Annotated in this window: 119 protein-coding genes, 1 tRNA gene and 3 pseudogenes (2 of these 123 running past the window's edge); 40 read left to right on the forward strand and 83 right to left on the reverse strand. The window is 58.5% G+C overall.

Features of this window, described 5'->3' with window-relative positions; genetic code table 11:
- The 7 genes from HU718_RS16140 to HU718_RS16170 form a co-directional block, all read left to right on the forward strand.
- Window positions 1-434 carry the 3' end of an acyl-CoA dehydrogenase family protein gene (locus tag HU718_RS16140; RefSeq protein WP_095118738.1) on the forward strand. Its footprint begins 565 nt before the window's first position, so only the last 434 of its 999 coding nucleotides appear in the window; its start codon lies beyond the left edge, outside the window; it ends in the stop codon at window positions 432-434.
- Complete coding sequence (locus HU718_RS16145; protein ID WP_110718609.1) at window positions 431-1,189, forward strand: PIG-L deacetylase family protein; 759 nt, start codon at window positions 431-433, stop codon at window positions 1,187-1,189. The genes HU718_RS16140 and HU718_RS16145 overlap by 4 nt, the downstream gene beginning before the upstream one ends.
- The gene (locus HU718_RS16150) at window positions 1,186-1,785 is read left to right on the forward strand and encodes an SAM-dependent methyltransferase (RefSeq protein ID WP_186615496.1); all 600 of its coding nucleotides are present in this window, start codon (window positions 1,186-1,188) and stop codon (window positions 1,783-1,785) included. The genes HU718_RS16145 and HU718_RS16150 overlap by 4 nt, the downstream gene beginning before the upstream one ends.
- Complete coding sequence (locus HU718_RS16155; protein ID WP_186615498.1) at window positions 1,782-2,468, forward strand: glycosyltransferase family 2 protein; 687 nt, start codon at window positions 1,782-1,784, stop codon at window positions 2,466-2,468. Before HU718_RS16150 ends, HU718_RS16155 begins: the two co-directional genes overlap by 4 nt.
- 156 nt (window positions 2,469-2,624) lie before the next feature.
- Complete coding sequence (locus HU718_RS16160) at window positions 2,625-3,383, forward strand: PIG-L deacetylase family protein (protein WP_095118734.1); 759 nt, start codon at window positions 2,625-2,627, stop codon at window positions 3,381-3,383.
- A gap of 194 nt (window positions 3,384-3,577) precedes the next feature.
- Complete coding sequence (locus HU718_RS16165) at window positions 3,578-4,360, forward strand: endonuclease/exonuclease/phosphatase family protein (RefSeq protein WP_038368981.1); 783 nt, start codon at window positions 3,578-3,580, stop codon at window positions 4,358-4,360.
- Between the two features lie 389 nt (window positions 4,361-4,749).
- The gene (locus HU718_RS16170) at window positions 4,750-5,817 is read left to right on the forward strand and encodes an autotransporter domain-containing protein (RefSeq protein WP_186615500.1); all 1,068 of its coding nucleotides are present in this window, start codon (window positions 4,750-4,752) and stop codon (window positions 5,815-5,817) included.
- A 124-nt stretch (window positions 5,818-5,941) separates the two neighbouring features.
- Here the strand turns inward: HU718_RS16170 and glgB are convergent, their stop codons facing one another.
- The 3 genes from glgB to HU718_RS16185 form a co-directional block, all read right to left on the reverse strand.
- Window positions 5,942-8,173 carry a 1,4-alpha-glucan branching protein GlgB gene (glgB, locus tag HU718_RS16175; RefSeq protein ID WP_186615502.1) on the reverse strand — a complete coding sequence of 744 codons (2,232 nt, stop codon included), beginning with the start codon at window positions 8,171-8,173 and terminating at the stop codon, window positions 5,942-5,944.
- A gap of 2 nt (window positions 8,174-8,175) precedes the next feature.
- Window positions 8,176-11,517, reverse strand: a complete 3,342-nt coding sequence (treS, locus tag HU718_RS16180) for a maltose alpha-D-glucosyltransferase (RefSeq protein WP_186615504.1) — start codon at window positions 11,515-11,517, stop codon at window positions 8,176-8,178.
- Between the two features lie 170 nt (window positions 11,518-11,687).
- On the reverse strand, window positions 11,688-13,682 hold the full coding sequence (locus tag HU718_RS16185; protein WP_186615506.1) for an alpha-1,4-glucan--maltose-1-phosphate maltosyltransferase: 1,995 nt from the start codon (window positions 13,680-13,682) through the stop codon (window positions 11,688-11,690).
- A gap of 217 nt (window positions 13,683-13,899) precedes the next feature.
- On the opposite strand from HU718_RS16185, the gene HU718_RS16190 reads away from it, so the two are divergent.
- Window positions 13,900-14,058 carry a hypothetical protein gene (locus tag HU718_RS16190; protein ID WP_016985118.1) on the forward strand — a complete coding sequence of 53 codons (159 nt, stop codon included), beginning with the start codon at window positions 13,900-13,902 and terminating at the stop codon, window positions 14,056-14,058.
- Window positions 14,059-14,187: 129 nt separating this feature from the next.
- Here HU718_RS16190 and HU718_RS16195 read toward each other — a convergent pair whose 3' ends face one another.
- Window positions 14,188-14,700, reverse strand: a complete 513-nt coding sequence (locus HU718_RS16195) for an MgtC/SapB family protein (protein ID WP_077572699.1) — start codon at window positions 14,698-14,700, stop codon at window positions 14,188-14,190.
- A 123-nt stretch (window positions 14,701-14,823) separates the two neighbouring features.
- Here HU718_RS16195 and HU718_RS16200 point away from each other — a divergent pair, with 123 nt between their 5' ends.
- The 3 genes from HU718_RS16200 (at window position 14,824) to mapR (ending at window position 18,422) form a co-directional block, all read left to right on the forward strand.
- Window positions 14,824-15,072, forward strand: coding sequence for a DUF3203 family protein (locus HU718_RS16200; protein ID WP_186615508.1), 249 nt, complete (start codon window positions 14,824-14,826; stop codon window positions 15,070-15,072).
- Window positions 15,073-15,267: 195 nt separating this feature from the next.
- Window positions 15,268-16,698: a cytochrome c oxidase accessory protein CcoG gene (gene ccoG / locus HU718_RS16205; RefSeq protein ID WP_186615510.1), complete on the forward strand. Its 1,431-nt coding sequence runs from the start codon at window positions 15,268-15,270 to the stop codon at window positions 16,696-16,698.
- Window positions 16,699-17,012: 314 nt separating this feature from the next.
- On the forward strand, window positions 17,013-18,422 hold the full coding sequence (gene mapR, locus HU718_RS16210) for a GntR family transcriptional regulator MpaR (RefSeq protein ID WP_102898926.1): 1,410 nt from the start codon (window positions 17,013-17,015) through the stop codon (window positions 18,420-18,422).
- Window positions 18,423-18,556: 134 nt separating this feature from the next.
- Here mapR and HU718_RS16215 read toward each other — a convergent pair whose 3' ends face one another.
- The 7 genes from HU718_RS16215 to tpx form a co-directional block, all read right to left on the reverse strand.
- Window positions 18,557-19,303: an SDR family oxidoreductase gene (locus HU718_RS16215; RefSeq protein WP_095118727.1), complete on the reverse strand. Its 747-nt coding sequence runs from the start codon at window positions 19,301-19,303 to the stop codon at window positions 18,557-18,559.
- A 181-nt stretch (window positions 19,304-19,484) separates the two neighbouring features.
- A complete protein-coding gene (locus HU718_RS16220) occupies window positions 19,485-21,566 on the reverse strand; it encodes a putative bifunctional diguanylate cyclase/phosphodiesterase (protein ID WP_186615512.1) in 2,082 nt (693 codons plus the stop codon).
- A 295-nt stretch (window positions 21,567-21,861) separates the two neighbouring features.
- Window positions 21,862-23,331: an efflux transporter outer membrane subunit gene (locus HU718_RS16225; RefSeq protein ID WP_186615514.1), complete on the reverse strand. Its 1,470-nt coding sequence runs from the start codon at window positions 23,329-23,331 to the stop codon at window positions 21,862-21,864.
- Window positions 23,328-26,435, reverse strand: coding sequence for an efflux RND transporter permease subunit (locus HU718_RS16230; protein ID WP_110718618.1), 3,108 nt, complete (start codon window positions 26,433-26,435; stop codon window positions 23,328-23,330). Before HU718_RS16230 ends, HU718_RS16225 begins: the two co-directional genes overlap by 4 nt.
- Before the next feature lie 100 nt (window positions 26,436-26,535).
- Window positions 26,536-29,637 carry an MdtB/MuxB family multidrug efflux RND transporter permease subunit gene (locus tag HU718_RS16235; protein WP_186615516.1) on the reverse strand — a complete coding sequence of 1,034 codons (3,102 nt, stop codon included), beginning with the start codon at window positions 29,635-29,637 and terminating at the stop codon, window positions 26,536-26,538.
- On the reverse strand, window positions 29,634-30,941 hold the full coding sequence (locus HU718_RS16240; protein WP_186615518.1) for an MdtA/MuxA family multidrug efflux RND transporter periplasmic adaptor subunit: 1,308 nt from the start codon (window positions 30,939-30,941) through the stop codon (window positions 29,634-29,636). The genes HU718_RS16235 and HU718_RS16240 overlap by 4 nt, the downstream gene beginning before the upstream one ends.
- Window positions 30,942-31,116: 175 nt before the next feature.
- Window positions 31,117-31,617 (reverse strand): thiol peroxidase, encoded by a 501-nt coding sequence (gene tpx / locus HU718_RS16245; protein ID WP_093432986.1) that lies wholly within the window; start codon window positions 31,615-31,617, stop codon window positions 31,117-31,119.
- A 336-nt stretch (window positions 31,618-31,953) separates the two neighbouring features.
- Here tpx and HU718_RS16250 point away from each other — a divergent pair, with 336 nt between their 5' ends.
- Entirely contained in the window at window positions 31,954-32,379 is a 426-nt protein-coding gene (locus HU718_RS16250; protein ID WP_122597854.1) for a YciI family protein, read from the forward strand.
- 259 nt (window positions 32,380-32,638) lie between these two features.
- Here the strand turns inward: HU718_RS16250 and HU718_RS16255 are convergent, their stop codons facing one another.
- From HU718_RS16255 to HU718_RS16275, 5 genes are all read right to left on the reverse strand, one after another.
- Window positions 32,639-33,007: a DUF6124 family protein gene (locus tag HU718_RS16255; RefSeq protein ID WP_186615520.1), complete on the reverse strand. Its 369-nt coding sequence runs from the start codon at window positions 33,005-33,007 to the stop codon at window positions 32,639-32,641.
- A 658-nt stretch (window positions 33,008-33,665) separates the two neighbouring features.
- The gene (locus tag HU718_RS16260) at window positions 33,666-34,343 is read right to left on the reverse strand and encodes a DUF3313 domain-containing protein (protein WP_016987523.1); all 678 of its coding nucleotides are present in this window, start codon (window positions 34,341-34,343) and stop codon (window positions 33,666-33,668) included.
- 611 nt (window positions 34,344-34,954) lie between these two features.
- A complete protein-coding gene (locus HU718_RS16265; protein ID WP_186615522.1) occupies window positions 34,955-35,929 on the reverse strand; it encodes a hypothetical protein in 975 nt (324 codons plus the stop codon).
- 208 nt (window positions 35,930-36,137) lie between these two features.
- Window positions 36,138-36,617, reverse strand: coding sequence for a DUF934 domain-containing protein (locus HU718_RS16270; RefSeq protein WP_150708943.1), 480 nt, complete (start codon window positions 36,615-36,617; stop codon window positions 36,138-36,140).
- Complete coding sequence (locus HU718_RS16275) at window positions 36,614-38,287, reverse strand: nitrite/sulfite reductase (protein ID WP_186615524.1); 1,674 nt, start codon at window positions 38,285-38,287, stop codon at window positions 36,614-36,616. Before HU718_RS16275 ends, HU718_RS16270 begins: the two co-directional genes overlap by 4 nt.
- Before the next feature lie 285 nt (window positions 38,288-38,572).
- Between HU718_RS16275 and ccoN the strand changes: the two genes are divergently transcribed.
- Window positions 38,573-40,000, forward strand: a complete 1,428-nt coding sequence (gene ccoN / locus HU718_RS16280; RefSeq protein WP_186615526.1) for a cytochrome-c oxidase, cbb3-type subunit I — start codon at window positions 38,573-38,575, stop codon at window positions 39,998-40,000.
- Window positions 40,001-40,018: 18 nt separating this feature from the next.
- Window positions 40,019-40,237 carry a CcoQ/FixQ family Cbb3-type cytochrome c oxidase assembly chaperone gene (locus HU718_RS16285; RefSeq protein ID WP_102898951.1) on the forward strand — a complete coding sequence of 73 codons (219 nt, stop codon included), beginning with the start codon at window positions 40,019-40,021 and terminating at the stop codon, window positions 40,235-40,237.
- A gap of 192 nt (window positions 40,238-40,429) precedes the next feature.
- Here the strand turns inward: HU718_RS16285 and HU718_RS16290 are convergent, their stop codons facing one another.
- Entirely contained in the window at window positions 40,430-40,921 is a 492-nt protein-coding gene (locus HU718_RS16290; protein WP_186615528.1) for a hypothetical protein, read from the reverse strand.
- A gap of 212 nt (window positions 40,922-41,133) precedes the next feature.
- Here HU718_RS16290 and HU718_RS16295 point away from each other — a divergent pair, with 212 nt between their 5' ends.
- Window positions 41,134-41,826 (forward strand): aspartate/glutamate racemase family protein, encoded by a 693-nt coding sequence (locus HU718_RS16295; RefSeq protein ID WP_186615530.1) that lies wholly within the window; start codon window positions 41,134-41,136, stop codon window positions 41,824-41,826.
- 1 nt (window position 41,827) lies between these two features.
- On the opposite strand, the gene HU718_RS16300 is transcribed toward HU718_RS16295, so the two are convergent.
- The 14 genes from HU718_RS16300 to HU718_RS16365 form a co-directional block, all read right to left on the reverse strand.
- The gene (locus tag HU718_RS16300; RefSeq protein WP_102898954.1) at window positions 41,828-42,346 is read right to left on the reverse strand and encodes a GNAT family N-acetyltransferase; all 519 of its coding nucleotides are present in this window, start codon (window positions 42,344-42,346) and stop codon (window positions 41,828-41,830) included.
- Window positions 42,347-42,538: 192 nt separating this feature from the next.
- Window positions 42,539-43,519 carry a LysR substrate-binding domain-containing protein gene (locus HU718_RS16305; RefSeq protein ID WP_186615532.1) on the reverse strand — a complete coding sequence of 327 codons (981 nt, stop codon included), beginning with the start codon at window positions 43,517-43,519 and terminating at the stop codon, window positions 42,539-42,541.
- 159 nt (window positions 43,520-43,678) lie between these two features.
- A complete protein-coding gene (locus tag HU718_RS16310; protein WP_186615534.1) occupies window positions 43,679-44,626 on the reverse strand; it encodes a peptidylprolyl isomerase in 948 nt (315 codons plus the stop codon).
- The gene (locus HU718_RS16315; protein ID WP_122595734.1) at window positions 44,623-45,093 is read right to left on the reverse strand and encodes a YbjN domain-containing protein; all 471 of its coding nucleotides are present in this window, start codon (window positions 45,091-45,093) and stop codon (window positions 44,623-44,625) included. Before HU718_RS16315 ends, HU718_RS16310 begins: the two co-directional genes overlap by 4 nt.
- 17 nt (window positions 45,094-45,110) lie before the next feature.
- The gene (locus tag HU718_RS16320; protein ID WP_186615536.1) at window positions 45,111-45,740 is read right to left on the reverse strand and encodes a DNA repair protein; all 630 of its coding nucleotides are present in this window, start codon (window positions 45,738-45,740) and stop codon (window positions 45,111-45,113) included.
- 17 nt (window positions 45,741-45,757) lie between these two features.
- Window positions 45,758-47,455, reverse strand: coding sequence for a putative porin (locus HU718_RS16325; RefSeq protein WP_186615538.1), 1,698 nt, complete (start codon window positions 47,453-47,455; stop codon window positions 45,758-45,760).
- A 38-nt stretch (window positions 47,456-47,493) separates the two neighbouring features.
- Window positions 47,494-48,198 carry an energy transducer TonB family protein gene (locus HU718_RS16330; RefSeq protein ID WP_034156521.1) on the reverse strand — a complete coding sequence of 235 codons (705 nt, stop codon included), beginning with the start codon at window positions 48,196-48,198 and terminating at the stop codon, window positions 47,494-47,496.
- Window positions 48,199-48,201: 3 nt separating this feature from the next.
- A complete protein-coding gene (locus tag HU718_RS16335; protein WP_007915482.1) occupies window positions 48,202-48,627 on the reverse strand; it encodes an ExbD/TolR family protein in 426 nt (141 codons plus the stop codon).
- An 11-nt stretch (window positions 48,628-48,638) separates the two neighbouring features.
- The gene (locus tag HU718_RS16340; protein WP_150708445.1) at window positions 48,639-50,435 is read right to left on the reverse strand and encodes a DUF2341 domain-containing protein; all 1,797 of its coding nucleotides are present in this window, start codon (window positions 50,433-50,435) and stop codon (window positions 48,639-48,641) included.
- A gap of 12 nt (window positions 50,436-50,447) precedes the next feature.
- On the reverse strand, window positions 50,448-52,046 hold the full coding sequence (locus HU718_RS16345) for a ShlB/FhaC/HecB family hemolysin secretion/activation protein (RefSeq protein WP_186615539.1): 1,599 nt from the start codon (window positions 52,044-52,046) through the stop codon (window positions 50,448-50,450).
- A 56-nt stretch (window positions 52,047-52,102) separates the two neighbouring features.
- The gene (locus tag HU718_RS30000; protein ID WP_007915478.1) at window positions 52,103-52,714 is read right to left on the reverse strand and encodes a transposase; all 612 of its coding nucleotides are present in this window, start codon (window positions 52,712-52,714) and stop codon (window positions 52,103-52,105) included.
- A 273-nt stretch (window positions 52,715-52,987) separates the two neighbouring features.
- Window positions 52,988-54,196 (reverse strand): DSD1 family PLP-dependent enzyme, encoded by a 1,209-nt coding sequence (locus HU718_RS16355; protein ID WP_186615717.1) that lies wholly within the window; start codon window positions 54,194-54,196, stop codon window positions 52,988-52,990.
- Window positions 54,197-54,270: 74 nt separating this feature from the next.
- Window positions 54,271-55,599 carry a D-arabinono-1,4-lactone oxidase gene (locus HU718_RS16360; protein ID WP_186615719.1) on the reverse strand — a complete coding sequence of 443 codons (1,329 nt, stop codon included), beginning with the start codon at window positions 55,597-55,599 and terminating at the stop codon, window positions 54,271-54,273.
- Between the two features lie 76 nt (window positions 55,600-55,675).
- The gene (locus tag HU718_RS16365; protein WP_186615541.1) at window positions 55,676-56,032 is read right to left on the reverse strand and encodes a c-type cytochrome; all 357 of its coding nucleotides are present in this window, start codon (window positions 56,030-56,032) and stop codon (window positions 55,676-55,678) included.
- 291 nt (window positions 56,033-56,323) lie between these two features.
- On the opposite strand from HU718_RS16365, the gene HU718_RS16370 reads away from it, so the two are divergent.
- A complete protein-coding gene (locus HU718_RS16370) occupies window positions 56,324-57,949 on the forward strand; it encodes an NADP-dependent glyceraldehyde-3-phosphate dehydrogenase (protein ID WP_186615543.1) in 1,626 nt (541 codons plus the stop codon).
- A 46-nt stretch (window positions 57,950-57,995) separates the two neighbouring features.
- Window positions 57,996-59,036: an FUSC family protein gene (locus tag HU718_RS16375; protein WP_150792593.1), complete on the forward strand. Its 1,041-nt coding sequence runs from the start codon at window positions 57,996-57,998 to the stop codon at window positions 59,034-59,036.
- Between the two features lie 3 nt (window positions 59,037-59,039).
- Here HU718_RS16375 and HU718_RS16380 read toward each other — a convergent pair whose 3' ends face one another.
- Complete coding sequence (locus tag HU718_RS16380) at window positions 59,040-59,933, reverse strand: DMT family transporter (protein ID WP_186615545.1); 894 nt, start codon at window positions 59,931-59,933, stop codon at window positions 59,040-59,042.
- A 139-nt stretch (window positions 59,934-60,072) separates the two neighbouring features.
- Between HU718_RS16380 and HU718_RS16385 the strand changes: the two genes are divergently transcribed.
- A complete protein-coding gene (locus tag HU718_RS16385; RefSeq protein WP_064381847.1) occupies window positions 60,073-60,510 on the forward strand; it encodes an Lrp/AsnC family transcriptional regulator in 438 nt (145 codons plus the stop codon).
- A 57-nt stretch (window positions 60,511-60,567) separates the two neighbouring features.
- On the forward strand, window positions 60,568-60,885 hold the full coding sequence (locus HU718_RS16390; protein WP_186615547.1) for a YceK/YidQ family lipoprotein: 318 nt from the start codon (window positions 60,568-60,570) through the stop codon (window positions 60,883-60,885).
- An 85-nt stretch (window positions 60,886-60,970) separates the two neighbouring features.
- On the opposite strand, the gene HU718_RS16395 is transcribed toward HU718_RS16390, so the two are convergent.
- Complete coding sequence (locus tag HU718_RS16395; RefSeq protein ID WP_095118699.1) at window positions 60,971-61,642, reverse strand: Bax inhibitor-1/YccA family protein; 672 nt, start codon at window positions 61,640-61,642, stop codon at window positions 60,971-60,973.
- A gap of 122 nt (window positions 61,643-61,764) precedes the next feature.
- On the opposite strand from HU718_RS16395, the gene HU718_RS16400 reads away from it, so the two are divergent.
- The 3 genes from HU718_RS16400 (at window position 61,765) to HU718_RS16410 (ending at window position 62,526) form a co-directional block, all read left to right on the forward strand.
- Window positions 61,765-61,852, forward strand: a tRNA-Ser gene (locus HU718_RS16400).
- 212 nt (window positions 61,853-62,064) lie between these two features.
- Window positions 62,065-62,274, forward strand: coding sequence for a hypothetical protein (locus HU718_RS16405; RefSeq protein WP_016774031.1), 210 nt, complete (start codon window positions 62,065-62,067; stop codon window positions 62,272-62,274).
- Between the two features lie 66 nt (window positions 62,275-62,340).
- Window positions 62,341-62,526, forward strand: a complete 186-nt coding sequence (locus HU718_RS16410) for a hypothetical protein (protein ID WP_095118629.1) — start codon at window positions 62,341-62,343, stop codon at window positions 62,524-62,526.
- A gap of 134 nt (window positions 62,527-62,660) precedes the next feature.
- Here the strand turns inward: HU718_RS16410 and HU718_RS16415 are convergent, their stop codons facing one another.
- Window positions 62,661-62,918 (reverse strand): DUF3630 family protein, encoded by a 258-nt coding sequence (locus HU718_RS16415; protein WP_225936800.1) that lies wholly within the window; start codon window positions 62,916-62,918, stop codon window positions 62,661-62,663.
- 236 nt (window positions 62,919-63,154) lie between these two features.
- On the opposite strand from HU718_RS16415, the gene HU718_RS16420 reads away from it, so the two are divergent.
- Both HU718_RS16420 and HU718_RS16425 read left to right on the forward strand, forming a co-directional pair.
- Window positions 63,155-63,880: a hypothetical protein gene (locus tag HU718_RS16420; RefSeq protein ID WP_186615549.1), complete on the forward strand. Its 726-nt coding sequence runs from the start codon at window positions 63,155-63,157 to the stop codon at window positions 63,878-63,880.
- Window positions 63,881-63,903: 23 nt separating this feature from the next.
- Window positions 63,904-64,584, forward strand: a complete 681-nt coding sequence (locus tag HU718_RS16425) for an SOS response-associated peptidase family protein (RefSeq protein WP_186615551.1) — start codon at window positions 63,904-63,906, stop codon at window positions 64,582-64,584.
- On the opposite strand, the gene HU718_RS16430 is transcribed toward HU718_RS16425, so the two are convergent.
- From HU718_RS16430 to HU718_RS16470, 9 genes are all read right to left on the reverse strand, one after another.
- On the reverse strand, window positions 64,585-64,815 hold the full coding sequence (locus tag HU718_RS16430; RefSeq protein ID WP_186615721.1) for a hypothetical protein: 231 nt from the start codon (window positions 64,813-64,815) through the stop codon (window positions 64,585-64,587).
- Between the two features lie 181 nt (window positions 64,816-64,996).
- The gene (locus HU718_RS16435) at window positions 64,997-65,503 is read right to left on the reverse strand and encodes a lysis system spanin subunit (protein ID WP_186615553.1); all 507 of its coding nucleotides are present in this window, start codon (window positions 65,501-65,503) and stop codon (window positions 64,997-64,999) included.
- Window positions 65,500-66,033 carry a glycoside hydrolase family 19 protein gene (locus tag HU718_RS16440; RefSeq protein WP_186615555.1) on the reverse strand — a complete coding sequence of 178 codons (534 nt, stop codon included), beginning with the start codon at window positions 66,031-66,033 and terminating at the stop codon, window positions 65,500-65,502. The genes HU718_RS16435 and HU718_RS16440 overlap by 4 nt, the downstream gene beginning before the upstream one ends.
- A gap of 58 nt (window positions 66,034-66,091) precedes the next feature.
- Window positions 66,092-67,411, reverse strand: coding sequence for a tail fiber domain-containing protein (locus HU718_RS16445; protein WP_186615557.1), 1,320 nt, complete (start codon window positions 67,409-67,411; stop codon window positions 66,092-66,094).
- Between the two features lie 54 nt (window positions 67,412-67,465).
- Window positions 67,466-68,191 (reverse strand): hypothetical protein, encoded by a 726-nt coding sequence (locus HU718_RS16450; protein WP_186615559.1) that lies wholly within the window; start codon window positions 68,189-68,191, stop codon window positions 67,466-67,468.
- Window positions 68,192-68,199: 8 nt separating this feature from the next.
- Window positions 68,200-68,496, reverse strand: a complete 297-nt coding sequence (locus HU718_RS16455; protein WP_186615561.1) for a hypothetical protein — start codon at window positions 68,494-68,496, stop codon at window positions 68,200-68,202.
- Entirely contained in the window at window positions 68,496-72,101 is a 3,606-nt protein-coding gene (locus tag HU718_RS16460; protein WP_186615562.1) for a TipJ family phage tail tip protein, read from the reverse strand. The genes HU718_RS16455 and HU718_RS16460 overlap by 1 nt, the downstream gene beginning before the upstream one ends.
- Before the next feature lie 489 nt (window positions 72,102-72,590).
- Complete coding sequence (locus HU718_RS16465; protein WP_186615564.1) at window positions 72,591-73,199, reverse strand: tail assembly protein; 609 nt, start codon at window positions 73,197-73,199, stop codon at window positions 72,591-72,593.
- Window positions 73,200-73,241: 42 nt separating this feature from the next.
- Entirely contained in the window at window positions 73,242-73,664 is a 423-nt protein-coding gene (locus HU718_RS16470) for a hypothetical protein (protein ID WP_186615566.1), read from the reverse strand.
- 196 nt (window positions 73,665-73,860) lie between these two features.
- Here HU718_RS16470 and HU718_RS16475 point away from each other — a divergent pair, with 196 nt between their 5' ends.
- Window positions 73,861-74,694 carry a hypothetical protein gene (locus tag HU718_RS16475; RefSeq protein WP_186615568.1) on the forward strand — a complete coding sequence of 278 codons (834 nt, stop codon included), beginning with the start codon at window positions 73,861-73,863 and terminating at the stop codon, window positions 74,692-74,694.
- Here HU718_RS16475 and HU718_RS16480 read toward each other — a convergent pair.
- Genes HU718_RS16480 through HU718_RS16545 form a run of 14 tightly spaced genes read right to left on the reverse strand, consistent with a single transcriptional unit; the run spans window position 74,652 to window position 85,375 of the window.
- Window positions 74,652-75,488, reverse strand: a complete 837-nt coding sequence (locus tag HU718_RS16480; RefSeq protein ID WP_225936801.1) for a C40 family peptidase — start codon at window positions 75,486-75,488, stop codon at window positions 74,652-74,654. The two genes, HU718_RS16475 and HU718_RS16480, sit on opposite strands and share 43 nt — an antisense overlap.
- Window position 75,489: 1 nt before the next feature.
- Window positions 75,490-76,239 carry a phage minor tail protein L gene (locus HU718_RS16485; protein ID WP_186615570.1) on the reverse strand — a complete coding sequence of 250 codons (750 nt, stop codon included), beginning with the start codon at window positions 76,237-76,239 and terminating at the stop codon, window positions 75,490-75,492.
- Between the two features lie 9 nt (window positions 76,240-76,248).
- Complete coding sequence (locus tag HU718_RS16490) at window positions 76,249-76,587, reverse strand: phage tail protein (protein WP_115989935.1); 339 nt, start codon at window positions 76,585-76,587, stop codon at window positions 76,249-76,251.
- A complete protein-coding gene (locus tag HU718_RS16495) occupies window positions 76,587-79,643 on the reverse strand; it encodes a phage tail tape measure protein (protein WP_186615572.1) in 3,057 nt (1,018 codons plus the stop codon). The genes HU718_RS16490 and HU718_RS16495 overlap by 1 nt, the downstream gene beginning before the upstream one ends.
- A 27-nt stretch (window positions 79,644-79,670) precedes the next feature.
- The gene (locus HU718_RS16500) at window positions 79,671-79,940 is read right to left on the reverse strand and encodes a DUF1799 domain-containing protein (protein ID WP_158958932.1); all 270 of its coding nucleotides are present in this window, start codon (window positions 79,938-79,940) and stop codon (window positions 79,671-79,673) included.
- A 53-nt stretch (window positions 79,941-79,993) separates the two neighbouring features.
- Complete coding sequence (locus HU718_RS16505) at window positions 79,994-80,374, reverse strand: phage tail assembly chaperone (RefSeq protein ID WP_186615574.1); 381 nt, start codon at window positions 80,372-80,374, stop codon at window positions 79,994-79,996.
- Between the two features lie 9 nt (window positions 80,375-80,383).
- The gene (locus tag HU718_RS16510; RefSeq protein ID WP_186615576.1) at window positions 80,384-81,043 is read right to left on the reverse strand and encodes a phage tail protein; all 660 of its coding nucleotides are present in this window, start codon (window positions 81,041-81,043) and stop codon (window positions 80,384-80,386) included.
- Between the two features lie 39 nt (window positions 81,044-81,082).
- Entirely contained in the window at window positions 81,083-81,511 is a 429-nt protein-coding gene (locus HU718_RS16515) for a phage tail terminator-like protein (protein ID WP_186615578.1), read from the reverse strand.
- Entirely contained in the window at window positions 81,508-82,104 is a 597-nt protein-coding gene (locus HU718_RS16520; RefSeq protein ID WP_186615580.1) for a hypothetical protein, read from the reverse strand. Before HU718_RS16520 ends, HU718_RS16515 begins: the two co-directional genes overlap by 4 nt.
- Window positions 82,101-82,472 (reverse strand): hypothetical protein, encoded by a 372-nt coding sequence (locus tag HU718_RS16525; protein WP_186615582.1) that lies wholly within the window; start codon window positions 82,470-82,472, stop codon window positions 82,101-82,103. Before HU718_RS16525 ends, HU718_RS16520 begins: the two co-directional genes overlap by 4 nt.
- Window positions 82,473-82,474: 2 nt before the next feature.
- On the reverse strand, window positions 82,475-82,978 hold the full coding sequence (locus HU718_RS16530) for a DnaT-like ssDNA-binding protein (RefSeq protein ID WP_186615584.1): 504 nt from the start codon (window positions 82,976-82,978) through the stop codon (window positions 82,475-82,477).
- Between the two features lie 57 nt (window positions 82,979-83,035).
- A complete protein-coding gene (locus HU718_RS16535; RefSeq protein WP_186615586.1) occupies window positions 83,036-83,626 on the reverse strand; it encodes a hypothetical protein in 591 nt (196 codons plus the stop codon).
- Between the two features lie 45 nt (window positions 83,627-83,671).
- Complete coding sequence (locus tag HU718_RS16540; protein ID WP_186615588.1) at window positions 83,672-84,634, reverse strand: major capsid protein; 963 nt, start codon at window positions 84,632-84,634, stop codon at window positions 83,672-83,674.
- A gap of 12 nt (window positions 84,635-84,646) precedes the next feature.
- The gene (locus tag HU718_RS16545; protein ID WP_122607085.1) at window positions 84,647-85,375 is read right to left on the reverse strand and encodes a hypothetical protein; all 729 of its coding nucleotides are present in this window, start codon (window positions 85,373-85,375) and stop codon (window positions 84,647-84,649) included.
- A 156-nt stretch (window positions 85,376-85,531) separates the two neighbouring features.
- Here HU718_RS16545 and HU718_RS16550 point away from each other — a divergent pair, with 156 nt between their 5' ends.
- Window positions 85,532-86,107, forward strand: coding sequence for a hypothetical protein (locus HU718_RS16550; protein ID WP_122607084.1), 576 nt, complete (start codon window positions 85,532-85,534; stop codon window positions 86,105-86,107).
- Between the two features lie 14 nt (window positions 86,108-86,121).
- Here the strand turns inward: HU718_RS16550 and HU718_RS16555 are convergent, their stop codons facing one another.
- The 19 genes and pseudogenes from HU718_RS16555 to HU718_RS16640 form a co-directional block, all read right to left on the reverse strand.
- Window positions 86,122-87,210 carry a minor capsid protein gene (locus HU718_RS16555; RefSeq protein ID WP_186615590.1) on the reverse strand — a complete coding sequence of 363 codons (1,089 nt, stop codon included), beginning with the start codon at window positions 87,208-87,210 and terminating at the stop codon, window positions 86,122-86,124.
- Window positions 87,185-88,603, reverse strand: coding sequence for a DUF4055 domain-containing protein (locus tag HU718_RS16560; protein WP_186615592.1), 1,419 nt, complete (start codon window positions 88,601-88,603; stop codon window positions 87,185-87,187). The genes HU718_RS16555 and HU718_RS16560 overlap by 26 nt, the downstream gene beginning before the upstream one ends.
- On the reverse strand, window positions 88,600-89,901 hold the full coding sequence (locus HU718_RS16565) for a terminase large subunit domain-containing protein (RefSeq protein ID WP_186615593.1): 1,302 nt from the start codon (window positions 89,899-89,901) through the stop codon (window positions 88,600-88,602). The genes HU718_RS16560 and HU718_RS16565 overlap by 4 nt, the downstream gene beginning before the upstream one ends.
- A complete protein-coding gene (locus tag HU718_RS16570; RefSeq protein WP_095111689.1) occupies window positions 89,888-90,349 on the reverse strand; it encodes a DUF2280 domain-containing protein in 462 nt (153 codons plus the stop codon). The genes HU718_RS16565 and HU718_RS16570 overlap by 14 nt, the downstream gene beginning before the upstream one ends.
- 32 nt (window positions 90,350-90,381) lie before the next feature.
- Window positions 90,382-91,005 (reverse strand): putative metallopeptidase, encoded by a 624-nt coding sequence (locus HU718_RS16575; RefSeq protein WP_186615595.1) that lies wholly within the window; start codon window positions 91,003-91,005, stop codon window positions 90,382-90,384.
- Window positions 91,006-91,641: 636 nt separating this feature from the next.
- Window positions 91,642-91,857, reverse strand: a complete 216-nt coding sequence (locus tag HU718_RS16580) for a hypothetical protein (RefSeq protein ID WP_186615598.1) — start codon at window positions 91,855-91,857, stop codon at window positions 91,642-91,644.
- A gap of 53 nt (window positions 91,858-91,910) precedes the next feature.
- Window positions 91,911-92,258, reverse strand: coding sequence for a hypothetical protein (locus tag HU718_RS16585; RefSeq protein ID WP_034152701.1), 348 nt, complete (start codon window positions 92,256-92,258; stop codon window positions 91,911-91,913).
- Window positions 92,255-92,593, reverse strand: coding sequence for an MFS transporter (locus HU718_RS16590; RefSeq protein ID WP_097090027.1), 339 nt, complete (start codon window positions 92,591-92,593; stop codon window positions 92,255-92,257). The genes HU718_RS16585 and HU718_RS16590 overlap by 4 nt, the downstream gene beginning before the upstream one ends.
- Before the next feature lie 407 nt (window positions 92,594-93,000).
- Entirely contained in the window at window positions 93,001-93,273 is a 273-nt protein-coding gene (locus tag HU718_RS16595) for a hypothetical protein (protein WP_186615600.1), read from the reverse strand.
- Window positions 93,274-93,444: 171 nt separating this feature from the next.
- Entirely contained in the window at window positions 93,445-94,122 is a 678-nt protein-coding gene (locus HU718_RS16600) for a bacteriophage antitermination protein Q (protein ID WP_186615601.1), read from the reverse strand.
- On the reverse strand, window positions 94,119-94,703 hold the full coding sequence (locus HU718_RS16605) for a recombination protein NinG (RefSeq protein ID WP_186615603.1): 585 nt from the start codon (window positions 94,701-94,703) through the stop codon (window positions 94,119-94,121). The genes HU718_RS16600 and HU718_RS16605 overlap by 4 nt, the downstream gene beginning before the upstream one ends.
- The gene (locus tag HU718_RS16610) at window positions 94,700-95,170 is read right to left on the reverse strand and encodes a hypothetical protein (protein WP_186615605.1); all 471 of its coding nucleotides are present in this window, start codon (window positions 95,168-95,170) and stop codon (window positions 94,700-94,702) included. Before HU718_RS16610 ends, HU718_RS16605 begins: the two co-directional genes overlap by 4 nt.
- The gene (locus tag HU718_RS16615) at window positions 95,163-95,390 is read right to left on the reverse strand and encodes a hypothetical protein (protein ID WP_186615607.1); all 228 of its coding nucleotides are present in this window, start codon (window positions 95,388-95,390) and stop codon (window positions 95,163-95,165) included. The genes HU718_RS16610 and HU718_RS16615 overlap by 8 nt, the downstream gene beginning before the upstream one ends.
- Complete coding sequence (locus HU718_RS16620) at window positions 95,387-96,184, reverse strand: hypothetical protein (protein WP_186615609.1); 798 nt, start codon at window positions 96,182-96,184, stop codon at window positions 95,387-95,389. Before HU718_RS16620 ends, HU718_RS16615 begins: the two co-directional genes overlap by 4 nt.
- A complete protein-coding gene (locus HU718_RS16625) occupies window positions 96,171-97,097 on the reverse strand; it encodes a helix-turn-helix domain-containing protein (RefSeq protein WP_186615611.1) in 927 nt (308 codons plus the stop codon). Before HU718_RS16625 ends, HU718_RS16620 begins: the two co-directional genes overlap by 14 nt.
- On the reverse strand, window positions 97,094-97,381 hold the full coding sequence (locus tag HU718_RS29650) for an HNH endonuclease (protein WP_225936868.1): 288 nt from the start codon (window positions 97,379-97,381) through the stop codon (window positions 97,094-97,096). The genes HU718_RS16625 and HU718_RS29650 overlap by 4 nt, the downstream gene beginning before the upstream one ends.
- A gap of 2 nt (window positions 97,382-97,383) precedes the next feature.
- A pseudogene (locus HU718_RS29655) lies at window positions 97,384-97,693 on the reverse strand (phage replication protein); the annotation flags it as partial.
- A 179-nt stretch (window positions 97,694-97,872) separates the two neighbouring features.
- Window positions 97,873-98,475 (reverse strand): DUF8585 domain-containing protein, encoded by a 603-nt coding sequence (locus HU718_RS16635; protein ID WP_186615615.1) that lies wholly within the window; start codon window positions 98,473-98,475, stop codon window positions 97,873-97,875.
- 50 nt (window positions 98,476-98,525) lie between these two features.
- Complete coding sequence (locus HU718_RS16640; RefSeq protein WP_007965032.1) at window positions 98,526-98,732, reverse strand: Cro/CI family transcriptional regulator; 207 nt, start codon at window positions 98,730-98,732, stop codon at window positions 98,526-98,528.
- A gap of 107 nt (window positions 98,733-98,839) precedes the next feature.
- On the opposite strand from HU718_RS16640, the gene HU718_RS16645 reads away from it, so the two are divergent.
- The 3 genes from HU718_RS16645 (at window position 98,840) to HU718_RS16655 (ending at window position 101,423) form a co-directional block, all read left to right on the forward strand.
- A complete protein-coding gene (locus HU718_RS16645) occupies window positions 98,840-99,706 on the forward strand; it encodes a S24 family peptidase (RefSeq protein ID WP_186615617.1) in 867 nt (288 codons plus the stop codon).
- Window positions 99,707-99,839: 133 nt separating this feature from the next.
- Window positions 99,840-100,733, forward strand: coding sequence for an LAPAL motif-containing putative phage structural protein (locus HU718_RS16650; protein WP_186615619.1), 894 nt, complete (start codon window positions 99,840-99,842; stop codon window positions 100,731-100,733).
- 279 nt (window positions 100,734-101,012) lie between these two features.
- Entirely contained in the window at window positions 101,013-101,423 is a 411-nt protein-coding gene (locus tag HU718_RS16655) for a DUF2189 domain-containing protein (RefSeq protein WP_186615621.1), read from the forward strand.
- Window positions 101,424-101,487: 64 nt separating this feature from the next.
- Here the strand turns inward: HU718_RS16655 and HU718_RS16660 are convergent, their stop codons facing one another.
- The 4 genes from HU718_RS16660 to HU718_RS16675 all read right to left on the reverse strand — a co-directional run bounded on the left by HU718_RS16660 (window position 101,488) and on the right by HU718_RS16675 (window position 104,369).
- A complete protein-coding gene (locus HU718_RS16660) occupies window positions 101,488-101,796 on the reverse strand; it encodes a DUF1654 domain-containing protein (protein ID WP_186615624.1) in 309 nt (102 codons plus the stop codon).
- 448 nt (window positions 101,797-102,244) lie between these two features.
- Window positions 102,245-102,850 carry a hypothetical protein gene (locus HU718_RS16665; protein ID WP_186615625.1) on the reverse strand — a complete coding sequence of 202 codons (606 nt, stop codon included), beginning with the start codon at window positions 102,848-102,850 and terminating at the stop codon, window positions 102,245-102,247.
- 352 nt (window positions 102,851-103,202) lie between these two features.
- Complete coding sequence (locus HU718_RS16670) at window positions 103,203-103,487, reverse strand: hypothetical protein (RefSeq protein ID WP_186615627.1); 285 nt, start codon at window positions 103,485-103,487, stop codon at window positions 103,203-103,205.
- A 543-nt stretch (window positions 103,488-104,030) separates the two neighbouring features.
- A complete protein-coding gene (locus tag HU718_RS16675) occupies window positions 104,031-104,369 on the reverse strand; it encodes a hypothetical protein (protein WP_186615629.1) in 339 nt (112 codons plus the stop codon).
- A gap of 183 nt (window positions 104,370-104,552) precedes the next feature.
- Between HU718_RS16675 and HU718_RS16680 the strand changes: the two genes are divergently transcribed.
- The 8 genes and pseudogenes from HU718_RS16680 to HU718_RS16715 all read left to right on the forward strand — a co-directional run bounded on the left by HU718_RS16680 (window position 104,553) and on the right by HU718_RS16715 (window position 107,894).
- Complete coding sequence (locus tag HU718_RS16680) at window positions 104,553-104,957, forward strand: hypothetical protein (protein ID WP_186615631.1); 405 nt, start codon at window positions 104,553-104,555, stop codon at window positions 104,955-104,957.
- Window positions 104,954-105,145: a hypothetical protein gene (locus HU718_RS16685; protein WP_186615633.1), complete on the forward strand. Its 192-nt coding sequence runs from the start codon at window positions 104,954-104,956 to the stop codon at window positions 105,143-105,145. The genes HU718_RS16680 and HU718_RS16685 overlap by 4 nt, the downstream gene beginning before the upstream one ends.
- The gene (locus HU718_RS16690) at window positions 105,142-105,336 is read left to right on the forward strand and encodes a hypothetical protein (RefSeq protein WP_186615635.1); all 195 of its coding nucleotides are present in this window, start codon (window positions 105,142-105,144) and stop codon (window positions 105,334-105,336) included. Before HU718_RS16685 ends, HU718_RS16690 begins: the two co-directional genes overlap by 4 nt.
- Window positions 105,337-105,492: 156 nt before the next feature.
- Window positions 105,493-106,230: a hypothetical protein gene (locus tag HU718_RS16695; protein WP_186615637.1), complete on the forward strand. Its 738-nt coding sequence runs from the start codon at window positions 105,493-105,495 to the stop codon at window positions 106,228-106,230.
- A complete protein-coding gene (locus HU718_RS16700) occupies window positions 106,227-106,790 on the forward strand; it encodes a siphovirus Gp157 family protein (protein ID WP_186615638.1) in 564 nt (187 codons plus the stop codon). The genes HU718_RS16695 and HU718_RS16700 overlap by 4 nt, the downstream gene beginning before the upstream one ends.
- A gap of 7 nt (window positions 106,791-106,797) precedes the next feature.
- Complete coding sequence (locus HU718_RS16705; RefSeq protein WP_186615640.1) at window positions 106,798-107,040, forward strand: hypothetical protein; 243 nt, start codon at window positions 106,798-106,800, stop codon at window positions 107,038-107,040.
- A pseudogene (locus tag HU718_RS16710) lies at window positions 107,037-107,501 on the forward strand (hypothetical protein). The gene HU718_RS16705 and the pseudogene HU718_RS16710 overlap by 4 nt, the downstream one beginning before the upstream one ends.
- 75 nt (window positions 107,502-107,576) lie before the next feature.
- Window positions 107,577-107,894: a hypothetical protein gene (locus tag HU718_RS16715; protein WP_186615642.1), complete on the forward strand. Its 318-nt coding sequence runs from the start codon at window positions 107,577-107,579 to the stop codon at window positions 107,892-107,894.
- A gap of 81 nt (window positions 107,895-107,975) precedes the next feature.
- Here HU718_RS16715 and HU718_RS16720 read toward each other — a convergent pair whose 3' ends face one another.
- The gene (locus HU718_RS16720; protein WP_186615644.1) at window positions 107,976-108,575 is read right to left on the reverse strand and encodes a hypothetical protein; all 600 of its coding nucleotides are present in this window, start codon (window positions 108,573-108,575) and stop codon (window positions 107,976-107,978) included.
- On the reverse strand, window positions 108,572-108,961 hold the full coding sequence (locus HU718_RS16725; RefSeq protein ID WP_186615646.1) for a hypothetical protein: 390 nt from the start codon (window positions 108,959-108,961) through the stop codon (window positions 108,572-108,574). Before HU718_RS16725 ends, HU718_RS16720 begins: the two co-directional genes overlap by 4 nt.
- Before the next feature lie 85 nt (window positions 108,962-109,046).
- Here HU718_RS16725 and HU718_RS16730 point away from each other — a divergent pair.
- A pseudogene (locus HU718_RS16730) lies at window positions 109,047-109,969 on the forward strand (DNA cytosine methyltransferase).
- A 404-nt stretch (window positions 109,970-110,373) separates the two neighbouring features.
- Here HU718_RS16730 and HU718_RS16735 read toward each other — a convergent pair.
- Complete coding sequence (locus tag HU718_RS16735) at window positions 110,374-111,081, reverse strand: hypothetical protein (protein WP_186615648.1); 708 nt, start codon at window positions 111,079-111,081, stop codon at window positions 110,374-110,376.
- Window positions 111,082-111,311: 230 nt separating this feature from the next.
- On the opposite strand from HU718_RS16735, the gene HU718_RS16740 reads away from it, so the two are divergent.
- Together HU718_RS16740 and HU718_RS16745 are read left to right on the forward strand one after the other, a co-directional pair.
- Window positions 111,312-111,635, forward strand: coding sequence for a hypothetical protein (locus HU718_RS16740; RefSeq protein WP_186615650.1), 324 nt, complete (start codon window positions 111,312-111,314; stop codon window positions 111,633-111,635).
- Window positions 111,636-111,684: 49 nt separating this feature from the next.
- On the forward strand, window positions 111,685-111,765 hold the 5' portion of the coding sequence (locus HU718_RS16745) for a DNA-methyltransferase (RefSeq protein ID WP_186615652.1). It continues 984 nt past the right edge of the window; 81 of the gene's 1,065 nt are visible here — the first part of the coding sequence; the start codon lies at window positions 111,685-111,687; its stop codon lies beyond the right edge, outside the window.

The following is a 111,765-nucleotide window of genomic DNA, read 5'->3' on the forward strand; positions in this document are numbered from 1 at the left end:
CGGGTTTCTGGCAAGGCGGGATCGGTATTGCTGCGTGCTGGTACGGCGCCGCGCGGCAAATCGCCGAAGCGTTGCGCAGCCAGTGTGGCCAACGCCCGGAACCCCACGCCCTCGCCCATCTCGGCGCGGTCGACAGTGCCTTGCAAGCGGCGGCGGATGTGTTGCGTTTCAGCGCGCTGCACATCGATGCACACCCCGAGGACCACGCCGAACTGCTCGCTCGTCGTGCCCGCGCGGTGGTCGAACAATCTGCCGAACAGGTGATGCGTGAGGTCGGTCGCGCCCTCGGCGCCGGGCCGTTTTGCAAGGATCGGCAGTTTGCCCGGCTCAGCGCCGATCTGCCGGTGTTCTTGCGCCAAAGCCATGCCGAACGGGATCTGGCCGCCCTCGGGCAATTGGTCGCCGGGCAATCCAGTGAGGTATGGACGCTATGAAAACCAATCCGATTGTCGGCCAGGGCACCAGCCTGCATCAGTGGCAGGCTTCGCGGCATCTGGCGGAGCTGGACAGCATCGACATCCTCAGTCTGGTGCCACCGGGCGCACGGGCGGTAATTGTCGCACCGCACCCGGACGACGAAGTGCTCGGTTGTGGCGGCCTGCTGCAATTGCTCGCCGCTGCCGGCCGGCCTGTGCAATTGATTTCGGTCACCGACGGCAGCGCCAGTCACCCCGGTTCCAGTCGTTGGCCGGTGGAGCGACTGAGCGTGGTGCGCCCACAGGAATCTGCTGAAGCGCTGCGCCGACTTGGTTTGCCGATGCATCGGGTGAAGTGGCTGCGCGGCGGTTTTACCGACACTCAGGTCGCGGCGCAGGAAGCCGAGCTGGTCGATTTCATCGCGCGTCATTTGCGTGCCGATGACGTGCTGTTCGCAACTTGGAGTGAGGACGGTCATTGCGACCACGAAGCGGTCGGCCGCGCCAGTGCCGAAGCTGCGCGCCGTGTCGGGGCGACCTGCCATGAGCTGCCGGTGTGGACGTGGCACTGGGCGACCCCGGAAGACGCTTTTGTGCCGTGGCAACGGGCGCGCAAGATTCTCCTGACGCCGGCGCAAGTCGCGCGCAAGCGCCATGCGGTGCACGCCTTCGCCAGTCAACTGGAGGGCGATCCGGACGCCGGACTCGGTCCGGTGCTCGCGCCCTATGTGCTCGATCGCCTGCTGCAACCTTTCGAAGTGGTGTTTCTATGAGTGTCGAGGATCGCTATTTCGATGGCCTGTTTGCTGGCAACGATGACCCTTGGGCCTTCCGCGAGCGCTGGTACGAGCAGCGCAAACGCGCGATCACCCTCGCCGCCCTGCCGCGTCCGCACTATCGGGCAATCTTTGAACCGGGCTGCGCCAACGGCGAGTTGAGCGCCGAACTCGCCGCACGTTGTGATCGCTTGCTGTGCTGTGACACGGCCAGTGCGGCGGTGACTTTGGCGCGCACACGGTTGAGCCTGTTCGATCACGCCGAGGTGCGGCAAAACCGTCTTCCCGGCGACTGGCCGGAGGAAAAATTCGACCTGATCGTATTTAGCGAGATCGGCTACTACCTCGATGGCGAAGATCTGACAGACGTGATCCGCCGAGCCAGTGAATGCCTGACTGCCGACGGCCAGTTCCTCGCCTGCCACTGGCGTCCGCCCATCGACGGCTGCCCGCTGAATGCACGGCAGGTGCACGACCTGATCCACGAAAAACTGCATCTGCCGCGAGTGGTTTTGCATCAGGAAGCGGACTTCATTCTTGAAGTGTGGAGCCGCGAACCGCGCTCGGTGGCGGCATTGGAGGGCTTGCGATGATCGGCATTCTGATCCCGGCGCACAACGAGGAAGATCTGCTCGACGACTGCCTGAACGCGGCCATGCGCGCCAGCCGCCACGGTTTGTTGGCTGGCGAAAAGGTTGAAGTGTTGGTGGTGCTCGACAGCTGCACCGACCGCTCGGCGCAGATTGTCAGCCGCTATCCGGTACTGAGCCTGCACATCGATGCACGCAATGTCGGCCAGGCCCGGGCGGCCGGCGCACAGCTGTTGCTGGAACGCGGGGCACGCTGGATCTCCTGTTCGGACGCCGACAGTCGCGTCGCCGACGACTGGCTGGTGGCACAGCTGGGGTTGGGTGCCGACGCGGTATGCGGTACCGTCACCGTCGAACGCTGGCATGAGTCGTTCGATGCAGCGGCGCAAATCCGCTACCACCGGCATTACCGTGCCTGCGATGGCCATCGGCATATCCACGGCGCCAATCTGGGCATCAGTGCCGACGCCTATCGCTGGGCTGGTGGCTTCAAACCGCTGGCGTGCGACGAAGATGTGCAATTGGTGCGGGAGCTGGAACTCGACGGCGCCAACATCGCCTGGAGTCATCGCCCGCAAGTGCTCACCAGCGCTCGCTTCGACAGCCGTGCGCGCGGTGGCTTTGGTGACTATCTGCGAAATCTGGCACAGATAGAGCAAAAAAAAGCGGATCAGATTGATCTGTGACGCGACGAATTTAGCTTCATGAGCAATACTCTGCTGCGCGGCAATCCAGGGTTTGGAGCGTCGCTGGGCAATCAACCAGCCTTCACGGGTCGGTAGCGTCGGGCAATCACTGTCACGCGCACGACTGAGGGCGAGTCAACACAAGGACGTCATATCATGAAACCGTTAACCCTCAGTGACAGCAGTTCGCCGGCGCAAATCTGGAACAGCGCCGCGCAACTGGACAACATTCCCGTCATTAATACCCGCAGTCTGGTGCCCGACGGTGCCCGCGCCGTGGTCATCGCGCCGCATCCGGGTGATGAAGTGGTCACCTGCGGCGGCCTGCTGCAATTACTCTCCAGCCTCGGTCATCCGCTGCAATTGCTCTCCATCACCGATGGCAGCGCCAGCCATCCGGGTTCGCGGCAATGGTCGGAAAAACGCCTGAGCGTGTTCCGCCCCCAGGAAAGCGTCGAAGCCTTGCGCCGCCTCGGTCTGCCGATGCACAGCCTGAAATGGGTGCGTGGCGGCTTCACCGACAACGCTCTGTGCGACCAGCAAGCGCAAGTGACCGAATTCATCAGCCGCTACCTGCGCCCCGGCGACGTGGTGTTCAGCACCTGGCGCGGCGATGGCAACGACGATCATGAAGCGGTGGGCCGGGCCAGTGCGCAAGCGGCGGAACAGGCCGGCGCGACCTTCCACGATGTACCGGTGTGGGCCTGGCACTGGCCCGAGCGCGACCAGCAACTGATCCCTTGGGAACGCGCGCGCAAACTGCGCCTCGACACCTGGACCGTGGCGCGCAAAAGCCACGCGACCCACGCCTATGCCAGCCAGCTCAACGGTGAACCGGCGATCGGCATTGCGCCGATGCTGCCGCCGGTGATCCTGGAGCGGATGCGCCTGCCCTACGAAATCGTGTTTGTCTGACGCCGTTCAGGGTGGGAGCGAGCCTGCTCGCGAAAGCGGTGGTTCTATCGACTGATGTATTGGATTTGCCGACGCCTTCGCGAGCAGGCTCGCTCCCACAGGAATTGGGTTGTCATCAACCATGATTTGCAAGGAACTGCCGCCCCTCCCCATCAGTCGCATGAATAAGCGGCCCGCAATCCAGAGGAGTGAACGTGTCCAGCGATCCCAAGCGTCATGTTGTCGACGCGCCCGTCATTCATCGTTTAAGGGTGCTGACGGTCAACACCCACAAGGGTTTCACCGCGCTCAATCGGCGCTTCATCCTGCCGGAACTGCGCGAAGCGGTGCGCAGCACCTCGGCCGACCTAGTGTTTCTGCAGGAAGTAGTGGGAGAACACGAACGCCATTCGAGCCGTTACAACGAATGGCCGCAAACCTCGCAATACGAGTTTCTCGCCGACAGCATGTGGAGCGATTTCGCTTACGGGCGCAACGCCGTTTATCCCGACGGTCACCACGGCAATGCGCTGCTGTCGAAATACCCGATCCGTGAATACCGCAACCTCGACGTCTCGATCACCGGCCCCGAACGCCGCGGCCTGCTGCACTGCGTGCTCGATGTGCCGGGGCACGCCGAGGTCCACGCGATCTGTGTGCACCTGAGCCTGCTGGAAAGCCATCGGCAATTGCAGTTGCAACTGCTCTGCCAGTTGCTCGAGTCCCTGCCCGACGACGCCCCGGTGATCATCGCCGGTGACTTCAACGACTGGCAGTTACAGGGCAACGCCGCCCTCGCCCGTCGTGACTACCTGCACGAAGCCTTCGAGCGTCATCACGGGCGCCCGGCGAAGACCTACCCAGCGCGGTTTCCATTGCTGCGGCTGGACCGGATCTATCTGCGCAATGCCAGCAGCCATGACCCACGGATCCTCGGCAACAAGCCGTGGACACATCTGTCGGATCATCTGCCACTGGCCGTCGAAGTGCACCTGTAGCCGCAATAGTGACAGTAATGCAGGACGCGATGGATCAACTCATTCGGCGGTTCAACGTCGCCGACAGACCATCTGTCGGTAACTGAACGCCTCTGAGTCGGGGCTTTCGCTGCGTTCTTCCATACAAACAACCACTTAGTTATGTGCAGAAAAACAAACGCTTGCAAAGCCCGATTTGCCACTACCGCTCATCGTTCAATTTCTTGACGGGGGCGCGCGACTCTTCTTATCTCTACCTTACTACCCCCGGAATCACTACCCGGGACGAGCCTTCGGACACTCGCGAAATCGAGCGGCCACGGTTCGCCCCGCTCCATTCGGTCGCCCCTCGTTCGGGGTAGGAGAGACGCCACACAGAGAGAATGCATGCGCCTGCAAGGTAGACCTCCATGAAAATTTCCATCAGCCCACACGAGATCAAAATCACTTTCTGCACAGTGTCGAGTTCAATCTTGCTGTGCTCATCCATGGAGGCGCAGGCCGGTCCTGCGGCGGATGAAACAACCCCGTGGTATCGCGCGGATGTCCCCGTGATGACCTTGCCCGCCATCGTCATCACCCCCGGGCCGCAACGCTTCAGCCCACGGCCCGATCTGCAAGGCACACGCCTGATTACCGAAGACCTCGCACCGTCGGCCTGGGATGAGTTGTATGGCAGAAGCGCCCGGCAGGCGCAGACCGATGTGCTGTCGTCAGGCTACGCGATGCCCGGCAGCGGCGACTTCAAAGGCCCCGCCGTGCTGACTCTGCAAAGTGCTAGCCATACCCAGAAAATCGGCCTGATTGGTGGTCTCAACCAGATTCAAGCCAATGGCAACGGCGTGCTCACCAGTCGCGCTTTGGCCGATCCGAACAGTGACACCCTCAATCTGCAAGGCCAAAGCCTTGGCGCCTATTACAGCCTGATCGGCGCCCAGGGCTGGCACGTGGATTTATCCGCCAGTGGCGGCCGGGTCAGCGGCTTCAGTCGCAACGGCCAAGGCGCGCGGCAAGCCACAGAAGGCAGTGCGATGACCTTCTCGGTCGAAGGCGGTTTTCCGATTGGCTTGAGTGATAACTGGGTAGTGGAACCGCAGGCGCAATTGATCAATCAACGCATAACCCTAGACACGCCGTACGCCGGCTCGGGCAATGCTTCTTCCTCCGATCTGACGGCGTGGAGCGGCCGCGTCGGCGCACGGTTGAAAGGCAGTTACGATTTGAATGGTCTGCCGGTCGAACCCTATGTGCGCACCAACCTCTGGCACACGGTTTACACCGGCAATACCGTGACGCTGGATCAGGTCGACAAGATCAGCAGCAGCCGCAAATCATCGACGGTGGAATTGGGACTGGGCTTGGTGGCACGTGTGACGCCGGCGGTGAGTCTTTATGTGAGCGCGGATTACAGCAGTGATGTCGATGACAATGATTTGAACGGGATCATTGGCAGCCTTGGGGTGCGGATGCGTTGGTGAGCGCTGAGCCGCATTTTGAAGGTGTCTGAACTGGCGCCTTCGCGAGCAGGCTCGCTCCCACATTTGGAATGTATTTCCCCTGTGGGAGAGAGCCTGTTCGCGAAGGCAGCGACGCGGTCTCGGATCAACCCTCCGGTTTGAGGATCAACACCGCCAACGGCGGCAGATTCAGTTCCAGCGACAACGACTGGCCATGGCTCGGCACTTCCTCGGTAAATGCCCCGCCGCCATTGCCGTAATTGGAACCGGCATAGGTGTCGGCATCGCTATTAAGCAGCTCAGTCCAGCGCCCGGCAAACGGCACACCCACACGATACGACTGCCGTGGCACCGGCGTGAAGTTGGCCACCACCAACACCGGCTCACCTTCCTTGCTCCAGCGCAGCCAGGCATAGACGCTGTTGATCGCATCATCACCAATCAACCACTGGAAGCCTTGCGGTGCGTCGTCCTGATCGTGCAGCGCCGGCAGCTCGCGATACAGCCGATTGAGATCGCCAACCAGTTTCTGCACGCCTTTGTGCTCGGAGTACTGCAGCAGATACCAGTCCAGCTGTTGATCGTGATTCCACTCGCGCCACTGGCCAAACTCGCAGCCCATGAACAACAGCTTCTTGCCCGGGTGAGTCCACATGAAACTCAGGTAAGCACGCAAGTTGGCGAACTTCTGCCAGCGATCACCCGGCATCTTGTCGATCAGCGAATGCTTGCCGTGCACCACTTCGTCGTGGGAGATCGGCAGGATGAAACGCTCGGACCATGCGTAAACCAGACCAAAACTCAACTCGTTGTGATGATGCGCGCGGTACACCGGATCCTGCTGAATGTAATGCAACGAATCGTGCATCCAGCCCATGTTCCATTTGTAGGCAAACCCCAAGCCGCCCTGCTGCGTGCTCTGGCTGACACCGGGCCACGCGGTGGATTCTTCAGCGATGACCAGCGCGCCCGGTGCTTCCAGTTCCACCACGTCGTTCAAATGCCGGAGGAAGTCGATGGCTTCCAGATTCTCGCGGCCACCGTGGCGGTTCGGCACCCATTCGCCAGCCTTGCGCGAATAGTCGCGGTACAACATCGAAGCCACCGCATCGACGCGCAGGCCATCGACATGGAAATGCTTCAACCAGTGCAGCCCCGAGGCCAGCATGTAGCCGTGCACTTCGGTGCGCCCGAGGTTGTAGATCAGCGTGTCCCAATCCTGATGAAAACCTTCCAGCGGGTTGCCGTATTCGTACAGCGCGGTACCGTCGAACTGCGCCAGACCGTGGGTATCGGTAGGGAAATGCGCCGGCACCCAGTCGAGAATCACGCCGATCTCGGCCCGGTGGCAGGCGTCGACGAATTCGGCGAACTGCGCCGGAGAGCCATAGCGCGCGCTCGGCGCAAATTGCGAGAGCAACTGATAACCCCAGGAGCCGCCGAACGGGTGCTCCATGATCGGCATCAGCTCGATATGGGTAAAACCCAGCTCCTTGACGTAGGGAATCAGCCGCTCAGCCAACTCCGGCCAGGTGTACTGGCGCGCCACTTCGCCGAGATCATCCAGCTCGCATTGCCAGGAACCGGCGTGCAGTTCGTAGATCGACAGCGGCGCCGAATGCTTGTGACGGTCACGGCGGCTGTTCATCCAGTCGTGATCCTGCCAGTCGATCTGCAGGGGTTCCGCGACTTTTGACGCGGTATCCGGCGGCAGGCTGGTGGCCAGCGCCATCGGGTCGGCCTTGAGCGGCAAAATCCCATGAGCGCCGAGAATCTCGTATTTGTACAACTCCCCCGCTTGCAGGCGCGGGATGAATAATTCCCAGACCCCGGACGGATGACGCAAGCGCATTGGATGACGGCGACCGTCCCAGACGTTGAAGTCGCCAACCACCGACACGCGCCGGGCATTCGGCGCCCATACGGCGAAACGCACGCCGTCGACGCCATCCACGGTTTTCAGCTGCGCGCCGAGACAGGCGCTGAGGTCGCGATGATTACCCTCGGCGAACAGATACAAATCCATTTCACCGAGCAACTGGCCGAAGCTATACGGATCCTCGGCAACCTGCTCGCCGCCGGCCCAGCGCGTGCGCAACTGGTACGGCCGCGCCTGATCGAAATGGCCGACAAACAGCCCCGGGGTTTCGGTCTGCTCCAGTGGACCGCGTTCTTCGCCGCTGTCCTTGTCCAGCACCACGACACTCAACGCACCGGGTAGATAGGCGCGAATGAACTGCCCGCCAGCGCCATCGCCGTGCGGGCCAAGAATGGAAAAAGGGTCGTGATGTTCAGCGCGGACCAAGGCATCGATATCTTTCGCCGAGGGCAGCAATGCTTCATTGACCACACCCTGTTCCTTGTTTGAGAAACTCATGACTACTCTCCACCAAGATCGGAAAAGGGTTTAAGCCCCGTCAATAACCCGTACAAACCGTGCAACGGCACGGGCAGCCACGTGGGGCGATTTTCGGCTTCATAGGCCACTTCATAGGCCGCCTTCTCCAGTCCGAACAACGCCAGCGCGGCGTCGGCACCTTCAGGATCTTGCCAAGCATGATCAAGACTAGCTGCCGCACGGCGATATGCCTGAACAAATGCCTCACGGGCCTCACGCAGATAACGCTCGGCGACCAGACGCCGCGCGGTTTCAGATTCAGCGCTGTGGTCAACGTTGTGCACGTTGATGGTCATCGCCGCCGCGTAATCAAAGGAGCGCAGCACACCGCTGACATCTTTGTACGGACTGTGTTTGCCACGCCGCTCGCTCAATGGCCGCGCCGGTTCACCCTCGAAGTCGATCAGATAGGCATCGCCCTTGATCACCAGCACCTGGCCCAAATGCAAGTCGCCGTGGACGCGAATGCGCAAACCGCCGACGGCTTTTTTCGCCAGATCCTGCACGTGGGCGAGGATGGTTTTCTTCTCGTCGACCAGACGTTTGACCAGTTTCTGATCCGCTGCGCTGAGTTCGCCCTGATGCTGCTTGAGCAGTTTCAAGGCATGCTCGACCTGCGCCACGACATCCTTGCCCGTCGCCTGCATGTCCTTGGCCGTCGACACCTGCGGCGCGAAATCGGCATTGTCCGTAGGCGCGGCGAGCACTTCGTGCATTTCGCCCAGACGTTGGCCGAGCATGCCGGCAAAATCCTTCAACTCGCCGAGGGCGTTGTAATGCTGTTCCTGCTCGGACATGGCATCGGCCAGTTCATCGCGCAGCGCCCGTTCGAGGTTGTTCTGCGTCCATTCCCAGGCGTCGCCCTGATTGCTTAGATAGCCTTGGGCGATCATCAGCAGATTGTCCTCGCCCTTGGCATCGCGGCGGATCACCGAGCCGAGCAGCGGAGAGATATTGGCAAATCCGGCCTCGGTCAGGTAAGCGCTCATCTCCAGTTCCGGGTGTACGCCAGAAGCGACTTTACGTATCAGCTTGAGCACCATGCTGTTGCCGATCACCACCGAACTGTTCGATTGCTCGGCGGACAGATAACGCACCTCCGACTCTGCACCCAGGCCGAGTTTTTCCAGATGCGGCGTCGGTGCGAAGCGGATTTCACCCTCATTCGACTCCAATACCGTGTTGTTCTGCATGCCTTGCAGCACCGCACGAATAAACGCTTCGAGGCTGAACGCGTCGGTGATCAGACCGACTTGTCGTACACGGCGTACACGGGACAAGGCCAATTGCTGCGGCAACGCCGGGCCAACCTGATCTTCGGCAATAAAGCCGAACGGCAGTTGATAGCGACTGGTCTGCCCGCCGCTGGTGACTTCGACTTCGCTGAGCAGCACCGGATGCTGCGCATCGCCGAAACGCACGCCATAGGCCAGATGCACCTTGTCGATGGCCGCGTCCTTGCCGGCGAACCAGCGGCGGTTCTGCAGCCAGCTCGGCAGAATGCTTTGCTCCAGCGTCGTGCGGGACGGCGCTTCGAGCAGTTCTTCCATGCGTTTCTTCAACACCAGCGTGGTGAAGTCCGGCAGGCTCTGCGCCGGTTCCACGTGCCAGCTCGGCATCTGGTTTTCCGCCGCCAGGGCGAACCAATAGAAACCGTACGGCGCCAGGGTCAGGAGGAAATTCAACTGGCCAATCGGCGGGAACGCATTACCGCCGAGCATTTCCACCGGCACCATGCCGACATAGGCCGACAGGTCCAGTTCCACCGCTTGCGCACTACGCGAAACGTTGGCTACGCACAGAATGATTTCGTGTTTGCCGTCGACATCGGTGAATTCGCGGGTGTAGGCCAGCACGCGACGGTTGTTCGGCGAGAGCATCTTTAACGTGCCACGGCCGAAAGCCTTGGACTGCTTGCGCACGGCGAGCAGACGGCGGGTCCAGTTCAACAGCGAATGCGGATCGCCGGACTGGGTTTCGACGTTGACCGATAGATAGCCGTACTGCGGATCCATGATCGGCGGCAGCACCAGACTCGCCGGGTCGGCGCGGGAGAAGCCGCCGTTGCGGTCGATTGACCATTGCATCGGCGTACGCACGCCATCACGGTCGCCAAGGTAAATGTTGTCGCCCATGCCGATCTCATCGCCGTAATACAACGTCGGCGTACCGGGCATCGACAGCAGCAGACTGTTGAGCAGCTCGATGCGGCGGCGATCGCGCTCCATCAACGGCGCCAGACGCCGACGAATGCCGAGGTTGATCCGCGCGCGACGGTCAGCGGCGTAGTAGTTCCATAGATAGTCACGTTCTTTGTCGGTGACCATCTCCAGCGTCAGCTCATCGTGGTTGCGCAGAAAAATCGCCCACTGGCAGTTGGCAGGAATTTCCGGGGTCTGGCGCAGAATATCGGTGATCGGGAAGCGATCTTCCTGAGCCAGCGCCATGTACATGCGCGGCATCAGCGGGAAGTGGAATGCCATGTGGCATTCGTCACCGTTGAGGCCCGCCGCATCGGTGTCGCCGAAGTACAGCTGAGTATCTTCCGGCCATTGGTTGGCCTCGGCGAGCAGCATGCGGTCGGGATAATTGGCGTCGATCTCGGCGCGGATCTGCTTGAGGACGTCGTGGGTCTCGGGCAGGTTTTCATTGTTGGTGCCGTCGCGCTCGATCAGGTACGGAATCGCGTCGAGACGCAAGCCGTCGATGCCCATGTCCAGCCAGTAGCGCATCACCGAGAGCACGGCTTTCATCACTTGCGGGTTGTCGAAATTCAGGTCCGGCTGATGCGAATAGAACCGGTGCCAGAAGTACTGGCCGGCGACCGGGTCCCAGGTCCAGTTGGACTTTTCCGTGTCGAGGAAAATGATTCGCGTGCCGTCGTACTTCTGGTCGTCATCCGACCATACGTAGAAGTCCCGCGCCGCCGAGCCGGGCTTGGCCTTGCGCGCACGCTGGAACCACGGGTGCTGGTCCGAGGTGTGGTTGATGACCAGCTCGGTGATCACCCGCAAGCCGCGTTTGTGCGCCTCGGCGATAAAGCGCTTGGCGTCGGCCATGGTCCCGTAATCGCTGTGCACGCCGCGGTATTCGGCGATGTCGTAGCCGTCGTCGCGACGTGGCGAGGGATAGAACGGCAACAGCCAGATGGTATTGACGCCGAGGTCGGCGATGTAATCGAGTTTGGCGATCAGGCCGGGAAAGTCGCCGATCCCGTCGTTGTTGGAGTCGAAAAACGATTTGACGTGAACTTGATAGATCACCGCATCCTTGTACCAGAGCGGGTCTTTGATAAAGGTGGCTGCCTTGGGTTTCTTCGCCATGTGAAACTCCTGTTCAATTCTAGAAAAGCCGTGAGCCGATCACCTGACTCCAACTCAATGAGCAACCTGTGGGAGCGAGCCTGCTCGCGAATGCGGATTAACATTCAGCAAAAATGTCGCCTGCAAAATTGCTTTCGCGAGCAGGCTCGCTCCCACAGGGAGATCTGTGTTCAGGCAGTGATTCGCCAGATGCCGAACGGCTGATACGCCGGGTCCAGGCGCATGAACTGGTATTTGCCATGCCAGTCCCAGCGATGCCCGTTCATCAAGTCTTCGCCGTGGGTCGTCGCGTCGTCGGGCAGGCCCATTTCCCACAGCGGCAGTTCGAAATTCGCCTCCTGCACGTTGTGCGGATCAAGGCTGACTGCGACCAAAATGAAATTGCTGCCGTCAAAGCTGCGCTTGCCGAAATACAGAATGTTGTCGTTCCAGGCGTTGTAGACCTTCAGGCCCAGATGCGTGTGCAGCGCCGGGTTCTGCCGGCGGATACGATTGAGTTGGGCGATCTCAGCAATGATGTTGCCGGGCGCAGTGAAGTCGCGGACGCGGATCTCGTATTTCTCCGAATCGAGGTATTCCTCTTTGCCCGGCACCGGCGCCGACTCGCACAGCTCGAACCCCGAATACATGCCCCACAGGCCCGAGCCCATGGTTGCCAGCGCCGCGCGAATCAGAAACCCCGGGCGCCCGGATTCGTGCAGGAACGCCGGGTTGATATCGGGCGTGTTGACGAAGAAGTTCGGCCGGTAGCATTCGCGCCACGGCGATTCATTCAGTTCGGTGAAATAGGTCGCCAGCTCAGCCTTGCTATTGCGCCAGGTGAAATAGGTGTAGCTCTGGGTGTACCCGACCTTACCCAGACGCGCCATCATGGCTGGCGTGGTGAAGGCTTCAGCAAGGAAGATCACTTCCGGATACAGCGCCCGTACATCAGCGATCAGCCATTGCCAGAACGGCAACGGCTTGGTGTGCGGGTTGTCGACGCGAAAGATCTTCACGCCCTCCTCGACCCAGCCAATGACGATGTCGCGTAACTCGACCCACAGGCTCGGAATCGCCTCCGGCGCATAGAAGTCGACGTTGACGATGTCCTGGTATTTCTTCGGCGGGTTCTCCGCGTATTTGATCGTGCCGTCGGGGCGCCAGTTGAACCAGCCCGGATGCTGTTTGAGCCACGGGTGGTCCTGGGAACACTGGATGGCGAAGTCGAGGGCGATTTCCAGGCCATGATCGGCGGCCGCCGCCACCAGTCGGCGGAAGTCTTCGCGGGTGCCGAGTTGCGAGTGAATCGCCTCGTGGCCGCCCTCCTCACTGCCGATGGCATATGGACTACCCGGATCATCGGGGCCGGCGGTCAATGAATTGTTGCGACCCTTGCGATGGGCGCGGCCAATCGGGTGGATCGGCGTGAAGTACAGCACGTCGAAGCCCATGTCCTGAATCATCGGCAGACGCGAGTGCACGTCGTTAAAGGTGCCGTGGCGGTGCGGATCGTCGGTGATCGAGCGGGGAAACAGTTCGTACCAACTGGCGAACTCAGCGAGTTCGCGCTCGACGTCCATGGGAAATTCGGGACTGACGCTCAAGTAGGCGCGATGATCGGCTTCAGCCATCAACTGCGCACTGCGCGAGTGCAGAAACAACGCGACCTGCTCGGTTTCGAGCAATCCGGACAGTTCGTGGTGCAACGCGGCAAGCTGTTCACTGAGCTGACCTTCGCTGCGTTCGGCGGCCTGTTGCACCATGCTGCGGCCTTCTTGCAGCTCGAGCGAAACGGGCACGGCAGCGTTGTGCTTCTTCTCCAGTTCATACTGGAAACTGGCGAATTGATCGATCCACGCTTCGATGCAATACAGGAAGCGCCCTTGATGTTCCGGGCGAAACTGGCCTTGCCAGCCGTTATTGCCCTGATCGGTCATCACTTCGCTTTGCCAGCTCTCCTCGCCTTCCTCGCGCCAGCGGATGCGCACGGCGAGTTTGTCGTGGCCGTCGGCGAACACTTTGCTGGTGACCACCACTTCGCGGCCGGCAATCGACTTCACGGCGAACTGCCCGCCATCAAGAGTCGGCATGGTGTTTTCGATGGCAATGCGCGGCAGCAGCAACGCCTGCGACAGCGGCATGTGCGGGTTGTAGCTGAGTTCTGAGGGTCTTTCAGCAGTCATTGAGCATCTCTCCTTAACGCCCCAAGGACGCTCTTGTGCCGGATCAGTGTTCACAACGAAGCACCTGCCCCGAAATGAACTCACTTAGGTTCCGAGCGACCGGCGCCGGGAAAAGTTCAGATGAAATTACCGTGTCAGAAAAGCGGATCGAATTGCGTGCAGGGTGGTCAATCCACTTAAGCACTTCTCACGCCATGTGCCACACGGAGGTCAACAGATGAACATCCCGATCCCGGCCGAAACGCCTGATCCGAACATCGACAAACCCACTTTGCCCGAGACCGAGCCGCAACCGATTCCGGAGCAGGAACCGCCTGGCACCACACCGCCGCCGAAAGAAGAACCGCCTAGCACGATGCCCCCGGTGATCGTCTAACTGATCGTTCCCACGCTCCGCGTGGGAATGCCTGATCGGACGCTCTGCGTTCGGCTCTGAAGGGACGCGGAGCGTCCCGGGCTGCATTCCCACGCAGAGCGAGGGAACGATCATCCGGCGCAGGAATGATCAGTGGTCATCAGTCTTCTCCTCTTCTTTTTCGAAGAGTTTTACGATCCGTGGCATCACGCTGAAAATCCCAAGTGCCAGAAAGGTACTGAGCAGCGCCGTCGCTTCCCTGCCCAACCCCGCCGCGACACCAATGGCCGCCGTCATCCACAGCCCGGCAGCCGTGGTCAGACCTTTGACATGGCCCTCATCGCCTTCCTTGTTTTTCAGGATAGTCCCGGCACCGAGAAAGCCGATCCCGGCGATCACCCCTTGCACCACGCGGCTCATCGCATCCGACTCTGCCCCCGACGTCTGCGGCACCAGCACGAACAGCGCGGCCCCAAGCGCCACCAACATATGCGTACGCACTCCGGCGGCCTTGCCTTTGTGCTCACGCTCGAACCCGAGAATGCCGCCCAGAATCGCCGCCATCAGCAGGCGCACGGTAATGCGCGTCAATTGCGATGCATCGCCGACGTCGGCGAATTCCGCCTGCAGGGTTTCCCACACTTCATGCCACCACGCGTTCATCCGGCAGTCCTTTCAAAGGGTCTATAAACGATGGACAGCGGCGACCATTAATCAGTTGCGCAGAACGATCGGCGAAACGTACGCCCTAACCGTTCAGACACCCCTGAAAAAAGGACTGCCCTCATGCCCCTTCGAGTCGATGAATCCAACCCCGAACAAAAAGTGTGTTTTTTCACCGTTGAACATGGCGAGGAAATTCGCATTTGCGACACCCTGGAAGTCATGACGGATAGCGAAAAATCCATGTCGTTCGTGGAAATAGAAGGTCGACGTGTTTACATCAGCGAAAAAGAAGCTGATGCCTTGACCGTCGCAGGCGCCAGGGACGGACGCAAACACCTGAAAGCCGACGAGAGTGATTCGGTGATTTGACTGACCCTGATCAACACCCCGCGCAAACGTCTGCGATAGGCGTTTGCGCCTTTGCCTGCGGGTTGCTTCAAGTTGTCGCAGGCGTTGCGCAAAATTGCATCTGATCCGCTTTTTATTGAAATACCTGAGTCTGTTATGCAAACAGATCGACGCGCATAGTGCTCTGGCCTGATGGAGGCTGATGAGCGAATAACCATGAGCGAACAAATCCCCGTCCGAACCGTAGAAGCAACGCCTACTATCAAAAGTGTGCCCGCACGCCCAATGAAGGCGACGGCCAAGTCCAGCGACAACCAGATCCACACCCGCAGCTTCACCGGCCTGTTCCGCACCTTGCGCATGAGTGGCGCTGGATTTCTGTTCGTGTTGTTTTTCGGCACTGTGTGGCTGAACTGGGGCGGACGTCAGGCGGTGCTCTGGGATCTTTCCGAAAGCAAATTCCATATCTTCGGCGCGACTTTCTGGCCGCAGGATTTCATCCTGCTCTCGGCGCTGCTGATCATCGCCGCGTTCGGCTTGTTCGCCATCACCGTGTTCGCCGGCCGGGTCTGGTGCGGCTACACCTGCCCGCAGAGTTCGTGGACATGGATCTTCATGTGGTGCGAGAAGATCACCGAAGGCGAGCGCAACCAGCGGATCAAACTGCAAGCCGCGCCGTGGAGCCTGAACAAACTCGCCCGGCGCGCGGCCAAACACACCTTGTGGCTGGCGATCAGCGTGCTCACTGGCCTGACTTTCGTCGGTTACTTCACGCCGATCCGGCCACTGGCCGAGGAACTGCTGACCCTGCAAATCGGCGGTGTCAGTCTGTTCTGGGTGCTGTTCTTCACCGCTGCCACCTACATCAACGCCGGTTGGCTGCGTGAAGCGGTGTGCATGCACATGTGCCCGTATGCGCGGTTCCAGAGCGTGATGTTCGACAAGGACACCCTGGCGATTTCCTATGACGTCGCCCGTGGCGAAAACCGTGGCCCGCGTAAGCGCGACGTGAAACCGCTCGAGGCCGGCCTGGGTGATTGCATCGACTGCCAGTTATGCGTGCAGGTCTGCCCGACCGGCATCGACATCCGCGATGGCTTGCAGATGGAGTGCATCGGCTGCGCGGCGTGCATCGACGCCTGCGATTCGATCATGGACAAAATGAACTACCCGCGCGGGTTGATCCGCTACAGTTCCGAGCGCGAATTGCAGGGTGGCAAGACTCACCTGCTGCGGCCGCGTTTGATCGGTTACAGCGTGGTGCTGGTGGCGATGATTGGCGCGCTGGCATGGGCGCTGGTCGAGCGGCCGATGGTCTCGCTGGACGTGACCAAGGATCGCGGCTTGTTCCGTGAAAACGGTCAGGGCCAGATCGAAAACATCTATAGCCTTAAAGTCATCAACAAGACCCAGCAACGCCAGGACTACAACCTGACGCTGGTGGGGGGCGATGGCTTCAAGTTGCAAGGCAAGACCGAACTGAGCCTGGCCCCGGGTGAGATTGTCGATGTGCCGGTGTCGGTGGCGATGATCACGGAACGCCCGGCCAGCAGCTCGCAGACCTTGAGTTTCAAGATTGCCGACAGCGATGAGCCTGAGGTTTACAGCGTGGCGAAGAGCAGGTTTGTTGCGCCGATGAATCGTTGAGCCGTTAGAATCTTTTCCCCTCACCCCAGCCCTCTCCCGGGGGTAGAGGGGGCCGACCGAGGTGTCTGTCGCTATACATCGACCTGACAGACCGAGTCGATTATGGATTCAGCAAAGCACTTCCCGGCCGAGTCGATTATGGATTCAGCAAAGCACTTTCAGACCGAGTCGATTATGGATTCAGCAAAGCACTTTCAGGTCGGTGTAGTTCACAAGCATCCCCCAATCAGTCCCCTCTCCCTCTGGGAGAGGGCTAGGGTGAGGGCTTTTCCCTCCCTGACACCCCACAATTCAACCAGCACCAAGGCTCCTCGATGAAACGCTACGAAAAATTCGCCGACGACATCGCTGAACTGATCCGCTCCGGCGTCCTCGGCCCCGGCCAGCGCGTGCCTTCGGTGCGTTACGCCAGCCAGACCTACGGCGTCAGCCCGTCCACGGTGTTCCAGGCCTATTACCTGCTCGAACGCCGCGGCCTCATCCGCGCGCGCCCGCGCTCCGGCTACTTCGTCAACACCCATGCGCCGAGCCCGTTTTCCGAGCCGGTGATCAGCAGCCACGTCAACGACTCCACCGAAGTCGACGTCAGCGAACTGGTGTTCTCGGTACTCGATTCGATCAAAGACCCGAGCACCATCCCCTTCGGCTCGGCATTCCCCAGCCCGACCCTGTTCCCGCTGCAACGCCTGTCGCGCTCGCTGGCCAGCGCCGCCCGCGAGATGGACCCGCGCATGGTCGTCACCGACATGTCGCCGGGCAACCCGCAACTGCGCCGGCAAATCGCCCTGCGCTACATGGTCGGTGGCTTGATGCTGCCGATGGAAGAATTGCTGATCACCAACGGCGCCCTCGAAGCGCTGAACCTGTGCCTGCAAGCTGTCACCGAACCCGGCGATCTGGTGGCCATCGAAGCCCCGGCGTTCTACGCCAGCCTGCAAGTTCTGGAACGGCTGAAACTCAAAGCCGTCGAAATCCCCGTGCACCCGCGCGACGGTATCGACCTCGGCGTGCTCGCGCAAACCCTCGAACGTCACCCGATCAAGGCCTGCTGGTGCATGACCAGTTTCCAGAACCCGATGGGCGCCACCATGCCTGAAGCGAAAAAACAGGAACTGGTAGAACTGCTCCGCCACCATCAGGTGCCGCTGATTGAAGACGACGTCTACGCCGAACTCTATTACGGCCAACAGGCACCGAAACCGGCCAAGGCCTTCGACACCGAAGGCCTGGTGATGCATTGCGGCTCGTTCGCCAAAAGCCTGGCCCCCGGTTACCGCATCGGCTGGGTCGCCGCCGGGCGTTATGCGCAGAAAATCGAACGGCTGAAACTGATGACTTCGCTGTGTGCCTCGATGCCGGCGCAAGCGGCGATCGCCGATTATCTGCAACACGGCGGCTACGATCGGCATCTGCGCAAACTGCGCTACGCACTGGAAGAACAGCAGAGCGCGATGCTCGCTGCGATTGCCCGTTACTTTCCGGCGCAGACGCGGGTCAGCCAACCGGCGGGCGGCTACTTTTTGTGGCTGGAACTGCCACCGCAGATGGATTCGCTGAAGTTGTTTCAGATGGCACTGGCGCAAGGCATCAGCATCGCGCCGGGGCCGATTTTTTCGCCGACGCAGCGCTTCAGGAATTGTATTCGGTTGAATTACGGCAGCCCGTGGACCGAAGACTCGGAAAAGGCCATGGAGACGTTGGGGCGGATTGTGCGGTCGTTCTGACAGTCCTGTGTTGTCTGGGCTATTGCCTTCGCGAGCAGGCTCGCTCCCACATTGGTTCTGTGTCCGGCACAAATCCAGGGTGGGAGCGAGCCTGCTCGCGAAGAGGGCCGACCTGACAGCGAAACTCTCTGGACTTAACGCCCACCCCCCAAATCAACAAACGTCCCGGTCGCATAAGACGCTTTATCCGACAACAACCAGACAATCGCCTCCGCCACTTCATCCGGCCGCCCGCCACGGGCCATCGGAATCGCCGACTCCAGCTTGCTGACCCGATCCGGATCGCCGCTCAATGCATGGAAATCGGTATAGATGTAACCCGGGCGCACCGCGTTGACCCGAATCCCTTCGCCCGCCACTTCCTTGGACAAACCGATGGTAAAAGTATCGAGCGCACCTTTGGAGGCCGCGTAATCGACGTATTCGTTGGGCGAGCCAAGACGCGAGGCGACCGACGACACGTTGACGATACTGCCGCCCTGCCCGCCGTGCTTGGGCGACATGCGCAGGATCGCGTGCTTGGCACAGAGGATCGGTGCCAGGACATTGGTTTTCATGATTTTCAGAATGCGGAATTCGGACATTTCGTCGACCCGCGACTTTTGCCCGACGGTGCCAGCGTTGTTCACCAGTGCGGTGACCCGGCCCAACTCGGTGTCGACCCGCTGGAACAGCGCGATCACTTCGTCTTCGATGCTGACGTCGGCGCGCACGGCGATGGCTTGGGCGCCCAATGCGCGGACTTGCTCCAGCACGCTTTGCGCGGCTTGTTCATCCGACTGATAGTTGATGCAGATCCGATAGCCTTGCTCGGCAGCCAACAGCGCCGTAGCAGCGCCAATCCCGCGCCCGCCACCGGTGATCACAATGACTTTATCCATGCTGGCCTTTCTCCCCGATGCACACGTAACAGTCGGGGGGAAGAATAACCGCCATTGACGGGTTTTGCATGAGGTCTGTTGTGTCTGGCCGGACGCCTTCTCGAGCAGGCTCGCTCCCTCAGGGGGTATGCATTCCAAATGTGGGAGCGAGCCTGCTCGCGAAGAACGATAACGCGGTCGATCAGACCGCCGCCACCTGCTTGCCGCGCGCAATATCCTGCATGAATTTGTCCGCCGGCATCGGATGCCCGAGCAGATAACCCTGCAACGAATCACACCCCAGCTCAGTCAGAAACGCCTGCTGCACACCGGTTTCAACACCTTCGGCGACAATGCGCAAACCGAGCGCCTGCCCCAACGCAACGATCGCCGAGACGATTGCCGCATCATCACTGTCATGCTCCAGATCGCGCACAAAGCCACGGTCGATCTTCAGCTCATTGGCCGGCAGACGCTTGAGGTACATCAGGCTGGAATAACCGGTGCCGAAGTCATCGATCGACAGGTCGACGCCCATGTCCGACAACTCCTGCAACACCGTCATGCTCGCGTCGGCATCGCTCATCGCCGTGGTTTCGGTGATTTCCAGGGTCAGGCTGTTGGCCGGCAAGTGGTGCGTGGCCAGCGCCTTGGCCACGCTGCGCACCAGCCCGGTGTGGCAGAACTGCAACGCCGACAGGTTCACCGCGATGCGCCAATCGGTGTAACCGAGCACGAACCACTCGCGCATCTGCCGACAGGCTTCATTGAGCACCCAGTCGCCGATCGGGATGATCAGCCCGGACTTCTCGGCCAGGTCGATAAACTTGTCCGGCATCAGCATGCCGTGGATCGGGTGCTGCCAGCGCAGCAGCGCTTCAGCCCCCACCGGGCGGCCGTTGGCGGCGTCGAATTTGGGCTGGTAATGCAAGCTGAACTGACTGTGTTCCAGCGCCGCCCGCAGGTCCTGCAACAACTGCAACTGCTTGCGCGCGTTGTTGTTCATCGACGCATCGAAAAAGCTGTAACCGTTTTTGCCGCCGCCCTTGGCGTGGTACATCGCCGCGTCAGCATTCATCAGCAGTTCCTGCGCGGTCTGGCCATTGCCCGGATACAGGGCGATGCCAACGCTGGCGGAAATCTGCAAGTCATGTTCGGCGACGCGGAATGATTGCGCGATCAGACCGACCTGACGCGCGGCCAGTCCCAGCGCATCATTGGGTTCGCTCAGACGCACCAGCAACACGAATTCATCGCCACCGATGCGCGCCAGTGTGTCCAGGCTGCGCAAGTCTTCACGCAAACGCACGCCGACTTCGCGTAACAACTGATCGCCCATGTGATGACCAAATGCATCGTTAACCGGTTTGAAGCCGTCCAGATCGATGAACATCAAGGCAAAACAGCCGCCCTGCTCGTGGACCTTTTTCATCGCCTGATTGATCCGGTCGTCCAGCAACATGCGGTTCGGCAGGCCGGTCAGCGTGTCGTGCAAGGCCAGTTGCGTGAGTTCGCGGTTGGCCACGGTCAACGAGTGCGCGAGATCAGCGGTACGCGCTTCGAGACGCGCGTCGAGAATCGAGGTCAGCAAGGCAATCGACAGCACCGCCAACGTGGTGATCAACACCAGGCTGTCTAGGCCATTGCCCTTCAAGCCATTGACGGTGGCGCCACAGAAGCTGCCGTCGGGGAACTGCGCGGCGGCCATGCCGGTGTAATGCATGCCGACAATGGCGATGCCCATGATGATCGCCGCGCCGCCACGAATCAGGCGCACATAAGGCGAATGCTGACGCAGGCGAAAGGCGATCCACAGCGCCGCAGCCGACGCACCCACGGCGATCAGCAACGAGGCGCCAAACAGTGTCGGGTCGTAGTCGATTCCCGGGGTCATGCGCATCGCCGCCATGCCGGTGTAATGCATGGCACTGATCCCGGCGCCCATGATCAGCGCGCCCAACGCCAGTTGCAGAATCGGCAGTTTCGGCTGACTGACCAGCCACAAGGCAAACCCGCAGGACAACACCGCGATCAGCAGTGACAGCGCGGTCAGGGTGATGTCGTAGCCAAGGTCGATCGGCAGCTTGAAGGCGAGCATGCCAATGAAGTGCATCGACCACACGCCGATGCCCATGGCAAATGCACCGCCGGCGGTCCAGAAATGCACCGCACGGCCCTTGGCCGTGGCGATACGACCGGTGAGGTCGAGCGCGGTATAGGAAGCGAGAATCGCCACGCACAACGAAATGAAAACCAGGGTGGAGGAATAACTACCGATGAGCATGGGATTTCTCGTGACCACCCAACGCGGACTGCGTCCATTCTCGGTCGGGCAAATGCGGCGATTGTACTGATTGCGCAGAAGAACGCACTGACAAAGTGAGCAATTGGCCATCAAGCCGATGAAACGCTTGTTCGATCGTCCGAGATGCCTCTGGAATGGGGCTTTCTGAACCTTGCGCGATTATTGTGGGAGCGAGCCTGCTCGCGAATAGGCTCTCTGATTCAAAACAATCAGCGACTGTATTGCCGCCTTCGCGAGCAGGCTCGCTCCCACAGGGTTTCGTCCATAGCGTGATTTATTGGGCGTCACCGACATCCAGTTGCCCGTCCCAGCCACCGCCCAGCGCCGCAATCAGTTGCACGCTGGCGATCAAGCGACTCTGCAGAATATTCAGCACGCTGCGCTCGTTGCTCAATGCCGTGGCTTGCACCACCACAACATCGATGTAAGCGATCAGGCCAGCCTTGTACTGGTTTTCCGTCAGGCGCAATGAGTCGCGGGCGGCATCCAGCGCTTCCTGGCGCACCGCCGCTTCGTCTTCGTAGACCTTGAGCTGCACCAGGTAGTTTTCAACTTCGCGGAAACCGTCGAGCACGGTCTGACGGTACTTGGCCACGGTCTGATCGTACACCGCCTCGGTGCGGTCGACTTCTGCCGAACGTATGCCACCGTCAAACAGCGGCAGCGCCAGTTTTGGCCCGACCGACCAGAAGCGGTTCGGCAGGCTGATCAGGTTCTGCGAGGTACTGCTGCTGTAACCGCCGCTCAGACTCAAGCTCAGATCCGGGTAATACGCGGCTTTGGCCACGCCGATGTTGGCGTTGGCGGCGATCACCGAGCGCTCGGCCGAAGCAATGTCCGGGCGGCGTTCCAACAGCTGCGACGGCAGGCTCAACGGCACCTGCGGCAGCTTTGGAATGGTCTGCACTTCGGCAATGTTGAAATCCGCCGGCGCTTGACCGGTCAGTACGGCAATCGCATTTTCAAACTGCGCACGCTGCCAGATCAGGTCAACCAGATCGGCCTGGGTGCTTTTCAGTTGCGTCTGCGCCTGTGCTACCGCATCGCGCCCGGAAACGCCCGCGCGGTATTGGTTCTGGGTCATTTTCAGCGAGCGTTCGTAAGCGGCAACCGTCGCTTCGAGCAGACGTTTTTGCTGATCGATCACCCGCAACTGCAGGTAGTTCTGCACCAACTCCGACTGCTGACTCAGGCGCATGGCGGCCAGGTCGGCAAAACTGGCCTGGGCACTGGCCTCATCGGCTTCCAGTCCACGGCGCAGCTTGCCCCACACATCGGCTTCCCAACTGACGCCCAGCTCAGCGTTGTAAGTATCGCGGATGCCGCTGGAGGAACTGCTCAAACTCGAACTGCTGCTGCCGGTGCCCTGACTAGAGCGAGTCTTGCCCAAGCTCAAGTCAACGCTGGGATAAAATGCCCCGCGCGCACTGCGTACCAACGCCTGGGCCTGACGGTACTGGGCTTCCGACTGTGCGACGGTCTGGTTGGAATTGTTCAGGCGTTCGATCAAGCCGTTGAGCTGCTGATCGCCATACAACTCCCACCAGGCGCCCCGGGCCAGCGAATCGCTCGGGTTGGCTTGGGTCCAGCCCTCGGCTTCTTTGTACTGAGCGATCTCAGCGGTTTGCGGACGCTGGTAGTCCGGGCCGACAGCGCAGGCACTGAGCATCGCCACGCACAGCGACAGGCTCAGCAGACGCGAGCCTCGAACGGTGGCCAGATTGAAAAGCGAACGGTCAGTCATAGCGGAGTTTCCAGAGCGGCGTCAGTACGCACGCCACGCCATTTATTGAAACGATGGCGCAGCTTGTCGAGATAGAGGTAAACCACAGGCGTGGTGTAAAGCGTCAGCACCTGGCTGAAAATCAGCCCGCCGATAATGGTCAAACCGAGCGGCTGGCGCATTTCCGCGCCTTCGGCCCGGCTGAGCAGTAGCGGCAAGGCACCGAGAATCGCCGCCAGGGTGGTCATCAGAATCGGGCGCAAGCGTTGCAGACAGGCGCTGCGGATCGACTCCAGCGGCGACAGACCTTGATGGCGTTCCAATTGCAACGCGAGGTCGATCATCAGAATGGCGTTTTTCTTCACCACGCCAATCAGCAGGAACAACCCGAGCAACGAGATCAGGCTGAACTCGCCGCCCAGCGCATAGATCGACAGCAACGCGCCAACACCGGCCGACGGCAGGGTCGACAGGATCGTCAGCGGATGGATGTAGCTTTCATACAGTACGCCCAGCACCAGATACACCGCCAACAGCGCCCCCAGAATCATGAACGGCTGGCTCTTCTGCGTCGCGGCAAAAGCGTCGGCGGTGCCGGCCATTTTCGCGATGACATCTTCCGGCAGACCCAACTTGGCAATCGCCCGTTCGATGGCGGCACTGCCCTGCTCCACCGTCACGCCTTCGGCCATGTCGAAGGAAATGTCTTCGGAGGCGAACTGGCCTTCGTGGCTGACGCGGTCATCTTCCAGGCTGCTCTCATAATGAGCGATCGTCGACAGCGGCACCCGCGCACCGTCAGCGGTGATCACCTGAACCTGCTTGAGCGTCACCGGGTCCTGGGCGTATTTCGGATTGACCTCCATCACCACCTGATACTGGTTGAGGCTGTCATAGATCGTCGAAATCTGCCGCTGGCTGTAGGCGTTGTTCAACACCGAGGTAACCATGTCCATGTCGATCCCCAGGCGCTTGGCCTGATCGCGGTCGACGATCAACGTCACTTGCTGGGCACCCTTGCCTTCACGCGCGTCGATCGCGGTCAGCTCAGGCAACGCCCTTAACGCGGCAACCACTTTTGGATACCACTTGCGTAACTCGCCCAGATCGCCACTTTGCAGGATGTAGCTGTACTGCGACGTGGTCTGCTCGCGACCACCGCCAAATTGCAGATCCTGATCGGCCATCAGCATCAGTTGCGCACCGGGCACCTTGGGCATTTCCTTGCGCAGGCGTTCGATGACTTTCTGCGCGTTGAGCTGGCGCTCCTTGATCGGCTTCAGACGTACCAGCATGAAGGCGTTGTTGGTGCCGTTGCTGCCGCCGATGAACCCGGCGACACTTTCCACCGCTTCGTCCTTGAGCACGGCGCGGCGGAAGATTTCCATTTTCGGCTGCATCACACTGAACGACAGGCCGTCGTCACCGCGCACGAAACCGATCAACTGGCCGGTGTCCTGCTGCGGCATGAAGGTTTTCGGCACCACCACGTACAGCGCGACGTTGACGCCGACGGTGATCAGCAGGCTGAGCAGCGTCAGGCGCCGGTGGCGCAACACCCAGTCGAGGCTGGTGGCGTATTTGCCGACCATCCAGTCGTTGGTGCGGCGACTCCAGCGTTGCAGACGATTTTCCTGCCCTGGTGTGTGCGGTTTCAGCCAACGGGCGCAGAGCATCGGCGTCAACGTCAGCGAGACCACCAGCGACACCACAATAGCCGCCGCCAGGGTAATGGAAAACTCACGGAACAGGCTCTCGACGATGCCGCCCATGAACAGAATCGACAGGAACACCGCCACCAACGAGACGTTCATCGACAGCAAGGTGAAACCGACTTCCTTGGCCCCGAGGTAAGCGGCCTGCATCGGTTTGACGCCCTCGTCGATGTGCCGGGAAATGTTCTCCAGCACCACGATGGCGTCATCCACCACCAGGCCGGTGGCCAGAATCAGCGCCATCAGCGACAGGTTGTTCAGCGAGAAGCCATAGAGGTACATCACCGCAAAGGTGCCGACCAGCGACACCGGTACGGCCAATGTCGGAATCAGCGAGGCGCGGAAGTTACCGAGAAACAGGAACACCACCAGAATCACCAGCACCACGGCAATCAGCAAGGTCATCTCGGCTTCGTGCAACGTTGCCTTGATCACCGGCGAGCGGTCCATGGCCAGATCCAGCTTCACGCTGGCCGGCAACACCGCTTGCAGTGCCGGCAGTTGCGCCTTGATCTCGTTGACCGTCTCGATGATGTTGGCGCCGGCCTGGCGGTTGATCACCAGCAGCACCGCCGCGTCATCGTTGAAGAAGCCGCTGTTGTAGCGGTCTTCGACGCCGTCGCTGACCTTGGCCACGTCTTTGAGGCGCAGCGCAGCACCGTCGGCATAGTGGATGATCAGTGATTCGTAATCCTTGGCTTTCTCCAACTGGTCATTGGCCTGGATCTGCCACAACCGTTGACCGTCCTCGACCGAACCCTTAGGCCGGCGCACGTTGGCATCGGCGATGGTCTTGCGCACATCGTCGAGCGCTACACCGTACTGGTTCAGTGCCTGCGGTTCGAGTTCGATGCGTACCGCCGGCAGCGAACTGCCGCCGATCTGCACTTCACCGACGCCCTGCACCTGGGACAGGCTCTGGGAAAGAATGGTCGAGGCCAAATCGTAGAGCTGGCCTTTTTCCAGCACGTCGGACGTCAGCGACAGCACCATGATCGGCGCCTGTGACGGGTTGACCTTCTTGTAGGTCGGCATGCTGCGCATACCGCTCGGCAACAGGTTGCGCGAGGCGTTGATCGCCGCCTGCACTTCCCGCGCGGCACCATTGATATCGCGGTCGAGGTCAAACTGCAGAATGACCCGGGTCGAACCCTGACTGGAGCGGCTGCTCATGGTGTTGACGCCGGCAATCGCGCCAAATGAGCGCTCCAGCGGCGTCGCCACAGTAGACGCCATGACCTCCGGACTGGCACCGGGCAGGCTCGCCTGCACGACGATCACCGGGAAATCCATTTGCGGCAGTGGCGAAACCGGCAGCAGACCGAAGCTGACCCCGCCGAGCAGCATGATCGCCAGGCTCAGCAGCATCGTCGCGACCGGGCGCTTGATGAAAGGACCAGACAAATTCATAGAGGCCAGCTCCAAGTTTCAAGCTGCAAGCTGCAAGCTAGAAACATGCACAGGATCTGCTTTTTTCTTGCAGCTTGTAGCTCGAAGCTTGCAGCTGCTTTCATACCGAGACCTCTTCGGCATCAGCATTGGTCTTGCCAAAGCGTCGCCCGAGGCGGTCGAAATACAGGTAGATCACCGGCGTGGTGAACAGCGTCAGCACCTGACTCACCAGCAGACCGCCGACCATCACCAGACCCAGCGGCTGACGCAGTTCAGCCCCGGAACCGGTGGCCAGCATCAGCGGTACCGCACCAAACAGTGCCGCCAGCGTGGTCATCAAAATCGGTCGGAAGCGCAACAGCGCCGCCTGATAAATCGCCTGCTCCGGCGCCATGCCCTGAGTGCGTTCAGCATCGAGGGCGAAGTCGATCATCATGATCGCGTTCTTTTTCACGATACCGATCAGCAGGATGATGCCGATGATCGCGATCATGCCCAGGTCATTGCCACTGAGCAGCAGCGCCAGCAAAGCGCCGACCGCCGCCGACGGCAAGGTCGAGAGAATGGTGATCGGGTGAATGTAGCTTTCGTACAACACGCCGAGCACGATGTACATGGTCACCACCGCCGCCAGAATCAGCAGCAAGGTGCTCGACAACGAGGCCTGGAAGGCTTCGGCTGCACCCTGGAACTGGGTCTGCACGCCGACCGGCATGCCGATGTCCTTCTGCACCTGCTCAATGACGTCGACCGCATGCCCCAGCGCTACACCTGGCGCCAGGTTGAACGACATCATCACCGCCGGGAACTGGCCGATATGGGTGATCGCCAGTTGCGCCTGACGTTCCTCGACATGGGCCAGACTCGACAGGCGTACCTGTGCGCCGTCAGTAGTCTTCACATGAATCTGGTCCAGCGCCTGCGGGCCGATCTTCTCCCCGGCCTGGGCTTGCAGCACCACGCGGTACTGGCTGGCCTGGGTGTAAATGGTCGAGATCTGCCGCTGGCCGAACGCGTCGTACAGCGCATCGGTGATGTTCGCCACCGAGACGCCAAGGCGTGAGGCGGCATCGCGGTCGATCACCAGATAGACCTGCAAGCCCTTGTCCTGCAAATCACTGGCAACGTCGGTCAGTTCCGGACGCTGTGCCAACGCTTCGACCAGACGGCCGCTCCACTGGCTGAGCAGTTCGGAGTCCGGCGAAGACATGCTGAACTGGTACTGGGTACGGCTGACACGGTCTTCGATAGTCAGGTCCTGCACCGGCTGCATAAACAGGCGAATGCCGACCAGTTTGTCCAGTTGCGGTTGCAGGCGCGCAATCACTTCAGTGGCGCTCAGATCGCGATCGCCATGGGGCTTGAGGTTGATCAGCAAGCGCCCGCTGTTGAGCGTGGCGTTATCGCCGTCGACGCCGATGTAGGACGACAGGCTCTGCACCGCCGGATCTTCAAGAATGATTTTCGCCAATTCCTGTTGGCGTTCACCCATTGCCGCGAAGGAAATCGACTGCGGCGCCTCGGAAATACCCTGAATGACCCCGGTGTCCTGCACCGGGAAGAAGCCCTTCGGCACGACCATATAGAGGAACACGGTCAACGCCAGTGTGCCGATAGCCACCAGCAAGGTCAGTGGCTGGTGCTTGAGTACCCAGCGCAGCATCCGACCGTATTCGGCAATCATCCAGTCAATCACCGCACCACTGGCGCGGTAGAAACGGCCCTGCTCATGTGCTTCCGGCTCACGCTTGAGCAAACGCGCGCACATCATCGGCGTTAGGGTCAGCGAGACCACCAGTGAAATCAGAATCGCCACGGCCAGAGTGATGGCGAACTCGCGGAACAAGCGCCCGACGACGTCGGCCATGAACAGCAGCGGAATCAGTACCGCGATCAGCGACAGGGTCAAGGAGATCAGGGTGAAGCCGATCTGCTTGGCGCCCTTGAGCGCGGCCTGCATCGGGCGGTCGCCTTCTTCGATGAAGCGCGAAATGTTCTCCAGCATGACGATCGCATCGTCGACCACAAAACCGGTGGCAATGGTCAGGGCCATCAGGGTCAGGTTGTTGACCGAGAACCCGGCCAGATACATCACGCCAAAGGTGCCGATCAGCGACAGCGGCACGGCCACCGATGGAATGATCGTGGCACTGGCGCGCCGCAGGAACAGGAAGGTCACCATCACCACCAAGGCGATGGCGATGAGCAATTCGTGTTGTACGTCGGTGACCGAAGCACGGATGGTTTGCGTGCGGTCGGTCAGCACCGTTACTTCGAGGCCGGCCGGCAGGTTATCGGTGATGCTCGGCAGCAGCGCCTTGATGCGGTCGACCACCTCGATCACGTTGGCACCCGGCTGCCGCTGGATGTTCAGCAACACGGCCTGATTCTGGTTGGCCCACGCAGCGAGGCGTTCGTTTTCGGCGCCATCGACGATTTCCGCCACGTCCTTGAGTCGCAACGGCGCACCGTTTTTGTAGGCGAGAATCAGGTTGGCGTAGTCCTCGGGCGAGGTCAGCTGGTCGTTGGCATCGAGCATCGACACCCGGGTCGGGCCGTCGAAGTTGCCTTTCGGCTGATTGACGTTGGAGGCGCCGATCAGGGTGCGCACGTCCGACAGGTTGAGGCTGTTGGCCGCCAACGCTTCCGGGTTGACCTTGATCCGCACGGCCTGACGCTGACCGCCGGCAATGCTGACCATGCCGACGCCGCTGATCTGGGCGATTTTCTGCGCCATGCGTGTATCGACCAGGTCATTGAGCTTGGGCAGCAGCATGGTTTTGGAAGTGATGGCCAGGGTCAATACCGGGGTGTCCGCCGGGTTGACCTTGTTGTACACCGGCGGTGCCGGCAAATCGGTCGGCAGCAGGTTGGTCGCGGCGTTGATCGCGGCTTGCACCTGCTGTTCGGCGACGTCCATGTTGATGTCGAGGCTGAAACGCAACGTCAGCACCGACGCACCGCCGGAACTGGTCGAGGCCATTTGCGTCAGGCCCGGCATCTGCCCGAACTGCCGCTCAAGCGGTGCAGTCACGGCACTGGTCATCACGTCCGGGCTGGCGCCGGGATACAGGGTCATGACGCGGATGGTCGGGTAATCGACCTGTGGCAGCGCCGACACCGGCAGCAAGCGGTAAGCGATCAGGCCGGCCAGAACAATGGCCAGCATGCTCAGGGTGGTGGCTACCGGTCGGAGGATGAACAGCCGCGAAATGTTCATGCGCCCTTCTTGGCCTTGTCGGTGACAGCAGTGTCAGTCGGGGTGGCAGCAGATTTGCCTTGCAGGTGTTCGGTCGGGGTGGTCGGCACTTGATTGCTGTCGTTGACCACTTCCACTTCACTGCCCTCCTTCAGACGGTCAGTACCTTCCAGCACCACGCGGTCGCCGGCAGCCAGGCCTTCGGTGACCACAGTATTTTCGCCATCACTGGCACCGATCTTCAGTTGGCGGATGGTGACTTTCTTGTCGCCGTCCAGCGCATAGACGAAGGTGCCGTTGGTGCCGAACTGGATGGCCGCTGACGGTGCCAGCACCACGCCTTTCAGTGTGTCAGCCAGCAAGTGAACGTTGACGAACTGGTTGGGGAACAGCGCCTGATCGCGGTTTTCGTAGCGGGCCTTGAACTTCAGGGTGCCGGTGGCGACGTCGATCTGGTTGTCGAGGCTTTGCAGCACGCCGGTGGCTTGCAGTTTGGTGTCGCCGCGATCCCACGCTTCAGCCGGCAGTTTGGCGCCACTGCGATAACGGGCGAGCACGGTTTCCAGGCTGTTTTCCGGCAAAGTGAAAGCGACGCTGATCGGTTGCGTCTGAGTGATCACCGCAAGGAACGTGGTGTCATTGGCGGTGACAAGGTTGCCGACGTCGACCTGACGCAAGCCGACACGGCCGGCAATCGGCGCGCGGATCTTGGTGAATTCGAGATTGAGCTTAGCATCGTTGACCGCGGCCTGATTGGTCTTGACCGTACCCAGATACTGGCCGACCAGTGCTTCGGCGGTGTCCAGCGTCTGTTTGGCGATGCTGTCCTCTTTGTACAGACCGCGATAACGCTCGACGTCAACCTGGGCGTTTTTCAGTTGTGCCTGATTCTGCAGCAAAGTGCCTTCGGCCTGCAGCAAGGCGTTCTGGTACGGACGTGGATCAATCTCGGCCAACAGGTCGCCGGCCTTGACCATCTGCCCTTCTTCGAAATTGATCTTGACCAGCTCGCCACCCACCCGGCTGCGCACATTGATGGTGTTGAGCGCCGTCACCGTACCCAGCGCCTTGTAATACAGCGGGAAGTCACCGGTAACCGCCGGCGCCACGCGCACCGGAATTGGCCCGGCGCCGCCACCGAAGCCCGGCCGCATCATCCCCGAACGCCCGGTGTGCCCGGCCGCAGCCTTGTCTGCGCCCTCTTTGTGGGCTGAACCGGTGGGCCAGAATTTCCAGCACAGGACGGCGATCACCAACAAGACCAGCAGGCTGATCAGCCAGCGACGGGAGTTACGAGGGGACGATTGCATGGAGTCATTAACCATTGGGCGCGTGGGCTTCTTTTACGGGAGGCTGAACGATAAGCACTGGTGGGGAAATAGCAAAGCAGCTTTACCGGCAATTTACCTTCAACTTACGTTTCAAGGTGTGAGGCAAAACACTGATACACAAATGAAAACGGCCTGGACAGGGCCAGGCCGTTAACAATTGTAAAAGCGCTTACTTGAGAACGGACAGCGCCGCTTCGTAGTTAGGCTCTTCTGCGATTTCCTTGACCAGTTCGCTGTGCAGGACGTTGTCGTTTTCGTCCAGCACCACAACGGCGCGAGCGGTCAGGCCTTTCAGCGGGCCGTCAGCGATGGCCACGCCGTAGTTCTCGATGAACTCGGCACCGCGCAGGGTCGACAGGTTTTGTACGTTTTCCAGACCTTCGGCGCCGCAGAACCGCGCTTGGGCGAACGGCAGGTCAGCCGAGATGCACAGCACCACGGTGTTGGCGATGTCGTTGGCCTGAGCGTTGAACTTGCGCACGGAAGTGGCGCAGGTCGGGGTGTCGACGCTTGGGAAGATGTTGAGGATTTTGCGCTTGCCGGCAAAGTCTTTCAGGGTGACGTCAGACAGATTGCCGGCAACCAGAGAAAAGGCTGGCGCCTTGGAACCGGCTTGTGGCAACTGGCCGTTGACTTGAACCGGATTGCCTTTAAGGGTGACTTGAGCCATGACTTGAGTCCTTCTGATGTTTTGATTGGAAAGCATGCAAGAGGCCGAAGTTAACCACGAAATGGTCCGACGACCTATGCCCTGTTTGGAAATTGTTGGGTGCCTGCGCGAAAAATTGTATACAAAACCAGCACAATTCCCATGTGGGAGCGAGCCTGCTCGCGAAGGCGCTGGATCAGTCAGCATAAATGTTGAATGTGACGACCTCTTCGCGAGCAGGCTCGCTCCCACATTGGATTCTGCGGTGTTACTGGTCTTTTATTCAGAGACCTTGTCGATTCACCGCTGGCTCGTTCGACTAGACAACGAATCCCCACAATCCACGGAGTAACCGCCATGCGCTTCATGATCCTTGTCAAAGCCAGCGCCGATTCGGAAGCCGGCATCATGCCCAGCGAAGAGCTGATCACCGCCATGGGCAACTTCAACGAAGAACTGGTCAAGGCTGGCATTCTCATCGACGCCGACGGCCTGCACCCGAGCAGCAAAGGCGCTCGCGTGCATTTCTCCGGTGACAAACGCACGGTCATCGACGGGCCGTTCATCGAGACCAAAGAACTGGTGGCGGGTTACTGGATCTGGGAAGTGAAATCGAAAGAAGAAGCCATCGAATGGGTCAAGCGCTGCCCCAATCCGATGCCCGGCGAGTCCGATATTGAAATTCGCCAGATATTCTCTGCCGAAGACTTCGGCGCTGAGTTCACCCCGGAAGCGCGTGCGCAAGAAGAACGCGTTCGCGAACAAGCCAAGAAAAACAGCTGAACCGGATATCACATGTAGGAGCTGCCGAAGGCTGCGATCTTTTGATTCTGTTCTTAAAACACAAGATCAAAAGATCGCAGCGTCGTTTCACTCGACAGCTAAAGAGTCGGTCAATCGGGCATAGAGCGGATCTTGATCGTTCCCACGCTCTGCGTGGGAATGCCTCAAGGGACGCTCCGCGTTCCAGCTTGCGAATTTGACGCAGAGCGTCAAGGGCTGCATTCCCACGCAGAGCGTGGGAACGATCATTCAACAGAGATCAGTTATTGAGTTCGACGTGATCCAGGGCTTGATTCACCGCGAGTTCCCCCAGCATTACGACTTGTGCGATGCCCAGTGCGGTCTTGCGCTGCGAGGTTTCCAGCGAGGCGGCGAAGTTCATCAGCATTTCACTGGCCGAGCCTAGGGTTTCGCTGGCGTTGGCTAGAAGAGATTCGGTGTTGTACCTGGGGTTGGCGAGGTACATGGGTTCCGGCTCGTTGACGCTGGACATGATGCCGGCGGCGGGATTGAGGTAGTAGTCGAGGGCGCGGTCGGCGGCTTCGTGGAGTTTTTTGCTGTCGACTGAGGCGTAGGGGGATGTGCTGTCGGCGTCTGATTCTGGGGGATTGGGTGTTGGTTTTTTCATGGTGGAACTCCACTGGAAAGTTGGAGCTGCCCCATTCGGTTTCCGGACGAAGAGGTGGCAGCTGTACGCAGGTTGGAAACCCGGGCAGCGGCGACCCGGTCGACCCGAAGGTCTCCCGCGCACAGCCGCCATAACGGAGTGCACACATTCGAAGTGCGCAAGGATACGTTATGAAAGGCGTGTACGCGCCACTAATACCCGTCGGGGTTTCCAGTCCCGGTCGCTGATTTGGCAGCGACGAACACAGGCTAGAGACCCGACGTCCGACGGACAACCTGAAAACCTTGTGGGAACGTTCCGCAAATTCCAAACAACGTTTAAACATCCCGAATTGAAATACGCATATGTAAGAGCTGCCGAAGGCTCGAACCACGATCGGACGATCGAAAATCACCGAGCGCTTCCAGCAGGACATTGTGCGCAGCACCTTGCAGGACGTCGGCATTGGCTCGGCCGCTTGGGTCAACTACCGTGCCGCGTTGGGATGGAGGGGATCCTTACCTTCGCTGGTTTACCGGGCAATGATGTAGCGCCTGAGCAAATGCCATCGCGGGCAAGCCCACTCCCACAGGGATCGATGTGAGTCAAAAATCGTATTCACAACGCCGAACCCTGTGGGAGCGGGCTTGCCCGCGATGGGGCCATCAACTGCGCTGAATTATTTGGACCCGGACTTCAGCTTGAGATACGACTGACGCAAGTCCGATGCCCAGCCATCGATCACCGGTTTGACGTCATTCGCCGTCATCGCCTGGGTGTCATTTTCCAACGGCTTGCCGGTGCCTTTGCGCACCACTTGCGCGACGACCTTGTTATTCGCGCCATCGAGGAACACCGCTTCGGTGGCCAGAGTGGTTTCCTGATCGCGGATACCGCTGGCGGTGCTGACCGCTGCGGCGACCAGAGCGATCGGAATCACCTCATACGCATGCAGGCCTTCGGTCTTGCTGCTCACGGCGGTGATCGCCGCACGCACCACAATCACGCCTGGGCCCGGGCCGGTGGCTAGCGGCAAGTCTTTACCGATCTCACGTTTGAGCGCCTGATCGTAGTAGGAGGTGATGCCATTGAGGGTTTGCTGGGAGATCTTCGCGGTCGGTTGCGGTTTCGGGTAGAGCTGGGTTGGCTCGATATAAACGCTGGTGAATTTCTTGATGTCGACCTTCGGATCGATCCAGCGCATGACCTCGGCACCGGACGGAGATTTGGCTTCCTTGAGCTGGCTGTAGTCTTTGAGAAAGCCTGAGTACTCTTTCGGGTCGACGGTTTTGCTGGAACAACCCACCATTGCGACGGTGGCAATGCACAGAGTGCCCATCATCACTGCTAGCTTCATGCTGTAACTCCTGTCAGAAGGCCGAAAACTTTGTCCGGGGGAATTACAGGTATAGCTAAAACCGCAGTAATTGCGTTGGCAAAGCACAATATTCACGCAAGGCTGCGCGGCGCATCACAAGCGTCATTTGAAAGACGTCGAGCATCCGGCAACGCTGCATTGAGCACTTGGCAATGCGTGAACTTCAAGAGTCGGCTGCACTGGAGCAAGTTGAGCCGGAACGCCCGCAGGTGCTTTTGCAGGGCTGGAAGCAGATGAACCAAGTGATTGGCTGGAGATTGTCTTCCCTCACCCTAGCCCTCTCCCAGAGGTAGAGGGGACCGAATGGGGGATATTCGAGAGATGCACCGACGTGAGCGATTGGCTTTGAATCCAAAATCGACTCGGTCTGTCACGTCGGTATCGCTCGCCAGACAACTCGGTCAGTCCCCCTCCCTCTGGGAAAGGGGACCGATTGGGGGAGATTCAAGAGATACACCGACGTGACCGATTGGCTTTGAATCCATAATCGACTGGGTCTTTCACGTCGGTGCAGGACGACAGACACCTCGGTCAGTCCCCTCTCCCTCCGGGAGAGGGTTAGGGTGAGGGGCTTTTCAGGGTTCACGCCATTACCAGGACGAAGTCTCACCACTACGCAAAGCCATCTCCCGCCGGCTGTTGATGTGCATCGCCTTGATCAACGACACCGTACCCACCAACAAAATCGCCGCGCCCAACAGGAAATCAATGTTGTACAGCTGAAAATCCCGCACCGGCCCGATCAGCAGCACCCGCACGATCGCGGCGCCCAGCAGCGTGGCAAGGAAGTCGATCCCCGGTTCGTTACGGTAAAACACCAGCAGCAACGGCAGACACAGCACCAACAGCAGCAGCAACACCACAACCTTGAACGAGCCTTTGCGCTCGACACTGAACGCACATTCGTGCGGCCCGTAAGCCTTGTAATCCTCGTCGCGGATCATCGAGGTTTTCTCGTTGATGTAGTCGACGCGGTTGTACTTCTGGATCGGCGTGAAGGTGTTGGACATCTCCATCAATGTGGTGATGTTCTTGAAGCGCAGATCAATGCGCTCGCTGCCCTTGAGGTAATAGAGCACCGGTTTGTAGCCGTAGCGATAGGTGTCGAACGGGAATTCGGTGACCTGACCCTGTACGCCGATCGGGCGCGGTTCAAGTTCGGCGTAGGCGCTTTTGTTGGTGGCCGACAGGTTGCGGCTCAGCGGCTGCACCTTGACCTGTTCAAGGAAGATCGGCGTGACGCCGTACGACCACTGCAACGGCTCCAGACGCAGGCGCAGTTCGTTGCGAGCGAGGTCGTAGCGGTTGAAGGTACGTTCCGAAACCACCAGCGAACCGCTGAGCATGAACTCGCCGCGCAGGTTATTGGTGACGCGCAAGGTCAGTTGGTCCTTGCCCAGCAACGCCGCTTCCGTGGACGGTGGCGTGCCGCACCACGCGGTGCTTTCGCCGACGCCGCCGAGCTGGCCGCCGCTGTTTTCCTTGAATACATAAAAGTAACTGGCCCACAGCGTCACCATTAACAGCGCCGCTGTGAGACCGAGGATTTTTTTGCCCGGACTCACTGATCAGACTCCCTTCTTCGGTTCCATCGTCCAGCCGAAAACCCGCTGGCGACGGCGACTCTACCAAAAGGCCAGCATCGACCCAAGGGAAAATGCCCAACGAGTGAGGGTTGTAGGGGTTTCCCCGGTGGTAAAAGCAAAGTCAAAAGATCGCAGCCTGCGGCAGCTCCTACACTGGAGCTGCCGCAGGCTGCGATCTTTTCAACCCTCAGCGCCGACGGAACAACGGGCGCGGTTCGATGACGGAGCGGCCGTAAAGCACGCTCATGCCGGCCAACCCTTTCAGCGCATCCTCAGCAGACTTGTCCTCACGCACCGCAAAACTGTCGAACCCGCACTGGCGCATATGGCTGAGCTGATCCCGCAACACATCGCCAATCGCGCGCAACTCCCCTGCCCAGCCGAACCGACTGCGCAGCAGATATGCCTGACTGTAGGCACGCCCGTCGCGAAAACTTGGAAAATCCAAAGCGATCAGCGGCAACGAACCCAACCACGGCACCAGGCTTTCAACCTCATCATCCGGGCCGAGCCACACCGCGTGAGTCGACGGCGATTCAAGCCAATGCATCAGCGGCAACATCAGCAATCCGTCCGGCCTTGGCATCGATGGCTCGCGCACCAGCGTCCATGGATCGTCCGTCACAATCCGCGCCACACCCTGCTCCAGTCGCAGCAGATTGTTCATGCCGACACCTCCAGCGTCTTCGGATAGACCCGTTCCTTGAACGGCTCCAGTCCGATCCGCGTGACGGTGTCGACAAACAGTTCCTCGTGCTCGCGATAGCGCACAAACGTGCCGATGATGCGCTCGATCACCTGTGGCACCTCGGCGGCGCTGAACGATGGGCCGATGACTTTACCCAGTGCGCTGTTTTTGCCCTGGGCGCCGCCGAGGGTGATCTGGTACCACTCGCTGCCGTTCTTATCGACGCCGAGGATGCCGATATTGCCGATGTGGTGGTGACCGCAGGCGTTCATGCAGCCAGAGATGTTCAGGCTGATATCGCCCAGATCGTGCAGGTAATCGAGGTTGTCGAAGCGTGCCTGAATCGCCTGGGCGATCGGGATCGATTTAGCGTTGGCCAACGCACAGAAATCGCCACCCGGGCAGGCAATGATGTCGGTGAGCAGGCCGACGTTGGCGCTGCCCAGATCGTGTTTGCACGCCAGCTGCCACAACGCATAGAGGTCGGTTTTCGGCACATCGGGCAAGACGATGTTCTGCTCGTGGGCAATACGAATCTCGCCGAAACCGAAACGTTGCGACCAATCGGCCACCGCGAGCATCTGCACGCCGGTGACATCCCCCGGCGGCGAGGCCATGCCCGGTTTGGTCGACAGCACCACGCTGGTGTAACCCGGCACCTTGTGCGGTTGCACATTGCGCGCGACCCAACGGGCGAACGCCGGGCTTTCGGCCAGGCGCGTGCCGAAGTCCAGATCAGTGTCGGCCAGGCTGTGATAGACCGGTGGCACGAAGGCACTGGCGACCCGTTGATATTCGGCGTCGGTCAACTGCGCCGGGCCGTCCTTGAGGTGCTGCCATTCCTCTTCGACTTCCTTGGCAAACGCCTCGATGCCCAATGCCTTGACTAGAATCTTGATCCGCGCCTTGTACTTGTTATCGCGCCGGCCATGACGGTTGTACACCCGCAAAACGGCCTCGACGTAAGACAGCAAATGCTGCCACGGCAAACCTTCGCGGATCTGCAAACCGAGGATCGGCGTACGGCCCAGACCTCCCCCGACGATCACTCGCAGGAGCATCTGCCCATCGCGGTCGGGGTAAAGGTACAGACCGATGTCGTGCATCATGATCGCCGCGCGATCCTGCTTCGCCGAACAGATGGCGATCTTGAATTTGCGTGGCAGAAAGAGGAATTCCGGGTTGATCGTCGACCACTGCCGCAGGATCTCGGCCAACGGGCGCGGGTCGATCAACTCGTCTGCCGCGACCCCGGCGAACGCCTCGGTGGTGATGTTGCGCACACAGTTGCCGGAGGTCTGGATCGCATGCATGTTGACCTGCGCCAGACGTTCGAGAATATCCGGCACGTCGCTCAGTTCGATCCAGTTGAACTGCATGTTCTGCCGCGTGGTGAAGTGGCCGTAACCGCGATCATAGTCGCTGGCGATGCTCGCCAGCGTGCGCATCTGCTTGGCGTTCAACGTGCCGTAGGGAATCGCCACGCGCAGCATGTAGGCGTGCTTTTGCATGTACAGGCCGTTTTGCAGGCGCAGCGGCAAAAACTCCTCTTCGCTCAGTTCCCCGGCCATGAAGCGCTCGACCTGATCGCGAAACTGCGCAACGCGCTCGAACACCAGCGCCCGGTCGTAATCATCGTATTGATACATGCACACCTCATCAGAATTGATCACGGATCAAAACTGTGGGAGCGAGCCTGCTCGCTCCCACAGGATTTTCCCAGACTATGGCCGAACGGCGCAGCACGTTACAGATTCACCTGAAGCGATAAAAACCATATCAGGGCGCGGCAGAACGCCGCAGTCAGCCCTTCAATCTGATCCGCACAAATCAAGGATTCCTGAGCCTGTTTTGTTTCTGACGGGGTTTCTACAGTGCAGCTCATGCCAGACCGGGTGGCCTGGCAAGACTTTGCAACCGTGGATGAACTGACCATGAGCACAGCAACAATCGGACAGGCTTATAACTACAAGGTCGTCCGCCAATTCGTCATCGCGACGATTTTCTGGGGTGTGGTGGGCATGGCAATGGGCGTTTTGATCGCCTCGCAACTGGTCTGGCCAGAGATGAACTTGGACCTGCCATGGACCACCTTCGGCCGACTGCGACCGCTGCACACCAGCCTGGTGATTTTCGGATTCGCCGGCAGCGCGCAATTCGCCGCCAGTTACTACGCGGTGCAACGCACCTGCCAGGTGCGGCTGTATTCAGACACACTCACCGCGTTCACCTTCTGGGGCTGGCAATCGGTGATTGTGATCATGCTGATCACTCTGCCGCTGGGCTACACCACCACCAAGGAATACGCCGAGATCGAATTCTCCGGCGCGGTGTGGATGGCCGTGGTCTGGGTCGCCTACGCCGTGGTGTTCTTCACCACCGTGGTGCAACGCAAGACCAAGCATATCTACGTCGGCAACTGGTTTTTCGGTGCGTTCATTCTGGTGATCGCCATGCTGCATGTGGTCAATCACCTGTCGATTCCGGTGGACTGGTTCAAGTCGTATCCGGTGTATTCCGGGGCTACCGATGCCATGGTGCAGTGGTGGTATGGGCACAACGCGGTGGGCTTTTTCCTCACCACCGGGTTCCTCGGGATGATGTATTACTTCGTGCCGAAGCAGGTCAATCGGCCGGTGTATTCGTATCGCTTGTCGATCGTGCATTTCTGGGCGCTGATCACCCTGTACATCTGGGCCGGCCCGCACCATTTGCACTACACCGCGCTGCCGGACTGGGCGCAGTCGCTGGGCATGGCCATGTCGCTGATCCTGCTCGCGCCGAGCTGGGGCGGGATGATCAACGGCATGATGACCTTGTCCGGCGCCTGGCATAAGTTGCGCACCGATCCGATCCTGCGCTTCCTCGTGCTGTCGCTGGCGTTCTACGGCATGTCGACGTTCGAAGGGCCGATGATGGCGATCAAAACCGTCAACGCCCTCTCCCACTACACCGACTGGACCATCGGCCACGTCCACGCCGGGGCGTTGGGCTGGGTGGCGATGATCACCTTCGGTGCGACTTATCACATGGTGCCCAAAGTGTTTGGCCGCGAGCAGATGTACAGCACGCCGCTGATCAACCTGCACTTCTGGCTGGCGACCATTGGCACCGTGCTGTACATCGCCTCGATGTGGGTCAACGGCATCACCCAGGGCCTGATGTGGCGGGCGATCAACGAGGACGGCACGCTGACCTATTCGTTTGTCGAAGCGCTGCAAGCCAGCCATCCGGGGTTCATCGTGCGCTTTGCTGGCGGGGTGTTTTTCCTCACGGGTATGTTGCTGATGGCTTACAACGTGTGGCGCACGGTGCGGGTCGCCGACGTCGCGCTGGCGCACCGCGAAGCGCAGATCGCCTGAGGCAGGGAGCCGAATGTGATGGATATTTTTTTCAATGTGTTGGGCGTGGTGTTTCTGTGGCTGGCGGTGGAGTATTGCTTGCGGCGGGAGACGGCGGACAGTCTGGATGAGGCGAGCATGGTGCCGTTTGCCGATGACCCGGAGGTGGCTCGGCGGGTTGAGCTGGCCACTGGCAAGACAGTGAAAGCGGTGGCGCCTGAAGTAGCGAAGCCGGGGTGGGTCAATCTCGATATGTGAGGTGTGTCTGGTGGGTTGCCCTCACCCTAGCCCTCTCCCAGAGGGAGAGGGAACTGACCGCGTGGTTTATGCGAACTACATCGACCTGAAATATCAAGTCGAACTCAAGTTTAGAACAGCACTCGGTCGGCTCCCTTTCCCCCCTCGCCCCCTTGGGGGAGAGGGCTGGGGTGAGGGGGTAAGCTCTTGATCTTAACCGCGATCCCGAGGGATCAGGCTCTGCAACTGCTGGGCGAGGAAGTTGGCATCAAAGGCAAACGTATCCGGATCCTTCAGCCCATTGGTCTTGCGCCACTGCCACTCACCATTCGCCAGTCCCACCAACGAAATGCTGCCATAACGCGCCGCCGTCAGCCCCATCACCGCAAGCGAAATCTGCCCCGCACTGCCCATCACATCCGGCACGAACTCCACCGGTTTTCCGGCAATCACAATGCTCAGTTTCTCAGTCTTGAAGGTCGAGGTTTCCACCGGTGTACTCGGCCCGAACGCGACGTACGCCTCGCGATTCACCTCCAGCAGATTCGGCGCCTGCACCGGTTCCAGCCATTGCTGAATATCGCCGAACAGCGCGGTAATCCGCGTGGCCCAGACCGCTGACTGTGTTTCGAACAGTTGCTTCTTGTGCGCTTCGCTCTCGGCGTAATGACGAAGCATCTCGCCCAATTGTTGTACGTCGTCCATAGCGGTGTACCTCGGAAAGGACCTGCAATACTCGATAGTGGCAGATACCAGCCCCGGCGTACGTTTAACCTGCACCCGCCCCGACAAAGCACCATGACACTTGCGTGAAAGATCAGCGGTACAGTCACTTGCTGCTGGCATCGAAGCATGAAGAAAAGGAAACTCCGGGCAGACCTGAACGCTCGACACTGCAATTTGCCTGAGGACATCCAATGCGCACCATCGGCCTGATCGGCGGCATGAGCTGGGAATCCAGCGCCGAATACTATCGACTCATCAATCAGCAAGTCCGTGATCGTCTCGGCCCGTTGCGTTCGGCGCAATTGCTGATGTACAGCGTCGACTTCGGCCCTGTCGAACAGGCCCAGCACGCCGGGCGCTGGGACGATGCGGCGGCAATTCTGGTGGATGCCGCGCGCAGGCTCGAAGCCGGCGGCGCCGAATGCGTGGTGCTGTGTACCAACACCATGCACAAGGTTGCCGAACAAATTCAGGCGGCGATCAGCATTCCGTTTCTGCACATTGCCGAACCGGCCGCGCAGGCTGCCCTGTCGATCGACGCACGCACGGTGGGATTGCTCGGTACGGCATTCACGATGGAACAGGACTTTCTCAAGCAACGCCTGGTCGCCAAGGGTTTGACCGTATTGGTGCCGGACGAAACAGAGCGCAAGGACGTGCACCGGATCATCTACGACGAACTCTGCGTCGGTGTGATCAGCGATCAGTCGCGAGAAATCTATCAGCGGGTGATCGAATCCCTCACCGCGCGTGGCGCGCAGGCGATCATCCTCGGTTGCACGGAAATCGGCCTGTTGCTCAAACCCGAACACAGCGCCCTGCCCCTGCTCGACACCACCGAACTGCATGCGCAGTCGGCGGTGGCGTTCGCCCTGGGCGACTGACTCAGGTTTTCGGACGACTGCGCAGACGGGCCATGCTCAAGGTGTCGACCCACTGCCCGTCGCGCACCGCGTAATCGCGAAACAGGCCTTCGTCCTCGAAACCGAATTTGCGGTAGAGCGCGATGGCGGCCTCGTTGTCGGCGTAAACCGAGAGTTCGACGCGGTGCAGGTTCATCCAGTTGTCGGCAACGTCGAGTGCCGCCGCCAACAGCTTCGAACCCACGCCTTTGCCCTGCCACGCCCCGGCGACTGCCATACCGACGCTGCCGGCGTGGCTGCGACGAATCCGCGAATAGTTTTCCAGCCCCAGATGGCCGATGACCTGGCCCTGATGCAGCGCGACCAGCTTCAACACCCGTTCATTTTCCGCCAGCAGCCGTTGGCGCCAGACGTCGACGGACTGAAACGGCATCTGCAACACCTGCCGGGTGACGGCCCGCTCGTTGTAGAGCGCAGTGACAGCCTCGAGGTGCGACTCGCTGAAGCGTTCGATGTGAATGGCGGCGTTGTGGTCGGGCATGGCGGATCCTTCCTGGATCGATGTGTGGCTGACCACTCTAAACCGCCAAACACGACATCAGCCATAGGTAAATACTTGTAGGAGTGAGCCTGCTCGCGATAGCGGTGTGTCAGTCAATATTGATCAATCTGACAGAAGGCTATCGCGAGCAGGCTCACTCCTACAGGGGAATGTGAGCACAGGAGGATTGCCTCAGCTCTGGAACCATTCGTGGCGTTCGTTGAAGGTGTGGTGGATGAGGTCGGTGAGGGTCTGCACTTCAGCCACATTCTGTGACTCGGCGTTGACGGCCAGCCATGCCTGCAATTGCATAGGTTCTTCAAATAATCCCGGTAGCGCGATCAGACCCCGATCAAACCGGCTCATATACGCCGGCAACAAACCGATGCAAGCGCTACAGCGAATCATCTCCAGCATCAATTCATAGGACTGCATCTGCACCACCCCGGCCAACCGCTGTTCGACCAGTTCGTTCCACGGGCGAAAACTGTCGATCTGCCGATCATGCTGCCATTGCACCAGCATGAAGTCGGCAAGGTCATCAGGCGTGTCCGGGCGCGCGGTGACGCGGGAGTAGCGTTTGGCGATGTGCGGCAGGTAGTCGAGGCGCGCCAGTGGTTGCGGTTCGCTGGTGGCGAAGGTCGGTCCGGGGTGTGGGGTTTCGCCGTGGGCGAGCCAGAGGACGATGTCGGCGCTGACGGCGCGCAGGGACAGTTCGCTGTCCAGCGCGATGATTTCCAGACGTACGCTGGCATTGCGGCGCAGCAGTGCGATGAGGTCGCGGCCGAGGATGTCGTGCAGGATCGATTCGGCGACGGCGAGGCGAATCAGCGGTTGCTCGATCACCGGGAGTTTGCGTTCGTTGGCCAGCGCTATCAGTTTGGCCTGCAATTGCTGGCCTTCGCGGGTCAGGCTCAGGGCGCTGCCCTGGAAGCTGAACAGGGTGTGTTGCAGTTCTTGTTCGAGCTGTGCCAGTTGCTTGCGCAGCAAGGTCGAGCGCACGTTGAGGCTGCGTGCGGCTTGCATGAAGCAGCCGCAGCGGGCGCTGACCAGAAAGTATTGCGCGACGTCGCTGTCGATGGTGGCGGCGTGTGCGAGCCACGGTTCGCTGTGGTCATGGGGCCAGTGGTAATCGGGGTTGCCCTGTCGTCCTGCGGGTTCGGTGAATGACATTGATGACTCCCTGTCGATCTTTGTATTTATGAATGTCCACCAATCCACTGTGGGAGCGAGCCTGCTCGCGAAAGCGGCGCGTCAGTCACCGCAATTGTTGGATGTGCAGACGCTTTCGCGAGCAGGCTCGCTCCCACAGGGGTTGTGGTGTAGGTCAAATCAGCGTTTTTCCTCTAGGACTTTGTTGAGTTCGGCACCGTCGATGCTGAGTGTCGCGGTATTGAGCATGCCGTCCAGATAGGCTTGGGCAATCTGCTCCTGACGCTGTGCACGCAAGGCCTGGGTCAGTTGATCACGCAGTTCGTCGAGGGTCGCCAGACGTGCTGGTTGTTGCTCGGTGAGTTTGATCACGTGGAACCCGGCGGCGCTCTGGACGGGATCGGAAACCGCGCCGACCTTGAGCCGCGCCACGGCGCCTCGCACTTCCGGCACCAATTGCTGCAACGGTTGCAGGCCGCTATCGCCGCCGCGTTCAGCGGTGACGCGATCCTGAGAATACTGCGTCGCCAGTGCAGCAAATTCCGCCGGCGTCGCCTGAGCTTTCTTGCTCAGTTCAAGCGCCTGCTTGCGCACGGCTTCAAGCGTCTGCGGATCATTCACCCCAAGGAAAATCTGACTGACCCGATACAACGCCGGTGTCTGCCAGTTCGTCTTGCCCGCGTCATAAGCCTGCTGCAATTCAGCCACACTCGGATAATCCGCCGGCACCTGGCTGACCGAACGCAAGTAATCACGGAACACAATCTGCTCAGTCGCCGCCCGGGTCTGCCGCGCAACCTCCGGACGCTGCGCCCAACCCTGCGCATCGGCCTGCTCCAGCACCGCTTTCTCGGCCAGCCGCGTGCGAATCCAGCGCTCCAGCGCTTCACGATTGCCGCGCAATTGTTCGCGGGTCTCTGGCGGGACTGTCGCCAGCAACGCCTGAAGTTCCGCAGGGGTTACTTGCTGATTGCCCAAGCGCGCCACCGCCGGCCCCGTTGCAACCGTCGCCAGCGGTGACGATTGCTGGGCGGCGACCGGGTCACTGCCCGGCCGCACCACCAGCGCCACGGCCACCACCAACAGCGCCACTGCCGCAGCGCTGATCACCATGGCAGGCTTTTTCACAGCGCGACTTCCTCTTGCTCGGCCACGGCGACTTTGGCGGTCTGCGCGCTGCCGTTCTGGGTGAAGTCACGCAGATAAACGATGAACTCTTGCAACAGCCGATCCCACAATTCCAGGTTGCCACGCAGGTGATCGTTGCTCACGCCCGCCGCCACCACCACGTCCATTTCCATCACCAGAAACTCGCCCTGCAACGACAAACGCGCAAAACGACGGCTGGCGTTCCACTGCTCGGCCACACCCTGTGGCAACTCACCCTGCACCCGCAGCGCACAGCTGAAAGTGAAGTCGACGTAGCTGCCCTGCTCCACCGCCGGGTTGCCGAAACGCACGGCGTAGCCGATGCCCTGGCTGGCGCTGAGCAACTGGACGATGCCGTTCTGCTCGGTTTCGTTGACGCGATAACCCGCAGCTTGCAGGACTTCGGTCAGAGATTTTGGCGATACGTGGCTGATCAATTGAGTCATTGTTTCTTCCTTGTCTATCAGTGCGAGAGCGCGGCTTGCGGCGCGTCGAATTGAGTCTTGTAAAGGTCATCGCCGAACCCCTGAGCCAGTTCATCGAACTTGACCCGGGCGCTGCCCGCGAAGGGCTGGCGGATCTTCATCACCTCGGCCACGTCGATGTTTTCGTAGGCAGTGAGGATCTGCTTGGCGACGCCGTACATCTGCTGATTCTTGACTGAACATTGCTGCACTTGTGTGTCACGTTCAGCCAATTGCGCTTGAAGCTTAGACCGTTCTGCCTCTTTGGCACGGGCCATGACCAGCAACTCGTCATAGGCCTTCTTGAACTTGCCGGTCTGCTCGGCGCTGGCCGCCACTTGTGCCTGCGCCTGGCTGTGCAGGCTCTGCTGCTGCCCGGCCAGTTGCTCGGCGACGCCTTTGGCCTTGGCCAGTTCAGCGGTCAACTGCTTGATTTGCGCCTGCGCAGCCTTGGCTTCATTCTGCGCCGCCAGTTGCGCGGCGCTGGCCTGGGCCTGCTGACTTTGCAGGGCCTGCAACTGCTGCGTGGTGCTGCGCAATTGCGTACGCAGGCGTTCTTCCATGCCTTCGGCACTGGCCCCGGTGGCGATCAACAGCCCGAGCCCGAGCAACACAAAACGCGTTTTCATAACCCTCTCCCGGCGCCTTAGAAGCGCGTGTTGATCTCAAGCTGCAAGACATCGATGTCGAACGGCGCGCCGTACACCGCTTCGGTGCTCATCCAGCGACCGGTCGCGTAAACGTTCTTCGCCAGTCCGTAGTTGCCGCCGATGAAATAGCCCTTGGCGTTGGTGCCGCCGAGGTGGAACGACGAGTCGTTGAAGCCGTCCGGCAAGGCGTCGGGCTGGATGTATTTGTAGCCAGAGAAGATGTTCCAGTCGCCCTGCTTTTTCAGGTCCAGCGCGCTGCCGAGGGTGAACTGCACCATCCATGCGTTGGCGCCGCTTTCGATGTCGCCGTTGCCGTCGAGGTTGTTGACGATCTGCCCGGCCGAGCGCTTGCGCATGTCGCCTTCGTCGTACGCGAGGTTGTGGATGTAGTTGCCCTGGCTGCGCAGTTTGAAATCTTCTGGCAGATCGGCGTCCCACACCACGTTCAGATCCAGCAGATTGAATTCCGAAGCAAGGCCAACAAACTGAGGCTGCGGCGTAGTGGTCGGGTTGAGCGGGTTCGGCGTGATGTCGCGCAGCAGGAACACGCTGTTGCCCTTCTGCATAAACGCCGCGCGGCTGCCATCGCTGTCACAGCCCGGTGCGCCGGCCCACGGTTCGCAAGGGCTGGAGCGCTGGCCTTGAATGTCGTCGAAACGGTAGTAAGCCAGTGCACCTTTCAAGCGGTTGTTGCTGTTGATGGCCCATTTGGCGCCGATCTGCGCGCCGTACAACCACTTGTTGTCGCTCTCTTCCTTGTCGAAGCCGTTGCTGCTGGCAGTGTCGTTGGTGTAGTCCACCGGGAACGCGCCGACGGTGCCGAACACGCCCCAATCGCGGTTGAGTTTGTGGTCGAAAATCGCTGCCACGCCGTCGAAGTTCAAGTCGTTGGAATAGAGCATGTCGGTGGACATGAACGGGTTGGCGAAGCGCCCGCCGGTCAGGGTCAGCTCATCCGTAGGCTTCCAGTTCAGGTAGCCCTGATCGAGCCAAATATCCTTTTTGGCGAAACCGCCGCCGAGGTTCTGCGTGGTCGATACCGGATTGTTGTCCGAGCCGGTGCCGATGCGGATACCCGCAGTCCATTGCGGCGAGATCTCGGCTTTCATGCCCAACCGTGCGCGGATGCGAAACTGGTTGGTGCGGTCTTCACGGGTGTTGAGCAGCGGTGGCAGATTGGTGCTGCTGTTGGGGTTGACGTCGTACGGGCCGTTATTGTTGAGCTTGGCGAAGTCGACGATCTCGTTGCTGTTGCTGTCCGAGTAGTAGCGCGATTCGTTGCGCAAGCGAATGTCGCCGTCGAAACTGATGCGCGCAGCCCATTCCGGGAAGCTGTTGGGCGCGGCCCAGTTTTCCTGTTTGGCGGTGGCCATGACCTCGGCTTTGACCTGATCACGGATCTGGTCGCGCACCGCGGCCGGCACGTATTGCACGCGGACGTCACCAGGCGCAGCGACCGGCCCGGCCGCGACTGCGGTGGATGCCGCAGCCTGTTTGGCCTGCGCCGCTTCGTTCTGCGCCTGGGCGATCAGTGCGTCGGCCTTGTCCTGTTTCAGAATGCCCTGCTCGACCAGCAAGCGGATCAGATTGATCGTGGCGTTCTCCGAGGGCGCAGGCGCTGCCACGGCCTGACCGACCAGGGTCGCAATGACCATGCCGACCGCCAGGGACAATCGATTCACGTTGGAAATCATCTGCACACAACTCCTTTTGCAAAGCGTAAATAAATGAATTAACCCGGACGCCGCCCTTGCAGGGACAGGCGCACAGGCAAAGTGATGGAGGCCGGTGGCCGTTCGCTGAGGGCCGGAGCACCGCGCAGCGCCGCCAGAACTTGCGTATCGATCTCAGGGTTGCCGCTGGACTTGATCAGCTCGACGCGGGTGATCTCGCCAACGCTGCTCAGCCAGACATCGGCCTGCAGCGAAAACGCGAGGTTGCGCAGCTCGGGGTTCTCGCGCAGCAAACGCTGGAAGGTGAACGCCAGAAACTGGCTGTATGTCCCCGTGCCCAAACGTCCGCCGCCGGCCCCGGCCATGCCGCCACCCTTGCCCGCGCCGATGTTGAAGGCGTCGTTGCCGGACTGCGCATCGCCGTCCATTTGCATCGGGTTGGCCAGATCGTCCGCCGGCGATGGCGGCGCCTCTTCCTCAGGCTTGACCTCTTCCGGTTCCGGCGTTGGCTCGGGCTCGACGACTTTTTCTTCGACCGGGGTTTCCGGCTCCGGCGGTTTTTCCGGCGGCGGTGGTGGCGGTGGCGGCAACGGAATGATCGTCGGCACCTTCGGCGCTTCGCGGCGGATGCCGCTCATGTCATTGGCCCACTGCCACAAAAACCACGCGGCGAGCGCGCCGATCAGCAATCCGGCGCCCCACTTCGCATAACGCAGCGCTGGCTTCTTCACCGGCAGCGGCTCGATCGGGAGTTGTGCAGTCATGACTCAGCCCTGACTCGGTTTGCCGGTGACGAGACCGACCTGGGACAGTTCGAGCCGGCGCAACAGATCCAGCACTTCGATGACTTTCTGGTACTGCACGGTCGCATCGCCACGCACGATCACCGGGAAATCCGGGCTCTGCGCTTTCTCGATGCGCAGGCGTTCTTCCAGCTCGGCCAGGGTCACCGGGTAAGCGTCGAGGAACACCTGCCCGCCGTCGTTGACCGAAATCGCCTTGGTCTTGGCCTCGGACAGCGATACCGAAGCGCTGGCCTTGGGCAGGTTGATCTGGATCCCGGAGACCTGCGCGGTGGCGGTGAGGATGAACATCACCAGCACCACCATCAGCACATCGACCAGCGGGGTGATGTTGATGCTGTCTACCGCGGCATCTTCGTCATCGTCGTGGGAGGCATTTACAGAAGCCATGTCAGTGCTCCTCAGGCCGGTACAGAGTGGTTGGCGTGATGGCCGCGATGCGACGACTCACTGAACTGGCTCTCGCCGTGCATCTCCGCCAGCCGCGTGATGAACTCGTCGACGAACACGCGCATGTCGGCGCTGACTTCCTTGTTGCGGGTGATCAGGCGGTTGTAGCCAAACAGCGCCGGGATCGCGACGAACAGGCCCATCGCCGTGGCCAGCAAAGCGGCAGCCATGCCCGGAGCGATGGCGTTGATGTTGACGTCGCCGGCCATTGCCGTGCCGAGGAACACCACCATGATCCCCAGCACCGTGCCGAGCAGGCCGATGTACGGGCCGCCGGCGATGGCGTTGGACAGGGTCGAGAGTTTCGAACTCAGTTGCTGGTTTTCGCGGGTGCGCACGCCGTCCATCGAGCAGCGGATGGCTTCGATGGTTGCGGCGGAAACCGACGAGGTATCAGCGCCCTGCTCGCGGCGGGTGCGAATTTCTTTGACCGCCACCAGGTACAGGCGCCACAGCGAGGAATGCTGCAAGCGTTGGGCGAGTTGCGCGTCGTCGGCGAACATCTCCAGACGCGTGCCAACCTTGGCGAACTGTACGCGGAAGTCTTCGTTGGCGGCAGACACGCGGCTGAGGCTGCGGTTCTTGCGCAGCATGATGATCCACGACTGGAACATCATCAGCACCAGCACGGCGATGATCACCCAGGCGTCGATTGGCACGGCGTTGAGCAGGAAGCCGAGGCTGCCGAAACCGAAACCGGACTGTTCTTCGTCGACACCGTAAGCGACCAGTTTCGACTCGGCGCCTTGCGAGGTGGCGTCCGCCAGCAACAGCGCTGCCGGGCGCGAAACCTTCGACAGACGCAATTCATCGATAGCGCCCACAAACGGCTGGAACGGGCCTTCGTGCAGATCGGCGCCGATGGCCATGACCGAATTGAACGCTGGCATCGCCTGAGCGAGCGTGGCAACTTCGCGACCGTTGATGAACAGGGTCACTTTCGAGCCTTCAGCGGTCAGCGCGACGTGTTGCCATTGGCCCGGATTCAGCGCTTGCGTGGCGACGGCGCGTTGGCCATCGATCTCCACAAACGGCACACCTTGGTTCGCGCCGACCAGCAAGCTGTTGGCGCCTTCGCGACGGGCGAGAATCAGTTGTTCGCCACTGGCCTGATCCAGACGCAGCCAGGCACTGAAGGTGAACGCACTGCCAGCGTTGTGCTGCAGCGAAGGACTGGCCGGCAGCAGCAGCGGCTGACCGCTGAACTGCAACGCCCGCCCTACTACGCCGTCAATCGCTGCGCCGGTGGCACTTTGCGCAGTGTTGCCATACGCGGTGGTGTCTTTGGCTGGGGTGCCGGTGGCACCGTCAAAGTGATACAGCGCGGTGTAATTCGGATCAAAGGTCAGTTGGCTATTGCCGGTCGCCGGGGCCTTTTGATTGCCGTAATACATCCAGATGTCCTGGCGCTGACCGCCCTCGACATTTGGCACATCGACCCAGATCAGCGCCATGCCCATCAGCGCGTCGAAGCTTTCGACCTGGTGGTTGAGCACGGTCTTGTCATCGGCGGCGACGAAGCGCAGATCCGAACCGTCCTCTTTGACCCCGTCGAAGGTGAAGTTACCGGTGTGCAGGCGCACCAACAGCGCCGTGCGACCGAGGGCCTGATTGATCGCCGCGCCTTGTGGCGTGGTGTCGACGGCGATCTGTTTGCGGTAATGCCAGTCGTCCTGCCACCAGGCCTGAGCCGTGGCCGGGAGCACGAAGCCCAGGCAGATCAACAACGAAAGAATGAGGCGCTGCATGAACGTGCTCCTTTAAAAAGTGGCTTGAAGGTTGAAGTGCAGGCGCGATTCCTGTTTCGAGGTGTTCGGCCCTTCGAGTAGCGGGTAGCCCCAGTCGAGGCTGCCGGACAGCCATTTGCTCAGGCTGGCGCGGGTGCCGAGGCCGACGCTGGCCAGGGCGTAATTGGCGTCCTGATCCGGCAGCTCGTCGCGCAGATACAGTTGCGCGCCTTCGGCGAAGGCATAGAAACGCCAGTCCTGCATCCACGTGCCGGCGTACTTGGCCAGCGACGGCGTGCGCACTTCCTGGCTGAGCAGCAAGCCGTCATCGCCAGTGCGTTCGGCGGCCAGATAGCCGCGCACCGAAGTCGCGCCGCCGGCGGAGAATTGTTCGTTGGAAACCAGTGGCCCGGACGCCAACTGGAACGCTGCTTTGCTTGCGCTCTGCCAGTCGCTGTCGAAGGTCCAGGTGTAATTGGTGTCGCCCTTGACCACGGCGAAGCTCGGTTTGGCGCGGTAGCGTTTGTAGTCGAAGTCTTCGTCGGAACTGCCGTAGCCGAAAATGCTGCGAGTGGCGGCGACCAGGCTCAGGCCGAGGCCGAGCTGGCTCTTCTCGCTGTAGCGGTAGCCGTTGTAGGCAAAGGTGAACGGTGCGTATTGCAACGGGACTTTGTCGCTCTCGCCGGACAGGGTCAGGCGTTCGTCGAAGTCCTTGAAGTCGATGCCGGCCGACAGCGAGTTCGACCAGTTGCCGCTGGAGGGCAGCGTGTAGATCGCCGACACACCGTAGCTGTGGCCCTTGCCGAGCACGTTGCTGCCGCCGATGGTGGCGACGTTGCTGTCGGACTGGTAACCGGAGAACTGCACGCTCCAGCGCTCGGTCAGCGGTGCGGTGTAGGAGCCCGACCAGACCTTGGCATTGTCGGTTTCCTGCGGGGCGGTAAAGAAAGTCAGGTTGACGCTATGGCCGAGTTGCCAAAGGTTGTTGTAGCCGAGGCTGGTAACGGTGCGCAGCTTTTCGGTATCAGCGCTGTAATCGTTGTTGAGGCCGACGCTGGCGGTCCACGGGTTCTGGTCTTCGACCTGCAAATCGACATCCATGGTGCCGGGGCGCTGACCTTCGCGCACCAGCGGCATCACCTGGCGGCCCGGGGTTTTGTTCAGTTGTGCCAGTTCGCCCTGAACCTTGGCGAAGTCCGGCACCTCGCCTTCCTTCAGCGCCGGGACGTCGTCGCGAATGTCCAGCGGCGAATAATGTTTGGCGCCGACCACACGCACCCGGCCGACCTTGGTTTCGCTGACTTGCAGGTAGACGATACCGTCGGCCACCGCTTGCTCCGGCAGCTCGACGAACACTGACTGATAGCCACGTTGCTGATAGGCCTTTTGCAACGCATCCCGAGCACCTTCGATATCCGTGAGGGCTTTTTGCGGACCGAGAAACGGGTACACCGCCTCTTCGATCGCCCGCGCATCGAGCACGGTGTTGCCGCGCACGAAGTATTCGTTGACGTCGACCAGACGCTTCGCCGCCGCGTTTTGCGCAGCCTCTTCGGCCAACGCCGGCTGCGCGCCCGCCGTCACCAGCAGCCAGCCCCACAGCGCCAGCCGTGACTTGAAAATCGGTTCCACACTACCCCCTGAATTCGCGATGACCTGTTGGCGTTTCGAACGCCGCGTGTATGGCGTCAATTGCTGGCTGTCGAGGCGCAGGCGTGTTTGCCCAGCCACGTGTGCAAAAGCGCGAAGTTCAGCGAGAACTCGGGCATTTGCAGCAACGCGCCGCAGAACACTTCGCCGATGATTTTTTGAATGAGCAGCACCGCACGGGGCTCGTTGAGCAACGTGGCGATGTCGCGACTGAGGGCGTTGAAGCTCCAGACTTTCTGGTTCAGGCCAAGACCGACGAACCAGCGGAACAGCAGGTTGTAATTGAGCTGTTCATACAGTTGCTGTTCGCTGGGCACCGAATACAGCAGTTGCAGGAGCAGGATGTGCATCACGGTTTGCGCGGGGATCAGCATGCCGGGTTCGGCATTGAGGTCGTGCAGGAGCTCGCGGTGGGCGTCGAGCAAATCGTCGATCTGCGGGCGCAGCAACACCAGCGAATGGCCCGGCGGAATGTAGCTCGACACCTCTTTCAAGGCGCCCTGCCAGTCATCCTGCGAGACGATCCAGACCCACGGCGCGCCGTAGCGATACACCGAAACCGGCTTCTTGCGCGCGGCTTCGACGATCTTCGACAGGCGTTGATCGAGTTCCTGCATGCCCACTTTCGAGTAGCGTTCCATAGTCCCCATTGCCTCACTCCCGGCGTCCCGCCTCGGCTTGTGAAAAGCGCCCCGTTGGGCCCCTCAAGCGCGTTACATAGGCATGACCGGACTGGCGATGTGCTACCGAACTTTTGTCATAAAAGCTTCATTACAGAATTGATAGGGATTTAACAGACAACACAAAACCCTGTGGGAGCGAGCCTGCTCGCGAAAGCGGTGTGCCAGTCGAGTAGAAGGTGACTGACGGGACGCATTCGCGAGCAGGCTCGCTCCCACAGGGGGATGGGCGTGATTTCGGGATCAGGTGTAGACGGGCCAGGTGTCGACGATTTTGCCGTTGCGCACGGCGAGCAGGTCGCCGAATTGCAGGAGTACGGCTTCGGTCTGGGTCGGGCGCAGGAAGACTTGATCTTCTATCGTCAGCCCCACGGCGTTCGAGCCATTGACCATCTCTTGATTGGAGCTGCGTCCGTAGACGCTGTTGCTCTGTAAACCCTGGGGCGATTCGAACTCGGCCATCCAGTTGCCGCCGTAGATGAAGAAGGTCTGGCGCTGATTCTGGTCCCACCACGAAAACAGCTTCGACTTATCATCCAGCGCCGGAATATTCACCGCGCCAGTGCTTTTCAACACAGGCGTGGCGATATAGGTCGCGGGCACATGCTCGGTCAGCGATGGCAAATCATAGTGCGTCGGTTTGAGCATCGCCGTGCCCACCGAAACCTCGCTGCTGAGTTTCTCGTTTTCATGAATGCGATAACTCGGGCTCCCGGCAGTGTTCAGGCACAAACCGTCATGCCACAACGCGGGAAACTGCTGGCGGGTGAAGTCGACACAGCGCTGATAAATCACCATGACCTTGGCGAACAGTTGATCCGGCGAGCCGAGAATCCCCGGCACGCCCATGCCCACGAACGGGTCGTAACCCATGAATCCGGCGAATTCCAGATGCCGCGGGTTGGCACTGATCAGCGTGAGCATTTGGCCCAACACATTCACATCACTGACGCCGCCGCGATGCAGGCCGACATCCAGTTCGATGTTGATGCGCATCCTTGTGCCTAACCCCTGAGCCAGCGCGAGGTATTGCTGCAAACGCTGCGGCCCGTCGAGCAGCCATTGCAGTTGCTTCGCGGGATCAAACGGGCCTTTGTGGGTTTGGTAGAACAGCGCTGCCGAACGTACCGGTAATGGTTTGCCAAGCAAAATATCCGACTGTGGAAACGTCAGCGCATCGTGATTGAGAAACGGCTGATGAAACGACATCAGCTTCTGCGTTCCGGCACGTTGCGCGATGTAGCTCAACAGCCCCGGCGATGGCAGCGACTTCTCCACCAAACGCAATTGCTTGCCACCGCGTTTGACCGATTGCATCACCACATCGATGTTGTGATCGAGCCGATCCAGGTCGATCAGCAGCACCGGGCGCATTGGCCCGTGGTCCTTCAATTCTTTGTTCAGCGCGCGGAAATAGTCGCTGTACGGCGCGCCGTGATCCCCCGGGCGCAACCACGCGCCAACACCGACCAAGAGAGCGCCGACACCCAACGTACCGAGAAGAAAGTTACGTCGATTGACCGCCATCAGCTCACCCCCAAAATCGACGACAAATGCGCATTGAGAAAGCGCCCGCTCGGATCCAGGGCCTGGCGCACATCGATAAATTCGCGCCATCGCGGGTACAGCGGTTGCAGGGTTCGCGCATTCAGCGTGTGCAACTTGCCCCAATGCGGCCGGCCGTTGTACTTCCAGAAAATCGGCTCGACCGCCGCGAAGAAGTTGTGATGATCCATCTGATAATGCTGGTGCACCGAAATCGAACAGCTGTCGCGACCTTCGAACATGCTCAGCGCAATGTTATCCGCCTTGACGTAGCGGTACTCGATGGGAAACCAGGTGCGCAAATCCTTGTCCTGAATCAGCTTGAGGATTTCGCGCAGGCACGCCGGGCCGTGTTCGGCTGGCACGGAATACTCCATTTCGTTGAATCGCACGGTGCGCACGTTGGCGTAGATGTCGAAGGAGTCGCCGACGCGCTCATCGAAACTCGCCAGATGACGCAAGCTGTTCAGCAGCGTGCGGCGCAGGTCGGGGAAGTCGCTGCCGTACTTGTCGATCTTTTCGATCAGAGTGACGAACTCGTTGCCACCCTCTTCTTCCGGACTGATCGGCGGCGTGGCCGGGTCATCGGTTTCATTGAGAGCAATGGACAAGGCGTAGTCGGAATGGGTGACGACGAGCATTTCCCAGTGCTGGTTTTCACGGGTGTTCTTTTCGAGGTCTTCGAGCAGCTCTTCGGTCTTGGCGATCCATTGGCGCTCGCGCAAGCGATAAGCCGGGCGGTTTTGCAGACGGATTCTGGTGGTCACGCCGAGTGCACCGAGGGAGACGCGTGCGGCGTTGAATACTTCCGGATGGCGCTGGCTGTCGCAGTCCAGTACTTCGCCATTGGCCGTCACTAATTGCATGCCACAAACGTGCGCCGAGTAGGACTGGAAGTTTTTGCCGGTGCCGTGAGTCGACGTGGCAATGGCCCCGGCGAGGGTCTGGTAATCGATATCGGCCATGTTCTGCAGGGCCTGGCCAATGTCTTTCAGCGGCAGGCCCATGCGTGACATCGGTGTGCCGGCGGCGAATTCGGCTTGCAGGGTTTTCGCATCGTGGTCGAGCAGTCCGTTGAAATAGCTCAGCGACAACAGCGTGCCATCGGTGGGCACCAACGCGCTGAAGGAATGCGCCGAACCGACCGGGCGAATCTTGCCTTGCGCCTGTTTGATGACGGTCACCAGTTCATCGAGATTCTTTGGCGCCAGCCGCGCCGCCGGCAGGCAACTCTGCCCACCCGACCAGTTGCGCCACGGAATCAGCCGTGGCGCGCGCAGCAATTGACCCAATGCCGGGTAACTCGCCAACGCACTGAACGCGCCGACAATGCTTGCCCGTTGCAACAACTGACGCCGAGTCAGATCCATGGTCATGCCGGGCACCTTATTCAGGGAGGGCTTGGTCGGCCATGAAGCCGATCAGTTGCAAAAACTGCTCTTCGCTGCACTCGACGCACTGGCCCATCGGCGGCATGCCGTTGTAGCCGTTTATGGCGTGGTCGAGCAGCGTGTCGCTGCCCTGCCGGATGCGCGGCTCCCAGGCTTTGCGGTCACCGGTGAGCGGCGCATTGGCGGCGGGGTTGGCGTGGCAGAGCTGGCAGCTGTTGGTGTAGATCTGCGCCAGTGCCGGGTCTTGGGGCATGGCGTTATGATCGGTGGTGGCCGGGGGTTTGGGGTCTTCGCCGCAGCCTGGCAGCGCCATGGCCAACGCCAGCAGCAGAGTGAGTCGGATTGCCCGCATAAAAGTCTCGCTTGTTGTTATGCCCACACCTTAAGGCAGCGGCTGCAGCGGGTTGAGGGCATTGCAGGCCAGAGAGGGGGGCAAACGGGGCCAGCCCTCTCCCCCGATGATCGTTCCCACGCTCTGCGTGGGAACGATCAGGCCAGCGGTTTCGTGCTCTCCTTGAAGCTCTGTTTTGCGCCTCTGCGTGACATTCGGGTGACATTTGCGGGTTTAAATTTCGGCGCATTCAGGCGTATAACCTGTAGAGACTTTTTGATCTGCATGCGGACATCAACACGGGGTAGCGACATGACCACAGCAAACATCCTTGGCAATCTGTTCCCTTCTGTCAGCGACATCCCGGAAAAATACCGCCTCGACGCTCAGGTCGAGCAACGCGAATACCTGGTCGACGGCCAGTTGCGCCGCTGGGACGGCCCGCTCGCCACCGTGCGCAGTCCGGTCTACCTGAAAGGTGACAATGGCGACGAGCAAGTCATCCTCGGCAGCACGCCGCTGCTCGACGCCGACACCGCCCTCACCGCCCTCGACGCCGCCGTCCGCGCCTACGACCGTGGGCAGGGCCTGTGGCCGACCATGCGCGTGGCCGAACGCATCCAGCACGTCGAAGCCTTCCTCGGCCGCATGCGCCAGCAGCGCGAAGCCGTGGTGAAGTTGCTGATGTGGGAAATCGGCAAGAACCTCAAGGACTCGGAAAAAGAGTTCGACCGTACCTGCGACTACATCGTCGATACCATCAATGCGCTCAAAGAACTCGACCGCCGCTCCAGCCGTTTCGAACTGGAACAGGACACCCTCGGGCAGATCCGCCGCGTGCCACTCGGCGTCGCCCTGTGCATGGGCCCTTACAACTATCCGCTGAACGAAACCTTCACCACGCTGATCCCGGCGCTGATCATGGGCAACACCGTGGTGTTCAAACCGGCCAAGCTCGGCGTGCTGCTGATCCGTCCGCTGCTCGAAGCCTTCCGCGACAGCTTCCCCTCCGGTGTGATCAACGTGATCTACGGCAGCGGACGGGAAACCGTCAGCGCACTGATGGCTAGCGGCAAGATCGATATCTTCGCCTTCATCGGCACCAACAAGGCCGCCAGCGACCTGAAGAAACTGCACCCAAAACCACACCGCTTGCGCGCCGCGTTGGGTCTGGATGCGAAGAACCCGGGCATCGTCTTGCCGGAAGTCGATCTCGACAATGCTGTCAGCGAAGCGGTCACCGGTTCGCTGTCGTTCAACGGCCAGCGCTGCACCGCACTGAAAATCCTCTTCGTCCATGAAGACGTGGTCGACAGCTTCATTGAAAAATTCAACGCCAAACTGGCCACGCTGAAACCGGGCATGCCGTGGGACAGCGGCGTGTCGCTGACGCCACTGCCGGAATCGGGCAAGGTCGATTATCTGCACGGGCTGGTGGCCGATGCGCGCAGCAAGGGTGCCGAAGTGGTCAACCCGAATGGCGGCGAATCCCGCGAGTCGTTCTTCTACCCGGCGGTGCTGTACCCGGTGAATCCGCAGATGCGTGTCTATCAGGAAGAACAGTTCGGCCCGGTGGTGCCGATCGTGCCGTACCGTCATCTCGATACCGTGATCGACTATGTGCTGGAGTCGGATTTCGGCCAGCAGTTGAGCATCTTCGGCACCAACCCGGTGGCAGTCGGACGGCTGGTGGACACATTCGCCAACCAGGTCGGGCGGATCAACCTCAATGCTCAGTGCCAGCGCGGTCCGGATACCTACCCGTTCAATGGTCGCAAGAATTCCGCAGAAGGTACGCTGTCAGTACACGATGCATTGCGGGTGTTTTCGATCCGCACACTGGTGGCAACCAAGTTCCAGGACAGCAACAAGGATCTGATCAGCGAGATCATTCGCGGTCGTGATTCAAGCTTCCTGACCACCGACTACATCTTCTGACGGGGGCCTTGCACTGAGTACGTTCAGCACCTACCGACTGCCGCCACTGTTGCGTCGAATTCTGCGTCCGCTCCTGGACCCGTATCGCCGCTACCGACACGCCCGATTGATCCACGCGGTGCGGGTGGCATTGGGGTTGCTGGCGACGATTGTGCTGACCACCGGCATCAACCTGCCCCACGGTGAATGGGCATCGGTGACCATGCTGGTGGTCATCGGCGGTTTGCAGCACCACGGCAACATCGGCAAGAAAGCCGCCGAGCGCGCCACCGGTACTTTGATCGGCGCCGGCGTCGGTTTGTTACTGGTGGCACAGCATGCGTGGCTCGGCATGCCATGGCTGACCTACTTTGCGATGGCGGTGGTCTGTGGCTTCTTCTCCTATCACGCCATCGGCAAGGGCGGCTATACCGCCCTGCTCTCGGCAATTACCGTATTCATTGTCGCCGGACATGGCGACAACCCGATCACCGACGGCTTGTGGCGTGGCGTCGACATTCTCATCGGTATTGCGCTGGCGCTGGCGTTCTCCTTCGCTCTGCCGCTGTACGCGGTGTACTCGTGGCGCTACAACCTGGCCGATGCCTTGCGCGATTGCGCGACGGTATACAGTCGAATCATCAACGGCCAGCCGGTCAGTGCCGACGAGCACCTGAAGCTGATGAGCCGTTTGAGCGCGGTGATGGTGCAATTGCGTTCGCTGATGCCGTCGGTGTCCAAGGAAGTAAAGATCTCCATGACCGAACTCGATGCGATCCAGCGCAACCTGCGCATGTGCATCAGCACCCTGGAAATCCTCGGCAACACCCGCCCCGATGCCAACGACCCCGAAGCCATGGCTCATCTGCAATCAGCGTTGAAGGCCGAACACCGCATGATCCGCGTGCAATTGATCGGCATGGCCCGCGCCTTGAAATCCGGTGCGATACAGCGCCTTGATCGTTCGCTGGCGTTACCGGACGCCAGCCTTGATGCGCCGGTCTACAGCGCGCTGGACGGCTATCGCCTGTTGACCCGGCAACTTGCGGCGAACATCGCCGAGATGCGCCAGCGCCTGGCCAAAACCGCACCGCGCTGGAACATCTGAGGTTTATTGCGCAGCCAGTCGACGCGCCTTGAAGCCCCAGCCCTGCTGCATGCCAGCGGCCGCGAGGAGAATCGCCGCCACGCCTAGCCATTGCAAAGTCTGCAAGCGATGACCGAACGCAAACCAGTCGACAAAAATCGCTGCAATCGGGTAAATGAAGGACAGTGCGCCAGTGAGCGCCGTCGGCAATTTCTGGATGGCACCGTACAGCAACACATACATCAAACCGGTGTGAACAATGCCCAGCGTCACCAGACTGGCCCAGGCACTCGGCGCTTGTGGCAACGCGCTGAGATGCGCAAATGGCGCCAGCAACAACACCCCGGTGCAGACCTGAATCAGGGCAATCAGATGCGGTGGCGTGCCGGTCAGGCGCTTGATGATCAGCGCCGCAATCGCATAGAGAAACGCCGCACCCAACGCCAACGCAATGCCCATCAGATAGTCGTTGCCGCTTTCACCCTGAGTGCCATGGGCACTGACGATGGCCAGCATGCCAATGAAGGAAATCGCCAGCCAGAACAGCTTTTGCAGGGTAATTTTTTCGCCGAGAAACAGCGCCGCCAACCCCACCAGCATGAACGGCTGCACGTTGTACACCGCTGTGCCAATGGCAATCGAAGCGCGGGAGTACGAAGCAAACAACAGCACCCAGTTACCAACAATCGCCATCCCGCTCAGCACCGCGAGCAGGAAGGTGGTACGGGTCAGAATGCCCGGGCGCAGGAAGCCGAAAGCGGCACAGATCAGCAGCAAGGTACCGGCACCGAATACGCAGCGCCAGAACACCACATCGAGTACCGGTTGCCCGGAGACCAGCACAAACCAGCCGATCGTCCCGGATATCAGCATGGCAGCGGTCATTTCAAATGAACCGCGACGGATTGTATTGTCCATCTTCAATCTCCTGTCTTTGTGACAAAAGTATGCCAAGCGAACCGGGAGGCGCTCCAGAGCAAAAAGCAGGCTAAACTCGAAATCTGCCTTTTTTATCGTGGGTAATTTTCACTAATTGCCTAATGCTGGAGTTTTTTTCATGACTGACGATATTGACCAGATCCTCATCGGCGCATTGATGGAGGATTCGCGGCGCTCGCTCAAAGCCTTGGCGCAAATCAGCGGATTGTCGTCGCCGAGCGTGGCTGAACGCTTGCGCCGGTTGGAAGAACGCGGTGTGCTCAAGGGCTATACCGTCGAGATCGACCCGAAGTGCTTTGGTTACCAATTGCAGGCCATCGTCCGGGTGCGGCCACTGCCGGGCCAATTGCAAGAGGTCGAACGGCAGATCCTATCGATCCCCGAATTCACCGAGTGCGACAAAGTAACGGGCGAGGACTGCTTCATCGCTCGCCTGCACGTGCGCTCGATGGAGCAGTTGGACACCCTGCTCGACCGCCTCAATACGCTGGCTGAAACCAACACGGCGATCGTCAAGAAAACCCCGGTCAAACGCCGCTTACCCCCGATGGCGTGAGTGCTTTTTCTGCATGTTTGGCTTAGATTGGGGTTTTTCCGGCGAAGGATTGGCGGTATGAAAGTTCAAGCAGTGATGCTGATGGCGTTAATGTTAGGCGGTTGCGGGACAGTGCAGACGGTGATGCGCAACGATCAGGTCGCCGTGGACGATTTGAAATCGAACAAATCCTATTGTGGGGCGGTGCCAAGGATCTACAGCGGCGTGATGTATGACTTCTGCAGCCTGCATGCGCCGATAGACCAAGGTAACAAGTACAACGCCGCCCTCCCCGGTTGGGCGATTGATGCCGTGGCTTCCGGGGTGCTCGACACCTTGTTGCTGCCTTACACGATCTACAGGCAACAGACTGACGGCAGCATCATCATCAATTGATCGACTACCTGTCCGCGCCCACCGACATTGTCACAGGCAACAAAAAACCCGCATAAGCGGGTTTTTTGTTTTTTGCACGTAACAATCAGTCGTCGCGGCTCATGATGCCGAAGATCTGCAACAAGCTGACGAACAGGTTGTAGATCGATACATACAGGCTGATGGTCGCCATGATGTAGTTACGCTCACCGCCGTGGATGATGGCGCTGGTCTGGAACAGGATGCACACGGACGAGAACAGCACGAAACCTGCGCTGATCGCCAGTTGCAGACCACTGACCTGAAAGAAGAAGCTCGCCAGCGTTGCACCCAGCAAGACGAAGAAACCAGCGGTGATGAAACCACCGAGGAAGCTCATGTCCTTGCGGGTGATCAGCACGTAGGCCGACAGACCACCAAACACCAGCGCGGTCATCGCGAACGCCGAGCTGACCACTTCAGCGCCGCCCTGCATGCCCAGGTAACGGTTGAGGATCGGGCCGAGCAGGAAACCCATGAAACCGGTCAGCGCAAAAGCGGACACCAGGCCCCACGCGGAATCACGGAGTTTGTTGGTGAGGAAAAACAGCCCGTAGAAGCCGATCAGCACCACGAAAATGTTCGGGTAGCCAACACGCATCTGCTGTGCGACGAAAGCCATGACGCCGCTGAATGCGAGGGTCAGAGCCAGTAGGCCGTAAGTGTTGCGCAGGACGCGGCTAACCTCTAGCTGCTCAGCCTGCACGCTGTTATTAACTGCGTAATCCTGTTCGCGCATGGCGACACTCCTGTTGGTTTGAAACGTTCAGTCGCAAAGATCATAACAGACGCTCTGTAACAAGCCATGCAGAGAGTTTGACAGTGTGTTTCATTCAGGTATTATGGCGCCCGCAACGCAACGGAGGTGTGGCCGAGTGGTTTAAGGCAACGGTCTTGAAAACCGTCGACTGTAACAGGTCCATGAGTTCGAATCCCATCGCCTCCGCCATATTTGGTACCGACAAAGCCCTGATTATTCAGGGCTTTGTCGTTTCTGGCGTCCTGAAAAATTCCCGCCTAGCCGAATGCGTTCCATAACTTTTGTGGACGCGTTCCATAACTCAACCGAGTTTTCCCCTCTCCGGCGTCCTACCAATCGTTAAAACACTCTTCATGTAACACGGTGCTACGCTGATTCCTTGGCTGCCAAGGAAACCAAAAATGCCCAACTCCGACCTGCTCCCTTCCCTTCTCTTCAAAATCAACGAAAACCAACTCGCCCTCGAAGCCGCCATCATGGAGTTGTCGAACTGGGTCGAACAACGCGGATCGGCAGACGTCGCCGAGAATGTGCGCGGCGCGCTCTGGGCGATCGACAAGAACGAAGAGTTCATCAAGATGACGCTTGCAGTGCTGATGACGCCCGACTGACGAATAGACAGCCAGAAATATCGTTCGGAGATATCTAGGAACACGACTAGGAGGCGTGAGGGTCAAATGGACTTCATTTTCGATTTGATAGCTCATCGTGTTGGCGTCTACGTACTGAGCCTCTTGAGTGGCGGCCGCTTCAAGGGAGAAAGTGGTTTTGCCTGGGGCTGGGCAGTTGTCGTCGGCGCGCTGATTCTGATCTCTCCATTCGCAGCATTCATAGCCTTGCTCATCTACACCAGTGGCCCGTGAAGTGATGTCTCGCATGGGCCAATAACCGCACTTCGCGACAGGCGCCAATCGGCCAAAAAAGCTGACGTTACCTACAGGCAGCAATCGACCCACAGCTGCCATTTAGATCTGTTGTTATCTTTGTTAGAGCGGGCTTACCCGCGCGTAGGCTGCTTGAGCAACGCACATACTCTTCGAGCGATCTCATCTGCGCCATCGGGAATGACCACTGAAATGCCTAAATAGTGCTCAAGGTGCAGGGTAAGCGTGTGTTCATCCACCACCAGATCCCAATAGCGCTGGTCCGGGCTATCGAGCCTCTCTTTCCAGCAACCGCCCAGCCCTTTCTCAAGAACCCGGGCCGCGTCCTCGAAAAGCTTCCAGTCGGCTTCTTCTGATACTTCAATCCTCACTATGCGTCACCTCACTACCAACAGTCCTCCGATTTTGGTGGCTCCTGCGAATGGCCGCAATGGGTCGACACCTAGCGGTGAAGGATGACCGCTATTGTCCGGTAGCGGTCGCTTGCAAACATCCGCTTCTGGCTGAAAGTAGCCGCACCGCTGCAGTTCGTCGCCTCACCCTCGCCCACCTGCCTCGCCTAGATTACTGTACATGCATACAGCTTTTGTACAGCGAACCCCGCAGCATGAATTTCGACCAGGCAAAAACCCTACGGCTCCAGCGATGGCGCGCGACTCTCGACGATCAGGACTTCCGTATGCAAAACCCAGAGGGGCATCGGGAAACCCTCCACGAGATGGCAGCTACGCTCCGCGATGAGGGCCTGATCGACCACCTTGAGCAATTCGACATGAACGAAATGGCAGACGCCGCGTACTGGCACGCCGTCGAGGAGCTGCAGAACTCGCCCGGGCACTACCGCGGCGCCTCGACCTATGATGTTGTTCAGATCGACAACGGGAGTCTGCTGGGCACTATCAGCCGGTCGATCTTCAACTTCGAAAGTGATGAACCGCGCGGCGCTTCCTTCGCTTACGACGGCAAGGTCTACTCTGACGCGGATGGTGTGCGGCTGACCTTGGGTCTTTCTCCGAAGATTGGGCGGATTTCAGGCCTGGTGCTGGAAATGAATGGTCGCCGATATCAGTTGGTAGAGACCGAACGAATGATCGCTGGCGTAACGCACCGACCAATTTCCGACGCCGATGCTTACCGAGCGCTTATAGATGCAGCGCAAGTCGCGCATGAAGAACGGAATCTGCGCGCTTTTGAAAAGTTGCGGCCGCACATTGAGTCGGCAGCCTTCTGCATGTGCCCCGCCTGCCTCGATCGCTTTGATGCCCGTGAGGATTGTCCGACCTGCGCAGGGAAAGGTTTTGTGACGAAGGCGGCGCCAGCGGGTCTACGGTGAAAGATCGATGCGAGGATCTGGCAATGTGCGGACGACTTACCCAGTACAGTGGCATTCATGACTTCGTGGAGGCGCTCAGCATGCCGAACGCCTTGATCAGCACTGTCAACGAACAACCACTGGAGCGCTATAACGCGGCGCCTACGTCTCAGCTCGCGCTGTTTCACCAAGAGGGTGAGTTCCTCCACGCCGATATGGTGCGGTGGGGGTGGCGCCCGCACTGGGCCAACGACCGCGCGGCACCAATCAACGCCCGCGTAGAGAAAGTTGCCCACGGGCCGTTCTTCCGTGCGATTTGGCCGCACCGTGCGATCATCGCGATCAACAACTGGTTCGAGTGGGTTGACGAAGGTGGCCCGAAAAAGCAGCCCTACCTGATCCGGCACCGGGATGGCTCACCCATTCTATGCGCCGCAATCGGCCAATACCCGAATAACGAGCATGATCCCAGCGAACACGACGGCTTCGTAATTATCACCGCAGACAGCGCCGGCGGGATGGTCGACATCCATGATCGGCGGCCGGTAGCGCTAGCGCCTGAACTTGCACGTGAATGGCTGAATCCGGCCACGCCGAAAGAGCGCGCCGAACAGATAGTGCTGCACCAGGGCGAGCCGACAGAAGTTTTCGAGTGGTTCAAGGTTGACCGGGCGGTGGGGAATGTCAGCAACCAAGGTCCGGACCTGATCAAGCCGGTCGGATGATCAGCTCCGTGCCAGAGTCTTCAGGCGCTCCACCAGCGCTGCTTCAAAAATGATGTACAGCCGTTCAGCATCACCGGTGCGCAAAGCGCCGCCGGTTTCCAGTCCAAGCACGAAGCCATCGGCCCGCGCTCCCGCCTTCACAGCGATGATCATCGAGTCCGCCCGGACAATCTGCGTCAGCAGCCGATCCGCTTCTCTCTGCATCTTCTCGCTTAGCACCACGCCTTCCAATTCAGCCACCTATTACCTTCACTACGACATCCAATACATGACGGAAAGAACGACTGAAACCCAAATAATCGTCATCAAAATTGAGTAGCCCGCCAGTTGCTTGTCCATGTTCACCATTCATCCCGTCCGAATCTAAATGATGGTTCACGGCTTGCGACCTCGCAAGAATAGCGCGGCGCCATCACTGCTGCAGATTCTTCACATACGCCTGGCAAGCCTGCAGCGCGATCAGTCCCCGGTCGCCGGTGTCGGTGATGGCGATAATTCGTTGAGCATGCGCCGCGTCAAGTCTGGCACGTACGGCTGCATGATCCACGCCGCCGGAGCCGGCGGTGGCTGACATGTTGCAGCCATTGGCAACGTCGGCTGCGTCGATGAGGACTGACAGCCGGACATCAGCAGTGGCAAGGCGATCGCGCAGGCGATCTTGGTCACGTTGGGCATCACTCATTTTCCTGAAGTGGGTTTGCTCGCTGGCCGACAGCCGATGCTCGAGCGCCAACCGCTTATCTCGCTCTGCCTGCTGCGCGGTCGCGGCGGCCTGGGTCAGTTGGTTGAGAGTTTCGGCATGCAGCTTTGCCTGCTCGGCAAGCTGCTGACCGTAACGCCAATCCTGAAACTGCCAGGCGGTGACGAAGCCGACGACTAACAGCGCCAGCACGCCAATCAACCGCCACGGCACGGTCACGCCAACACCTCGCGAGCCTTATCCCAAAGCTCCAGCCGATCAGCCAATCCGTTCAACCCACCGTTGATACGCCGGGTGATGGTGTTGAACTGGTCCCGATCGGCCAAGTCGTTTAACCCGTTCTGTTTCCAGAACCATGCCGCCGACATCGCAGCATGCTGAGGCAACTCGAGCAGTTCGGGATGGGCGATCAGGTCGAGGCCCAGCGCCTCGCCGCACCTGCCATAGTTGGCGCGGCCGGTGATCTGGATCAGTCCGCGCCCGCAATATTTCCGACCATCGCCCGGCACGGTGTTGCCCAGGTCTTCGCGGCCCTCGTACCTGCGCTGAGCAGCAGTCGGTCCCCAGATCTCACGGACGTAGCGCAGCTGGCCAGACTCATGACCGATTTGCGCAATGAACGTTGCGGCACGCTTCGGGCCGACGATCTGATATTGCTGCATCGCGGTGTTCAGTGCGGAAACAAAAACGCCCACTTCGGCGCGGGCGTTTGGGAGTATCTGCAGCAACTGCTGCTGGGTAATCGGCATGGTTTCCTCCAGGCGTAAAAAATCCCGCTCGATGGCGGGTTCCGTGTATTGCTGATCGTCACTCTGAGGGGAGCGACGCTGATACAGACTTTATGGCGTTCAGCTCTGCGCGCAGCTCTTTGACCGCCCCCATCAGGTCGGTAACCAGCGTCATTACGTCAAGTGATTGCACGCGCGGCGTCCCATCTTCATTGGTTTCGTCTTTATCGCCAATCACCGCAAGCGGGTTTACCTGCTGCGCCTCGTGAGCAATAAGTCCTTGTCGAGTGCGCCCATCGTCGCTCCAAACCTCAAAATCTTTGTGTCGATATGTCACGACCCGGTAGGCGTCAATGCGATCTAGAAAATTGACTCCAGACACGTCTTTGATCATTTTTTTGATACGGTAATCGGACGTATTGAATGCAACGTTACCGATGAAAGTTGATCCTACCCAAGCCTCGAAGTTACCTGTCCAGTTGAAGTTATAGGGCTGGGTGTAAGCACCACCGTTGATCCCTTGTCTCCCGGCTATTCCTCGCGGCTGCAAATAGTTCGGTACCGTCAAGTTACCGCCGTAGTCATAAACCATACGGGGCCCACCTTGAGTGTTGGTCGAATTCACCGTTCTCCAAGTAAATCCGCCGATGCCACCACCCATGTTTATCGTGAAGTTGCCTTCGCCATTGCCCTGCTCATTCCATCCTAGGTACATACCTTGAGTATTTGCATACGTACCGGCTCCAGCGCCTACTCCCACCTCATTGAATCGTGGTCGCCCGTTGTTGCTAGACGTGCCTCCTTGGACCTGAGAAAGCGGAGTGGTGAGACCTGACAGTGATGTGATGTCATTGTTAGCCCCCTTCATTGCTCGGGCAGTGACTTGAGCCTGGAGCTTTCCAATTGCAGCCAAAATGGGGTCAGTCGCCGCAACCACCGTCGCAGTGGCTGTGCTCAATCCGGTCAACACCGACTGCAATACCCTGCTGCCTGCGAAGTACTTGTTGTTAGCTCCTTCCAGCACCACGTCAGTATCGAGTGTCGTCGATCCTGTTCCTCCTTTGGCGATCGGCAAAATTTCGTAGTTGCCAGTGGAACCGAGCGCGGAAAGCTTCGCTCCCCACTGACGATTGATATCGCTGAAAGCATCAGCAAGCGCTTTCGGATAACCTTGAACGGGCATTATCGCGTACGTCACGCCACTGGCTGTTGGCCCTTTATAAGCCGGAATAATCGAGATGACAGTCGCGCTGGCAACATTGCCAATCTCATAGTTCGCCCCGTCAGGACCGACAAACGCATCACCGTTTTTTGCATTCGCAGCAAAATCTGCATTCGTCCCGACAACGGTCGTTGATCCATTGGTGACGGCAACAGTCCCACCTCTAAGCCAAGGCATGGAAGTATCCTAATTCTGGTCAATAAAAAACCCGCACTGGGCGGGCTCGGGTTTTCATAACGGGCGCATGGGTCGTGCAGCAAAAGTGGTTCTGCCGTTTTTGGCAGTGCCGCCCTCCGAACTCACCATTGCCCCGACGTATCCATTCAATGTCGCGCGGACTCCGGCGTGGAAACCGCAGGGTGTGTCCAGTGTTGTGTTGCCGTTGTAAATCTTCCCTCCGAGCAAGGTCGAGGCGAGGAAGTAATCCTCATAGGAGCCCGTCCAAGGCATCTGGTAGCCGCTCCAGTAGATCCCGGACACTTCGCCTCCGCGGTTGTCCAGCGTCCAGCCTTCATTGATCGGGAACCCTGTCATCACGAGAAGATTGTCTGCACCCACAAAAACCTGCTCATTCGAAGCATTACGCAAACGCAGATCGTATTCATTGGGTGGTGACGTTGAACGGAATGTAGCGACCAGCCATCGACCGCTACAGTCGGTACTGTTGAAAGGTGCCATCAAATGCAATTTGAAATAGAAGCCGGTCCAGTTGCCCGGCCCGCCCATCTGCATCAGCGTGTGATACATGCCGTGATTGTTCGGGTTCAAGAAAACATGTGGCGCTTCGGTAGTTGTTATAGGTGTCGGATAGGTGATGACTGCCGTAGTAATGGTTGTCGATGATGTCGGAGTTTTTCCTATGGCGTAGCTCCCAGACGCCGCTACGTTCAAGACTTTGTTGTCACTGTCAATCTGGAAGAAATTCTGGCCGTTACGCGACCTGAATCCGTAGTCCATGCCACCTCCTATTGGTAAGTCAGAATAAACACGTTGAGCACCAGCCCTTGCCCGCGCCGAACTCTGAGCTGTCCTGCCGACCAAAAAACAGCGGGCAAAGAAAAGTTCTCATTCGGCTGGCTGGTTAGGGTCACGCACACAAAAGACTGCGCGGTGATCTCAGGCATGCTGATGAAGCTGGTGAAGTCGCTGGTGATGGGCGGCACGGTGACTTGCCTGGTCACAATCGACCGGACTGTCATCGTTGATGACTCAAGCGTCACCCGCCCCATCGCGTCTTTCGTTCTCGCACCGTAATAGTCCATTACGTCATCTTCCCGAGCGCTGCGCGCTCGATGTAGTTCAAGTCGTAGACGTAGATGCCGTTGTTGTTCAGCAACGTATAACCGGTGCTGGACTGGCCACGAAGCGTGAACGTACCCGCCGGTATATTGATTTCCAGTAGCGGCAACCCTTGCGAGTTGAGAGCAGCTGATCGCAGCGTCATGCCCAGGACCAGCTCCTTTATGAAGGCTTGGCTGATGATCGCGGTGTTCATGAATACCTGGCCGCCCTGCACAACAAACGGCGCAATCATCTGGCCGCTCACCTCATCGAGGATCGCGAACCGTTGAGCGAACGCAAGGATCTGCGACTCCTGCTGCTCACCTTCCACACCGATGGCGAGTCCGGCCATCACCGTCCTGTTACCGACGGTAGTGGATGTTTTGATGGTGGTGAGCGCAGAAACTTTGCCGTTCAAGCCGGAAACAGCGGTGCTCGCGGTTTCTGCTTTCGCGGTGGCGTTGTTGGCGGTGGCCGAGATGGTCTCGATTCGCTGGGCAGTAGCTTCCTTGTCCGTTGCAACCACAGATTCCAACGTTGAGAGATTCGCGGCATTTTTCCCTACCGCAGCATCGAGGGACGTGAAGCGCGTCGCTGACGCAAGCTTTTCCTCTGCTATCACCTTCTCGTTCGTCACGATGCTGGCGGTATTCTGATACGCCTTCAGCGCCTCGCTCATTGCACCGGTGCCGTCATCCTCTCGCCACGCCGCTTGCAGGGCCTGCATCGTCGACGCCTGCGCGGTGACCTCGCCGTCGAGGGTTTCGATCTGCGTTGAATGCGTCTGAATTTGGAGAGCCATTGCACTGCTGGTTTCGGCAATCGTCCCCATGTCGTACCAGAACTCAGCATTCGGCGGAGGCATTTCAACTGGTACAGCCTTGATGGCCGAGAACAGGCGACCATCGAGCCGCACCACTTCACCTTTCACGTACGGTTTTGCCGGGTCATAAACCATGGCATCGGTGATTTCGCCGATCAGGTCTTCAAGTTCTTGTTTGGCCTGCTCAAGCCGCTCATTGACTGAGCCCTCGCCATCACCGGAAATCTTTCCGATCTCCGCAAGCAGCTTCTCACCAAGGGCAGACTCCTGAATCCTGCCTAGGAAGTATTTTTCGTACTCGGACTGGTCGACGCTCACCTGCCCATTGATCCCATTCACTGCGGGAAACCAAGGACCGATGTTGCCAATGCGGTCCACCAAGCGCCCCCAGAAAAACAGACTCGTACCTGGCACGACATTCTGCATTTCGTGGTTCGATTGGGGATAGGCGAAATCGGCCAGCTTGACGGCCGTGGTCAGGTCGTTGACCTCGTTGTTCCAAATTTCAGTTCGCTGGGTATCTTCTGCACCAAGTGGGAATCCCCATTCGAGTCCAATGCCATAAACCTTGCTGATCGTTTTCAGATACGCCAGTGCGGGCGGCAGCCCCTGCTTCCCGCTTAGGTTGGTCAGGGTCGAGTTGCGCCATTGCGACGAGATGTCGAAAGCACTCACCGCACGTACCCTGGCCACGTAGGCGCCTGCGTAGATGCCGACCACGTCCACGTCGGTCATACCGGTGCGCTGCAGCTTGACCCAGTTGCCGCTGTCCTTGCGCCACTCAATGTCGTAGCCGACAGCGCCAACGACGGCTGGCCAGCTGATGGTCATGGTGGCCACGGCCAGACCCTGCACAACCGATGAAGTCGACGACAGCGAAACGCTCGCCGGTGCCGGAACAACGGTGATCGGGATTACGCTGATCGGACGCTCTTCCAGGCGAGCGCCAGTGTCGATGAATGCGAACTTGCTCGGCTCGAACTGCAGCGCGCTGATTTCGTAGTCACCCTCGGTGGTGCGCTTGGTACGCAGGACGCGATAGAGCGGGATAGCCAGATCATCGGCGTCGAGCGCCCATTGCAACTGCGCCACCGGTGGTTCGCTGTAGGCAACCGTGACGGTCACGGCGCGGCCGTTGACGCTTTGCACGGTGCGACCTTCAGCGCGACCGCCAGGAAGATTGATGATCAGCCGATCGCCGGCCTTGGCCTGGGTATCGCGATCAAGCGTCACTACGCGACCTGCCACTGCCGAGATCCGGCCGCCAACTTCTCGGCCCGCCAGCAACGAATCAGCCACTGGGATGATGTGGCCTGGCAGCGGAATCACACCTTCCATGCCGGTCTTGAAAGATACGGTGCGGTCTTGGTTGTTGCTGAGGATCGCCCACTTGCCACGGCGCTGGGCCTCGGAGGCGCGGGTACAGCCAATGGCGCTCAGCTCGGTCGGCCGGTCGCCATAGCGGCGCTGGAGATCCAGGTCAGCGAACGGAACAACGTCGGTGTCGTAATTGTTCGCCGGATTGTCGTAGCTCACCAGCGCCCGGGTGTAACGGGTCTTAGCCGAGGCGCTGCCATATGAGAACTTGCCGTCGATCACATTGGCCCGGGTGAACACGTAGTCGAAGTCCTGCGCGCGCGGCATGTCGGCCTGCATCACCAGTTGGCCCTGCGCCCAATAAGTCATGCCACGGTAAATCGCCGAGATATCACGCAGCAGCGACCAGGCATCAGCCTTGCCCTGCAGGTTCATGTCGCAGAGGAAGCGTGGTTCCTGCCCGCCCAGTCCGTTCGGCACCAACTGATCGCAGTACTGCGCGATCCGGTACAGCTCCCACTTGTCCACCATGAAAGGCTTGATTCGCTTACCCAGCCCGAAACGGTCTTCGGTGCACACCCCGTAGGTGATCCACGCAGCGTTGTTCGTCCATGCCGATTTCATCGAGCCGTCCCAAGTCCCGGTATAGGTGCGCTGGATCGGGTCGTAGTTGCTCGGCACCATCCAGCGTCGCGCCTTGCACTTCACGGTGACGGCCGGGATGTTGGTGAACTGCTCGGCGTCGAATTCGATATAGAGCAGCGCAGTGTTCGGGTAGCGCAGCTTGGCGTCGATTACTTCGGTGTAACCGGCCACCAGCATGGAGTCGGCGATCTTGTTGGTGTTCTGGTTTGGCGTCAGACGGCGCACGCGGATCTGCCATCCTGTAGCTGCGTCCGGCAGATCAATGCGGCGCGAGCGCTCGTAGCGCGTAGTGGTTTTGCCGTCGACCGCATCCACCAGCACCTGCTGATAGGAGCCGCCATCAGTGGCCACGTCGATTGCGTATTCGATGCGGTAGCCGCCGACGTTGCCCTGGTCATCGGACCGTTGCAGCGCCGGCCACGCCAAACGCATGCGCACGGCGGAAAGCTGAGTGTTGGTGATTGATCGCACCCACGGCGAATCGCTTCGCAGCTCGATGTTAAGCGACGTCTCGTTCTCCACGGACGGGATGCCCGGGATGTAGGTCTGATCCACCGAGCCTGGGCGCCAGTCCCACTTCACGTTTGGGAAGTTGTAGTTACCACTGGCATCGCAGATCGGAGTGTTGTCCAGGTAGATGTCGTAGTCGGTCGGGATACCGTCGAACTCGCCCTCGCCCACGGCGATTAGCAGTTTCGCCAGGTTGGTCGAGCGCAGGCTGTCGCTGGCTTCGGTCGGCGATTTCGGCTTGCTGCTTCCGCCCTTCTCGCCGTAGATCTCGATAAGTTGCGCTGCGCCCATGCTTTCCTCCAGGCGTAAAAAAACCCGCCGAAGCGGGTTAGGTGGTTATCAGTGCAGTGGAGTTTTCGACACTATCAGATGGAGAAATCTAGAGACAGGTCTTGGCGCTCGCGGCGCGGCGATCCGATATCCAGCTCATACTACTGTCGGAGAAAAACTCAACCTTTGTTCGGCCGTCGCGCTGCGTAACGTCGACCATCTCACGATAGTTTGCACTAACGACTGACTGCCCTCCGCCGGGCTTTGGCTGAAGATTCACGTTGTAATGAACGCCAGCCAATGACTCATTCTGCCAAGCGTAGAGGATGCACTCTGCCACCTGCTGCTCCGACTTTGATGAGGTGAAAGTCTTCAATGGCCCATCAGCCCTCAATTCCTGTGGAGACGCTGTGCACCCTACAACTGCGAGCGCAATTACTAGGGCTGCGATAATCCTTTGCATATTCTCTCTCACGCCAAACGCGCGAATATATCATCAGCGCCTCAAAGTTAAGCCTTGTCTTCAGCCAGAATTGAGGCTGAAATGATCATCCCGCCCCACCGGCGCTCGCCGATGCAGATCGGTACCGGGTTGCCGCTGGCCGTGGTGTTCTTGGCGCTGCCGAAGGCGTAGGACGGCGAGTTTTCGGGGGAGGCGCTTTGCTTCAGGCCTGAGGCTTGGGGGCTGAGCATTTGAATGACGCCGCCGATCGCCATCGACGCGCCGGCCGCATACAAAAACGGCGATGCGGCTGCAAACGGAGTGAATGACAGTACGTAGGCTGCGGCGATCATCACTGTACCGATGATGGTCTGCAGCCCGCCGGCGCGCTTGCTCCCGGAAATCACCGGAACAATGCGAATTTCACGCGTACCGCCGAGATCGAATCCGTCCATTCCGATGTTTGCGCGATTCCGGAAGATCGCAAACTTCAGCCCAAGGCGCTCCAGTCGTTTAATCTCATCGGCGAAACCAACAATGGTCGCATTGAGCGCACGGAACACCTCCACGACCGATCTGCCGTCGAGCAGGAATTGCTTGCTTCGAAAGAACTTATTCGCGAGCGAACCGGACAGCATCACTTTCGTCATTGGCGTGTAGGTAATTGCTGAGCACATGCCATTCTCCAGGCAATAAAAAACCGCCCGGAGGCGGTCTGTTCAGAGAGTCGTGGGCAGTATGTCGATCTGCCCATCGCCTCCGGTGAAAACTCGGTATTTCTTGACCGCGCCGTCTTTCACGATCGCTTCCCGCTCCACTCGGGCTGCGCCCATGGAGCAGATGCCAGAGCCGGTGTAAGCCGCGCCGACTGAGACCGAATCAGGCGGCAGATAGAACGATGCCTTCTGACCTGGTTCGAGCTTGGCGGCCTGTTTGCCATCGATAAAAACCGCCATTGAACAAAGGCTTCCAGTCTGCCCAGAGTCGCGGATCACTTGCAGCGTCCCATATGCCCCTGATGGCTTGGCCTGGTAGGCCAACAGCTGACTGGCCGGCGCCTGCTTGGCTTCACTGGAAGGCGTTGGCGAAGTCGCACACCCCGCCAACAGCGCTGCTGTCAACGCTCCTATCAAAATCCGCATATTTACTCCTTGTGGTCACGCACGCTGAAGGTGAAGAAATAGAACATGTCACTCCTGTGGAATAGAGTGCACTTTAGCGTGACACTGTCTGGGTATCCAGCATGGACGAAAGGCCAGTAGCAATAGGAGCGGCGCGAAAGTAGCATTATGCCATCAAGCTCAGCTCAATCGATTATTACGAAGGTAAACAATTAACATGGATAGCCTTTCAATACCTCCCACGATTTACGTAGCGTTCGGCGTGATTACAGCGGCACTTCTAGCTGGTTTTTTTTCCTTTTTAAATTTGGTTAGCGCTAAAGAAAACAAAGTGTCTGAGTTCAGATTAGCTTGGGTAGATGGGCTACGAGACGAAGTTGCTATATATACAGCAGCAGTTCAAGAATTAGTTAGAGTCGACGGTCCAAAACTATACGACCTGAAGGATTCATCTGAAACAAAAACTATTGCAGAGCTGAGACGAGAAAGACATCTAGAAACTCGAGACGCCTATAACAAGGTAGCGGAAAGCCTTTCTAGAATCCAGCTTAGACTCAATCCAAAACATGTTAATGACAATCCAGACGGGGATGAGGCTAGGCTAATGGCTAGCATTCAAAAAACCCGGGATCTATTCAACGGAGGCTACTATAAGGAAGCCTCAAAATTTTGCGATGACATAAGAGAGGTAACTGCGCCTCTACTTAAAAAAACTTGGGATCAGGTGAAGAAAGGCGAACTTGGCTACAGACTCATTAGAGCCAGCGCACTAATTATAATTATAGCCGGAACAACAGTTACCTTCGGCTTTGGATACAGTTTATTGCAGCACTCCATTGAAAAAAATAAATTAAATCTCTCAGAACATGGTGCCACCAATGAGTCTAGCACTCACGAAAACCTCACTAAAAACTCTATTAAAACTGAGAAGACGAATGTAATCGCGAATACCAGCGCAGACTCTCAAAAAAGTCATTTACAGAGTACAAATGAAAGACTACAAAAAACTCAAGCTCCCATTAATAACATTTCACCCAAGCCAATAGATTGAATGCCACCTGAATTCCCTTGCGTCCGGGCCGCGCTAGGATTGTATCCATCTTCATGCCTGAGGATGAGTCGTGCGCGGTCATGCCATGGACCGCCGAACACAATGACCTCCGATGGCCTGCCGTACAGATGGTGCAACAAGAACGGGCCGGGGCCGAAGGACGCTGCGTCCTCACCTGGCAGCGCTGGATCGGCGCCGAGAAAGATCCCCGCATGATTCGGGTAAACCGTTCGCCCCACTTCCATCACGATCATGTCGCCGCGCTGCGGCTGGTCGACGCGATAGAAGCCGGCGGCCTCGTAGTTCGCCTCGTACAGGCTGGTGTTGTCCTTGCTCTCCCACCAGCCGTCGGCGCGCTTGAAGGCTTCGAACTCCAGCCCCCACTCGCGTTTGTACCAGTCCGCGCAGACCTGCCAGCAGTCCCAGGCGCCGTGCACGAAGGGTCGTTTCAGCAGCGGCACTTCGCCAGACGGCATGACCGTGCGCAAATCGCCTTCTGGCCAGCTCAGGATGTGCCACGGCAGCGCGGTGGCTTCACACATGGCCAGGTCGCGCGGTGACGGCCTGCTGGTTGCATCCGGATGCGAGTGCACAACACCGATAACCTCGCCAATGTCCTCGGCCGCCGCGTATTGTTCGGGATCGATCCGGAACTCTTCGTTCGGCTCGGTCGAGACGTTGATGCAGGGGAAGTATTGTTGCTTGCGCCCGATCGCCAGCAGCAGTCCGCAGCACTCTTTCGGGTATTCGGCTGCCGCGTGCGCCTGGATCGCGTTCAAAATGTGTTTACGCATGTCAGCTCCGTGCGATCAGCGAAACGGCCGGGAAGCCACCGAACGGCAGAGGGTTGCCCTCGCCGAAGCGCGGGATGCAGCCCTTGCCCAACGTGGCGTCACACTCGTCCAGTTCAGGGTTGTCAGTGACCACGCCGTCTTTAGTAACGTACGGGCCGATGTATCCGCAGTTCGGCCCCCGGTAGCCACCTGTAAGGCACCAGTGACACAGCGTCGTGGCCTGCCGTCCAATCGACTCGTTACCGACGTCGCCCGGGCTGGCCAGCTCCCAACTGACATTTTCCCCATCCTCGTTCGTTTTCTGGTCGATGTACCAGACCTCGATCGTCTCTTGGGTTGGGTCTGCTGCAGGATTGCCAGCCGGGAAGTTCGCAGCGTCCAGGTAGGTGCCCAGCGTGTGGCGCATCGTCAGCTTGAACTCGAGCAGATCTTCGAACGCCAGACATAGCGCAGTGATGCGCCCGTTGACGTTACCCACTGACAGAGTGGGCCGGACCGCAGTGCCGTCGCCGTTCGCCTCAATGCCGTCAATCTGCATCGGCCAGGCGCTGTACTCGTTGCCCTGCCAGTAGATAGCCTTCGCCGGCAACTGGTCGGCATTGTCGCCAGCGGCGATCAGCTCAGCCGCGGTGTGCGGGATCGCGTGCCCATGAAAGCGCAGAACGTCCGCGCCATAGTCCGTGCCGTCCAATTCAAAGAGCAGCACTTCGCTGCCAGGCTCAAGCACCTGGATGTCACTGATCAGCGGCATGATTGCCCCTTATGGTTGGAATGCCCGCTCGAACGTAGCGGTGAGTTTGAAGACACCGCCGCCCATTGGTGTGGGAGCTGGATTTTTACAGGTGAACAGACCGAGCTCGCCGAGTGGCGTTGTCCATAGAAACGCCTTTGCTCCAGCATGCCGGTCGAGGAATGCCATGATCTCCAGCACCTTGGCCTTCTGGCCTGCGAAAGTGATCGGATACGAATCCTCTTTGTTGTTCGGGCCGTCGCCGACGTTCTGCGCGTAGCCGTTGCCGAATTTCGAGGTGCGCACCCGATAATTGATATCGGGTGTTTCGCCGCGCTCCGTTGGCCAGGTGAATTTCTCGATGGCCATCAGGCCCTCCCATTTGCATTTCGGAAGCTGGTACCGCCCGCGCGCCAAGAGTCAGCAACGGCTTTCTCGGCCACGGCCTGCATTTGCGACTGTAGGTTTTTGGAAAGCGCTTGTTGGTCGATCTGCATGCCTTCAGAGCTGCGATCCTCGGTCACCACCGTGACCGGCGCGCTGATGCTGATTGCAGTCCCGGAACCACCGCCAGCCGCGAGAACACCCAGCTTGCCGCTGGAAGTCCGGGTCAACGGCATGATCGCCTCCGGCCCCGCCTCACCCATGACACCCGCCCCGCCGCCGGCCATCCCGAAGGCGGTCGGCGTGCTGACGATGTTGTTGGTGAAGGCGCCGCCGTTGGCGAACATCTGCACACCCGACGACCAGGCACCGCCGAGCGCCTGCGGGAAGTAGGTGCTGGAGTAACCTGCCGAGGACGCGCCGAGATTTGAAGACGTTGCACCGGCAGATCCAGCCGCCAGCCCGTTACCGCTGCCTCCACCAGTGAAGTAACTGGTGGCAGCACCGACGAGGCTGCTCAGCAATGCAGAACTGGCCTGACGGGTCGCGATCCGCGCCATATCCGCCAGAATTGACTTGGTGAAGTCAGCAAAAGACAGCTTCCCTGTCATGGCGAAGTTGACGACGGCGTCTTCCATCGAACTGAAGGCATTGCCGAACAAGGTCTTTGTCTGTCCGGCAATGTTGCTCGCCGAATCCAAGTAGTTGGCCCAGGCCGACGTTGCTCCTTTTGTCCAATCACCCTGCGCTGACTCCACATCCGCATAGTTCTGGCGGATCTGGTCGGTGGCCGCCTTGTTCGCATCGGCGAGAGCCTGCGATTTCCGGGTGAACTCCTCCTCCGACATATTCCGCGACGGGTCGGACTTCTGATTTGCCAGTTCCAGCGACTGCTGTGCGAACCGATCCTGCTGGCTGTTCAACTCACTGTTGAGCGCGTTCTGGCGATCGCCCTGACCGACGCCGAGAACGGCTCGCTGCCCTGCCAGTTCCAGCGCTCGCTGTTGCTGAGCCAAGGCCTGAACGTAGGTCTTGATCGCACGCTCTTGTCGGGCGAGACGGCCGGTCTCGTTTGTGGCCAGAACCTCGAGCTGGGTGTCCGCGTCCTTCTGCGCTTTGACCATGCCAGCGCGCGCGTCGGCGATCTTCTGGTCCAGTTGGATGCTTTGCGCGGCAGAAGTGGTCTTTTTCGCCTTCGCGGTCTCCAGCGCGGCGATCTCAGCCTCATAGGCTGCGGTCACCTCGTCGCGCTCGTTGCCGATCAGCGCTTCGCGTTTCAGGGCATAGTCGGCTTGAGAAACGAGCCCGGCCTTCTGCGCGGCGTCCAGTTCCCTCTGGGCGTTTTTGTACTCTTCGCTGATGGCTGCCAGGTTGTTCTTGGCGTTGTTGAATCCAGTCAGATCGACCTGAGTGCCTGCCGCTTTCGAATCCTTGAACTGGTCGTTGATGTTCGCCAGGTTCTTGTCGATCGCAGCCTGATTCAGGCGCGGGTCGTTGGGAGCGACCTTGCGAATGTCTTCGAGCTGCCGCTTGTACTCCTTGATCGCATCAGTGCGCTTCTGCTCATTGCTCCATGCAGATTTGGTCAGGGCGTCAATCTTCGTCATCGACGAAACAGCTGCCCCTTGGGCTTTCGCCTGCTCGGCTTCCCATTTAGCGATATCGGCTTCCGCAGCCTTCTGATCCTCCAGCATGTTGAGCCGATTTCGCCGAAACTCGATCAGCGCATCCTTGGACTTCTGACTCTGAAACAAGCCGTCCATGCTTTCAGCCTGCTGGAGATCATTCCGAGCAGTTTCGATTTCCGCATTGATGTCGCGGCGACCGATGTTCTTCAGTCCATCAGCAGCCCGAGCAACAGCGTTGTAGCCCTTCTCCCAGAAACTCAGGTTCTCAAGGATATTCGGCGTGCGTTGATTGATCGCATCGGCGAACGACTCGGTAGCCAGCTTCACGGCGCCGGCATGGTCGCCCTGCTTCTCCAGCGCGGTGATCTGCGAGTAAACCGAAGCGGTCAGGTAGTGGTACTGCTCATTCAGTGCGGCAGACGCCTTGACCGGATCGTCGGCGAGCTTGGAAAACTCGGCAACTGTCTCGCTTACAGCCTTACCGGTCGCTTCCTGCCACGACACAGTGGCCTGGGTGATACCGGTGAAACTCTCGCCGGCGATCTTTCCGTTGTCGGCCAGCAGAGCCAGCACGGCTGCTGCTTGGCCGGTAGTGCCAACGGTTGCGCTGACCTGGCGGGCCATGTCGCCCAATTGCCCGGCACTCACACCTGCGTAGTTGCCGGTCAGGATCAGCGATTTGTTGTAGCTGCCCAGCTCTTCGCTGCCCTTGTAAAAAGCGTATGCCAGCCCACCCGCTGCGGCGGTGGCCAGCGCAAGCGGGCCAAGAATGGCGAGCAGACCCGCCGCACCCTCACCTGCACCAGCGCCCAATTGCGCAACTGCGCGTACACCGCTGCCCCAATCTCCCGAGGACAGAGCATTCCCAAGCTGAACGACGTTTTCCTGCGCCTGGCGCGTGCCGAGACGCAGCTTGTCGAAGCCGGTGGTGGTTTTGTTGAGCTTGTCGTAATCCTTGTCGATCTTACTCAGAGCGGTGTTGTACTCGTCCTGGCTGATCCGGCCAGCATCCAGATGTTTGCCCAGTTGCTCGACCTGAGTATCCAGCTTCGCCAGCGCGGCGCGGGCCGGGTCAATGGCGCCCAACAGGCTGTTCAGTGCCTTCTGCTCATCCATGGTCGACTTGGCCAGCGCTACCTGCTGCTTATCGAGCTGCGCCGAGATCTTCGCGGCCTCAGCCTCGCCATAGGCGCCAGTTTTGGTCAGCTTCGCCAACGCATCGCGCTGTTTGGCAAGGTCCTGCGTAGTCTTGGCGCTGGTAGAGAGCGACTTCTCCAGCGCCTGCATTTCGTTCATCAGCGAAACGGCGGACTGCTCGGCCCGGCCGCCGGCCTTCGCCATCTCATCCAGGCTCGCTCTGGCCTCGATCGCATCGGCCGAATCGATCTTGACGCCGAGTTCTGCAATGTTCATCGACTCACCTTGAATAAGTGCCCGTGATTACGGGCTGTTTTCCCTTTCCTCCGCCATGACGCGCAGAGCTTCGCCTTCCAGCACCTGCAGGTCAGGAAAGATTTCAGCGAGTTTCTTTTTCTTGATGCCGAGGAATTCGGCGACGTCGCGAATGCAGTTGTAATCGAGGCCGATTGCGCCACCGGTGCCGACCCGCCACTGCGTGGACATTCGGTTGAACAGGAGGAAGGCCGGCCAGTTGCATGGCCAAACCTCTACATCGTCACCCGACAAATCGGCAGCCGTCAGCCCGAGGATTGCCAGCTGCTCAGCAGATGGCCCGCTTTCGTACAACGCTGCGGCTGCTGCTCTCAGTTTCCCAACCGGGCCTGATTGAATGCGTTCTGGTAGGCATTCACTACCGCTTCGGCGGTACCCTGACATGACTTCACAAGGGCAAGGATGCTCTTGTCGTCGAACTTGTCATCGAACCCCCAACCAGCGACCAGATCCTTGATCTGCTGCACCTGATACTCGGTTTCGGCAGCAACGACATCCGATAATGTGGTGCCTTCCCCGAACCCCTCGCGCATTTCCTTCGCCTTCAGGTTCCACTCGTCGAACAGCTCGGCGAGTGCCGGGCGATCGCGATACTTGAAGGTGAACTCGATTGCCTCGGGTTCACACCCGACAACGGGTATGTGCACAAGAGCCTTGAACGTAGGGTTCTGAGCGATCCTGATCTTTGCCATGGGAATTCCTTATGCGCCGGCCAGGTAACGGAGCGAGCGAGCAGAAAGCCCGATGCTGATGGTTCGGGTCATGACGTTGTTGCGCTCCATCGTCGGATCAGGAGTGATGCTCACATAACCCGGATAGAGGATCTGATCGCCGTTGCGCAACTTCATGCGCACGACGGCCAGCTCTTTGGTGTCATCGAAGCCTTCGACAGTCTCGACGTATTGAGCGGTCGGCTGATCCTCCACCACGATAGTGATCGTGGTCGGGTTGCGGTTGGTTGGGAACTGCTTGTCGTCGTCATCTTCCAGGTAGCCGACAGTTTGGTATTGCTGCTCGCCGCCGGAGGATGTGAAAGAGGTGACTTTCGAGATTTGCGTCCATCCGGACACCGGTATCACTGAGCCAGAACCTGCACCGACAGTGAATTTGTCGGTGTTGGTGGTATTGAGACCAGCCAAGGCAAAAGCATCGGCGGTGACGCCGGACGCCTTTACTGCGCGGTCATTGATCAGCGCCCAGCCGGAGTTGATCAGCAAAACGTCGCCATTTTCGATGCTGTGCCCCACAGAAGCAGCGACCGGCGGTTTCGCATTGGTCAAGGCGGTGAAAGCGACGGCGGATCCCATAATGCTGGCAATCTCCAGCACAGCGCCGTTCGGCAGCGGAAAGCGTGCGGCCATGGTGTGTTTCCTCTTGAATGCCCGCCTGACGGCGGTAGGTTATGCCCCAGCGGGCGGTTGGTCTGCGACACCTGCGTAGGTGAAGCTGGCCGGGACCGTATAGGTCGCGGACTCAGTGATAGTTGGCCCTTGATCTACTGGTTCAGTGATGAGTCCATCGAACCCGTTGCGGGCCAGTGGCGTGTCTACTCGAAAGAGCTGCGTCAGCTCTTCAACAAGTGTCTCTGCGGTGGTCATGGCCTGGGCCGACGGACAGACGATGCTGATCTGATAGACGCCGGTGTACTCGTATGCGTCCCCGCCGAGGTAACGGCAAGTGGTGCTGGCTGGAAGCTGGAAAGCTCGCAGATAGGTTTCAGATGGATTTGGCGTGAAAGGCTGATTTGAGTAGGCCACTCGTATTGGACGCGCAGCCGACCATGCGGCCAGCTTCGTTTCGATGGCCTGACGGGCGCGTGCGTGACTCATACCTGATTGTTCCTGATGGCCTCCTGCACGATCTGCTGGAAGCGGGCCACGGTTACCCGAACCATGCCGCCGGGAGCTTGGGTGGAATGACCGAACTCCAGCGGAATCGCGTAGGGCAAGTTGTTGATGATGTAGGCCATCTGGCCGGCGGTGAAGTCGCTCATTGCCGCTACCAGCGCCGCGGTAGTCTCGGCGCCGCTCGGGTCAACCTCGTCGAAGGTGACGCTCTCGACCACGCCGAGAGATATGTGCCAGTTCGCGCGGAACCGGCCGCCGACGTAGCCTTCGGGCGCCTTGATGTCCATGCCGTCGTTGAGCTTGCGGCCTTTCTTGAGCCTGCCGCCCTTGGTGAGGTTGGTCGGATCGCTGCGCAGCGCGCTGTTGTGGTCGTCGACGGCCTTGTTGTACTGGGTTGCTACCGCGTTCTGCGCCCAGATCTCCGGGTTACCCACGGGAGACATGCGGATCAGGCTGCTGCCGACCTCAATGATGATCTCGCGCACACTGGCGTCGATGGCTTCGCTTGTCTGGGCGGCGAACTCAGCCAGGCTTAGGGCGAAGCTGCCGGATTGCCCGGCGCCCGACCGGCTCATGACCGCACCTGCAATTCATAAAGGATCGGCGTACCGGCCGGATTCACTTCTTTCAAAGGCGGCACGATGGACCAGGTGCGCCCCTGAATGATCACCTTGTTCAACAGGTCTGGTACCCACTCCAGCCCTTGCGCGGCGATTTTGAGCTTCTTGTCGCCCTGCTTGATGAGGCTGTTGTTCTGGAATTCCTGACCGGTGAAGTCGAGCAGGATGCCTTGGGCGGTCTGTTCAATGGTGGCGCCCGGCGTGTCGCCACCGGTCTCAGGGTCGTACTCACCCGGTTCGGTCTTGCTGATGGTTACGGGCTGGCCGAACTGCGTTATCAACCGCAGAGCGGTAGCAGCCGTGCGGTCGTAGAACGCGCTCATTGTCAGGCCCTCACGGCAAACAGGCCTCGTTTGGCCAGGTAGTCGGCGAACTGGGTTCGGCTTGGGCGATCTGGTGCGGCCGGCAATAGCCTGCCGCTTTTGTTGCTGATTGGGGCGTATTCAACATCGACCGCGCCTTCGACTCGCTCGCGAATTACCGCCCCCTGACGCTGATCGACCGGGTCGATATCGTCCGTGTGGATCTCAGCAGCCAGCGCCATCTGGCCGTACTGGATCCGCGCCGGCAGGTAGTTGTCGGGCTTGATTTCGTAATCCAGTTCGACGCCGCGGCGTGGCCAGGACAAGGCCTGCTCGCTGCTGGACTTTCGCCCCTTCCACGTCATGCCGTCCATTGCCAGCGCGGCCCGGCGCAACAGCGCTTCCTGTGCTGGCACCTCCGCCGGGATGGTAACGCCGAACTTCACGGCGTACATGGCCAGGTCTTCAGCGGATGCGTAGCTTTCGGCGTCAGGCTTGCCGGTACCGTCCTCAATGATGAGAGTCATGAATCAGCTCGCTGTTGTGTTCTGGATCGGGTGCCGCATTGGCGGGCACCCGGATTATTAAGCCTGTTGCAGATCAGCAACTGCCTTTTCCAGCGATTCTACCGAAGCGTTCGCCCGGTACGTCACGTTGGCGGCGTCGAGCTGCGCTTTGAGGCTTGCGATCTTCTCGGCATTATCGACCGGCTCCGCTGCCGCCTTGAGATGTGCGACTTCAGCGCGGAGTGATTCAACTTCTCCCGCCAAATTATCGCGTTCGCCCCCGATGGTGATGACGCCTTCGTGAATGGCTCTCAGCGCACCGTACAAGCGGGTCGGCAGTTCGCCGGCGCCTGGGTGTTCCAGCTCCGACTGACCTTCCGCGGCTTCGATCAGCCGCTGGATGCCATCGCGCTCGGCGCGTAGCGTGAAGTTATCCTGCGCCAGGCTGGCAATGGTGTCAGCGCCGCTCGAATCAACTGGCTGGCTGATCAGAGGTTTCAACACAGAAACTTCGACGCTAAGCGCCTCATAGGCGTCGACCACTTTCGGCCAGTCGCCAATCACAACTGCGTGGGTTACACCCGCTTCAGGCCGATCGAAATGCGCTGGATTTCGATACCGCTTTTCCGGATCGAAGTCCGAGTTCTGGGTGGAGTAAACCAGTTCCATAAAAGTCTCCGTAGCGGCCATCGCTGACCGCTGTCAGGGCCAGTATCAGCCGCCGGCTGGTGGCGTAGTGGTCAGGGTGATCAGCACACCAGCAGTCACTTTGTTGCTGTTGGAATGCTTGACCCAGTTCGCAGCCGAACCCACGGCGGCAAGCGTTGGGTTCGCACCACCAGCGGCTTCCTTCCAGCTGTAGCCGAGCACATCGATGTTGACGGTGCCTTCAGCGCGGTAGCCGATACCCAGGTTCTCTTCGTCATTCACCGCGTAGGAGCGGAAGCCAGGCGCCTGCGATTCAGTGATCACCACAGCGTTTGGCAGCAGGCCGAAGATCACGTCTGCAGGCGCGGTGTCGGTGACCAGCACCGGCTTGCCGAGAGTGCCTGGCAGTCCGCCGTAGATTACGACACCGGCTTCTTCGTAGACCTTGTTCGCGATCGCCTCGTCGACGATGTCGAAGTAAGCACTGGAATGCATGACCCACAGCGCGATACGGCCGAACTTGTCGCCGAACTTGCGCATGCCACGGGTCAGGGTCTTCTTGCCGTCGGTCTCGATGTTGGCAGCGACCACCATGTCAGCGTTGGAACTGATCGACGCGCGCAGCGCTGCAGTGGCGTACTGGATGAAACCTTCCAGAGTGGCGTCAGCAACGTCGGCGCCGATGATCTGGGAGAACTCGTCGACCGGACGACCACGGCGCTTGAAAGCCTCTTCGGTGGTCTGGTACGGACCGTATTTCCAAGGTGCCTTGACGCCAACGGCCTCACCGGCGCCGATCTTCTTCGCGGTCACTTTGCCAGTGGAGTTGACGTCACGATGCTCCAGCGAACCGCCGATCTTGTAGAAGGAGCGCTTGCGGAAGTCGCCTTCGATCAGCTCGTTGTCGAGCACGATTGCACCATTGGACGATGCGTTGAACACATCGAGGTTGTCCTGGACACGCTCCAGGTATGCGGTTTGCGCCTCATCGTTGTAGATGATCAGGTCGCTGTTCACAGTCGTTGCCATGGGTGAATCCCCTTACTTGGGCAATTGCAGGTATGCGGTTTGGCCGTGCTTGCGCTGGTAGTCGCGCTTTTGCTCGGCAGTCATTTCGGAGCGCTTGAATGCAGCCTGGCCGCCACCCCCGCCCGGGGCTTGTGTCCCTGAGGCCCTTGGCCACAGATGAGGTGCGCTTTCGCGCAGCGATTCCGCCCATTCGAGCGGAGTCAGAGGAGTCTTGCCGTCTTTGCCGAGGATGACTTGGCCGGATTCATCAACGGCGACCGCTTCACCCTCTTCGTTCAGCGAGAACACGCCTTTGGCGCGCAGGATGATGTCGTCGGTTGCTTCCGGGAGTGCGCCGGCTTTAAGCGCTGCACCGCGAACCGAATCGCCCAGGACTTTGCCCTGGAACTTGGCGGCGAAAGCTTCGGCCCTCTCGGCGCGCGCTGTGACTGTCTTCAACTGCTTGTCGTAGTCGCCACGCAGGCGTTCGGTGCGGCGGTTGAAGACCTCGTCGACCTTACCCTCAGTCAGCAGCTTGGTTTCTTCGTCTTGGCCGGCACGACTGAGCAAGCCTTTTACGGCGTCAATGTCGATGCCCTCAAATTGCGTTTCGAACTGGGTCAGCTTGCCTGTGGTTTCCTTTAGCTTGCCCAGCAGCTCGGAGTTTTTGGTTTTCAGACCAGAAACAGAGGTCTCAACGGCAGTCGCGATAGCGGCCTTGATTGCCGGGTTGTCCAAGTCGATTTCGTTTTCTTCTGCCACGTTGATGCACCCCTTGGGTATGTGTTGCCTGCTTTGCAGGCATAAAAAAGCCCCGCGAATGCGAGGCTGAAAAATAGTGAATGGCTCTACTGAGAGGTGTCGATCTGGGTAGAATTGCGTCAACCGCCAAATTACTAATGGAGTAGTACAGAGAAAATGAAGCTAGAAACGATCAAGCAATTCACTCGTAAGGGTTATGTCAGAGTCGGAGGACTCATCACTCTCGTCGCCGGCATCGCGACAATTTACGCAGCGGTTCATGAATCAGGTCCAGAGCACAACCCGGGCTTCCTCGGGCGTTGGGAAAGCAACTATCAACATCCAGTTCCAGGCGGAACTGTTGCGTTCAATGGTGTCACTGAGTACTTCCGAAACGGGCGATACAATGTGAATGGCACCCTCAAATTCTCGGGTGGCGAATCCGACAAGCCATTTTCTGCTGCTGTGATTACAAAGGGGTCTGGTACATGGACGGCTGACAATCATTTCCTAACTTTTACGTTGACAGGCTTACACTCGGAACCGACCACCTTTCAAAGCGGCGGGCAAGAGATGCCGATCCCTCTTTTGGAAAAGCTGACCGGTTATTCGCTCCCGGACATGAATAAGCAGTATGTTCCAGGTAGTTCGGATGAGTACGAGATCTTGTCCCAAGATCAGCGACAAATCGTACTTCAAGGAAAAGATCCTTTCGGCAATCCATTTAAGATTGTCAGTTTAAGACCTCAATGAGCCATGCGGGCAGGCTATGAAATGCCTGCCCGTTCAAAGGCCAATGGCTCCAAACCTTTCATCTGCACCAAAGTCAGCGGCGCGAAGTTGCGATCAAGCTGTAACTCTGCAAACCGTTCGACGGACAACCCACCCTCGCGGAACAACTTCGCACGCACAGGGCCGATTGCCACGTCCTGAAACGACGCCGGCTGCTGTTGAAGCCAATGGTAATAGTCGAGGCTCGCACTGACCTGCCCTGCTCCATCTGCGCCTGCCGAAGCCCGAGTAGCGCCTTTGGCGAACATCTCACTGAGCTTTGTCAGCAAGACAAACGTGGTTCGGCAATTCGGGTGAAACGGTGGCCGCGGGCCTGAGTCGACCGGAAACCGTCGCTTATCCATCGATCGACACTGCTGGCTGGTCTTGCTGTCCAGCGTGGCTACCATCTCAACCTCGGACACGATGTCCGTGTTGGCCTTGGCCACCTCCATTCGCGCCTGTGACGACACATGCTGAATCGCTGTGTGCACCACCGTGCTGGCATTGCGGTTGGTGGTGGCGAGAATGCCGTTCTTGTAGCCGGCCGACTTCGTACCGCGGATGTTGCGGATGATCTGGAAGTTCGTTTGTCCTTCGAAGAAGCCCTGCCGGATCGTGCCGGTGACGCGCTCGCGCTCGGCACTGGTCCACCCCTTGATGAACGACTTCAGCAGCTTACCGCCGCCGGTGCCGCGCACACTGAGAGGATTGGTCAGCACCGCCGTGCGGATAGCCGCTGCCGTTGGCGCGACCACATCCAACGAGACACCAACCGGCGCCGACCGGGCCAGGCTAGACGCCTCAAACTCGGCCTCATAGTTGGCGATATCGATCAGGTCCAGGTTCAGTTGCGCGCTGTAGCGGTCGAAGATGCCCAGTAGCAGACTGTCGACCTCTTTCAGCAGCGCCTCCAGCCGCTTCACGTTGTACTCGGTCAGATCCGATTGAGTGAGCCGGTCGCGTATCGAGCGGTCGATCTCCTTCAGGAACGGGGCGAACTTGCCGACCTCCCCGGCCTTCAGCTTCTCGAGGAAGACAGCGTGCCGAATCGTAGCGTCAAGGATTGCTTGGTTTGCCGCCATCTACTTTGTCCTCATCGTCCAGGCCCAAGCCGTCGCCCTGCTCTGCAAGCTCGCCATCGATCTGCTGGTCTGTACGCTCAGGCGCAATCAAGCCCAACTTGCGCAGGTATGCCCGAAGATCCGCTTTGGCGAATCCACCGTTTTGCCAGAGTCCGACCAGCGCGGTGATCATTTGCGGATCTGCCGTCAGCTCCACGAATTCCTGGTTGATCTGGTAGGCAACCTTTGCGTCGTCGACGCCCATGTAGGTGCAGCACCACATAATCGCCCTGGTGTATGCCTCGCTGACGTTGGCCACGCAGCCGGCGAGCACCGACGTCGATGCAGATTGATCACCACGCGCTTCGGTCGCCGTCTTGGACGAGAGAGAGGCTACGACCATGCGGGCGCCCAGCTCGATCATCATCTGGTTCTTGTCAGCCATGGCCTCCTTCACCAGCGTGTTCGGCAGTGGCTGGGCATACCCGAACTGGCCACCGGTAGGCAGCATCATCGGTGCGCGGGAGCCGACGTAGACGCCGTTCTTCTCCATCCAGTCGCGCCACTGTTCATCCAGACCGGAAATCCATGGCTGAGCCTGGCCACACCAGAAGACGCTATCTTCGTAGTCGGCGCTGTTCCGGTAGTGCCCCAGGTTGATCATTGCAATGTCGTACAGCGGCGACTCATCGATACTCGGATCGTTGTTCTGCGCGCCGACGAAGGTGAACGGGATCTCCTTCAAGCGGCCGGCGGCGCCGGTGGGTTTGAATTCCTGAACAACGGCCAGCGGCCCGCCACCTTTCGGCCCGGATCGACGCCAAACGCGGCAGACAAAGCCATCATCCTCGAGCGCCAATTCCCGGTATTGCTCTACCACCTTGAAACCGAAGCCGTCTTCGATCTCCGGCGACTCGCGCAGCACCACCAGGGTCAGCACGCTGTGACCGTTTACCATGCCTGTGCGCCAGTTGATGATGTCTTCGGCGCAGTACGACAGGATCACGGAGTGGCCACCGGTTCCGGCGTCCTGGTGGTAATCGACGTACAGACCATGCCGTCCAGCCTCAAGCACCTTTTCCAGCGTGCCTTGCGAGTGCTGGTAAATGCTCACCCCTGAGCCGTTGGCGTTGTCCTGCAGGTATTCCATCTTCTTCGCGACGGTCAACGTTGGGTCTTTGTGAAACGCCAAACCGAGCAAGCCATTGCGCGTGTGACCGGTGGCATTCTTGAACACCGCCCGTTCGCGATAGGCCTTGTTTCGATCTACGTTCTCCGGCGACTTGTCATGAGCGTTGATGTACGGCAGCCGGTCAACAACCCTGTGCTGACCGGCGCAAACGTCGCGCACGGTTGCCCAGCGATCTAGCACTTCGATGTAGTCCGCCCGCTTGAAGGAGACGTCGTTGCTCATCGGGCGTATCCCATTTTGATAGCGGTGACCGGTTTGATAATCGGGTACTCGCGGTGAATGAAGTAACCGCCGCCGTCGTTGGCGTGGTCGTTTCCTTGGCTCTTGTCTGGCTCGCCGTTCGGCGCCCAGATCTGCTGTTCCAGGCCATCGGCGTAGGTCGGGCATGTAAACGGGTTCACCAGGTAACGCCGCTCGCCCTGCGCGTTGCAGAACATGGCGTTCATGGCGTTGATCCGATCTTTCACCGGTGGGTTGGCCGCCGGCGCGATGACCGTGAAGCCCGCCTGCTTGAGCATGGCGATATCGGTGAGACTGGCATTGACCGACTTACGTGAATCACCGGAGGCGTCCGGGTAGATCCGGATCTCGCAGGTCTTCTTGTAGTCGTTGCCGGTGTGTTCCCAGTACCGTTCTTTAATGCGGCGGATCATGTCCGGGGTGTCGTAGCCATCCATCAGCTCGTCCACGGCCCGCGGCAGGCCCTGGTCACGTTTGACGTGGGTGATCGCCGCCATCTTGCCGACGTTGAAGTCCATGCCGATGAACAGCGGCTCACCGGGCTGCACAGTGTCGAAGCACTGATTCAGCTTGCGGTCGTAGGCGTGATAGATCGACCCGGACGTCAGGTTGACGAACTGTCCGTTCAGGTACGCACGAATCAATTGCTCGGGGTACGACTCCATCAGCGAGGCGATGTAGTCGTCAGGCAGGTTCAGCTCGTTGTCGAAGGTGCTAGCCTGGATCAGCCCATACATTTCCTTCAGCGCCGGCTTGTCGCGCAACTGCTTCACGAACTGGAGAAAGACGAACTTGAAGCCTTCCGGCGTCGTGGTTACGTCCACGCCGTTTTTCAGCCCGGGCAGGTTGTAACGCATCCTGGCAATAATCTTGCGCCAAGCCTGCTGCGCCTTGATCGACGTCAGCACGTCCAGCTCATCGACCAATGCGTGACCGATCTTGAAGCCGACGATGGTTTGCGGCTTCTCCATGGATCGGCAAATCACAGTGCCGCGATACTGCCGGCCGCTGTAAATGTGAACCTCATGGTTCGCCTGGTTGATCTTGGTCTTCAGCCCCCACTCGTGGGCAACCTCCTCCATCGTGGGATAGAAGATGTCTCGAATCTGCGGGTAAGTCGGTGCGAAGTAACCAGCGTTGACGCCCGGCCACTCCATGAAATGCTTACTGAGCGCTGAGCATCCGACCCAGGTCTTCCCGGAGCCGAAGCCAGCAACGAATGCGCGAAACTTGTGGGGTAACAGGAGGAACTGCGATTGCGGAACGTTAAGGCTCGGCATTCGGCTTCCTCGCATCCACTACGTCGACCTGGATGCGCGTCGGGATTGCCGGCTCATCGTCGGGCTCGTCCTTCCGGTTGCGGTTGACGTAGACGTCTCCCACTTCCTTGGCCGCCTGCTCGAGGATCTGCATCGCGAGGCCGATGTTCTTCATCGTCTCGGCCCGTTCCACGAATCGGTTCATGGCCCGGAGTCGGAACGCTCTGTTGGCGATCGGGATCTCGGCCGTCTCTTCGCGGAAGCGCTTGCGGGTATCTTCAAACACCGCTTTCCACTTCACGCCAAGGTCACGGCCGGCATGCTTAGTTGGGTCGTACTGCTCGCACTGCTGGCGAGACACCTCGACACCAAAAGTTTCCTTGACCGCCTGCACTACCTGAGTCGGCGTATCAAAACAGGCCAACGCCTGCACAATGAAGCGCTTCACCTCATCTTTCAGGGCTGCCATATGGGTTTATTCCGTCAAGGTCCTGTCAAGGATCAGGCCGACTTGAGCAGACAGGTTCCGCAGGCCCTCGATATGTTCATTTCCCCCACCTCGGCAGGATTGTTTGCAGCGTCCACCAGCTCTTGCACTTGAGGGCTCGCCCCATAGCGACGCACCACACCGACGAACTCTTCAATGTCGTGTCCGCGCATCTCAAGCTTGGGTAAGCCTTCCTGGGTGAACTTGGGTGCGCCGTACTGATCCTTCGCTTGGGCGATGTGATACAGCTCATGTTCGACCAGCGCGCAGAAGTCAGCATCAGAGCACTGGGCGCAGTAGTCGGCAGCCAGCGTGATGATGTAGGCCGGCACGTCGCCGAACCCATCTTGTATCTGTTGTTCCATCCGGGCTTTCTGCCAAACGCCGGCGCGGAACGCCACCTGTTCGGCTTGGCCGACGACCGTGCGCCCCTTTTTCGTAAAGGCAGCAGACGCCCACAACACACAAATGTCAGCATCGATCAGATGGGCGTGGTCTGCGTTGTGAATGCTTCCGGTGTCGGCAAGGATCTCCGCTTGGAGCCATTCCCACACTTGAGGGGCGGGAGCCAGCCGAATGCCGAAATCGGATATTTCGGATAGCTCCAGCATTGCCGTTGGAGGGTATGGCCTGCGCATGGTCATACCCCGGTGCTGTGCTTTGAAAATCTCGCTAGATTTCAGCGAGAAAAGATAAGGTCTAAATCAAAAATCATAGGATTGAGCGGAATGTACGCCATAACCATCCAGTAGCGATCCCAGCATCACAACGCCTGCGGTTACATTTCTAAACTTCGATTTGATACCTTGGGTGCGTTTTTTCATCTTCTTCCCTCCAGGGGCTTTAGTAGGTGATGTAATTCTTTTGTTTTCGCTAGGGGAAATCGAATCCCCTACCTGGTTTTCACATTTGCTGACGTTGGTCTGGTTAATGGTTACTGGGGCGTAGTTCCCGATCACCGTTGTAACAGGTGCCGCGGTGCAGGTCGTGTTCTGCCAGGCTCGCTCACTCCTATGATTTCTGTGATGGCAATAGTACATCATCGAATGACGAGAACTAAACATTCAACGCCGTTAACTTTTAAAAAAACAACTATTTTTCTATCATCCGCACGGTCGCGCTTTGCGCCTGCCAATGTAGCCACGCCACAACTAGCTCCTGCCCGGCAGCCTTCGCAGCGTCGTTTGTGTTGGCGATGGCGCTATCCAGATCAGTCAGGGCCTTACTGATGTCCTGGCCAATCGGTAGCGCTTAGCGCAGTCGGGTGACGTTTCTCACGTGTTGTGTCCTTCCAGCGGCTGAGCAAAAGCGAACTTCACACCATCGTCCGAGCAGTAAGCAGAATAGGTGGCGCTCTGAAGGATCACGCCGTCGACCAGTACCTCAACAGCAGCAGCACCATACTTCGCGATCAGCGCAGCCCTCAGGTCATCCACAGACAAGGTCAGCGTGATGTCATTGAAGTGGATCAACGTCTTCCTGATGCCCATATCCACCTCCAACCTCGCGCCACGATTTGGCGCATTCGAAAACGTGGCGCGGATTACTTACCCCGGCGCTCAATGCCACCAGGCGCCTTGTCACACCGCATGCAGTGCTCACAGTTCAGCGTCCGGCACAGCCAGGCTTTAACCCGCTGCCACCAGATGACCATGAAGATGTGGCGCATACCCGCCAGGGCCAGCGAGACGTGAAGCGTGATCCCGGCAGTGGTCGGCCCCATCATGAAAATATTCTGCTCGCGGCTCATCACAACGAAACCGCTGATGGCAACAGCCGAATAGATCAACTTGCCGATGACGCCGTCCCTTACTCGACCGCTCAGAACACACCAGGTCGCCCACAAGGCAATCAAGCCGCAGGCGATGGAGTTGATCAGTTCAAGATTCATGGTGGATTACCTCCCCCGAACCGCTGGCGAATGAGCGCCCAGAGGTCAGCGGCTTTGATGGCTCGGTTGATGGCTGCGAGCAGCGATCCGCCGAAGGTGCCCAACAAGAAGCCAATGCCCGCGACGATCTTCGGCTCGGTCACACCCAGATAGGTGCTGACCATGCTCGTCAGATACAACGAGCAGGCAATGCCGGTGACCAGAAAGATCATCCAAGCACGCCAGTCGGCCAGATCGTCTTTGTGCCACCAGCTTGCGACGACTGCGCCCACCAGTCCTGCGATCAGCAATTCAAACCTGTCGATCTTGTCGAGCAGGCGCTGCAATAACTCCATGCGCTCGACTCCGTGGGTGCATGTGAATAGGTCGGCCCCGCTGCACTCCCAGCTCGGAGCAATGGGTGTGGGGAGCCGAAAACGAAAAAAGCCCCTGCAAGTGCAGAGGCCCTGAATAGGTGCGCTCGTCTTTCCGAGCTGTCTGCCGAAGGCCTTCTCAACGTCGACGCCCTATTGCATCGATCTCGCTGACCCAGTCTCGCGCCACTCTGCAAGCATGTGAGGTCAGAGTGCGGGGCTGCCGGTGTTGATTCCGTACGTCGCACTATTCGGCTATCGACGTCCAGGCCTTCCCAAGGGCTGTCCTGGTTATAGGTAAATTTCAGGCAATAAAAAACCCGGCGCGGCGGCCGGGCTTCTGAAATAGTGCAGCGCTTTAACGCTGCGTCCCGCTAAAGCGGGTGGGCTTACGCCCGAATTGTCACTGCGGTTACACCGTTGACCAACAAGCCGGCGCTCAATATTTGAACCGTTTCCACAACCGCCAAGTCAACACATTTCACATTCTGTTCTTCCATACCATTTCCTCCAGTAGTCACTACTTCTTTTTTCAACAACATTTTGTTCTTAAGCCAGCTGGTAGCTGCGACTACCAGAAATCCCAAAATGCCGACTACCATCGTTAACGGCGTAAAAACCGCAGCACCAGCAGATGCTCTTTTGACCAGCCAACAAGTCAAGCTAGTACGTGAACAGATAGTGCCAAAATAATGGCAAAAAGTCAATTTGTCTAAAATTCAAGCGTGCAGAAGAAAAAACCCGGCGCTTGGCCGGGTTCGGTTTCGTGTGCGTTTCGCGTTACTTGTGCACTATGGGAAAATTACATCACAAATCCCAACATGGCAATAACTTTATGCCGCATCTTCAGAATTTTCATCAAAGATGACCTGCCATACAGGCTGCAAAGCCTGAACATCCACTTCTGAAATAGCTTCACGCAGGAAATTCCAGACATCCTTCCAGTCGCGATCCCAAACTTTCGGCTCGATGCGCACACCGTAAAGTTTGAGCATTCCCTCAGCGACCCGAGCCGGCCCCCACTGCTCCCCACCATGAGCCTCAATCTTGTACGACTGCAGAGCGATGCTGATCATGCAATGAGCTTTCGCAGCCTTGGCATCCGTCAGCGCGGAAAAGTCCACATCGTTCCAGATCAGCTTCTCGGCGTTGAGTACGTGAACCATCGTCATGCACGGGTGGTACAGGTAGTGACCGAACTGCTGCACCTGGAACGGCAGTGTGTCGATCGCGCGCAGCACCTTGCCGATCGTGGCGAGGTGCGCGGCGCGAGCAGTCGATCGACCAACCGGCGTACGGCGCGTCTCACTGATGCTGATCTTCTGGCGCACTACCTGGATCCTCTCTTCCTTGTCGTCACCGATCGCGGCGAATACGGCTTCATGCCGGCGCATCCGTGAACCACTCTTCACTGGCGCAGTTGCTGCCCGATCAATCGCTGCAGCGCTGATCGACGCGTTCGATTCGTGCTGCGCTTCAGTCCACACCTGTCTTGCGTTGATCAGCTTCATGCGGCTTCCCCTTTTTTCAACTCTCTTGCCTTGGCTCGGTATTCGGCCTTGATGGTTCTGATTTCTTCGACGGTGTACTTGCGGGGCTCATGAGGCCCTTCGAGCCATTCGACTTTCTCGGCGCCGATTCCCTGTAGGAGTGAGATTCGGTAATTCACCAAATTGCCTGACAGGTACGTGTTGCATGGGGCGCACTGCTTCCAGACATTGAGCGGCTCGAATCGCAACTCAGGGTTCGCTCCTACGGATCGGTAGTGCCCTGCGTGGTATTGGCCTTCGTGGTGCCGACCGCAACTGATACAAGGGAGATCGGCGTCACGCAGGCGAACCCACTCGTTGAATGTCGCCTGGGCTTCGCGCAGGTGATCCGCCCTGCTCTTCAGCTTCTCCTTGCGTACCTTGATCTCTCGGCGCTCGATGCTCGCCAGCGACTTGCGCTTCTTCTCCCGCTTGTCCCGCGCGATGACAACGGCGCAGTCCGGCGAGCACCAAGACTGAAAGCTCACCTTCGGGACGAATGAGGCCCTGCAGGTTTTGACTGAGCACTTTTTCGGGCGCGGCTGCTTCCTTTCAATCGTCATGCAGCCTCCTGGCTCAGCAGATCATCGAAGTACACGCCCTGCTGTGCGAACCGCGCGACGATGCGGTCAGTGTACGCCGCGCCCTGAGCGCGATTGAACAGGCTGGTCACCGGGAACCCGTCCGGGCCGAAGAGTTTGCAGCCGCCCATCATGGCCAGCTTCGTCTCGTACGGGAGGTGGCGCATGACGCGGTACCACTCGGTCTGAAACCCGGCATCCTCATTCAGCAGGATCTGCACGCCGACGTGCAATTTGCAGTACCGGCGGGCATCAGCCTCGTCGCCGATTTGGGTCATCTCGGCAATGCGCTTGTACATCGCGAACCACAGCCGGTTTTGGTCGAGCGTGCGGTCCTTTCCCGGGCGCAGCGATACGACGACGAACTTCTTGTCGCGGTACATGGCGCTAAGCTTCGTGATGGCCTCGGAGAGTTTCGCCTGACAGTTCACTGAGATTTTGTCAGCCATGGGTGGCCACATTGTTCGGCAATCCGTTGATCAGCTCGCCGAGTTGCTGTGTCAGTCGCTCGTTCTCGGCCAGCAACTCCAGCGCCACCTCTTCCACTGTTTTCTCCCCGAGAAAGTCTTGCAGCGCCTCGGTGTTGCGCTTCCAGTCTGCACAATCGGTACGGTACGACGCCGCCTCGGCCCACAGCAGCTTCTGGAGTTTTTGTTTGTCGATGGTCATTGAGCCGCTCTCCTTGCTTCCAATTGTTCGGCCTGCTGAATGAGCAGCGCACGGCGATCCGCCAGCTCATTGGCTGCCTGAATTCGCATTTCTGTTTTTTCCTCGGCTGATGCATGGCGCATGGCGAGCATCGAATCCTTCACCGCGGCGAGCTTCTCGCGCAGTTTTGGCGAAGGTCGGGTTACATCACCGGTGAGCAGCGCAACGACGGCCCGGCCGTCTTCGGTAACTGGCGCGACACTCAAGTCGGCCAGGTACAACTGCCCGCGCTCATGTGGGATCCGTTGCATCTGTACGGCCTTCGTGATCGCCTGGGTGCGGCGGTTGGCGTCGAAACCGACTGACACGTGCCAATTGACGTGTTTGTTGTCCTCACGAGCCTGGCCCACCAAACGCTCGTAAGCGCTGTTGAACGCCATGCGCGCACCGACCTTGTCGCCGGCGTCGAGTACAGGTTTCGCGGCTGCCAGCGCGAGCAGGATTTCATCGGTCAGCACCACGGTTTCGAACTCGTCGTTCGTAGTCATGGCGATTGACCAAGCTTCGTCCTTGCCCGGGCGGCCATCTGCAACCTGAACTCGCTGGAGGATGTCAGCCATGGCCAACTTGCCCTTGACTTCGAAGCGGCAAGCCTTCAGCGCGGCCTTCACCACCTGCACCGGGTAAGCACAGAGATCTTCGGCCATGATCGCCGCAGTGCCTGGGTTCATTTCCTGACCCATTGCCTCGGCAGTGGCGCAGATCGCAGCAGCCAGTCCGGCAACCTGTTGATCGTTCATTTCAAAGGTACTCATTGCGCTCTCCCGCTTGGCGCTTAGCCAAGACCATTTGAGCGGCCTGCTCGGCGGCGGAGACGTTCGCCTCGGTGCGTTCCATCTGGCGGGCAGTCGTCCCATTGATGCGCTGACCGGTCACCCACTGGGTGTGGTAGCTCTCGGCGTTCGCCAGCAGTTCGTTGAGGCTGTGGCACTTCCGCAGCACGGCGGCATCGGCGGTTTTCAGGAAGTGTGCAGCGACGTGGTGAGCGACATCGGCGCCGAGGCGGTCGACCAGTTGACCGAGTTGGCCACCGACCTTGGCGTTCCACACCGGCCAGGTGCTGTAGCGCTTGCGGTAGGCCATGGCATAGTTCGCCCAGACCTTGAAGGTTTTGCAGGACTGGTCTTTTGGGCCTGGCATGTCGGCGGGGATCTCGACCCGTGGCGTATCGGTGCGATCAACCACCAGAACCAGATTGCGGGGCAGAGCCGGCACAACCTCGGCGGAAGCCGGGGGTGCAATTGGTTCAATGACCGGTTCATTGACTGGTTCAGAAGAGTGACTGGTTCTGGGTGCAGCTCCTTCACTACCCCCTAGTGCAGGAGATTCACTAGGGGGTGAACCTGCTGCACCACCCTGGTGAATCTGCTGCACTACCCCTGGTGCAGGAGGTGCACCACCATCAAGGGTTAGGAAGTAAACATTCGACGAATTGCCCTTTGGCCCACCCTTCCTGATTTCCTTGCGCAGCAGCCCTGACTCACACAGCGCGGTGATGTGGTTCATAACGGAACGCTTGCTGATCTCGCACTGATCGGCGATATGTTGGTAGGACGGCCAGCACTCCCCCATGTCACTGGCATTGTCTGCCAGCTTGATGAGCACCAGCTTGCGAAGTGGATTGCCGACGCGAAGTTTCATCGCGGCGACCATGAGGCCCATGCTCATGCGGTACCTCCGGTGATACCGCGAAAATCGATGGTCTGGACACCCTTCCAGCTATTGCAAGACATGCACAGGGTTTGAAGATTTTCCATGGATGCTTCGCCACCCTGGCTCTCGGGAATGATGTGGTCAGCCCTCAAGCGGAGTAGAACAGCGCAACCGCAGCGCAGGCAGACGTGGTCATCCCGAGCAAATACGCGAGCACGCAAACCCGAAGGGATGGGCTTCTTCTTCGTTCGACGGCGAGGTGGCTGCACCGGCGGCTGATATGCACTGAAGTGCCCCATGCGATCCGGATTCCACTCAATCGCCTTCTTAGTCAGACGGAACAGCGTGATGTTCGAAGTGATGGAAAGCTCAATCAGACCGGCCTCTTCTAGGGCCTTCAGCATGCGATAAGCAGTGTCCGGCTTGTCGGTGAGCAGCGGCAGCTCCTCGATGATCTTGGCCTTGCTCAGCGCGAAGAAGATCCCGTCGTCAGTCTTGATTGGCTTGGTCCAGCTCGGGCAGCCGTAGACGAAAGCGAACAGCAGGGCCTGCTGAGAGTTCAGCCCCCACTCCAAGGCCTTAACCTGATTGATGGTTACGGTGAACTGCATGTCAGGTGTTCCTGACGCTAGGAGCAAAGAAATATATGCGCGACACGTTTTTCGAATTCTGAAAACGTGTCGCGACACTGGTTGGGGTATTGCTCGAATTGGGTTGGCTCTGCATAATCTAGCCTCTCTAGTTTTGCAAATTAGCCAGGCCACGAACCTGGCTTTTTTGTGTCTGTGATTTAGTGAATCTTCGAAGCGACAAGCGCCGCTCGATCCGCCATCGCGACAGCGTGCGCAGCAAGAGAGCGGCAGAAGGATTCGAAGGATTCGGCGTAGACATGGTCTTTCTGGTCAAACACGCCATCGGCGAAGACTTTCCCGCCAAGGCCGGCGACGTGACCGAAGCTCGTCGAAATACCGGCGAACACCTGCAAGGCGTCGTCGATGCCTGAGCCGATCTGCTTGACTGCGAGAAGGCCGTAGCGGCTCGACAGCTCAATAAGTGCGCGGTCGCGCCAAGGCTGGTCGAGCGCGGCAACCCACGACTCTTCAATCCACGAAGGGATTTCGATGCGGTCGCCGCTGTCATCGAGCCACCGCTCAACGCGCTTGCTCCAAGCCTTGTAGGCGCGGCCGTATGCCTGCATATCTGCGGTCTTGGTCATCCCCTGAAGATCAGGAAAGCCCTTTTCCTTGCAGCGCTCTGGCGCACGAACAAAGAGCTGATGGTTGAGCTGCTCCGCAAAGCCGTCCTGACTCATGCTCGTCCGAGCGATCATGTCGCGCGCAATAGCGACCAAGACCGCATCGCGTGTTTCGTGTCGCAAGTTCGACGTTTCCATGGGGACTGCTCTCTTCTAATCTGGCTTCAACGAATTGGCGGAAAGAGATGTCAGGCGGCGGTTCTCTGAACCGGCAGCTGGCACGGAAATGGACGGACCTCTTCCGCTGTCAACTTTCCGTCCTCATGCTCAATGACTAGGATTTCCCTGGCCGCCTTCAAGGCTTTGGAAATGGCTGGAGCGCTTACGCCAAGGCCCTTGGCGACAGCGGACTGACCAATTCGCTCAACCAGTTCTGGCAGTGGCGTCTTTTTCATGTCGTTGCCTCAGCAAACTTTGTCAAACCCAATATTAACCGCCGGTTAGTTTTCTGGCAATACCGGCGGTTGCCGCAATAAAATTAACCAGCGGTTAAATTTCACGGATGAGCAGAAAGAAAGAGTTGTCCCCAGAACTGAAAGCTGAGTGCGACGCCGCTAAGGCGCTTTTCGTGTCGAAAAAAAACGCACTCGGATTGACCCAGGCGAGCCTTGCGGCGGAGGCTGATATATCGGCCGCTGCGGTAGCGATGTACCTGAACGGAACGAATCCTCTGAACGCCAAGTTCGCGTCGGTTCTATCGCGCTTGCTTGGCATTCCAGTCGAGCGCTTCAGTAAGCGACTTGCGCGCGAGATCAGCGGGATGACAAGTGTGGCCGAAGCTCCATCGGCTTCGACGCTTTCAGCCGCTGATATGGTCCGCCAGATGCTCGATAAGCAGGGCAAAGGGCTTACCGATACAGCCAGACGAAGATTGATGGCAGCCGCTGAAGCGGATGATGCCGGGGGCGCCATCGAGATTGACTATTACCGGCCAGGAGTTGTGGGTGATGAAGTGTGGATCGCGCACTACGACGTCCGCGCTGCGATGGGCGGCGGCCAGATCCCGCACGACTATCCCGAGATGCTGCAGGATGTTCGGGTAAGCCCTCAACATTTGCGGGAGATGGGAGTCGAGTTCAAAGAACATTTCCATCTGAAGATGGTGACGGGTTGGGGCCAATCGATGGCGCCGACGATCAAGCATCGAGATCCGCTCCTTGTCGACATCAGCATTCGGGAATTTGTTGGGGATGGGATCTACATGTTCTCCTGGGAAGGTCATCTCTATATCAAGCGCCTACAGTGGCTGGGCGATGAACAGATCAGGATGATTTCCGACAACGATCGGCATCCACCGCAAACGATCCGAGCGGATGAGACATTCATTCAGGCGCGTGTGTTGCTAGTTTGGAATGCTCAATTGGTATGAAAACATACCTAAACGAACCGAAATAACGTTTTACCCAAATACATTAGTTATAAAACGATACACGCACAACACATAATGAGCTGCTCATAAAATTTGGCCTGCCAATTGGAAGGCTGCCTTAGGGGAATAGGAAATGGCCGAAGAAAAAGTAGTTAGTCGCCCTAAAAAGCAAGAGTATTCGGAAGAGAAATTCATTGTATCTTACGATGCCAAAGAGAGCGCACTAGCTCGACACGAGATAAACGCAAAAGATCTTGGCGAAGCGATTTTGGGCATGCACAACCTCATCGAGGAAACCGCTAGCATCATTAGTAATGGTTCAGCTGACGTCACTTTGAAAGTAACCACGCCGGCCCAAGAAGGATCAGTAGAAGTTGTATTCGCACTTTTGGCAGATCCAGCAACCGCTCTAAAAGTATTAGGGATACTAGGCTTCGCAACGCCAGCAGCAGCATTTGTAGGTGGCTCGCTGATTGAGCTTGTTCAACAAATCAAAGGCAAGAAAATCACCTCAGTTACTATTGAAGGTGATAGTGAGACCGCCGACATAATGACTGCTGACGGCCTAGTTAGAGCGGATAAAAGGATAGCCAAACTAATCACAAACAGCAAAATACGTGATGCATTACATAAGGTTATTCAAGCGCCGCTCACTGGAAAAAAAGACGCTCAATTCAAAGTAAAAGGAAACGAAGAGAAAACGGTGATCTCTATTAAAGAGTCTGCCATTGATGACTTTTCGCGCCTTCCAAAGGGCACGCTTGAAGAAATTTCTGTTGAAACTGAAATTGTCAGAGCGTCGTTTGCCCAGATTAACTTTGAGTCCGCGAAAGGTTGGAGAATTCGAAAACATGATGGTTCTGAATTTGCAGTCACAGTGAAGGATAAGACTTTTCTTGACAAGGTCAATAGCAACCAAGCAACATTTCAAAAAGATGATAACTACAATATTACTATTGAAACTACGACCACCTCTAGACCAACGCGATCCACTATCGACCGTGCTATAATAAAGGTTGAGGATTGATTTTCCTTAAATAGTAACGGGGGTGATCAATGTCCGCTTGGAGCCAGCACGATATAGCATTGGCGATGGTGTACCTGTTCATGATTATGCTTACGCCATTCGCATTTCGAATAGGTCGATTGTCGGTAAGATATATTTACCACAAATACTTTTCCATTGAAGATATTTACGTGACCTATAAACGAAATGGCGTGGTTACCAGTCGTTTCAAAATACAGAGGAAAAAGGACGGGTCAATTCGGGAAATAGACCTCGGAGTTGGACAGCGGAGCGCGAGCCATGAGTGACATCGAACGTCCTTCCTCCAATAGCCGCACGGGGCTAACCGCAACGATTACCGGTTTAATTGTTTCTGTCTCTGCTCTTTTTACTGCAGATTTGACGCCCGAAGTTAAGACAATAGTACCTATTATCGCTGGAATCTTGAGCCCATTTATCGCGGCTGGAATTTACAGGCTCCAACGAAAAGTTGAGCAGGACCCTAAATTGACAGATTTCCTTTCAGCATATGAGAGCGATTTGAAGTATCAAAGAAAGGCTTTGAAAGACCAGAGTCTTTCTGCCGAAGCAAAGGCAGAATTAGAGAAAAGATACTCAAATACTGTTTTAAAAATGTCAACGGCCCATCAGGATTTTAGAACCGCTGCACTCCAGTTTGAGACAAAAGAGCTTCCTGAAACTGGTGAGTGACAATTCGGTCTAGTAAGCCATAGGACTTCAAGTGCCCGCCAAATAGGCGGGCTTTTTATGTGCATCAGAAAGGTGCCGACTCCAGCTCCGCTTCTACCATTTCTCCTGGCCGATCTTTGTTGTCGATCACTTCCCACCTCAGTGTTACCGACTCATCATCATTGAACGTCATGTCTATACAACCCGTCTCGGACAGCAGTCCCATCACCTCCTCCCACTCCCTCTGCCCATCCGTGTCCAGCCGATGGATCGTCACCCAGCGCTGAATCTGCGCGACTGGGTGATTGATCATTGACGAGACACGTAGTTCAAGTCGCTCCAGGCCTGACATGCCACCACTTTCGAGCCTGTTTTGTTGTTGCGCCATTGCCATCTACTTCACTCCTGATAGCTGTATATCCGTCCAGTAAAGACAAAGCATAACCAATCCTTACGCAAAATAAATTAACCGCCGGTATTGACGACAATAAAACCGGCGGTTAATTTAAGCCTGTCGCAGCGACACACAACCACTGCGAAGGGCCTCAAGAGACCCGCCGCTCTTTAGATCTCCCGATTCACCTTGCCGGATCACCACCGGCCCAGATACGAAGGCAGCGATGAACCGGCCTCAACGGTTCAGAGGGTTGGCAACTGACCCGGGCGTGCAGCGTAAAACGTCAAAAGCAGTTATCCAGCGGGAGAACAAGCCGAAAGGCCCGCGGCTGGAGGAACAACTTGAATGAGCCGGTGACCGACGCCAGTAGCGGGTAACCGGCAGCTCCAGAAATTTTCACGTCAGCGCCTGCATCGGGCGCTTTCGGAAGCCTACTGGACAGTAGTTATCGACGCTTGCCCATGCCTGGCGCTCCACCACTAACGATGTGGACCCATCCAACGGGCCTAGATCGATCCGGAGCGGTAGGGAGATAGGTTTCGTTAATGTCTTTCGTACATGCAGGGCAAAGACTTGGGGGGCGTTCCCAGTCCACGTGAACTGAGAATTTGCTACCACACCGCCAACATATCTTCCGAAGCCATTTTGACTCAGGCTCGGTTGTAGAGGGCTTCGTTCGCTTTGCTGGGGAAACTGTCTTGGGCTTATTGGCTGCCTTGCTGGCCTTTTTCGCCTCTTTAATCGCCGCTTTCGCGGCCTTGCGGCTCAGCTTCGTGCCCTTCTGCTTGGCGACTTCTTGAAGCTCAATAATTTTGTTGAGCAGAGCGAATTCGGATCGGAGCTCTCGGGTTACATCGTCGAGTTCATGATCAGCCTTGTATGACTGATCGAAAAGAACATCTATGTCGACCTCGACAGCCTTGCGCGAGGCTAGATCAGAAAAGAACTTCTCTGACTCCTCGCTGAACCCCTGCCCCGGCACATGCACCGCTGGCTTGCTCTCGCTGGACTTCTTTTTGAGCTTCAGCCGCTGCGGCTTATCGGCGTCCATATGAAACCCCACTCCGTGGCCATATCGCAGAGTAGCAACTAGCCAGCAAAGTGCGCCAGCCCACTGCGACGGCGGACGAGGTGTTGACCGAACTGAGTGAATGACCTGGTAAGCGGGTGCGGAGAAACACGGAATTTTTCACTGATGCACCTGGTGACGGGTGCATTGGGAAAACAACCGGAGTAAAGCGATGAACGAAACCCAAAAGAAAAAAATTGAGGAGATTGTTCAAGAGATCGCGAGGGATAGCGGCATCGCTTTCGATGCCGCCTTTAAAGTAGCGATTGGTGTGCTTAGGTTGCACGCTATTGAGTGCTCCCCAAAAGGACCATGCACCGCTGGAGGGCCAGCCTTAGGCGAGAGGTAGAAATGCCGCCCAATTTTTAGACTCTGCAACAATTATAGAGGGGCCATTAGGCGGCGACAGGGGGGTCGAGATAGTTTTGACCCGGTCTCGAACTTCATTCAAGTCAAGATTGCTTGATCCGAAGTAGGTCCCGATTGGCAGCCTCCGGACACTACCATCTCCGTAGGTGACCGTCCTCTTCAGTCCGAGCAGCTCCATCTTCTCGTGGAGCTCTCTGTATTCATCACCCTCTGCTCTGAACAACTCGACCCTAACCAAATATTCCGCCATAACGACATTCCTTGTTTCGACTGTGGAATGCGGAGCATATGGGTTTCCCTTGACTGTGGAAAGCCAGGAAACAGGGAGCCTGCCCCTGTAAAAACAGGCGCTACGACAGCCTGTCGTTAAGTGCCCGACCCTCTCTATGAAAGCGCATCGAGGTGTGATCTGAGGCTAAGTCTCGGGCAGCGGATGTGCCAACCGGTTGCCTACAGGGCTACACCTTCCGCCGAATGCCGGTTGAGCCCCGGCCAGATCACACCCCGATGCGGACGAAACTGCGGCCTATAACCGCCCACCTGCATCGAAACCAACTACCGAGGAATGCTCGGCAGTTGCCTTCAATCAGAGGAATGGCAGCCATGTAAAAGTGAGCGATTCACCTGCGCGGCGCGGCAAGCCTGAAGGCCGGCGCCCATCACTCATACAGGCAGCGGACAGTAGGCCGTCGATGTCACCGCGCATCGGCCGAATGAGGTAGGCCACCTCTACGCACGTCGACAATCTGATGCTACAAACCCAGGCCGTCGCCAGTAGCGGGCCTGGGACAGATTACTTGCTAGGTTTCGGCGCATAGCTCGGGCAGAAATGTTTTGCTGCCGACGGATCCCCTGCGGCCTGCACTTGAACTGCCTTTATTTCATCCTGAAATGCCGGATTGGTATCAACTGCAAGAATCTCCTTCTTCAGTTCTGCATTTGCCGCTATATCTGGAAGGGAGAAGATGTTCTGCAGCGAGTAATTCATTCCGGGCTCTTGTTCTGCACACATACGCCCCATAGCCACCATGGTTATAGCAATGTCGTGATCCTCGGTATCCGCTTGGGCCTGCCCCAAATTACTGAGCGCGACCAAAGCAACTAGACAGACAGTCTTCGAAATAACACGCATGGGAATTCATCCTTAGAAGTTCTGCGCTTTATCGGCAGTGAAATCAAAAAATTCAACTCGCCGCTTTGCAAATCGTTCGACAACACCCGAATGCACTCTCCTCCGCGCCCAACGGCAACCAGCGGTGCGGATGAGTGCATTCGAGTTTTGTTGGATCAACACCCCGCCACTCTGGAGACGACCATGTCAGCTCTACGCAAGCCCATCCCGGAAGACGACTTTCTCGATACGGAGGCAGGTCAGGAATGGCTGACCGAGTCGGTCGACGATCTGCTTTATCGGCGCCACATCGAGGCACCAAATCCGGTAGGTCGAAGCAAGGTCCTGGTCAACGCTGACCACTTACCGGAGGCGCTGGCGGATCACATGGCCGCGAACCCTGATCCTGATCGGTATATCGAGAAAATCTTGATTGAGCTGGTACGACGCGCAGACGGTGGGATTTTGCACACCTGGGCCATCGAAGCCATCGGCGGTGATCCGCAGATGGTTCGGTCTCTCGCCGGCGACCTGGTCGCGGTACACGCCAACGAATACCGAGATGCCAAACGCGAAAGCGACCGGGTCGAGCAGGAGTGCGGGTTTTGAGCCCTCATATCCTGATCGATCAAGCCCTTGATGGTGTGTCGGCACCCGCCGGCGAAGAAGACATCAGCTTGCTGGTTCAAGGGCTAATCACCCGCCTCTTCACCGACGGCGCTATCTCGATCGACGAGTTCAACCACTACTGCAAGCGGCTGCGTGACACCTGTCAGCGGCGCAAGGAGGAAGCATGAGTACGGCACCGGTTAAATCGCTGATAGACGAGCAGCTCGAGGACGTCGAACACAAGATCGCCCTGCTCGGTTTCGGCCTTCCCTTCAACGAGGTGATCGGTCGTAAGCGTGAGGACCTGGTCGCAAATCTCCCGCAGCGTCTTGCGCCGTCCATGAAGGGCAAACGAATTGGCGTGAAGGTTCGGCCTTGACCGCTCGCCAATGGGCGCGCCGCCTGATCATCTGGCGTGGCGCGTTCTCTTCCCTCGGCGTTTTCACCTTCTTGATGCTGCTCAGCGCCCTCGCCGATCGCATCACTCAATAAACAAAGCATTCAATCGCTGCGCATAGCGCGGCAAGGATTCCTCATGTCCACGAATACGCGGATCTGGGATCAGGTCAACACGACCGATCCAAGTGCCACCAAGAACTTCACAGGGATGGGCGGTTTTAAAGGTACGGCCATCAAACCGACCTACCTGATGCGCAAAGCCACCGAAGTGTTCGGCCCATGCGGTGAAGGCTGGGGCTGGACCATCCTTGAAGAGCGATTCGACGAAGGTGGCCCCCTGCAAGCGCCGACCAAGGAGTGGCCGACCGCGCCACTGATCAACGCGAAAGTCCACACTGTGAGAATTGAGCTTTGGTACCAGGGCGAAGGCGGACAGAAATGCACGGTGACGCACTACGGCCACACACCGTTCGTTCTCCTGCAGCAAGGCAAGATAATCACCGACTGGGAGGCGGCAAAGAAGTCGCTAACAGATGCCATCGGTAAATGCCTCCAGCCGCTCGGATTCGCCGCAGACATCCACATGGGGTTGTTCGATGACGCCGCATATGTCGAGACGGTTCGGGATGAGGTGGCGTTGAACAAAGCCGAAGATCGTGTAGCAGAGGAAGATCGCCAGAAGCAGGAACGTTTGGATTACATCAAGTCTGTCATCGACACAATGGGCGGCGCCCAGTCGGCTCAGGAACTGAAGAAAATCCACGACGTTGCCGTGCGCAAACTGACCCTCCGCAAAGACACAAAGGGCGTTGAGCGCGTCTCGTTGGAGTGGAAACGAATCAAAGAAGCATCTGAACGGGAGAATGCAGCATGACTCAGCTCTATGCACTGACTGGCAAGCTTGCCGAACTTCAGGGAATGGCAGACACCGACGACGAGGGCCTGAAAGAAGCCCTGCAGCACGCGATGGACGAGATCCAAGGTGAGTTCGAGGTGAAGGCCGACAACATCGTCATGCTGCGCCGCAACCTCGAAAGCGACGTGACGGCCATCGAGACGGAGATTGAGCGGCTGACCGAGCTCAAGCGAATCAAGGCCAACAGCGTTGCACAGATCAGCGATTACCTGCGTCGGAACATGGAAGCCGCCAACCTCAAGTCGATCAAGCGCCCGCTGTTCACTGTCACACTGGCTCTGGGCAAAGAGAAAGTGATTGTCGACAACGAGGGCGCGGTGCCCGACGAGCTGACATCCGTGAAAACCAGCATTGCACCGGACAAGAACGCGATCGCCGCCAAGCTCAAGGAAATTCGTGAGCACAACGAAGCCGTGCGTAAACGTATGGCCGCCGGCGAAGACGCAGAACACGAACTGATCGAAGAGCCGGCCTATGCGCACTTGGAGCGCGGCGACAGTTCGATCCGAATCAAGTGAGGTGAGCATGATCAGCAACCACCTCAACCTCGTCGAGCAGCACCGGCCGGACGCCGAATCGATCGCTGAACGAATCGTGCAGTATCTGGCCGGCGGCGGGCAGATCGACCAACTGAAAAGCCCGCCGCGCAATCCGCTGCCACCGCCCCGCTCGAAGAAAATAGACCCTGAAACGGTCCTCAAGCGGCGCCCGAAGCCGATATCGGCCGACGACCGAAAGGCTCTACGCAAAATGGCGGACTCGGTATGAAATCGAAACGCAAACCGAACAACGGTTTCGTCCGGGCTGAACGCAGTTGCCGAGCGTTGCTGCGCACCAACCACGTCGCGGTGGTGAACATCGACCCCAGCGGCAGCCAGATCATGGCGAACTGGAAGAGCTGCCGGCAGATCCGCAGTCTGGCGATCGCCAACGCGATATTCGACTTCTCCTACCGCTGGACGATCTACATCGCCGCCATGTGTCGCGACGAGCGCGGCGCCGAGTAAATCAAGTCGGTGGAGATCTCGCCCGAAGGCATCTACAAGGTCGCGCGCCTGACTGACGCAATCGAGCATTACTACCTGGAACTGCGCAACAGCGCGAACCCAAGCCATCTGGTCGCGTCAGGCTGGATCGCCGTTCCGGATGAGATATCGATGGATGAAGCCGAAGCCGCGAAGTTGTTCTACGCCGCCGGCGCCTGGCATCAGGTGAAGGTCGCAGCGTGAGACGTTCCAGACCCCAACAACGCAAACGACAGACCTGGCTGGACTTGCCGGCCAGCGGAATTGAAGAGGTAGGCCATGGCCAAGAGCAACGCCCAATTGCAGAAGGACAAGCGAGCCAAGGAGAAGACGCTGCTCGATCGGATCGGCGCCGAAAAGCGCTCGCTAATTGTTTCGAAAGCGCTCGATGATGCCCTGCTGATCCTTGGCGAGCGCCACAGCTTCGAGGAATGGCAGGAGACGGTGTCGACATTCATCATCAATCTGGCCGCAGCGCCGGCGGCCGAATCGGAACGCTTCGCCAGCATGTCGCGACCGGAAATCGTTATCAAGGAAAAGTGGTCACGACAGCTTGAGGCGTTATCGAAAAACACATTGAGCCCCAAATATCTTTAGTCGACACAGTCCATCCTACAGTTCACTTTTTTCAAGGCCTTACAAAGCCCTCGCTGGAGCGTGCGTCATAAGTAACTTTATTTAATTATCGGCCCTTCCTGATAAAATGCGCTGTTGGAGATCCTCTCCAGTGAAATTTGGGCTGGGTACATCAGCACTAGTCGGTAGTGGATTAGCTTTAGGCAACTCCCCGAACATTCTCACCAGATCCTCCGTTTGCCGAGTTGCCTGATCATTCGCATTCCTAATCGCGATTGCAGCTTCGCCGACAGATCCGTCAATCACATTGCCGGACTCATCAATCATTCCGCTGGATTGAGGAAGTGGTGCTCTATTTGAAACAGAAACCAGAAAATTTGAAAAATGCTGCATCAGGTTCTTCGGTATCACAGTACGAGGATCGACTATGACAGACATTTCCTGTGCATTCATTGTAATTTTAGTCGCGTGCCCTTCCGCCATATCAGAATTTTTATGCGACAAACACCAAGACACAAATGCAACTAATCCTGTCGCGATTGCCGCCCAAAATGGCAGCTCCCATTTGGCTTTATCAAACCAAATAAACGCAAATCCCGTCGCCAAGCAACCGATTGAAGCAACAGCAAACAACACTACAAAAATTTGACTTTTTTGTGGTACGAGCGAGATATCTGCTTTTATACCTCCATTAATGCTCAAGATTTTTTGCTCACTGTAATAGTGCCATCACTATTATACGTCGGAGCAAAATAAGGATGCTGACGTTTAATCCAGTCATTATGCAAATTAAATAAGCGCACCACACCTATAAGATCAGCAGAGTATGTAACTACTGTTCGATCATCAAGGAAACAGTTCTCCAATGAGAACTCAGTGGATGACAAATAAAGCCGGCAATTATCGAAGCGACATGAAATAAAATTCCATCCATCCAACTTTACTTCCTGCCCATTGAACCATTGATTTTTTACGTCGGGGTTAGGAGTAAGTGCGAGCAACCCACTCAGCCCGCTCATGAGAGAACTTGAGTCGCTGCGGGCCTCTGATGAAGGAGGCAACGGTGGTGGTGGCGGTATAGGAGGCATCTGTTTTTCCTTTTACTAACGCTCAAAAGCAATGCCAGCATTTCAACATCATTCTCTCTTCGTAGCAATGAAATGGAGGCCTGTAATGCTTACAGCGATTGACTTTTTTTCTGGTTTCGGTGGATGGACGCGCCGCGGCAAAGACGCTGGGCTCAGTGTCCTCTGGGCTGCAAACCATTGGCCCGAGGCGGTCGAGTGGCACACCCGCAACAACCCGGAGACCATCCACGCCTGTCAGGATCTGCACCAGGCGAACTGGGCGAACGTGCCGAAGCACGACGTCATGCTCGCCTCTCCCTGCTGCCAAGGGCACACGAAGGCGCGGGAAAGGCTGCCGGCAACCCTCAGCACGACAACTCACGCTCGCCTGCATGGGCGCCAGTGCAGAACGCCGAGGTCAACCGGCCGGAGTTTGCGGTGATCGAGAACGTAACGGAATTCATGGATTGGATTCTGTATCCGGCGTGGGCCGACGCGATGCAGCGACTGGGCTACGCACTGGCGCCGCACATCGTGGACTGCGCCGATCTCGGCGTACCGCAGCACCGCTTGCGATTGTTCATGGTGTGCTCGCGCAGCAAGGCCCCGTTGCACTTGCAGCTCCCCCGGTACAAGCACGTGCCCGCCCGCAACATTATCGACTTCGACGCCGGCAAGTGGTCACCGATTAACAAGCCAGGCCGCGCCGCGTCAACACTGACCTGTGTGAAGAATGGTCGCGAGCGATTCGGTGACCGGTTCGTAATGCCCTATTACGGCTCTGGCTCTGGCCTCACCGGGCGCAGTGTTGACCGCCCGATCGGCACCATCACCACACTGGATCGCTGGGCAATCGTCGACGGCGACATGATGCGCATGATCAGCGCTGACGAAGCCATGGCCGCCCAGTCCTTTCCGAAGGACACGCTGCGCCCGGACAACCACAAGCTGACCATGCATATGACCGGCAACGCTGTGCCGCCGCTCGCTGGGCAGCGGATCATCGAAGCTCTATTCGCAGCGGCATGACGCAATAAATTATCGCGTAGATATCAGTTGGTTCCTATTTACATCAAACGTCGACAAGAGCGGCGCAGGATCGGAAATCCTGTTCATAGCTACCCAGGCTCGAGTGCGCTCCACATCGAACGACTGCTTTAGCCCGGACATAGAATCGACCAGTGTTCTTGAAATCCGATATCGGCCGCAGTCAACGCAATTGCGCTCATGCCAGTCGCCACTTGACTCGTAAGTTACCGCGGGCTCTTTGCAAATTAGGCAAGCCATCTAAACCACTCCTTGTAAATGACACTTCAACTGTAGCTGATCCCTCACCACCCACCACCGGCCGGGTATGCTCCGGCATAGGTACCCGTCATGCCCACAGAAAATTGGAAACCGGATGTATTTGCCCCGAAGCTTCAGATTAAAATTTACAGCCCTACCGCCATATAACCAATGTTATATCCCTTGATTGGAACCGATTCTGTCTCTATTCCTAGAAAGCTCGCCACGAGAGTATTTTCGCTGTTTTTATCTATGATCGGGCATACCATAAACCTATCATCACCTACAAAACCCGCTTGCAAATAACCGCCAACATCTGAGCGAATCTCTTCTGCGAGCATTTTATTTAAAACAGTTAAAGGCGGTACCCGCTTGGCTCCAGCCTTCATCAAAGAAATAAAGGTTTCCGCTCCGCTTCCAATTGCTAGACAAAATCCAGGCCCTACTTCGTGAATAACGATGTCCGAAATTATACCCGCAGCTAAACTTGTCTTGATTTCAAAAGCCAGCAGAGCCTTTTTTTTGGGGCAAATGCCAAAGATCACGCAGTCAAAAAGACAGCTACCAGGATGCTCAGTAGCGCCAAGACGCTCACCGATTTCTTTAATTTGCCGCTCACCAACAAACTGGAATAACTTCGCTATATCCTCCAAACAAATACTTGGCTCGCCGCCTTGACGTTCTACCAAATTTTTTGACATTGCAACGACTATAGCGTGCGTACTCAAAGCAGAAATTGACGATCCGGAAAAAACAAATCCAAAACTATAATCACCCGTAACCACCCATTTGAATTCACCAACTTCCTTGCGGCAAACAACAGGAACCTCAAATACCTTCACGCCGCCATCCATTAGCACACCAGTGCCTTTTGACAGTCTAGAATCTGCCGCGCACCAGATTTGCCTCTGCACCTCGTGAAACCAGACCACCGCAACCGTCATAATTATCAACCCCAGCGTTCAACAAATTTACCCCGACAGCTAACGATAGCTGCCAGACCTGGCTATTCGCTAGTTTAATCACATTTTTAATACCTCCCCCTTCAAAGTCAGCCGCTATAGCGGCAAGGACGAGCTCGCCCATGGAAACGATAAAACTGATTCAGCCGGTGCCGGTTGTGCGCGATGAAAACGGCATGTTCTGGCACCCGGAACTGCCGCCATTTGATGAAGGTGATGAAGAGAAGTGCAAGAAGTGGCTCGCCGAGCAGCACCTGGTCGTGAAGATGACAAGTATTGAGGATGCGCCGGACGAGATATCGGAGCGCTATTTCGACTCCCATGATCCGGATTGCAGCTACTGGGATCCGGATAAACCGGAAGGCGAAGGCTGGTTCTGCCTTTCAATCCACGATACCGACGATGGCCCAGTCTGCTGGTGGGCACGCCGCGAGGTGGCGCCATGATCTTCGCCCCGCGCTACATGGCCTACCTCATCTACAGGGGACCGTGGCGATGACAGAACAGCACCGCATTCTGGTCGGTGACTGCATCGACATGATGCGGCCCCTGCCGGATAAGTCAGTTCACACCTGC

It is taken from the genome of Pseudomonas tensinigenes (genome assembly GCF_014268445.2).
Classification (GTDB): Bacteria; Pseudomonadota; Gammaproteobacteria; order Pseudomonadales; family Pseudomonadaceae; genus Aquipseudomonas; species Aquipseudomonas tensinigenes.

Coding starts and splice junctions, on each gene's coding strand:
- HU718_RS16485 (WP_186615570.1), bottom strand. CDS start 76,239: ATGCCGCTGATCAGTGACATCCAGGTGCTTGAGCCTGGCAGCGAAGTG.
- HU718_RS16320 (WP_186615536.1), bottom strand. CDS start 45,740: ATGAAAACGCGTTTTGTGTTGCTCGGGCTCGGGCTGTTGATCGCCACC.
- HU718_RS16420 (WP_186615549.1), top strand. CDS start 63,155: ATGAATTTCGACCAGGCAAAAACCCTACGGCTCCAGCGATGGCGCGCG.
- HU718_RS16555 (WP_186615590.1), bottom strand. CDS start 87,210: ATGGCGGCAAACCAAGCAATCCTTGACGCTACGATTCGGCACGCTGTC.
- HU718_RS16335 (WP_007915482.1), bottom strand. CDS start 48,627: ATGGCTTCTGTAAATGCCTCCCACGACGATGACGAAGATGCCGCGGTA.
- HU718_RS16525 (WP_186615582.1), bottom strand. CDS start 82,472: ATGAGCGCGTTCTACGACCGCACGGCTGCTACCGCTCTGCGGTTGATA.
- HU718_RS16150 (WP_186615496.1), top strand. CDS start 1,186: ATGAGTGTCGAGGATCGCTATTTCGATGGCCTGTTTGCTGGCAACGAT.
- HU718_RS16160 (WP_095118734.1), top strand. CDS start 2,625: ATGAAACCGTTAACCCTCAGTGACAGCAGTTCGCCGGCGCAAATCTGG.
- HU718_RS16540 (WP_186615588.1), bottom strand. CDS start 84,634: ATGGCAACGACTGTGAACAGCGACCTGATCATCTACAACGATGAGGCG.
- HU718_RS16145 (WP_110718609.1), top strand. CDS start 431: ATGAAAACCAATCCGATTGTCGGCCAGGGCACCAGCCTGCATCAGTGG.
- HU718_RS16520 (WP_186615580.1), bottom strand. CDS start 82,104: ATGAGCCGGTCGGGCGCCGGGCAATCCGGCAGCTTCGCCCTAAGCCTG.
- HU718_RS16440 (WP_186615555.1), bottom strand. CDS start 66,033: ATGCCGATTACCCAGCAGCAGTTGCTGCAGATACTCCCAAACGCCCGC.
- HU718_RS16220 (WP_186615512.1), bottom strand. CDS start 21,566: ATGCTCATCGGTAGTTATTCCTCCACCCTGGTTTTCATTTCGTTGTGC.
- HU718_RS16570 (WP_095111689.1), bottom strand. CDS start 90,349: ATGGCAGCCCTGAAAGATGAGGTGAAGCGCTTCATTGTGCAGGCGTTG.
- HU718_RS16625 (WP_186615611.1), bottom strand. CDS start 97,097: ATGAGCATGGGCCTCATGGTCGCCGCGATGAAACTTCGCGTCGGCAAT.
- HU718_RS16675 (WP_186615629.1), bottom strand. CDS start 104,369: ATGCGTGTTATTTCGAAGACTGTCTGTCTAGTTGCTTTGGTCGCGCTC.
- HU718_RS16260 (WP_016987523.1), bottom strand. CDS start 34,343: ATGAAGCTAGCAGTGATGATGGGCACTCTGTGCATTGCCACCGTCGCA.
- HU718_RS16660 (WP_186615624.1), bottom strand. CDS start 101,796: ATGGCAATGGCGCAACAACAAAACAGGCTCGAAAGTGGTGGCATGTCA.
- HU718_RS16635 (WP_186615615.1), bottom strand. CDS start 98,475: ATGGAAACGTCGAACTTGCGACACGAAACACGCGATGCGGTCTTGGTC.
- HU718_RS16605 (WP_186615603.1), bottom strand. CDS start 94,703: ATGACGATTGAAAGGAAGCAGCCGCGCCCGAAAAAGTGCTCAGTCAAA.
- HU718_RS16620 (WP_186615609.1), bottom strand. CDS start 96,184: ATGAGTACCTTTGAAATGAACGATCAACAGGTTGCCGGACTGGCTGCT.
- HU718_RS16680 (WP_186615631.1), top strand. CDS start 104,553: ATGTCAGCTCTACGCAAGCCCATCCCGGAAGACGACTTTCTCGATACG.
- HU718_RS16470 (WP_186615566.1), bottom strand. CDS start 73,664: ATGCGGATTTTGATAGGAGCGTTGACAGCAGCGCTGTTGGCGGGGTGT.
- HU718_RS16735 (WP_186615648.1), bottom strand. CDS start 111,081: ATGGATGGCGGCGTGAAGGTATTTGAGGTTCCTGTTGTTTGCCGCAAG.
- ccoG (WP_186615510.1), top strand. CDS start 15,268: ATGAGCGAACAAATCCCCGTCCGAACCGTAGAAGCAACGCCTACTATC.
- HU718_RS16740 (WP_186615650.1), top strand. CDS start 111,312: ATGGAAACGATAAAACTGATTCAGCCGGTGCCGGTTGTGCGCGATGAA.
- HU718_RS16270 (WP_150708943.1), bottom strand. CDS start 36,617: ATGAACAATCTGCTGCGACTGGAGCAGGGTGTGGCGCGGATTGTGACG.
- HU718_RS16700 (WP_186615638.1), top strand. CDS start 106,227: ATGACTCAGCTCTATGCACTGACTGGCAAGCTTGCCGAACTTCAGGGA.
- HU718_RS16315 (WP_122595734.1), bottom strand. CDS start 45,093: ATGACTCAATTGATCAGCCACGTATCGCCAAAATCTCTGACCGAAGTC.
- HU718_RS16235 (WP_186615516.1), bottom strand. CDS start 29,637: ATGAACATTTCGCGGCTGTTCATCCTCCGACCGGTAGCCACCACCCTG.
- HU718_RS16495 (WP_186615572.1), bottom strand. CDS start 79,643: ATGAACATTGCAGAACTCGGCGTCAAGATCGATTCGGCCGATGCGATC.
- HU718_RS16410 (WP_095118629.1), top strand. CDS start 62,341: ATGGACTTCATTTTCGATTTGATAGCTCATCGTGTTGGCGTCTACGTA.
- HU718_RS16240 (WP_186615518.1), bottom strand. CDS start 30,941: ATGGTTAATGACTCCATGCAATCGTCCCCTCGTAACTCCCGTCGCTGG.
- HU718_RS16600 (WP_186615601.1), bottom strand. CDS start 94,122: ATGAAGCTGATCAACGCAAGACAGGTGTGGACTGAAGCGCAGCACGAA.
- HU718_RS16550 (WP_122607084.1), top strand. CDS start 85,532: ATGAAGCTAGAAACGATCAAGCAATTCACTCGTAAGGGTTATGTCAGA.
- HU718_RS16365 (WP_186615541.1), bottom strand. CDS start 56,032: ATGCGGGCAATCCGACTCACTCTGCTGCTGGCGTTGGCCATGGCGCTG.
- HU718_RS16275 (WP_186615524.1), bottom strand. CDS start 38,287: ATGTATCAATACGATGATTACGACCGGGCGCTGGTGTTCGAGCGCGTT.
- HU718_RS16395 (WP_095118699.1), bottom strand. CDS start 61,642: ATGCGCGAACAGGATTACGCAGTTAATAACAGCGTGCAGGCTGAGCAG.
- HU718_RS16650 (WP_186615619.1), top strand. CDS start 99,840: ATGGCCGAAGAAAAAGTAGTTAGTCGCCCTAAAAAGCAAGAGTATTCG.
- HU718_RS16575 (WP_186615595.1), bottom strand. CDS start 91,005: ATGCGCAGGCCATACCCTCCAACGGCAATGCTGGAGCTATCCGAAATA.
- HU718_RS16385 (WP_064381847.1), top strand. CDS start 60,073: ATGACTGACGATATTGACCAGATCCTCATCGGCGCATTGATGGAGGAT.
- HU718_RS16670 (WP_186615627.1), bottom strand. CDS start 103,487: ATGGCGGAATATTTGGTTAGGGTCGAGTTGTTCAGAGCAGAGGGTGAT.
- HU718_RS16510 (WP_186615576.1), bottom strand. CDS start 81,043: ATGGCCGCACGCTTTCCGCTGCCGAACGGCGCTGTGCTGGAGATTGCC.
- HU718_RS16615 (WP_186615607.1), bottom strand. CDS start 95,390: ATGACCATCGACAAACAAAAACTCCAGAAGCTGCTGTGGGCCGAGGCG.
- HU718_RS16305 (WP_186615532.1), bottom strand. CDS start 43,519: ATGTCATTCACCGAACCCGCAGGACGACAGGGCAACCCCGATTACCAC.
- HU718_RS16580 (WP_186615598.1), bottom strand. CDS start 91,857: ATGGGCATCAGGAAGACGTTGATCCACTTCAATGACATCACGCTGACC.
- HU718_RS16325 (WP_186615538.1), bottom strand. CDS start 47,455: ATGATTTCCAACGTGAATCGATTGTCCCTGGCGGTCGGCATGGTCATT.
- HU718_RS16405 (WP_016774031.1), top strand. CDS start 62,065: ATGCCCAACTCCGACCTGCTCCCTTCCCTTCTCTTCAAAATCAACGAA.
- HU718_RS16690 (WP_186615635.1), top strand. CDS start 105,142: ATGAGTACGGCACCGGTTAAATCGCTGATAGACGAGCAGCTCGAGGAC.
- mapR (WP_102898926.1), top strand. CDS start 17,013: ATGAAACGCTACGAAAAATTCGCCGACGACATCGCTGAACTGATCCGC.
- ccoN (WP_186615526.1), top strand. CDS start 38,573: ATGAGCACAGCAACAATCGGACAGGCTTATAACTACAAGGTCGTCCGC.
- HU718_RS16215 (WP_095118727.1), bottom strand. CDS start 19,303: ATGGATAAAGTCATTGTGATCACCGGTGGCGGGCGCGGGATTGGCGCT.
- HU718_RS30000 (WP_007915478.1), bottom strand. CDS start 52,714: ATGGGGACTATGGAACGCTACTCGAAAGTGGGCATGCAGGAACTCGAT.
- HU718_RS16515 (WP_186615578.1), bottom strand. CDS start 81,511: ATGAGTCACGCACGCGCCCGTCAGGCCATCGAAACGAAGCTGGCCGCA.
- HU718_RS16190 (WP_016985118.1), top strand. CDS start 13,900: ATGAACATCCCGATCCCGGCCGAAACGCCTGATCCGAACATCGACAAA.
- HU718_RS16490 (WP_115989935.1), bottom strand. CDS start 76,587: ATGGCCATCGAGAAATTCACCTGGCCAACGGAGCGCGGCGAAACACCC.
- HU718_RS16705 (WP_186615640.1), top strand. CDS start 106,798: ATGATCAGCAACCACCTCAACCTCGTCGAGCAGCACCGGCCGGACGCC.
- HU718_RS16460 (WP_186615562.1), bottom strand. CDS start 72,101: ATGGGCGCAGCGCAACTTATCGAGATCTACGGCGAGAAGGGCGGAAGC.
- HU718_RS16585 (WP_034152701.1), bottom strand. CDS start 92,258: ATGAATCTTGAACTGATCAACTCCATCGCCTGCGGCTTGATTGCCTTG.
- HU718_RS16370 (WP_186615543.1), top strand. CDS start 56,324: ATGACCACAGCAAACATCCTTGGCAATCTGTTCCCTTCTGTCAGCGAC.
- HU718_RS16170 (WP_186615500.1), top strand. CDS start 4,750: ATGAAAATTTCCATCAGCCCACACGAGATCAAAATCACTTTCTGCACA.
- HU718_RS16535 (WP_186615586.1), bottom strand. CDS start 83,626: ATGGAACTGGTTTACTCCACCCAGAACTCGGACTTCGATCCGGAAAAG.
- HU718_RS16610 (WP_186615605.1), bottom strand. CDS start 95,170: ATGGCTGACAAAATCTCAGTGAACTGTCAGGCGAAACTCTCCGAGGCC.
- HU718_RS16450 (WP_186615559.1), bottom strand. CDS start 68,191: ATGGACTACGGATTCAGGTCGCGTAACGGCCAGAATTTCTTCCAGATT.
- HU718_RS16590 (WP_097090027.1), bottom strand. CDS start 92,593: ATGGAGTTATTGCAGCGCCTGCTCGACAAGATCGACAGGTTTGAATTG.
- HU718_RS16290 (WP_186615528.1), bottom strand. CDS start 40,921: ATGGACGACGTACAACAATTGGGCGAGATGCTTCGTCATTACGCCGAG.
- HU718_RS16465 (WP_186615564.1), bottom strand. CDS start 73,199: ATGTGCTCAGCAATTACCTACACGCCAATGACGAAAGTGATGCTGTCC.
- HU718_RS16390 (WP_186615547.1), top strand. CDS start 60,568: ATGAAAGTTCAAGCAGTGATGCTGATGGCGTTAATGTTAGGCGGTTGC.
- HU718_RS16565 (WP_186615593.1), bottom strand. CDS start 89,901: ATGCCGAGCCTTAACGTTCCGCAATCGCAGTTCCTCCTGTTACCCCAC.
- HU718_RS16645 (WP_186615617.1), top strand. CDS start 98,840: ATGAGCAGAAAGAAAGAGTTGTCCCCAGAACTGAAAGCTGAGTGCGAC.
- HU718_RS16445 (WP_186615557.1), bottom strand. CDS start 67,411: ATGCCTTGGCTTAGAGGTGGGACTGTTGCCGTCACCAATGGATCAACG.
- HU718_RS16250 (WP_122597854.1), top strand. CDS start 31,954: ATGCGCTTCATGATCCTTGTCAAAGCCAGCGCCGATTCGGAAGCCGGC.
- HU718_RS16530 (WP_186615584.1), bottom strand. CDS start 82,978: ATGACTCTCATCATTGAGGACGGTACCGGCAAGCCTGACGCCGAAAGC.
- HU718_RS16340 (WP_150708445.1), bottom strand. CDS start 50,435: ATGCAGCGCCTCATTCTTTCGTTGTTGATCTGCCTGGGCTTCGTGCTC.
- HU718_RS16425 (WP_186615551.1), top strand. CDS start 63,904: ATGTGCGGACGACTTACCCAGTACAGTGGCATTCATGACTTCGTGGAG.
- HU718_RS16715 (WP_186615642.1), top strand. CDS start 107,577: ATGGCCAAGAGCAACGCCCAATTGCAGAAGGACAAGCGAGCCAAGGAG.
- HU718_RS16475 (WP_186615568.1), top strand. CDS start 73,861: ATGGATAGCCTTTCAATACCTCCCACGATTTACGTAGCGTTCGGCGTG.
- HU718_RS16640 (WP_007965032.1), bottom strand. CDS start 98,732: ATGAAAAAGACGCCACTGCCAGAACTGGTTGAGCGAATTGGTCAGTCC.
- treS (WP_186615504.1), bottom strand. CDS start 11,517: ATGGCGAAGAAACCCAAGGCAGCCACCTTTATCAAAGACCCGCTCTGG.
- HU718_RS16295 (WP_186615530.1), top strand. CDS start 41,134: ATGCGCACCATCGGCCTGATCGGCGGCATGAGCTGGGAATCCAGCGCC.
- HU718_RS16155 (WP_186615498.1), top strand. CDS start 1,782: ATGATCGGCATTCTGATCCCGGCGCACAACGAGGAAGATCTGCTCGAC.
- HU718_RS16255 (WP_186615520.1), bottom strand. CDS start 33,007: ATGAAAAAACCAACACCCAATCCCCCAGAATCAGACGCCGACAGCACA.
- HU718_RS16505 (WP_186615574.1), bottom strand. CDS start 80,374: ATGGCAAAGATCAGGATCGCTCAGAACCCTACGTTCAAGGCTCTTGTG.
- HU718_RS16695 (WP_186615637.1), top strand. CDS start 105,493: ATGTCCACGAATACGCGGATCTGGGATCAGGTCAACACGACCGATCCA.
- tpx (WP_093432986.1), bottom strand. CDS start 31,617: ATGGCTCAAGTCACCCTTAAAGGCAATCCGGTTCAAGTCAACGGCCAG.
- HU718_RS16380 (WP_186615545.1), bottom strand. CDS start 59,933: ATGGACAATACAATCCGTCGCGGTTCATTTGAAATGACCGCTGCCATG.
- HU718_RS16725 (WP_186615646.1), bottom strand. CDS start 108,961: ATGCCTCCTATACCGCCACCACCACCGTTGCCTCCTTCATCAGAGGCC.
- HU718_RS16655 (WP_186615621.1), top strand. CDS start 101,013: ATGAGTGACATCGAACGTCCTTCCTCCAATAGCCGCACGGGGCTAACC.
- HU718_RS16480 (WP_225936801.1), bottom strand. CDS start 75,488: ATGCGTAAACACATTTTGAACGCGATCCAGGCGCACGCGGCAGCCGAA.
- HU718_RS16285 (WP_102898951.1), top strand. CDS start 40,019: ATGGATATTTTTTTCAATGTGTTGGGCGTGGTGTTTCTGTGGCTGGCG.
- HU718_RS16200 (WP_186615508.1), top strand. CDS start 14,824: ATGCCCCTTCGAGTCGATGAATCCAACCCCGAACAAAAAGTGTGTTTT.
- HU718_RS16225 (WP_186615514.1), bottom strand. CDS start 23,331: ATGACTGACCGTTCGCTTTTCAATCTGGCCACCGTTCGAGGCTCGCGT.
- HU718_RS16455 (WP_186615561.1), bottom strand. CDS start 68,496: ATGGACTATTACGGTGCGAGAACGAAAGACGCGATGGGGCGGGTGACG.
- HU718_RS16330 (WP_034156521.1), bottom strand. CDS start 48,198: ATGACTGCACAACTCCCGATCGAGCCGCTGCCGGTGAAGAAGCCAGCG.
- HU718_RS16230 (WP_110718618.1), bottom strand. CDS start 26,435: ATGAATTTGTCTGGTCCTTTCATCAAGCGCCCGGTCGCGACGATGCTG.
- HU718_RS16300 (WP_102898954.1), bottom strand. CDS start 42,346: ATGCCCGACCACAACGCCGCCATTCACATCGAACGCTTCAGCGAGTCG.
- glgB (WP_186615502.1), bottom strand. CDS start 8,173: ATGAGTTTCTCAAACAAGGAACAGGGTGTGGTCAATGAAGCATTGCTG.
- HU718_RS16665 (WP_186615625.1), bottom strand. CDS start 102,850: ATGGACGCCGATAAGCCGCAGCGGCTGAAGCTCAAAAAGAAGTCCAGC.
- HU718_RS16185 (WP_186615506.1), bottom strand. CDS start 13,682: ATGACTGCTGAAAGACCCTCAGAACTCAGCTACAACCCGCACATGCCG.
- HU718_RS29650 (WP_225936868.1), bottom strand. CDS start 97,381: ATGGGGCACTTCAGTGCATATCAGCCGCCGGTGCAGCCACCTCGCCGT.
- HU718_RS16195 (WP_077572699.1), bottom strand. CDS start 14,700: ATGAACGCGTGGTGGCATGAAGTGTGGGAAACCCTGCAGGCGGAATTC.
- HU718_RS16560 (WP_186615592.1), bottom strand. CDS start 88,603: ATGAGCAACGACGTCTCCTTCAAGCGGGCGGACTACATCGAAGTGCTA.